This window comes from Mycobacterium sp. UM_CSW, assembly GCF_000455205.1.
In the GTDB taxonomy this organism is placed as follows: domain Bacteria; phylum Actinomycetota; class Actinomycetes; order Mycobacteriales; family Mycobacteriaceae; genus Mycobacterium.
On the sequence record NZ_AUWQ01000019.1, the window covers coordinates 1 to 83,378 of the forward strand.

Annotated in this window: 83 protein-coding genes, 1 tRNA gene and 1 pseudogene; 32 read left to right on the top strand and 53 right to left on the bottom strand. The window is 66.5% G+C overall.

The window, feature by feature from the left end:
• Positions 1 to 14: 14 nt before the first annotated feature.
• Together N415_RS08445 and N415_RS08450 are read right to left on the bottom strand one after the other, a co-directional pair.
• The gene (locus N415_RS08445; RefSeq protein ID WP_068179511.1) at positions 15 to 452 is read right to left on the bottom strand and encodes a rhodanese-like domain-containing protein; all 438 of its coding nucleotides are present in this window, start codon (positions 450 to 452) and stop codon (positions 15 to 17) included.
• Positions 452 to 1,042 carry a cysteine dioxygenase gene (locus tag N415_RS08450; RefSeq protein WP_081665127.1) on the bottom strand — a complete coding sequence of 197 codons (591 nt, stop codon included), beginning with the start codon at positions 1,040 to 1,042 and terminating at the stop codon, positions 452 to 454. The genes N415_RS08445 and N415_RS08450 overlap by 1 nt, the downstream gene beginning before the upstream one ends.
• Positions 1,043 to 1,154: 112 nt before the next feature.
• On the opposite strand from N415_RS08450, the gene N415_RS08455 reads away from it, so the two are divergent.
• Positions 1,155 to 1,598 (top strand): lipoprotein LpqV, encoded by a 444-nt coding sequence (locus N415_RS08455; protein WP_239645471.1) that lies wholly within the window; start codon positions 1,155 to 1,157, stop codon positions 1,596 to 1,598.
• Positions 1,599 to 1,687: 89 nt separating this feature from the next.
• Positions 1,688 to 2,743: a patatin-like phospholipase family protein gene (locus tag N415_RS08460; RefSeq protein ID WP_152531285.1), complete on the top strand. Its 1,056-nt coding sequence runs from the start codon at positions 1,688 to 1,690 to the stop codon at positions 2,741 to 2,743.
• Here N415_RS08460 and N415_RS08465 read toward each other — a convergent pair whose 3' ends face one another.
• From N415_RS08465 to N415_RS08490, 6 genes are all read right to left on the bottom strand, one after another.
• Entirely contained in the window at positions 2,744 to 3,610 is an 867-nt protein-coding gene (locus N415_RS08465; protein WP_068179524.1) for a patatin-like phospholipase family protein, read from the bottom strand.
• The gene (locus tag N415_RS08470) at positions 3,607 to 4,476 is read right to left on the bottom strand and encodes a class II glutamine amidotransferase (protein ID WP_068179530.1); all 870 of its coding nucleotides are present in this window, start codon (positions 4,474 to 4,476) and stop codon (positions 3,607 to 3,609) included. Before N415_RS08470 ends, N415_RS08465 begins: the two co-directional genes overlap by 4 nt.
• Before the next feature lie 41 nt (positions 4,477 to 4,517).
• Positions 4,518 to 4,991, bottom strand: coding sequence for an SRPBCC family protein (locus N415_RS08475; protein ID WP_152531290.1), 474 nt, complete (start codon positions 4,989 to 4,991; stop codon positions 4,518 to 4,520).
• 18 nt (positions 4,992 to 5,009) lie between these two features.
• Positions 5,010 to 6,068, bottom strand: a complete 1,059-nt coding sequence (locus tag N415_RS08480) for a dihydrodipicolinate reductase (protein WP_068179532.1) — start codon at positions 6,066 to 6,068, stop codon at positions 5,010 to 5,012.
• A 97-nt stretch (positions 6,069 to 6,165) separates the two neighbouring features.
• Positions 6,166 to 7,794, bottom strand: a complete 1,629-nt coding sequence (locus N415_RS08485) for a long-chain fatty acid--CoA ligase (RefSeq protein WP_068179534.1) — start codon at positions 7,792 to 7,794, stop codon at positions 6,166 to 6,168.
• Between the two features lie 117 nt (positions 7,795 to 7,911).
• Entirely contained in the window at positions 7,912 to 8,991 is a 1,080-nt protein-coding gene (locus N415_RS08490; protein WP_068179535.1) for a YncE family protein, read from the bottom strand.
• Between the two features lie 489 nt (positions 8,992 to 9,480).
• On the opposite strand from N415_RS08490, the gene N415_RS08495 reads away from it, so the two are divergent.
• Complete coding sequence (locus tag N415_RS08495; protein ID WP_081665128.1) at positions 9,481 to 10,641, top strand: methyltransferase; 1,161 nt, start codon at positions 9,481 to 9,483, stop codon at positions 10,639 to 10,641.
• Positions 10,642 to 10,649: 8 nt separating this feature from the next.
• Here N415_RS08495 and N415_RS08500 read toward each other — a convergent pair whose 3' ends face one another.
• Together N415_RS08500 and N415_RS08505 are read right to left on the bottom strand one after the other, a co-directional pair.
• Positions 10,650 to 10,988, bottom strand: a complete 339-nt coding sequence (locus N415_RS08500; RefSeq protein ID WP_068179538.1) for a P-II family nitrogen regulator — start codon at positions 10,986 to 10,988, stop codon at positions 10,650 to 10,652.
• Between the two features lie 16 nt (positions 10,989 to 11,004).
• Positions 11,005 to 12,411: an ammonium transporter gene (locus N415_RS08505; RefSeq protein WP_068179541.1), complete on the bottom strand. Its 1,407-nt coding sequence runs from the start codon at positions 12,409 to 12,411 to the stop codon at positions 11,005 to 11,007.
• Between the two features lie 372 nt (positions 12,412 to 12,783).
• Between N415_RS08505 and N415_RS08510 the strand changes: the two genes are divergently transcribed.
• Together N415_RS08510 and N415_RS08515 are read left to right on the top strand one after the other, a co-directional pair.
• The gene (locus N415_RS08510) at positions 12,784 to 14,013 is read left to right on the top strand and encodes an NAD(P)/FAD-dependent oxidoreductase (RefSeq protein ID WP_255342516.1); all 1,230 of its coding nucleotides are present in this window, start codon (positions 12,784 to 12,786) and stop codon (positions 14,011 to 14,013) included.
• A gap of 108 nt (positions 14,014 to 14,121) precedes the next feature.
• The gene (locus N415_RS08515; RefSeq protein WP_081665130.1) at positions 14,122 to 15,513 is read left to right on the top strand and encodes a cytochrome P450; all 1,392 of its coding nucleotides are present in this window, start codon (positions 14,122 to 14,124) and stop codon (positions 15,511 to 15,513) included.
• Here N415_RS08515 and N415_RS08520 read toward each other — a convergent pair.
• From N415_RS08520 to N415_RS08530, 3 genes are read right to left on the bottom strand one after another with little or no spacing between them, the layout of a single operon-like run.
• A complete protein-coding gene (locus tag N415_RS08520) occupies positions 15,464 to 16,204 on the bottom strand; it encodes a DUF427 domain-containing protein (RefSeq protein ID WP_068179734.1) in 741 nt (246 codons plus the stop codon). The genes N415_RS08515 and N415_RS08520 overlap by 50 nt on opposite strands.
• Positions 16,205 to 16,227: 23 nt before the next feature.
• Complete coding sequence (locus N415_RS08525) at positions 16,228 to 16,503, bottom strand: DUF6295 family protein (RefSeq protein WP_068104395.1); 276 nt, start codon at positions 16,501 to 16,503, stop codon at positions 16,228 to 16,230.
• A gap of 11 nt (positions 16,504 to 16,514) precedes the next feature.
• Positions 16,515 to 17,270, bottom strand: coding sequence for a dienelactone hydrolase family protein (locus N415_RS08530; protein WP_068179544.1), 756 nt, complete (start codon positions 17,268 to 17,270; stop codon positions 16,515 to 16,517).
• Between the two features lie 191 nt (positions 17,271 to 17,461).
• Between N415_RS08530 and N415_RS08535 the strand changes: the two genes are divergently transcribed.
• Complete coding sequence (locus N415_RS08535) at positions 17,462 to 18,154, top strand: response regulator transcription factor (RefSeq protein ID WP_231985198.1); 693 nt, start codon at positions 17,462 to 17,464, stop codon at positions 18,152 to 18,154.
• 2 nt (positions 18,155 to 18,156) lie between these two features.
• Here the strand turns inward: N415_RS08535 and N415_RS08540 are convergent, their stop codons facing one another.
• Complete coding sequence (locus N415_RS08540) at positions 18,157 to 18,765, bottom strand: sigma-70 family RNA polymerase sigma factor (protein ID WP_068179546.1); 609 nt, start codon at positions 18,763 to 18,765, stop codon at positions 18,157 to 18,159.
• A gap of 249 nt (positions 18,766 to 19,014) precedes the next feature.
• Here N415_RS08540 and N415_RS08545 point away from each other — a divergent pair, with 249 nt between their 5' ends.
• Both N415_RS08545 and N415_RS08550 read left to right on the top strand, forming a co-directional pair.
• On the top strand, positions 19,015 to 19,398 hold the full coding sequence (locus tag N415_RS08545; protein WP_239645472.1) for a response regulator: 384 nt from the start codon (positions 19,015 to 19,017) through the stop codon (positions 19,396 to 19,398).
• A 157-nt stretch (positions 19,399 to 19,555) separates the two neighbouring features.
• Positions 19,556 to 20,749, top strand: a complete 1,194-nt coding sequence (locus N415_RS08550) for a trypsin-like peptidase domain-containing protein (RefSeq protein ID WP_068179550.1) — start codon at positions 19,556 to 19,558, stop codon at positions 20,747 to 20,749.
• Positions 20,750 to 20,787: 38 nt separating this feature from the next.
• On the opposite strand, the gene N415_RS08555 is transcribed toward N415_RS08550, so the two are convergent.
• Both N415_RS08555 and N415_RS08560 read right to left on the bottom strand, forming a co-directional pair.
• Positions 20,788 to 22,338 carry a GAF domain-containing protein gene (locus tag N415_RS08555; protein WP_081665131.1) on the bottom strand — a complete coding sequence of 517 codons (1,551 nt, stop codon included), beginning with the start codon at positions 22,336 to 22,338 and terminating at the stop codon, positions 20,788 to 20,790.
• Positions 22,339 to 22,632: 294 nt separating this feature from the next.
• Positions 22,633 to 23,226, bottom strand: coding sequence for a carboxymuconolactone decarboxylase (locus tag N415_RS08560; RefSeq protein ID WP_068179553.1), 594 nt, complete (start codon positions 23,224 to 23,226; stop codon positions 22,633 to 22,635).
• Positions 23,227 to 23,556: 330 nt separating this feature from the next.
• On the opposite strand from N415_RS08560, the gene N415_RS08565 reads away from it, so the two are divergent.
• Both N415_RS08565 and N415_RS08570 read left to right on the top strand, forming a co-directional pair.
• Positions 23,557 to 23,856, top strand: coding sequence for a PE family protein (locus N415_RS08565; RefSeq protein ID WP_068179558.1), 300 nt, complete (start codon positions 23,557 to 23,559; stop codon positions 23,854 to 23,856).
• A gap of 15 nt (positions 23,857 to 23,871) precedes the next feature.
• Positions 23,872 to 25,002, top strand: a complete 1,131-nt coding sequence (locus N415_RS08570) for a PPE family protein (RefSeq protein WP_068179560.1) — start codon at positions 23,872 to 23,874, stop codon at positions 25,000 to 25,002.
• Between the two features lie 646 nt (positions 25,003 to 25,648).
• Here N415_RS08570 and N415_RS08580 read toward each other — a convergent pair.
• The 5 genes from N415_RS08580 to N415_RS08600 are packed head-to-tail and all read right to left on the bottom strand — an operon-like array spanning position 25,649 to position 30,843.
• Positions 25,649 to 26,239, bottom strand: a complete 591-nt coding sequence (locus tag N415_RS08580; protein WP_068179564.1) for a hypothetical protein — start codon at positions 26,237 to 26,239, stop codon at positions 25,649 to 25,651.
• Between the two features lie 29 nt (positions 26,240 to 26,268).
• The gene (locus N415_RS08585; protein ID WP_068179568.1) at positions 26,269 to 27,165 is read right to left on the bottom strand and encodes a hypothetical protein; all 897 of its coding nucleotides are present in this window, start codon (positions 27,163 to 27,165) and stop codon (positions 26,269 to 26,271) included.
• Positions 27,165 to 28,745, bottom strand: a complete 1,581-nt coding sequence (locus N415_RS08590; RefSeq protein ID WP_068179571.1) for a bifunctional 3-(3-hydroxy-phenyl)propionate/3-hydroxycinnamic acid hydroxylase — start codon at positions 28,743 to 28,745, stop codon at positions 27,165 to 27,167. Before N415_RS08590 ends, N415_RS08585 begins: the two co-directional genes overlap by 1 nt.
• Positions 28,742 to 29,659, bottom strand: a complete 918-nt coding sequence (locus tag N415_RS08595; protein ID WP_068179574.1) for a fumarylacetoacetate hydrolase family protein — start codon at positions 29,657 to 29,659, stop codon at positions 28,742 to 28,744. Before N415_RS08595 ends, N415_RS08590 begins: the two co-directional genes overlap by 4 nt.
• Before the next feature lie 38 nt (positions 29,660 to 29,697).
• A complete protein-coding gene (locus N415_RS08600) occupies positions 29,698 to 30,843 on the bottom strand; it encodes a VOC family protein (protein ID WP_068179578.1) in 1,146 nt (381 codons plus the stop codon).
• Positions 30,844 to 31,236: 393 nt separating this feature from the next.
• Here N415_RS08600 and N415_RS08605 point away from each other — a divergent pair, with 393 nt between their 5' ends.
• Positions 31,237 to 31,695, top strand: coding sequence for an MmpS family transport accessory protein (locus N415_RS08605; protein ID WP_068179583.1), 459 nt, complete (start codon positions 31,237 to 31,239; stop codon positions 31,693 to 31,695).
• Positions 31,692 to 34,625, top strand: coding sequence for an RND family transporter (locus N415_RS08610; protein ID WP_068179746.1), 2,934 nt, complete (start codon positions 31,692 to 31,694; stop codon positions 34,623 to 34,625). The genes N415_RS08605 and N415_RS08610 overlap by 4 nt, the downstream gene beginning before the upstream one ends.
• 46 nt (positions 34,626 to 34,671) lie before the next feature.
• Here N415_RS08610 and N415_RS08615 read toward each other — a convergent pair whose 3' ends face one another.
• A complete protein-coding gene (locus N415_RS08615; protein WP_068179586.1) occupies positions 34,672 to 34,977 on the bottom strand; it encodes a hypothetical protein in 306 nt (101 codons plus the stop codon).
• Between the two features lie 287 nt (positions 34,978 to 35,264).
• Between N415_RS08615 and N415_RS08620 the strand changes: the two genes are divergently transcribed.
• On the top strand, positions 35,265 to 36,599 hold the full coding sequence (locus N415_RS08620) for an NAD(P)/FAD-dependent oxidoreductase (protein WP_068179589.1): 1,335 nt from the start codon (positions 35,265 to 35,267) through the stop codon (positions 36,597 to 36,599).
• Between the two features lie 57 nt (positions 36,600 to 36,656).
• On the opposite strand, the gene N415_RS32580 is transcribed toward N415_RS08620, so the two are convergent.
• On the bottom strand, positions 36,657 to 40,622 hold the full coding sequence (locus tag N415_RS32580) for a GAF domain-containing protein (protein WP_081665132.1): 3,966 nt from the start codon (positions 40,620 to 40,622) through the stop codon (positions 36,657 to 36,659).
• Positions 40,623 to 40,839: 217 nt separating this feature from the next.
• Here N415_RS32580 and N415_RS08630 point away from each other — a divergent pair, with 217 nt between their 5' ends.
• Positions 40,840 to 42,351, top strand: a complete 1,512-nt coding sequence (locus N415_RS08630) for an adenylate/guanylate cyclase domain-containing protein (RefSeq protein WP_068179593.1) — start codon at positions 40,840 to 40,842, stop codon at positions 42,349 to 42,351.
• A gap of 61 nt (positions 42,352 to 42,412) precedes the next feature.
• Here the strand turns inward: N415_RS08630 and N415_RS08635 are convergent, their stop codons facing one another.
• The gene (locus N415_RS08635) at positions 42,413 to 42,643 is read right to left on the bottom strand and encodes a hypothetical protein (protein ID WP_068179597.1); all 231 of its coding nucleotides are present in this window, start codon (positions 42,641 to 42,643) and stop codon (positions 42,413 to 42,415) included.
• 377 nt (positions 42,644 to 43,020) lie between these two features.
• On the opposite strand from N415_RS08635, the gene N415_RS08640 reads away from it, so the two are divergent.
• Positions 43,021 to 44,409: an NAD-dependent succinate-semialdehyde dehydrogenase gene (locus N415_RS08640; protein WP_068179599.1), complete on the top strand. Its 1,389-nt coding sequence runs from the start codon at positions 43,021 to 43,023 to the stop codon at positions 44,407 to 44,409.
• Between the two features lie 39 nt (positions 44,410 to 44,448).
• Positions 44,449 to 46,149 carry a thiamine pyrophosphate-binding protein gene (locus N415_RS08645; RefSeq protein ID WP_068179602.1) on the top strand — a complete coding sequence of 567 codons (1,701 nt, stop codon included), beginning with the start codon at positions 44,449 to 44,451 and terminating at the stop codon, positions 46,147 to 46,149.
• Positions 46,150 to 46,262: 113 nt separating this feature from the next.
• On the opposite strand, the gene N415_RS08650 is transcribed toward N415_RS08645, so the two are convergent.
• From N415_RS08650 to N415_RS08660, 3 genes are all read right to left on the bottom strand, one after another.
• Complete coding sequence (locus N415_RS08650; protein WP_068179604.1) at positions 46,263 to 46,658, bottom strand: type II toxin-antitoxin system VapC family toxin; 396 nt, start codon at positions 46,656 to 46,658, stop codon at positions 46,263 to 46,265.
• On the bottom strand, positions 46,655 to 46,924 hold the full coding sequence (locus tag N415_RS08655; RefSeq protein ID WP_068179607.1) for a type II toxin-antitoxin system prevent-host-death family antitoxin: 270 nt from the start codon (positions 46,922 to 46,924) through the stop codon (positions 46,655 to 46,657). The genes N415_RS08650 and N415_RS08655 overlap by 4 nt, the downstream gene beginning before the upstream one ends.
• A 77-nt stretch (positions 46,925 to 47,001) precedes the next feature.
• Positions 47,002 to 48,249 (bottom strand): nucleotide disphospho-sugar-binding domain-containing protein, encoded by a 1,248-nt coding sequence (locus tag N415_RS08660; protein ID WP_068179611.1) that lies wholly within the window; start codon positions 48,247 to 48,249, stop codon positions 47,002 to 47,004.
• Between the two features lie 297 nt (positions 48,250 to 48,546).
• On the opposite strand from N415_RS08660, the gene N415_RS08665 reads away from it, so the two are divergent.
• Entirely contained in the window at positions 48,547 to 49,275 is a 729-nt protein-coding gene (locus tag N415_RS08665) for a GAP family protein (protein WP_068179614.1), read from the top strand.
• A gap of 43 nt (positions 49,276 to 49,318) precedes the next feature.
• Here the strand turns inward: N415_RS08665 and N415_RS08670 are convergent, their stop codons facing one another.
• From N415_RS08670 to N415_RS08695, 8 genes are all read right to left on the bottom strand, one after another.
• Positions 49,319 to 49,576, bottom strand: coding sequence for a hypothetical protein (locus tag N415_RS08670; RefSeq protein ID WP_068179616.1), 258 nt, complete (start codon positions 49,574 to 49,576; stop codon positions 49,319 to 49,321).
• Between the two features lie 396 nt (positions 49,577 to 49,972).
• Entirely contained in the window at positions 49,973 to 52,213 is a 2,241-nt protein-coding gene (locus tag N415_RS08675) for an MMPL family transporter (protein WP_239645473.1), read from the bottom strand.
• Complete coding sequence (locus tag N415_RS08680) at positions 52,210 to 53,322, bottom strand: type III polyketide synthase (protein WP_068179619.1); 1,113 nt, start codon at positions 53,320 to 53,322, stop codon at positions 52,210 to 52,212. Before N415_RS08680 ends, N415_RS08675 begins: the two co-directional genes overlap by 4 nt.
• Before the next feature lie 21 nt (positions 53,323 to 53,343).
• On the bottom strand, positions 53,344 to 55,113 hold the full coding sequence (locus N415_RS08685; protein WP_068179621.1) for a fatty acyl-AMP ligase: 1,770 nt from the start codon (positions 55,111 to 55,113) through the stop codon (positions 53,344 to 53,346).
• Positions 55,110 to 55,376, bottom strand: a complete 267-nt coding sequence (locus tag N415_RS08690; RefSeq protein WP_068179626.1) for an acyl carrier protein — start codon at positions 55,374 to 55,376, stop codon at positions 55,110 to 55,112. The genes N415_RS08685 and N415_RS08690 overlap by 4 nt, the downstream gene beginning before the upstream one ends.
• 221 nt (positions 55,377 to 55,597) lie before the next feature.
• Positions 55,598 to 55,747 (bottom strand): hypothetical protein, encoded by a 150-nt coding sequence (locus N415_RS31865; RefSeq protein ID WP_161630282.1) that lies wholly within the window; start codon positions 55,745 to 55,747, stop codon positions 55,598 to 55,600.
• Between the two features lie 22 nt (positions 55,748 to 55,769).
• Positions 55,770 to 55,910, bottom strand: a complete 141-nt coding sequence (locus N415_RS31870; RefSeq protein WP_156766573.1) for a hypothetical protein — start codon at positions 55,908 to 55,910, stop codon at positions 55,770 to 55,772.
• 123 nt (positions 55,911 to 56,033) lie between these two features.
• Positions 56,034 to 56,399, bottom strand: coding sequence for a hypothetical protein (locus N415_RS08695; protein WP_068179629.1), 366 nt, complete (start codon positions 56,397 to 56,399; stop codon positions 56,034 to 56,036).
• A gap of 291 nt (positions 56,400 to 56,690) precedes the next feature.
• Between N415_RS08695 and N415_RS08700 the strand changes: the two genes are divergently transcribed.
• Positions 56,691 to 57,530 carry an alpha/beta fold hydrolase gene (locus N415_RS08700; RefSeq protein ID WP_068179632.1) on the top strand — a complete coding sequence of 280 codons (840 nt, stop codon included), beginning with the start codon at positions 56,691 to 56,693 and terminating at the stop codon, positions 57,528 to 57,530.
• 311 nt (positions 57,531 to 57,841) lie between these two features.
• Positions 57,842 to 58,897, top strand: coding sequence for a YncE family protein (locus N415_RS31875; RefSeq protein ID WP_068179635.1), 1,056 nt, complete (start codon positions 57,842 to 57,844; stop codon positions 58,895 to 58,897).
• Between the two features lie 157 nt (positions 58,898 to 59,054).
• On the opposite strand, the gene N415_RS08710 is transcribed toward N415_RS31875, so the two are convergent.
• The gene (locus N415_RS08710; RefSeq protein ID WP_068179638.1) at positions 59,055 to 59,810 is read right to left on the bottom strand and encodes a DUF2182 domain-containing protein; all 756 of its coding nucleotides are present in this window, start codon (positions 59,808 to 59,810) and stop codon (positions 59,055 to 59,057) included.
• A gap of 110 nt (positions 59,811 to 59,920) precedes the next feature.
• Between N415_RS08710 and csoR the strand changes: the two genes are divergently transcribed.
• The 5 genes from csoR (at position 59,921) to N415_RS08735 (ending at position 63,981) form a co-directional block, all read left to right on the top strand.
• Positions 59,921 to 60,280, top strand: coding sequence for a copper-sensing transcriptional repressor CsoR (csoR, locus tag N415_RS08715; protein ID WP_068179642.1), 360 nt, complete (start codon positions 59,921 to 59,923; stop codon positions 60,278 to 60,280).
• A gap of 82 nt (positions 60,281 to 60,362) precedes the next feature.
• Positions 60,363 to 60,638: a DUF1490 family protein gene (locus N415_RS08720; protein ID WP_068179645.1), complete on the top strand. Its 276-nt coding sequence runs from the start codon at positions 60,363 to 60,365 to the stop codon at positions 60,636 to 60,638.
• 76 nt (positions 60,639 to 60,714) lie between these two features.
• Positions 60,715 to 63,078 carry a copper-translocating P-type ATPase gene (locus N415_RS08725; protein ID WP_068179649.1) on the top strand — a complete coding sequence of 788 codons (2,364 nt, stop codon included), beginning with the start codon at positions 60,715 to 60,717 and terminating at the stop codon, positions 63,076 to 63,078.
• Positions 63,079 to 63,089: 11 nt separating this feature from the next.
• Positions 63,090 to 63,332, top strand: a complete 243-nt coding sequence (locus N415_RS08730) for a hypothetical protein (RefSeq protein ID WP_068179651.1) — start codon at positions 63,090 to 63,092, stop codon at positions 63,330 to 63,332.
• A 70-nt stretch (positions 63,333 to 63,402) separates the two neighbouring features.
• Positions 63,403 to 63,981: a hypothetical protein gene (locus N415_RS08735; RefSeq protein ID WP_068179654.1), complete on the top strand. Its 579-nt coding sequence runs from the start codon at positions 63,403 to 63,405 to the stop codon at positions 63,979 to 63,981.
• 9 nt (positions 63,982 to 63,990) lie between these two features.
• On the opposite strand, the gene N415_RS08740 is transcribed toward N415_RS08735, so the two are convergent.
• Genes N415_RS08740 through N415_RS08750 form a run of 3 tightly spaced genes read right to left on the bottom strand, consistent with a single transcriptional unit; the run spans position 63,991 to position 67,672 of the window.
• Positions 63,991 to 65,604 (bottom strand): esterase-like activity of phytase family protein, encoded by a 1,614-nt coding sequence (locus N415_RS08740; RefSeq protein WP_081665134.1) that lies wholly within the window; start codon positions 65,602 to 65,604, stop codon positions 63,991 to 63,993.
• A gap of 19 nt (positions 65,605 to 65,623) precedes the next feature.
• A complete protein-coding gene (locus N415_RS08745) occupies positions 65,624 to 66,397 on the bottom strand; it encodes a hypothetical protein (RefSeq protein ID WP_068179657.1) in 774 nt (257 codons plus the stop codon).
• 48 nt (positions 66,398 to 66,445) lie between these two features.
• A complete protein-coding gene (locus N415_RS08750; RefSeq protein WP_068179660.1) occupies positions 66,446 to 67,672 on the bottom strand; it encodes a class I SAM-dependent methyltransferase in 1,227 nt (408 codons plus the stop codon).
• A 157-nt stretch (positions 67,673 to 67,829) separates the two neighbouring features.
• On the opposite strand from N415_RS08750, the gene N415_RS08755 reads away from it, so the two are divergent.
• The gene (locus tag N415_RS08755; protein ID WP_343203455.1) at positions 67,830 to 68,153 is read left to right on the top strand and encodes a DUF732 domain-containing protein; all 324 of its coding nucleotides are present in this window, start codon (positions 67,830 to 67,832) and stop codon (positions 68,151 to 68,153) included.
• A gap of 126 nt (positions 68,154 to 68,279) precedes the next feature.
• Here N415_RS08755 and N415_RS08760 read toward each other — a convergent pair whose 3' ends face one another.
• The 4 genes and pseudogenes from N415_RS08760 to N415_RS08780 form a co-directional block, all read right to left on the bottom strand.
• Positions 68,280 to 68,828, bottom strand: coding sequence for a DinB family protein (locus N415_RS08760; RefSeq protein WP_068179666.1), 549 nt, complete (start codon positions 68,826 to 68,828; stop codon positions 68,280 to 68,282).
• A gap of 49 nt (positions 68,829 to 68,877) precedes the next feature.
• Positions 68,878 to 69,363, bottom strand: a complete 486-nt coding sequence (locus N415_RS08765) for an ArsI/CadI family heavy metal resistance metalloenzyme (protein WP_068179669.1) — start codon at positions 69,361 to 69,363, stop codon at positions 68,878 to 68,880.
• Positions 69,364 to 69,387: 24 nt separating this feature from the next.
• Positions 69,388 to 70,900 (bottom strand): annotated as a pseudogene (gene arsB, locus N415_RS08775) (ACR3 family arsenite efflux transporter).
• Positions 70,897 to 71,265, bottom strand: coding sequence for a metalloregulator ArsR/SmtB family transcription factor (locus tag N415_RS08780; protein WP_068179678.1), 369 nt, complete (start codon positions 71,263 to 71,265; stop codon positions 70,897 to 70,899). The pseudogene arsB and the gene N415_RS08780 overlap by 4 nt, the downstream one beginning before the upstream one ends.
• A 750-nt stretch (positions 71,266 to 72,015) precedes the next feature.
• Here N415_RS08780 and N415_RS08785 point away from each other — a divergent pair.
• Together N415_RS08785 and N415_RS31360 are read left to right on the top strand one after the other, a co-directional pair.
• Positions 72,016 to 72,483 (top strand): hypothetical protein, encoded by a 468-nt coding sequence (locus tag N415_RS08785; protein WP_068179680.1) that lies wholly within the window; start codon positions 72,016 to 72,018, stop codon positions 72,481 to 72,483.
• Between the two features lie 31 nt (positions 72,484 to 72,514).
• A complete protein-coding gene (locus N415_RS31360) occupies positions 72,515 to 72,781 on the top strand; it encodes a hypothetical protein (RefSeq protein ID WP_152531286.1) in 267 nt (88 codons plus the stop codon).
• Positions 72,782 to 73,022: 241 nt separating this feature from the next.
• On the opposite strand, the gene N415_RS08790 is transcribed toward N415_RS31360, so the two are convergent.
• The 9 genes from N415_RS08790 to N415_RS32400 all read right to left on the bottom strand — a co-directional run bounded on the left by N415_RS08790 (position 73,023) and on the right by N415_RS32400 (position 78,583).
• Complete coding sequence (locus N415_RS08790; RefSeq protein ID WP_081665135.1) at positions 73,023 to 74,342, bottom strand: phage major capsid protein; 1,320 nt, start codon at positions 74,340 to 74,342, stop codon at positions 73,023 to 73,025.
• Positions 74,343 to 74,589: 247 nt separating this feature from the next.
• Positions 74,590 to 74,922, bottom strand: a complete 333-nt coding sequence (locus tag N415_RS08795) for a hypothetical protein (protein ID WP_068179685.1) — start codon at positions 74,920 to 74,922, stop codon at positions 74,590 to 74,592.
• Entirely contained in the window at positions 74,919 to 75,158 is a 240-nt protein-coding gene (locus N415_RS08800; RefSeq protein ID WP_152531287.1) for a hypothetical protein, read from the bottom strand. Before N415_RS08800 ends, N415_RS08795 begins: the two co-directional genes overlap by 4 nt.
• Positions 75,155 to 75,451: a hypothetical protein gene (locus N415_RS30530; RefSeq protein ID WP_152531288.1), complete on the bottom strand. Its 297-nt coding sequence runs from the start codon at positions 75,449 to 75,451 to the stop codon at positions 75,155 to 75,157. The genes N415_RS08800 and N415_RS30530 overlap by 4 nt, the downstream gene beginning before the upstream one ends.
• Before the next feature lie 268 nt (positions 75,452 to 75,719).
• Complete coding sequence (locus N415_RS08810; RefSeq protein ID WP_068179695.1) at positions 75,720 to 76,010, bottom strand: HNH endonuclease; 291 nt, start codon at positions 76,008 to 76,010, stop codon at positions 75,720 to 75,722.
• On the bottom strand, positions 76,007 to 76,273 hold the full coding sequence (locus tag N415_RS08815; protein WP_068179698.1) for a WhiB family transcriptional regulator: 267 nt from the start codon (positions 76,271 to 76,273) through the stop codon (positions 76,007 to 76,009). The genes N415_RS08810 and N415_RS08815 overlap by 4 nt, the downstream gene beginning before the upstream one ends.
• Positions 76,270 to 76,560 carry a hypothetical protein gene (locus N415_RS08820; protein WP_152531289.1) on the bottom strand — a complete coding sequence of 97 codons (291 nt, stop codon included), beginning with the start codon at positions 76,558 to 76,560 and terminating at the stop codon, positions 76,270 to 76,272. The genes N415_RS08815 and N415_RS08820 overlap by 4 nt, the downstream gene beginning before the upstream one ends.
• Positions 76,557 to 77,969, bottom strand: a complete 1,413-nt coding sequence (locus N415_RS08825; RefSeq protein ID WP_068179705.1) for a DUF3631 domain-containing protein — start codon at positions 77,967 to 77,969, stop codon at positions 76,557 to 76,559. Before N415_RS08825 ends, N415_RS08820 begins: the two co-directional genes overlap by 4 nt.
• A gap of 365 nt (positions 77,970 to 78,334) precedes the next feature.
• Positions 78,335 to 78,583 (bottom strand): DNA-binding protein, encoded by a 249-nt coding sequence (locus tag N415_RS32400; protein WP_204366815.1) that lies wholly within the window; start codon positions 78,581 to 78,583, stop codon positions 78,335 to 78,337.
• Between the two features lie 59 nt (positions 78,584 to 78,642).
• On the opposite strand from N415_RS32400, the gene N415_RS08835 reads away from it, so the two are divergent.
• Complete coding sequence (locus N415_RS08835; RefSeq protein WP_068179710.1) at positions 78,643 to 79,257, top strand: hypothetical protein; 615 nt, start codon at positions 78,643 to 78,645, stop codon at positions 79,255 to 79,257.
• A 68-nt stretch (positions 79,258 to 79,325) separates the two neighbouring features.
• Complete coding sequence (locus N415_RS08840) at positions 79,326 to 80,480, top strand: site-specific integrase (RefSeq protein ID WP_239645474.1); 1,155 nt, start codon at positions 79,326 to 79,328, stop codon at positions 80,478 to 80,480.
• 36 nt (positions 80,481 to 80,516) lie between these two features.
• Here the strand turns inward: N415_RS08840 and N415_RS08845 are convergent.
• Positions 80,517 to 80,593: transfer RNA gene (locus tag N415_RS08845), tRNA-Leu, on the bottom strand.
• Positions 80,594 to 80,952: 359 nt separating this feature from the next.
• Here N415_RS08845 and N415_RS08850 point away from each other — a divergent pair.
• The 3 genes from N415_RS08850 to N415_RS08860 form a co-directional block, all read left to right on the top strand.
• Entirely contained in the window at positions 80,953 to 81,801 is an 849-nt protein-coding gene (locus N415_RS08850; protein WP_068179717.1) for a PE domain-containing protein, read from the top strand.
• Between the two features lie 60 nt (positions 81,802 to 81,861).
• Positions 81,862 to 83,046: a PPE family protein gene (locus N415_RS08855; RefSeq protein ID WP_068179720.1), complete on the top strand. Its 1,185-nt coding sequence runs from the start codon at positions 81,862 to 81,864 to the stop codon at positions 83,044 to 83,046.
• 125 nt (positions 83,047 to 83,171) lie between these two features.
• Positions 83,172 to 83,378: WXG100 family type VII secretion target (locus N415_RS08860; protein ID WP_068179758.1), on the top strand; the 207-nt coding region annotated here is incomplete at its 3' end.

An 83,378-nucleotide genomic window follows, 5' to 3' on the forward strand; every position in this document is an offset into this window, starting at 1 on the left:
GTCGCCGCCATCGGCTAGAGCCAGCGTCGAACGGTTCTGCCGGCGTTCGCCAGGGTGTCGGGGCTCGAACCACCGAGCAGCTGGTCCAGCACACCGGAACCGGCGAGCGCGTGGTAGCCGCCGATGACGTCGGTGGCCCGGAGCAGGCCGATATCCAGCAGCGCGGCCGCCGCCAGGCTGGACGTGTAGCCCTCGGAGCACACGATCACCCACTCGACGTCGTCGTCGACGGCCTCCGGCAGCCGGGCGTCGCTGGTCGGGTCGCAGCGCCATTCCAGGACGTTGCGTTCGATCACCAGCGCACCCGGTATCTCGCCCTCGCGGAATCGCTGGGCCTGCGGCCGGATGTCGACCAGCACGGCCCCGCGCCGCAGCGCCTCGGGCACCTCGACGGCGCGAAGGCGGCGAAACCGGCGCCGGGCCGATCTCAGGACGACGTCGATGCGGCTCATCAGGGTCCCTCCGGTTGGTCGGTCAGTTCGGTGCGCTGGCGGCGCAGCCGGTTGCGCTCGGAGACTTCGTAATACGACATCGCCGTCAGCGGCGGCGAGTAGGCGTGCACGCTCAGCGTCGGCTGCACCTTGAAGGTGGCCACCGGCTCGGGGACTGGCCTGGGCGCCCACACCACGTCGTGCACCCAGCCGAGCGGGAAGCCGGCCTGATCACCCGCGTCGAGCCGGCGTCTGCGCAAACCCCGCCCGTCCCAACGGAATTCGTTGAGCGATCCGGACACCACGGTCAGCGCGCCCAGCGACCCGCCGTGGTCGTGCAGCTCGGTGGGATGACCGGGGACCCAGCTGATCAGCCAGACGTCCAGCTCGTCGTCGCCGTGGATGCGGGTGAACCAGCGCTTGGACTCCGGTATCCCGCCCTTGGGCAGCAGGTGGTCGCAGCGCCCGCTGAGGACCTGATCGGCGGCCTGATCGGTGGCATGTAGCAGGTCGGGCACCCGCAGCCGGGTGGGTCCCGAGGACGGCGACGAGACGGTCAGGGGGCGAAGCGCACCGGAGGCGACAGCACGCGTCGCAACGGGAACAGACATTGGGGAGCTCCAGGGTGAACGGATCGGGCAAGCGGCGGCGGGTCAGGGCCGACAACACTCGCAAAATCCGAAGCGCTCCATCACGGCAGCCAGTGTTGCATAGATTGGGATGGTGCGTTGGTGCGGTCGTTCCCCCGGGCAACGGGGTGGGGTGCTCGTCGCGGCGTTGTTGGTGGCGGTCACGGGCTGCTCGCAGGGCGCACCCAACGGCGGGGTCGCCGTGCCGTCGGCACGACCGTCGGGCATCCCGGGCGGCCCCGCGTCGCCGCCGCCCGGCGCGGTCGGCCTCTCGCCGGGCGGGGTGACGACCAGGGTCGATGTGCCCGCGGATTCGACCGAGGAGGAGTATTTCCAGGCCTGCCACGCCGCGAAGGTCTGGATGGAGGCCCAGCCCAAGACGGATGGGTCGCTGTTCGAGCCGTACCTGCGGATGGTCCAGGCGTCGCAATCGGGCACGGCCGGCACCTGGAACGCCCGGTGGGCAGACCTGACACCGGCCCGACAGGCGGCCGTGATCACCGCCGCCCGCGCGGCCGCCAACGACGAATGCGGGTAGCGTTCCGCGCCCCGCGCCAATTGTGATCATGGGTACAAAAACTGCCTCCCCCGCCGCCGAGGGGGGCTTCGGCCGAGCAAAATGAACGCATGCCCGGCGGACGTGGCGGAACGGTGACGCGTCGATCTTCGCCGACCCGGGTGGCGCTGGCGCTGGGCAGCGGCGGGGCCCGCGGTTACGCCCACATCGGGGTCATCGAGTCGCTGTCGGCGCGTGGCTACGAGATCGTCGGCATCACCGGGTCGTCGATGGGTGCGATCATCGGCGGTCTGCAAGCGGCGGGACGCCTCGACGAGTTCGCCGAGTGGGCGAAGTCGTTGACGCAGCGCACCATCCTGCGCCTGCTGGATCCGTCCATCAGCGCGGCGGGGGTGTTGCGGGCCGAGAAGATTCTGGACGCGGTGCGCGACATCCTCGGCCCGGTCGCCATCGAGCAACTGCCGATTCCCTACACGGCGGTGGCTACGGACCTGCTGGCGGGCAAGTCGGTGTGGTTTCAGCGCGGCCCGCTCGACGAGGCGATCCGGGCGTCCATCGCGATTCCCGGCGTGATCGCCCCGCACGAAGTGGGCGGACGCCTGCTCGCCGACGGCGGCATCCTCGACCCGCTGCCGATGGCCCCGTTGGCCGCGGTCAACGCCGACCTGACGATCGCCGTGGGCGTCAGCGGCAGCGAGGTGATCCCGAAACGAGAGTCGGAGCCGGGCGCCACCGCCGAATGGTTGAACCGCATGGTGCGCAGCACTTCTGCGCTGCTCGACACGACGGCCGTTAGGTCACTGCTCGACCGGCCGACCGCGCGCGCCGTGTTGAGCCGATTCGGCGCGGACGCCTGGTCGGATGAATGGGAGGCGGAATCGCCGTCGGGCGCGGGCGGACTCGACGAGACCAGCGTCGTTCCGAAACTGGGCAGCTTTGAGGTGGTGTACCGCGCGTTCGACATCGCGCAGTCGGCGCTGACCCGCCATACGCTGTCGGCCTATCCGCCCGACCTGCTGATCGAGGTGCCGCGTTCGACGTGCCGCAGCCTGGATTTTCACCGTGCGGTGGAGGTGATCGCGGCGGGACGCGCCGAGGCCGATCGGGCCCTGGACGCCTTCGAAACCGATCCGGAACAGACGAGCCCGCCCGCGCTCGAGGGTTGATCAGGCGCCCAGGAACCGCGCCACGGCCCGCGCCTCGCGGCGGCCTTGTTCGCGCCCGGCCACCGCGGAGTCGATGCGGCAGCGCGGGTCCAGCGGGTTAGGCCCGAAAGCGGCCAGCGAGTCGTCGTCGGCGAACACCGCGTGGGTCGCGCCGGCGAACGCGGCGATCTCGGCGGCGGGCCCGGCGCCGAACGGCGCCGGCGCGGGCCCCGACGGGACCAGCACCACGGCGGCGTCGCAATCGCCGGCCACGTCGAGGTTGACCGAGCTGCCGACGCCGCCGTCCATGTAGCGCCGGTCGCCGATCGTCACCGGCGGCCAGGCCCCCGGCACCGCGCAACTGGCCGCCACCGCGTCCACCAGCCCGACGCCGGAGTCGCGGTCGAAGACCACCAGTTCGCCGGTGGCGACGTCGATTGCGGTGATCCGCAACGCCCGATCTGGCCAGTCGTGTGACGGCAGGCGCTGGGCGATTACCTGGCGCCGGACGGCCTCGGGGACGGTCTGGCTCGCCAGCGCCACGGCCCCGATCCGCCGCATCTGCTGTTCGGTCCTGTCCAGCGCGTCGTCATAGGGCTGGCCCAAGGCTGTCAAAAAGACCTCGGTGATGTCGTCGACGTCGACGCCGGAATCGATCTCGGCAGACGACTCGGCGACCTGCCGGTCGAACAGCGCCTCGATCGGGCAGCCGCTGCCGATCTGGGCGGCGACCGCGGAACCCGCCGAGGTCCCCACCAGCACCTCCGAATCCAGCAGGAGTCGGGCCACCGCCGGGGACTCGTCGGCGATGCCGCGCAGAACCCCTGTCTCCCAGGCGATTCCGGCTATCCCGCCGCCGGCCAGCACGAGCGCGCGTCTGGTTGTCACGCGGATGCACCGGTGTGCTGGGCGCGCCGAACTGACTCGCTGAGATCCTCGCGACGGAGCTGATGGCTCGGCGGGTCGGGCAGCACCAACTCTGTGGTGACGCGCAACCCGGCGTCGACGTGGACGAGTTCGCCAGGTGCGATCAGACTCCAGCGTGGGTCCTCGTCCATCCGCTCGGTGGCGAACACCACCGAGGACCGGTTGCACAGCGGCTCAGACCATGCGCGAATTCGGTTGGTCTGCATATCGAAACTGGGTGCACCATCGAGTCGCCGGTCCAGGAGATAGAGCTCGTGGGTGTCGGGGTAGCGCAGCGCCCACATGTCGGTGGCCGTGCTCAGCAGGACGTTGACCGCGTAGATCGGCGCATTCCCGGCGAGCCACCGCACGGCGTCGACGAGGCCCGCCGTCTCGTCGCCGTCGCGGGCGCGGATCGAGCCGGTGATCAGGGCGAACACCCGCTCGGAATCGGTCTCGCCGAGCACCAGGCCGTCGGTGCCGAGCTCGCGCAGCCGTTCGTCGATGCCGTCGAGCCCCTCGACCACGCCGTTGTGCGCGAAGATCCGGCCGTCCTGCAGAAACGGGTGGGTGTTGCGGACGTCGAGCGCACCCGTCGTCGCGTAACGAACGTGGGCGACGAACGTGGTGCCGGTCAATTCGTGCGCCTCGGTGGCGAATTGGGTGTCTTGCCAGGCCGCGATCGGCTCCTTGTGCAGCTGCGGCCGACCGTGCGCGTCAAACACACCGATGCCGGTGCCGTCCGGGTTCTTGCGGCTCTGCGCGGACAGGCTGTCCGGAGCGTTCAGCAACCAGAAGGTCGCGGTGCAAACGTCCGTCCCGGCGTGCAAGCCAAAAAGTCGGCACATGGTGTCGACCGTACCGAAAGGCCCGCGACGGCCCCGCGGGGTCAGCCCGTCAGCATCGCCGAGAGGTCCCGCAAGGCTTGTCGCGCGTAGCCCTTCCAGATGCGGCCAAACAGCGGCAGGCCCCAGGATGTCAGCGGCGACCTGGGGTAGATGTCCCAGCGCCAGGTGATCTCGGTCCCGCCCGCCGCCGGGGCGAAAATCCATTCGCCCACAACATGATCGACCAGCAGCGCCATGGGACCCCGGATCTTGGTCAACCGGTAGCCGAACGACCGGGGCGGGTCGACGCTGGTCAGCTCCTCGCGCATGCTGGCGCCGCCGGCCAGGTGCACCACGCGGGTCTGGCCCGCGGCGTCCCATGCGCCGGTCTGCTCGCGCACCTGCCGGACGGGCGGAATCGGGCCGTGCCGGCGCTTGAAAAGCTCGGGAAGTGGTGCGGGCAGCGTGCGCTGGAAGGCCTCGTCGGCAGGGACAGGTACGACGAGGGATTCGCTGACGACGAGCGATTGTGGCACTGGCATAACGTCTTTCATTCAGCGCGCCAACCCTGGCGCGGCCCGGCCGGTGATCAGCGGCAGGTCGAAAAAGCTTTGAATGCCCGCCGGGGCGGCACAAGTGGCGGGGACCGCGTTGACGCAGTGCGCGGCCGTCGCGACGATCCCCGGATTGCTCGCCAACCCCGCCTGCACGCTTTCCGGCTGCCAGCCCTTGACCGTCACGAAGGTGTCCGGGTTGCCCCGCACCTCGATCTCGTAGCGTTCCCCGCCGGGCCCGAAAGACCAAGGCGGGTCGAGGTTTTCCGATCCCATCAGCCAGTTCACGGTGATCCGCACCACCACGGTGTCACCCACCAGAGCCTCCCAGTGGAAGCGGCGCCCGGCGACCTGGCCGGGCTCGATCGCCCCGATCGGCGAGTCGATCGGCGCGGTCGCGACGGCCACCTCCTGCGACGACCGGATCTGCGGATCGGCGGCGAAGCCCAATTGGTCGACGCACAGCCGGACCGACTGGAAAAAGCCGCCGTCGAGCAGCTTTTGCATGGGCCCGGTCAACGCGCTGTCCGGCGTCCCGCCGAAGCCCATCACATGGCGTAGCACGTCCGGCGCGCCGTAGGTGCGAAGGTCGGAAAACTCCTCGGCGCGAACGAAGGTCACGCCCGTGGACATCGCCGAGAGCAGCAGCGGGAACAGTTCGGTGGCCGCACCGGGCCCGATGCCGGCGCCGTGCAGCGTCGCGTTGCCGGCCTGCGCCGCGACTTCCAGTGGGGCGCCTTCCTTTTCGGTCGGGTAGAACCAACCCAGCGGCGTGACCACGTTCTTGCCGGAGCGCAGCAGCGCGGCGACTTCCTCGACGCTGGGCAGCAGCGGCGCGTAGATGACCGCGTCGGCGGGCTGCGCGAGCACCTCGTCGACGCTGTTGGTCGCCGTCACGCCCAGCGGCGAGGTGCCGATGATGTCGCCGACGTCCCTGCCGGCCTTGGACTGCGAATGCACCCAGCAGCCAACGAGTTCGAGGTCGGGATGTTCCAGCACGCCCTTTATCGCCGCCGTTCCGACCGACCCGGTCGCCCACTGAATGACCCGCAGGCTCATGAAGACACCTCACCTTCCTCGCGAGCAGACGCAGAATCGCGTAATTTTGCGCCGAAAGATGCGACTTTGCGTCTGCTCGTGCACGAGAGCCGCCCCATCAGTCGCGCGACTCGACCACCCAGTAGCCATGCTCGGCGTATCGCGCCCGGATGGCCTTCTTGTCGTACTTGCCGACGCTGGTGCGCGGAATCTCCTCGACGAACGTCCACCGCTCGGGCAGCCACCACCGGGCGACCTTGTCGGCGAGGAACTTTCGCAGCTCCTCGGCGCTCACCGACGAGTGCTTGGCCACCACGACTGCCAGCGGTCGTTCCTGCCACCGCTCGTCGGGAACCCCGACGACCGCGGCCTCGAGCACCTGCGGGTGCGCGATCAGGCAGTTCTCCAGCTCGACCGACGAGATCCATTCGCCGCCGGACTTGATGACGTCTTTGGCCCGGTCGGTCAGCGTGACGAAGCCTCGCTCGTCGATGCGGCCCACGTCGCCGGTGCGCAACCAGCCGGAGTCGAACTTGGAGTCGTCGTGGCCCAGGTAGTAGGAGCCGGTGATCCACGGGCCGCGGACCTCCACCTCGCCGACGGCGGTGCCGTCGTTGGGCAGCACCGCGCCGTCGTCGTCGACGATGCGCATCTCCACCCCGCACACCGGTTGGCCCTGCGTCGCGCGGAACGCCCAGTGCTGGTCCTCGGGGGTTCCCGGCGGCGGCCAGGCCATGGTGGCCATCGGCGACGTTTCCGTCATGCCCCACAGCTGACGGATCTGGACGCCGTGCTTCTCCTCGAACGTGCGCATCAGCGACACCGGAACGGCCGAGCCGCCGCAGACCACCAGGCGCAGCGAGGACATGTCGTGTTCGGGTTCGTCCTCCAGCCGGTGCAGGACGTCGTTCCAGATGGTCGGCACGGCGCCGGCGACGGTGGGCCGCTGGGTTTCCACCATGCCTATCAGCGAGCGGGCATCGAGGTGGCAATCGGGCAGCACCAGGTCGGCGCCCGCCATCAGCGCCGAGTAGGGCAGCCCCCAGGCGTTCGCGTGAAACATCGGCACGATCGGCAGCACGCTGTCGACCGCCCCGACGCCGATGCCGTTGGTGGTACACCCGCCCATCGCGTGCAGGAAGCTCGAACGGTGGCTGTAGACAACGCCTTTCGGGTTACCGGTGGTGCCGCTGGTGTAGCACATGGCCGCCGCGGACGTCTCATCGAGCTCGGGCCAGTCGAAGTCGGGGGATTCGGCGCCGACCACTTCCGCGTAGGACAGCACGGTCTTGCCGGATGCCTCCAACGCCGCCGTGTCACCGTCGCCGACCACGATCACCGCCTGCACGGTCTTGAGTTCGGGGAGAACCGGCGCGAGCAGTTTGACCAGGGACGCGTCGACCAGCACGACGTGGTCCTCGGCCTCGTTGGCCACGAAGGCGATCTGCTCGGGGAAGAGCCGGATGTTGAGGGTGTGCAGGACGGCGCCCATCGACGGCACCGCGAGGTAGGTCGCCAGGTGCTCGGCGTTGTTCCACATGAACGTCGCGACGCGCTGGTCCCCGGTCACGCCGAGGCGGCGCAGCGCGTTCGCCAGGCGGCCGGCCTGGTGGCCCAGCTCGCGGTAGGTGGTTCGCCGGTAGCCGTCCCCCGTTGCGGTGGTGACCGTGCGTTGTCCGTGGATGCCGCAGCCGTGCCGCATGATCGCGGCGATCGTCAGCGGATAGTCCTGCATCGTGCTGTCCATCGCTGTACCGCCTTACCCTCGACGCGGCACCGCCTCGTGTGCGGTCGGGCGAATGTTATCGCCGCACACCGCCAGGAGAAAACGGGTTCCCCCGACAACGCTCGTTTGCGGGCGCTACTACGCGAGGGCCGGTTCGGCCGGCAGCAGCTCGGGCACTGCCCACTCGGCCGCCGTTTCGCTTTCGGACCCGGAGCCCGCCGCGGTCCCGACCACGGTGACCGCGCCGGAGTAGTCGGCGATGTAGAGGAACCTGGCGTCGGCGCTTTCGACCACGCACGACGGCTCGTCGCCCACCCGGATGGTGCCGACGACGTCGTGCGTGTCGGTGGAGAGCACGGTGACGCCGGCGTCGCTGACCAGGTAGGCCCGATCGCCGTCGCGGCTGAGCGTCAGGCGGGTGAGGATGCCGGAGATCTCGCTGATCTTGCTGGTGCCGATGATCTTGGCGGTGCGGGTGTCGACGGCGTCGATCACCGCCCCCAATTCAGGGGCGCAACTGGCCACGTAGGCGGTCGCACGGTCGGGGCTGAGGGCGAGGTCGCGGATGGGCAGGCCGATCTCGACGGTGTTCAGCACGCGGGAGGGGGCCGGCGCGTGCGCGTCGATGACGACGAGCTGTCCCCCGCCGGGGCCGTTCGTCGCCACGTAGACGCGGCTCCCGTCCGCGCTGGACCGCACGCATTCCGTGGTGGTCCCGGGTCGGCCCGGCAGGACGATCTCCTCCGTGGCGCCGGTCCGGGTGTCCAGGACCACGACGTCGGGACCGGCGGCGCCGTTGCGGCTGGCGTAGACGTAGTCGCCGTCCGGGCTGGCCGCCAAGTCGCTGACGCTGAACGCCAGCGGATGCGTCGAGATGACCGTGCTGGACGGCAGGTCGATGACGTCGATCGCGTCATACGCCGGTGTCGCGGTGCTGACGTAAGCGCGGTTGGTGTCGCGGCGGGCGACGGCGAGCGCGAAGGGCTCCGGCAGACCGGCCACGGTCTGCACGACGCGGCAGGCGTGGGCGTCGATGACGGAGACGCTGTCGTAGCCGTAGTTGGCCACCATCAGTCGGCCGCCCTCCGGGCTGGCGACGATCCCGCTGATCGGACCCTGGCCCAGGGCGATCCGCGTGACAATCGGAAATCCCGGTGCCGTGGCCAATTCGATGGGCTGGTCCTTGCCGTTGTGCTTCCGGTGGTTCACGCCGCGCATGCCGGCACCGCCTTCGCTCGCTCGTGGTACGTCTGGTGCGCCCCGGGACGCGGCTTCGATCAGCCGCTTGTACAGCGCCCGGAGTGATTGCTTTTAACAAATTTTACTGACCAAATTCGGGCGCAAAATATTTCCAGGCGGGCGGTGTGATCCACGTCACTCGAATAATCGCGATCGCGCCCGGATCGGGGTCGAACAATTAATAGTGGTCGATCCGGCGGCGAAAGCAAACCGCCTTGGTGGCCAGGGTGTTTCGGCCATGCAGCTAAAGGCGAAGACGAGTGGACAGGCGTCCATAAATAAGGAAAATCTTAAAAAGAATCGGTCAAAGAGGTGAATGTCACATTTCTCGCCTGAGCGCGTCACCGGCCCTAAAGCAATTTATCGACCGCCGTTTTCGTGTTCGCCAAGGGACCTGTCCGCTGAACCACCGAGCCGCCGGCAACGTCTACCACAAAGACCCGGAATCAACCGGAAGGGCTTGCCACGATGACGCTCGACGTAGGTGCCACGCCGTCAGTACGCAACCGCCCGCAGGACATCCGCCGCGAACGCCGGTTGATGCGCGCCTTCCAGAACCCCATCCTTGGCCCCCTGTTGCGCCGCTTCGGCGGCCCGGAGGACATCGTCCGGATGGGCATGTCCTTCTGGTCCTCACGACTGATCCTTTCGGCGGTCGAATCGGGCGTTTTCACCGAGTTAGCCAACGGACCGGCTTCCGAACAGGAACTGGCCGACGCGCTCGGCTGGCACCCGCGTGCCGCAGTCACCGCGCTGGATGCTCTGGTCGCCGCCGGATTGCTGCGACGCGATCGAGCGGGCCGGTACGCCAACACGATTCGCAGCGCGATGTTCCTCGACCGGACCAAGCCGAGCTATGTCGGTGGGCTGATGGAGTTGTCGAGCAAGCGTCTCTACGGCCTTTGGTCGAGCCTGGACGATCTCCTGCGCACCGGCCGTCCTGGCGCCGAGGAGGAACGCGGCGATAACGAGTTCTTCTCCATGCTTTATCGTGATCCGTTGGCGCTCAAGGGGTTTCTGGCCGGGATGACGGGCATCTCGACCGGGGAGGCGACGCTGCTGGCGGCGCGGTTTCCATGGCAGCGCTTTCGCACGTTTTGTGACATCGGTTGCGCCCAAGGCGCGTTTCCGGTGCGGGTCGCGTTGACCCACCGTCACCTGCGCGGCACGGGTTTCGATTTTCCCGCGGTGCGACCGATATTCGAAGAATATGTCCACTCGTTCGGCCTGGACCGCCGATTGAGCTTCGTCGAGGGCGATTTCCTCGAAAATCCGCTGCCGCGCGCCGACGTGATTTCGTTCGGTCACGTGTTCCACGGGCGAAACCACGAGATCCGTCAGGAGCTGGTGGCGAAGGCCTACGCGGCCACTCCCCCCGGCGGCGCGATCATCGTGTACGACGCGATGATTCAGTCCGGGCGGCACAAGAACCGCCGCAACAATTACCTGAGCCTGTTGTCCAGCCTCAACATCATGATGGAGTCGCGGGAGGGCTACGAAGCCTCCACCGCCGCCTGTGGGGAGATGCTTCGCGCCGGCGGCTTCACCCGAATCAAGGTGCGACACCTGGTGGGTCCCACCTCGGCGGTGTTCGGTTACAAGCCGGGCCGGTTGCCGACGTCGGCCTGACGCACCGCTCAGAGCGCGTCGTGGTCGCGCTCGCCGGTCCGGATGCGGATCACCTTCTCGACCGGTGAAATCCACACCTTGCCGTCGCCGATCTTGCCGGTGCGCGCGGCGCCGATGATCGCGTCGACGACGCGGTCGGCGAACGCCTCGTCGACCAGGACCTCGACGCGGACCTTGGGCACGAACTCGACCGCGTACTCGGCCCCGCGGTACACCTCCGTGTGCCCGCGCTGCCTGCCGTACCCCTGGACCTCGGTGACGGTCAGGCCCAGCACCCCGACGGTTTCGACGGCGTGCCTGACGTCATCGAGCGTGAACGGTTTGACGATCGCGGTGACCAGCTTCATGGCGTTATCACCACCTTCATTCGTCGGCGGTTTCGGCTGGCGCCGACGCAGCCCGCGTAGCCGCCACCGGCTCGACCCGCCGGCCCGTCACGAGCCCCTCGTCGGGGTAGGCCTCCTCGTCGTGCACGCCGACGTCGCCGGTCTCCAGGACCTCGTCGGGCATGCGCAACTTCATGAAGAGGCCAAGGACTCGCAGGATGACGAACGTCACGAGCGCATCCCAGACGATGATCGTGGCCGCGGCGCCCAACTGGATCAGGATCTGTTTGGGATGGTGGCCATACAGCCAACCGGCGAAGGTCACGTCCGTCCCGGTGCTGCCGCCCAGGTACACAACGACCTTCGGGTCGGCCAGGACCCCGACAAGCAGCCCGCCCGCCAAGCCCGCCATGCCGTGGGTGTGAACCACACCGAGGGCGTCGTCGACCTTCTTGAACGGCCTGGTCCGGCCGAGCCAGTTCCACGACATCCAGACCAGGGAAGAGGCGACGACGCCGATGATCATCGCGCCGAAGCTGTTGACGTAGCCGGCCGCCGGCGTGATCGCGACCAGCCCGGTGATCATGCCGTTGACCGCGCCCAGGAAGGTCGGCTTGCGCGCCTTGCTGGCGAAGATGTCCCAGATCACCCAGGTGAGCAGCGCGACGGCAGTGGTGAGGTTGGTGTTGATCACCGCCAGGGAGGCATCGGCACCGGCGAAATACGGGTCACCGCCGTTGAACCCGTTCCAGCCCAGCCAGAGGATGCCGGCGCCGACCGCGGCCATCGGAAGGTTGTTGGGCACCGCGCGTTCCCGGTCGCGCGCGAGCCGGGGGCCGATGACAGCTGCGGCGACGAACCCGCTGGTTCCGGCGGCCAGGTGGATCACGTAGCCACCGCTGAAGTCCAACGCGCCCGCCTGTCCCCACCAGCCGCCGCCCCACACCAGGAACGCGTTGACCGAGTAGGCGAACGTCGACCACAGCGGCACGAAGATCAGCCACACCTTGAAGTTCATCCGGCCGACCACGCTGCCGAGGAACAGCAGCGGAGTGATGGCGGCGAACACGAACTGGAAGTACGCCAGCGTGGTCTCCGAGAAGCGGAACTTGGGCATGGTGCCGTCCAACAGCGGGATGACGGCCTGTCCCTGGTTGTCGGTGCCCAGGATGGTGTGCGGAATCCCGACCGCGGCCCTCAGGATGCCGGGGCCGAGCTTGAGCGGCTCACCGAACCCCATCTTGAAGCCCCAGAGCACCCACACGACCAGCACCAGCGAGAATCCGGTGAAGGCCATCAGCATGGTGTTGACGGCCCACTTCTTCTGCACGATGCCGCCGTAGAGCACGGCGATGCCTGGGATGCTCATCAGGCCGACCAGAGTCGCGGCCACCAATTGCCAGGCGTTGTCTCCGGGATTCAGCCAGTCGGGATAAGGCAACATGGTTCAGACACACCTCAATTCGAGCCAGCGGGCTATAAAGCAGCTGCGGTGCGAAGTGACGCCGTAGACGGGTGAAGCCTTTGCCCGGAATGTTTCGGGCGTGTGTTCAATTGTTTAAATCCTGATTTCAAGTGCCCTTGCCGTGGCGGCCCCTTGGGGCGTCGCCCGCGTGGGATGTTAGCTGGCCGTTGCACCACGACCGACACGGCGGGGCACGCGTCGCACGCGGGAATCTCCTTGAGCACCAAGTAATTTCACATGAGTGCAATAGGCCGCCAAGTGACGCCCTGCTGAACCAATTGTGCCGCAACATCGTCGGAGTTATATAGGCCGGTTCATTCAGGCCCACCAGGGGCCGCATGCTGGACGTCGGTGGACAGGGAAGCTATGCAACGGGATTCGCGGCGCAGCGGTGCGGCGGGCGCGCTAAAGCTTGTCAGGACCGAAACATTGGAGCGCGGCGTCGCCGTCGTCGGCGCAGGCGCCGCTGGGGTCTCGATGGCCCTCAGCCTGCGCGACCGTGGAGTGCGTCCACTGCTGATCGACCGCGCCGATGCGGTGGCCTCGTCCTGGCGGGGGCGCTACGACAGGCTGAAACTCAATACGTGCAAGCAGTTTTCGCATCTGCCCGGCCGGCCGTATCCCAAGGACACGCCGGTCTTTCCGACCCGCGATCAAGTTGTCGACCACCTCGAAAGGCACGCCCGCGACGACGGGATCGAGTTGCGGCTGGGCACGGAGGTCTGCCGGATCGACCGCGACGGCGACGGCTGGTTGTTGCGGAGCACCTCTGGCGACATCGCCTGCCGCCAGGTGGTCATGGCGACCGGATACGAGCACACGCCACTGACGCCCGCCTGGCCCGGCCTCGACGGCTTCGAGGGCCGCGTGCTGCATTCGTCGGCATACCGCAACCCCGTCCCCTACCGCGACGAGCGCGTTCTGGTGGTCGGGGCGGGTTCATCGGCGCTGGAGATCGTCCATGACGTGGCCACCGGTGGGGCGCGGGAGGCGTGGCTGGCGGTGCGTACGGCACCGAACATCATGCTTCGCTCGTTGCCGGGCGGGCTGCCCTCGGACCTGATCGCGACGCCGCTTTTCCGCGCGCCCGTTCGGCTCGCCGATGCGTTGGCGACGCTGGGACGCCGGTTGAGCATTCCAGATCTCGCCGCTTACGGACTGCCGACACCCACCGAGGGCGTGTTCGCCCGGGGGATCAGGCTGGGCCGCGCACCCGCGATCGTCGACAGGGACGTGATCGACGCGATCCGCGACGGTTCGTTCGAGGTGGTCCCGACCATCGAGCGATTCGACGGCCGCGGTGTCCGGTTGGTCGACGGGCGCCGCCTGGAACCGGACACGGTCATCTGCGCGACCGGCTACCGGCGCGGGCTGGAACCCGTCGTAGGTCACCTCGGGGTGCTCGACGAGCGCGGCCTGCCCGTGGCCACGGGCGCAACACCGGCCGCGGCGGGTCTGCGGTTCATCGGCTTCCAATCTCGCCCGGGGCTGCTCGGCTACGTCGCCAGGCAGTCCAGAGGCATCGCCCGACGCATCGCCGCGGAACTCGAAACCGCCGCGCCGTCGCGCCATCCGCGATAACGTTGGCTAACGTGCGATATTCGTATTATGGCTATTTCCAGTATTATTCAACATATGAGCAAAATATTTCGTTGAACTAATCAATGGTCCGGCTCGTGTCAAGTAGGTATGACGCAATTACAGACGGCGGCCGGGCCGCCCGCGCGAACGGATTTGCCCGAGGCGCGCATACACCGGTTGCGCGACTGGGCGCGGTCGCTGCGCGTCGGGCTAGACCCCGAGCGTTACTTTCGTCGCTGCGCCGATCGCCGCGACCCGTTTGTGGTGGTGTTCCCGGGCCTCGGTCCCGTGCACTTCGTCGCTACCGCGCAGGGCGCTCGGCAGCTTTTGACCACGCCACGCGAGACCCTGTGCGCGCCGACGCCCAATCCGATCGAGCCGATCGTGGGGCCGGATTCGGTGATCTTGACCTCCGGCGAGCACCATCGCAGGCAGCGCCGCCTGTTGTCGCCGGCGTTCCACGGCGCCCAGTTGCGCCGGCGTGCGGACGCGATCGCCGGGGCGGTGCTTGCCGAGGTGGAGTCGTGGCGCCCCGGTGACCGGGTGGCGCTGCACCGCACCACCCAGGCGATCACGCTGCGCATCATCGTCGAGACGGTGCTGGGCGTGGACCACGAGCGCATCGATGAGTACACCGGCGTGGTGTCCGCGCTGATGAACGCGAACACCGCATCGCTGCTGTTGGTGCCGGCCCTGCGCAGAAGCTTCGCCGGCCTGGGCCCGTGGGCCCGGCTGGTGCGCCTGCGCGCGGAATTCCAGCGCATGCTCACCGGCCAGATGAACCATGGCCGCAGCTGCCCCGGCGATGATGCGGTGTTGGGCAACCTGTTGCGCGAAAACGACCACTCGCGACTGGGTCTCGACGACGACGACCTCCAGCAACAGCTGCGGACCATGGTGATCGCCGGCCACGACACCACGGCCGCGGCGCTGGCGTGGGCGCTGTACCACATTCACCGCGACACTGGCGTCCGCGCGCGACTCGTCGACGAGCTTGCCGCCGGACCCGCGCCGCACGAGATGCCCGAACTGCCCTATCTGTCCGCGGTCATCAAGGAGACGCTGCGGATGCACCCCGCGGTGCCGATCGTGTTGCGCAAGCTCATCGAGCCGCAATCCATCGGCTCGGTGCGTTATCGCGCTGGTGACATCGTCGGGATCGCGCTGCCCGCAATACATTTCAGCGCCGACCTGTGGGACGACCCCTACCGATTCGATCCCGATCGATTTCTCGTCGACAACCCGACACCGTTCGAGTACCTGCCCTTCGGCGGCGGGCACCGGCGCTGCCTGGGGGCGGCCTTCGCCAGCCATGAAATGGCCGTCGCGGTGGGCACCATCATGCGCTCGGCGGAGCTGACCATGCCGCGGCGAGAACGCCGCAGGCATCCCCCACGTTCGGTGCCGCGCGGCATCGCCGTCGTCCCGCGGCGCGACGTCAAGCTCGTGGTCAGCCGAACTGCGTCTGCGGCCGGGGCAACGCGACGCCGTCGACGGTGATGTCGACCTTCTCGTTGTAGAAGGCCACCAGGCCGGCGATCTGGTAGACCGCCGGCAGCGGGTAGTGATACGTCCACGCGAGATCCGGATGCGCGGTATCGCCCGCCCGCACCGACCAATAGCCTGATGTCACGCCCTTGTACGGGCAGAGCGTCTGCGTCGGGCTGGGTTCAAGGTGCTCGAACGCGACGTCGGTCGGGTCGATGTAATACCTTGTGGGCAAGCCGGTTTCGAACAGCAGCACCGGGGATCCGGTGTCGGCGAGAGTGATTCCGTCCAGCTCTACGCGGACATGGCGGTGCGAGCGCAGAGCGTCGACCCGCGAATACGGATTGCGCGGGTGGCCGTAGATCGGCTCGTCTTCCTCGAACCACCGCAACGGATCCCACTCGAATCGCACGGTGCCCGCCACCGGGCCGTCGCCGTCGTCGAACACCCGCGCCGCCGACGGATGGGTCTGGTCCTTGCCGACCAGCGAGTACAGCCGAGACGGACCGAGCTGCACCTTCTGCGGGTGGTCCTCGTCGCGCAGGAACTCCGTACGGACATCCACCAGCGGCACGTAATACGCTGGGTAGTAAGGCAATTCCCACACATAGCGGGCCGCGGTGGTGTCGAAGACCAGGTCGTGGCCGAGATAGCCGCGGACCCGGCGCGGCGCGGGCTCGATGCGCCCGCGGGTGGCGGCCATCTGCGGGTAGTCCCGCTCGGGGCTCACGGCTGGTCCTTCGAGGCCAGCCCGGCCGGCGCATTCGCGATCGCTTTGTGGATGGCGTCGGCCAGCGCGAGGGCGCTCTCCTCGGTGAGTTCGAGCGCGACGCGCGCCGCGGGGCCCAGCTCCGGGTTGATCACGTCGATGTTGACCGTGTGGCCGTAGGGCGCGTGGACGGGATGGTCGACGTACACCGTGGCGCGGCTCGCGCCGAACCAGCCGCTCTTTCCCTTGCCGCTGCCGTCGATCCGCACGTGTTCGGTGAGGTATGTGCACATGGGCTGGACGCCTAGCCTTTCAGGTGGGTGGCGAAGAATTCGTCGATGCGCCGCCAGCCGTCGACGGCGGCCTCCGGCCGGTACGCCGGCCGGTCGACGGAGAAGAATGAATGGCCCGCACCCTCGTAGGAGTGAAACTCGTGGGGCTTGTCGAACTTGGTCAGCTCGGCGTCCAGGGTGGCCACGGCGGGCGGCGCCGGGAACCTGTCGTCGGCCCCGAACAGCCCAAGGAGCGGGCAGCTCAGCTTCGGCGCCAGGTGCAGGATCGGCTGCATGGCCTTGGGCATGCCCTCCGGTAGGTCCTCCACGATGAACGCGCCGTAGCAGTCCACCGCGGCGTCGAACGGCAGCGAGCACGCCGCCAGGTATGCGTGCCGCCCGCCCGAGCAGTGCCCGATGACGCCGAACTTCCCGTTGGCGCCCGGCAAGGATCGCAGGTGCTCGACCGCGCCGGCGACGTCGCCGACCAGACGCTCGTCGGGCACCCCGCCGGCGGCCCGCACCGTCGCGGCGGCATCGTCGGGCGCGGCGCCCGGCGCCTCGCGCGAATACAGGTTGGGGGCGACGGCGTGATAGCCGCTGACCGCGAGCCGCCGCACGAACTCCTTGGTTTCCCGGTCGTAGCCGGGCATGTGGTGGATCCACACGATGCCGCCGCGCGACCCTTCGGCCAGTGGCGACGCACGGTAGGCCTCGATCTCGTCGCCGCCGTGGCCGGTGATGGTGATGGTTTCCGCACGGATCGCGTCCGGGCTGGGTGCGTTCATCGCAACTCCTCGAGGGGCTGGCTCCGACGGAACCCAACGTAGCCGAGTCGCGCCATGGCAGAGCCGACCCCGTCCTGACTACGCGGAATGTCAGGCGTCGCCACCCGCCTCCATGGCCCGCGTAATTGCTGGAAAACGGACAAAGCAAGGGGCAAGATGGTTCCTCAGCGGCGATGCGGAAGGACACTGCATTGACAACGGAAACAAGCGCCGCCGAGGCGGGCAGCGAGCCGGCCCCGCTGCGCGCGGTAGTGGCCGACGACGAAACCCTGCTTCGGGAGGGACTCGCCAGCCTGCTGGACCGCTCCGGATTCAGTGTCGTCGGTCAGGTGGGCAACGCGGTCGAGCTGCTGGCGCTGGTGCGCAACACCACTCCTGACGTGGTGGTGGTGGACATCCGGATGCCGCCCACGCACACGACGGAAGGTCTCGAGGCCGCACGGGTGATCCACGAGGAACTCCCCGACACCGGGATCCTGGTGCTGTCGGCGCATGTGGATGTGGAGCACGCGATGGAGTTGCTCGCCAGCGGTCGCGGCATCGGCTATCTGCTCAAGAGCCGCGTCACCGATGTCGCCGACTTTGTCGACACCTTGCAGCGGATCGCCAAAGGCGCTTCGGTGGTCGACCCCGCGGTGGTGCAGGAGCTGGTGTCCGGGCGGCGCCGAGACGATCCGCTGTCGGCGTTGTCCCCGCGCGAGTTGGAGGTGCTGGAGCTGATGGCCGAGGGCCGCTCCAACGCCGGCATTGCCCGACGGCTCTGGGTGACGGAGGGCACGGTGGAAAAGCACGTCCGCAGCATCCTCACCAAACTCGGGCTGCCGGAAACCGACGACGACCACCGTCGCGTCCGCGCGGTCATCACATTTCTCGACTCACGCTGACGTTACGCCGTTTGCACCAGTTCCCTTGACGCGTGGCGGACTTGGCCGTGGCGCGACTGACCGAGCATCCCGCGCAGCCGCCGCCGTCCCCGATGCAGTCGGGACACAACTGTGCCGACCGGTGCGTTCATCATCTCGGCAATCTCCTTGCATGGCATGCCCTGCACATCCGCGTAGTACACCGTGGCGCGGAACTGCTCGGGCAGGGCACGCATCGCAGCGATGACGTCCTGATCGCCGAAGCGCTTGAGGGCCTGATCTTCCGCCGAGGGCAGACCCGTGCCCGAGTGTGCGGCGCTCGTTAGGTAGTGGATATCCGTAATTCCCTCGGGCAGATGCTGCACCGGCCGGCGTTGCGCCTTGCGGCAGTTGCTGATGTGGGTGTTGGCCAGGATGCGATACAGCCAGGCCGAGATGTTGCTCTCCGGCCGGAAGGAGTCAAAGGCCGCGAAGGCCTTCGCCATCGTGTCCTGGACGAGATCCTCCGCGTCGGCGTGGTGCCGGGTCATCCGCAGCGCATGCCGGTGCAGGTCGCCGAGCAGGGGCGTGACTTGGCTTTCGAACCCGGCCCCGGGCTCTGCATGGGCAGTCAATTCCGCTGGCAGGGTCATGGTGCGCCTTTCGTGTCGCGGGCTGAACGGCGCCTTATCGGCTCCACGCCTTACGATTGCCGTTGTGCCGACCCGCGTCTGCACCGCTGGCAACCGTAGGGGGTTGCCGTCAGCCGCAGTCCAGGCATTACCGGTAGCCGGTAGCAATTGGCCGACTCACGACGCCGTCCCGGCGAAACCTTCCCGAACCGCCATAGATTTCCTGCTAGCCTCCATGCGATCTGGCCGCGGCTATCCCACACTGGACTGGTGGTGACTGCTGGCGCGCGAACGCGTTGCGTGATTGTCGATGACAATCGCGACTTCCTCGATGCCGCGACGCGGTTGCTCGAGCACCAGGGAATCGACGTGGTCGCCGTGGCAAACTCCTCCGCGGAAGGGCTCAAATGTGTCGAGGACCTTCGGCCCGACGTGACGCTCGTCGATATCGATCTGGGCGAGGAGAGCGGTTTCGAGGTCGTCGAGCTACTGCACAGCAATGGGTTTGGCTTCGAGGTGCCGACCATCCTGATCTCCACACACGCCGAAGAGGATTTCTCTGAGCTGGTCGCGGCCAGTCCGGCCTTGGCTTTCATTCCCAAGGCGGCCCTGTCAGGTGCCGCGATCCGCGACGTCCTGGGGCTTGCCGGCTAGTTACCCGCTAGCGCGGTAGCGGAATGGACGGTGGCGGTAACGACAGCCGCGCTCTCAGCCGCGATCCTGGACATGAGCGGTTCCAGCGCGCACAGCGCCGAACCGATGTCGTTGCGCCCCATGGCCTTCGACGTATTCGAGGTGAGGACAAGGACTCATGTCTGTTGATGACGGCTGCTACTGCCTGTTGCCGCCGTCCGGCCGACACTCGTCGCACCGGGTGCCCCGGCGCCGGAAGCGGTTGGTGCGCGGCGGGTTGTTGCTGCTGCGTGGAGCGGAGGTCGCGTTGTTTGTCGCGACGATCTTCGCCGCCGTCGCGTTGCTTGCCCACCCGCCCGCGGTCGGCAGGTCGTCAGTAGATTCCAGTTTCGCGTTGGCTTTGCCTAATTCCGGGCCTAATTCCGGCGCGTTCTCTGTCCAGGAGGTGGCCGCGAAGGTGTTGCCCAGCGTGGTGACGCTGAAATTCAATGACGGCAACCGCTCTCAGCTCGGTTCAGGCGTGATCCTCACCGCCGACGGGCTGATCATGACCAATAACCACGTCGTGGCACCGATGAGCGGTGGCCGTCGGCCGCCGGCGGACACCGAGGTGACCCTCAGCGACGGCCGCACCGCGGCGTTCGACCTGATCGCCACCGACCCGAGGAGCGACATTGCGATCGGGCGGGCTCGGGACGTGTCCGGCCTCACCCCGATCTCGGTCGGCTCGTCGGCGGAGCTGCGTGTCGGTCAGCCCGTCGCGGCGGTGGGGTCTCCACTGGGGCTGCGCGGCACCGTCACCGCGGGCATCGTCAGCGCGCTGAATCGGTTGGTAAGTCCCGCGATTGACCCGGGCGGGCCGCTGAGCGCGTATTACGCCATCCAAACCGACGCGGCGATCAATCCGGGTAATTCCGGTGGTGCACTCGTCGACATGAATGGCGCGCTGGTCGGCATCAACGCCGCCGAGGCGGTGCTGCCCGCCGCGGAGGGTGCGGGCAGCACAGCACACGGATCGATCGGTCTCAACTATGCGATTCCCGTCGACCACGCCGCACGCATCGCCGCCGAACTGGCCACGACCGGCCAGGCATCGCATGGCTGGCTGGGCGTGCAAGCCACCGGCGACGCCGGTGTCCTCGGCGCCAAGATCACCGGGGTGGACGCCGGAAGCCCCGGTGCGGCGGCCGGATTGACGGTCGGCGCTGTCGTCACCAAGGTCGATGACCAGATCATCGACAGCGGAGCCACCTTGGTGGCGGCCGTGCAATCCAGGGAACCCGGGGCCTCGGTCGCGCTCGCGTTCGTGCACAGTTCGGGTCTGCCGATGACGGCGCGGGTCACCCTCGGCACCGACCAGGGTCGGCAGTAGCGAGCTGCATCGAGACTGTGAACTGACGCGCTGGCCGTTCAGACCGGCACGCAAGGGATTTCGGCCGCGAGCGTAGTGCCCTCGCTGTGGCCGCTGGCGACATCCAACCGACCGCCCAGCGCCTCCGCCCGGTCCCTGAGCCCGATCAGCCCGGATCCCCGCGGATCGGCGCCACCGATGCCGTCGTCAGATATCCACAGGCGCACCCGCCCGTCATCGGCCTCCACGGCGACAATGACACGGGACGCGTGCGCGTGTTTGGCGGCGTTTGTGAGCGCCTCCGCGACAACGTAATACACCGCCACCTCGACGGTTTTGGGCAATCGCCGCGGGACGTCGACGCGCAGCTCGACGGGCATGGCGAAACGGCGGCACAGGGCACGCAGCGCGGGGCCCAGGCCGGCATTGGACAGCACGGCCGGATGGATGCCGCGGGAGAGCTGACGTAGTTCCTCGCTCGCCGCCGCGACTTCGTCGGCGAGTTCGACGATCTCGTGGTGCAGCCGGCCGTCGGGGGGCAGGGAGGCCTGCAGGGCCTGAAGGCGCAGCCGCAACGTGACGAGGCGCTGCTGCGCACCGTCGTGCAGGTTGCGTTCGATGCGACGCCTGGCCTCGTCACCGGCGGCGACGATGCGGGCCCGTGAAGCCATCAGCTCATCGCGCGCCTGTGCATTGGCGATCGCGGTCGCGACCAGCTCGGCGAAATCCGCCAGCTGCTCCTCGGTATGGGGCGGGTGCGGGTCGGGTCCCGAGGAGGCGATGACAGCCGCGCCCCAGAGCCGGCCGTCCACCTCGATGGGGGCGCCCACCGCCGAACGAATGCCCACGCCGCGGACCACGGCGGCGATCGGGCCGGCCGCATGCTCGTGGCTGTCCATCCGGGCGGTCGTGCCGCTCTGAAACACCATCGCCGCGACGTTGTCGCCGTCGAGCGGGAACACCCCGCCGACCGGGATCTTGTCCAAATGGGCCTTGTCGTGGGCGGCGACCAGCTCACACGAGCCGTTCCCCAAGTAGCGGACCAACACGCAGTTCTGCACCCGCAACGCGCGGGCGACCTCTTCGGCGACCGCGGTGAAGACCTCGGCCGGCGAAACACCGCGGGCGACGAGCGTCGCCACCCGGCGCAGGGACGTCTGGCGTTGCGCCAATTGGCTGACCTGATTCGCCGCCCGTCGGGTTTCCGCCGTGCGTAGCCGGGCCCGGCCCGCCAGCACATTCGTCAGGATGCCGAGGGGCAGAAAAACCGCGAGCGGGAGAAGCTGCGCCGGGTGCGACGGCAGCGCGCCGAGGCCGGCGTCGAGGTGGATCTGCAGGTATACCACCGCGCTGACCAGCGTCGTCAACACCGCCAGACCGATGTTCCAGAACGACGAGATGACCAGGACGCCAAAGAGATACAGCGCGCCCAAGGTGCTGTGGGGTGCAACCGCGGAAAGCAGCCGGACCATGATGGTTTCGGCGACGATCAAGGTGGCGGCAACGATTATCCCGAGCCATGGTGGACTACTCGGCGCCACCGACGACCGCCCGTGGCGGCGTTTGGCTCCGGGCCGGAAGGGAATCGTCGACCATTCGTTGGATGTCATCGCACGCACGGCTCGATCGGTAGTGCGTCCAGCCGACGGCGCCGGCGCACAGGCGATCACGGCTTCTCTGGCTTACGCGTGAACTGGGCGACGGTGCTGCCGTGTTGCGGTGACTGGCGCGATTCCACAACAAAACTCCATCCCGCCGACTTCGGCAGTGGCGGCGCTTGATTGTTTCGGGGGGCGCCTCAATCCAGTGTCGCCAAGGGTCAGCCGCTTCACATCGCTGCTGGCTTCAACCGCGCATACCGGCTAGCGGGTAGGGCGTCCGAACCACCGCCGCACGCCGAGCGCTTAGCCGGGCGCGGGTATCTCGAAGGCGTTGAGGATCGCGCACACGGTGTGGTAGATGCCGGTCAGGACGGCGGCCTCCATCACCCCTGCCGGGCCAAGCGTCGCCTCCGCCGCACGATATAGCGTGTCGTCGAGGCGGTGCTCGACCGACAGTGCGCGGGCGACAAGGTGGGCAACGGCCTCGTCCTTGGTCAGATCGTCCGGAAGTCCGCCGTCGGCCAGTGTGCGCACCGCCTTATCGGGGAGCCCGGCCTGCCCGGCGACCGCGCAATGCGCATACAGCTCATAGGGGGCCCGCCATACCGCGCCGACCGACAGGATGATGACCTCCCTGCAGCGTTTGCTCAGCGAGGTGTTCGTCTGCTCGGTCACCGCGAGTTGCACGAAGGCTGACGAGATGGCCGGGGTCAGCAGCGCTGGGTTGAAGGGACCGATCAGCCGGCCCGCATCGGTGCGCGCCCGGAACTTTGCGGCCTCCGCCCATGGCACCGCAACATTCGTGAGCCAGTCGAAGAGCTCCCGCTGGGCCGGATCGAGCGCCGCACGCTCGTACAGCCGAAGACGACCGCCCAGCCCGCCGCCATCAACCGCCATGAGTCCTCCTACGTTTGGGCCTGGCCTGTCACGAACCACCTGCCTTAAGCATGCCGCCATCAAACCCTGATGTCGTTACCGCTAACCGGAATCGACCCGCCAGGACAGCCCATCTCGCAATGAACCACGCTGCGCCGCAGCGACGGTCGCAAAGGAGCGGCTGGCGAGCCGGTCAAAGTAATTACAGCTAGCCAGAAGTCAAAGGGGACGCTAGCGCGGACGACAGCTGCGCCGGCCTCGGCAATGCTACGAGTTGAGCTTGGCTGCCGAGATGCTCGCATGTCCCGTGCCAGTGAACCAAGTCACCAAATCCGGATCGGGAGAACAAAAATGTCGTTCGTCACCACACGGCCCGAAGCGCTGACCGCCACCGCGGGACAGCTGGCGGCAATCGGGTCGGCGATGACTGCTTCGAATTCTGCTGTGGCACAATCCGTAACCGGTCTGGTTCCGGCTGCCGCCGACGAGGTGTCGGCACTGACCGCGGCCGCGTTCACCGCGCACGGCGTTTTGTATAAGGAGATCGGCGCGCAGGCCGTGGCCATGCATCAACTGTTCGTGGCCACCTTGCAGAACTCCGCCGGCTCCTATGCAGCCACCGACGCCGCCAATGCGGCCAGCGCCCGCTGAGAGCCGGTCGGACACATGGACTTCGGAGCACTACCGCCGGAAATCAACAGCGGCAGAATTTATTCCGGCCCCGGACCGGAGTCGATGTTGGCCGCCGCGACCGCTTGGGAAAAGCTGGCCGCGGACCTGTACTCGACGGCCTCCTCGTACGCCGCGGTGGTGTCCGGACTGACCTCCGACGGCTGGCAGGGCCCGGCATCGGCCTCGATGGCGGCCGCGGCGGAGACCTACGTGACCTGGTTGGGTACCACGGCATCGCAGGCTGGGCAGGCGGCAAATCAGGCGCACGCCGCCGCGGCGGCGTTCGAGGCGGCGTTCGCGGCCATGGTGCCACCGCCGCTCATCGCCGCCAACCGCGCGCAGTTGGCAACGCTGGTTGAGACGAACTTCTTGGGCATCAATACCGCGACCATCATGGCGACCGAGGCCCAGTATGCCGAGATGTGGGCTCAGGACGCCGCCGCCATGTACTCGTATGCCGGGTCTTCGGCCGCCGCGGCGACGCTCACGCCGTTCACCGCGCCGCCCCAAAACACCAACCCGGCCGGTGTGGGCACGCAAAGCGCCGCGGTCAGCAATTCCACCGGGTCGACCCTGCCGTCGATCGACACGATCGTCCAGCTGATCGCCGACGACATCAACAACGCGCTGGCGCCCGACCACATCAACTCCGGAATCAGCGCGTTCGCGACGATCCCCTCGATCATCTTGGCGGCGGCCTCCTTGTTTTCGAGTTCCGGCACTAGCGCCGCCGACTCAACGGCGGCGGCATTGACCGACGTGAGCACCGGGCTCGGCCAGGTGGCGAGCACCCTCGGATCGGTGGGCTCCGCCTTCGGCCCGGTCCAGCTGGGCGGATCGGTGTCCGCCGAGATGGGTCGGGCGGCCGGTTTGGGCGCGCTGTCGGTCCCACAGAGCTGGGGCACGCTCACTTCCGCGGCGTCCGGCTCGCCGAAAGCGTTGCCAGTCAATCTCGTCAGCGAAACCGACCTCGGGGAGATGGCCCCGCCGGTCAGCCTGGCGGGCGCCCCGGCGACCCTGGCGGCCGGAGGGGCCGCCCGGGGCAGGTCGATCGCGCCCGACGGAACGACCGTGCGGTCGTTGATGCGGCCCACCGTGCTTCCGCGTCAAAGGTATATCGGATAGCGCGACAGCACGCCCGCGCCAAGCGCCTCCGACGACGTTGGGCCACCGGCTATTTCGGCGCGTCCGCGCTGCGACCAGTACCCATGGCGGCGGCCGTCACACGTGCGGACTGGGCGCGCCGGTCATCGCCGCGGGAATCCCGTGTGCCGCTCGACGACAGTGCGACTGTCATGCAGGGCCCACGCGAGGGTGCTCAATAACAGCATTGCCAGCAATACGGTCAACATCGGCGATACCTGCCCTTCTCGGTCGTTCCCGTCCAGACCGGCCGCCGCGTCCGACGAGACTGTCCCACAAACGCTTTGGCCACCATCGCGGCGGGTTGCCGGGCGAAGGTAAACGCGCCGCCCGGCAGTTACCACTTCAGCATCGCCCGCGACGGCCGACATGTCGTCCCTGCTGGCCGCCGCAGCCACCCCCGGGTAGCTGTACATCGCCACGTCCGCACCCCGACACCTCGGCTTCGGCAATGGCGCGCACGCGTGTACCGGCCGGGCCCGGGGCCGGAGCGAGACGGTGGCCACGCTGCGGGCGCTGATCGACCGTGTCGACCGGTCCGCCTCAGTGGCCGTCCGACCCGGGTAGTCAACAACATCATCCGCCTGCAGCGATCGCTATCCGTCAGCCTCGAAGCGGCGTGACTAGGTCAGTTCAGCGGGAACTGCGCACTATTGAGGCTTTCGCGCAGCATGCGCCGGTAGCGTGACCACACCGGCACGTAGAGGCCGAGCTCCTTGCGGGCTGCCTGCACCACGTCCTGACGCCTGACCTTAACGTCCTCGTACGTCCTAAGGGCCGCTCGTTGCCCTTCGGGCATATTGTCCAGCCACATGTCGAGTCGCCCGGTCAAACCCTCGTCGGTTTCCACCTGCCTTACCCACTCCGCCAGCTGAACGGACTGCTGGTACGCGTAAGCGATGGCGAGATCTGCGGTCTTGAAGTTCCCGGTGAGCGCGAGCTCGCTGATCACCCGATCGATCGCTTCGGCCTTTTCAGCGAGGGCTTCCCTTCGGACGTCGGGCGGCAGCGCCTTGAGAATCTCCAGATCCCTGCCGATCCTGAGGGCTTCGGCGTAGAGCTGCTTCATCTCCTCGTAGTGGAAGCGCTTATGCTCTGACCTCCGGTCGAGCGAACCCGTACCGAACGCGATGATGCCCGCCAGGACGACGAAGGCGCCGCCCAGCAGGGTTCCCTGTCCCGGAGTTACGTTGTGCCAGAGGTCCATCCACCCGCTCACATTTGCCACCTTTCACCACGGCGAGCAGATCAAGTCTGGGCAAGCGCGAGGCCCGTGAGCCCGAAGCCCAGGTGCACGAGTTCAGTGTCAACGCCGGTGTCGAGGTTGACGTAGCGGATGCCGCCACCCAGATCACCCACATAGAACTCCGACTCGGACACCGCGGCGACGCCGATCGCCTCGTGGTACCCGCGAGACACGATCTCCGGTGCACCGATCGTCGGCTGCACCGCCGCGCGGTTGAGCGTGTTGCCGTCGGGTTCGGCGCCGCGATCGGTCCACAGCATCGTCGTGCCCCCGAGCAGGTGCAGATCGATGGGTTCCGGGAGACCCCGCCACAGCAGTTCGATGTCCTCGCGATGCCGCGGACTGACATCTGCCGGCAGATCCAGCGGCGCCCGAAAGATCCTGCCCTCACCGGCCTTTGGTGCACCCTTCTGCGTCCAGTACAGCAGGCGGCGCTCCAGGTCGACGGCGATGCCGACGCAATGGTTCGCGATCGTTTGCGCGTCCTCGTCGCCTACCCCGGTCACCACCAGGGGCCGCAGGCCGCTGCCGTCGAGGTTGCAGGTCAGCACTTGCATGCCCTCACGGTCGCACCAATACAGCACGCCCGCTTGCCAATCGGCCGCGAGCTGCTTGCCCGTGGTGAAGGCGCCGCGCGGCACGATCGTGACGCGGTTGGTTCCGTCCAGATCCGCGCGCTCCAGCGATCCGTTGCGGGCGTAGGCAACTTCCGAACGTGGGTCGCCTCCGGGATCGGGGGCGCCCATGTTCGTCCAGTAGATGTGGCCGCGTTCCTGGTCGACGACGAGACCGTCGGGCCTCTCGTCCAGCCCGGCGATCAGGGTCCGCACCCGGGCACCGTCCAACGACACCGCCTGCATCTCCTGCTTGCCGTCGTTGAGCACCAGCAGCTCGGTCATCAGCGCTCGCTTTCGGTTTCCGCGGCAGCGCCGACGGAGAACGACGGCACCGCATCGCACAGCGTACGAATGTTCTTGCCGGCCTGCATGACCGCGCCGTCCGGTCGGACGATTGCCGCGGTCGCCCGGCCTCCCCGGAGCCACTTGCCGAGCTGGCTCTCGCGAGTGACGGAGACCACCACGGCCCCGCGGTCGTCGAGCTCCTTCTGCTGCGTCGGGCTCAACCACGCCGACGTGACCAGCGCGAAGCGGTTGCCGACGACCTGGTCGAGGTGCAGCCCGTCGCGCAGGACCGGGTTGGGGCACAGCGTTCCCGCCAGGCCGCCCGGAACACGCGACTTGATCACCATCTCCGACCGGTGCAACCCGGGCGCGACGCCGTCGGCGGCGCTGGTGCGGGTGCCCGGCAGGCGTAGGTTCTGCAGCCGCGGGAAGACCACCTTGCGGACGAGGTCGCCGACCGTGCCGCCGCCCGTCATCGCTGCTCCGACCGACACGGCCATCATGATCATGGCCGCGGCGTGGGCCTTGCGCTCCTGCTCGTAGGTGTCCAGCACGCTTTCGGGCAGGGAATTGCCTAGCACGCCAGCCACTTTCCAGGTCAGGTTCAGCGCGTCACGCAGGCCGGCCGCCATCCCCTGGCCGACGAACGGCGGCGTCAGGTGGGCCGCGTCGCCGAGCACGAACACGTTGCCTTCGCGCCAGCTGCTGGCCACCTGCGCGCGGAAGGTGTAGGCGGTGACGCGGACCAGGCGCAACTGCTCCGCCGGCACCTCGCCCAGCCATGGCTTGATCAACGGCTCGATCTGCTCGATGGTCTGGTAATCCGCGGCGCTCTCCCCATCGAGAAGCCGGAATTCCCAACGGTAGCGGGTCTGCCCGACGCGCATGTACGTGCCGGCACGCTCCAGGCTGCACAGCTGGTGGCAGCCCTCCCACTGGTCGAGGTCGGCGTCGGTGTCGACGTCGATGACGATCCACTCCTGCTGGAACGGCAGCCCGTACATGTGCGAGCCGATCGAAGCCCGAACGATGCTGTTTGCGCCGTCGCAGCCCAGCACGTAGCTGGCATCGACGGACTGCTGTCCGCCGCGCACCCGATCAAGGAAGCTGACCCGCACCTTCCCGTGCTTGTTCTGGGTGAGGCTGGTGACCTCGACGTCACCGTGCAGCGTGACGTGCGGGTAGCGCTTGAGGTTGGTGCGCATCATCGCTTCCAGCTCCGGCTGGTCGAACATGTTCATCTGCGGGTAGCCGTTGGCGCTGGGGTCGGTGCTGCGCTTGAGCTCCGCCAGCACCCGAAACTCCTTGTCCAGCAGACGAAGTCCGTGCGCGGGCCGCCGGTGGGCGGCGAACTCGTCGCCCACGCCCAGGCGTGCCAGGATCCGGTAGATCTCGTCGTCGGCGTGCACCGCCCGCGGCAGCGGGTAGACGGTTTCGTGCCTGTCGAGCACCAGCGTCGGGATGCCGTACTGCCCCAGCAGCGTGGCTGCGGTGATGCCGGTCGGGCCGGCGCCGACGATGATCACCGGCACGAAGTCCGGCAGGGACGCCGCGGCGCCGTTGGAGTGTGCGTTCATCGGTAAACCACCTTGTTGCGTTGCGTGCCGAGGTCGAGGGCGCCGTCGTCGGTGGCCACCGTGGCCTCCACGACGTCCCCGTGGTGCAGGTAGTTGGGGTTCTTCGCCTGGTCGGCGAGGAACGTCATCAGGTCCATCTGGTGCGGGTTCTCGACTCCCCGCGCGGTGAGCGCGGTGCCGACCGGGGTCCCCGTGAGGATCAGGTCGCCGGCTTCCACCTTCTGGAACCTGGCCAGCGTCTGCAGAGCCTCGACGGGCGAGTACAGCATGTCGCCCTCCACCACCATGTTCTGCCGCAGCTCGCCGTTGACCCGCAGCTGCAGCCGAAGGTCGCCGAAGCGCTTGAGCTCGTCGGCGTCGACCAGCACCACGGCCGGCCCGAGCGGGGTGAACGTCGGGTACGACTTCGACTCGAAGAACTGCTGTTTGGTCAGCTGCACGTCGCGCGCCGACACGTCGTTGGTCACGACCAGCCCGTGAACGAACTCGGCCAGGTTGGCCTCCGTCACCTCGGTGCCCACCGGGATCTCGCGGCCGATCAGCAGACCGATCTCGAGTTCGTAGTCCAGCAGCTTCACGTGGGGTGGCTTGACGATGTCGTCGAACGGACCGGTGACCGAACCGGAGGCCTTGCGGAAGAAGGTCAGCGGCGTCTTGGCCGGGTCGCGCCCGACGTCGCGCACGTGCGAGGCGTAGTTGGTGGCCTGGGCCACCAGCCGGCACGGCGTGGTGACCGGCGAGACCAGCGCGAGGTTCGCCACCGGCACCGTGTCGGCGGAGTGGGCGGCGTCGTCGATGGCGTGGCGGTCGGCCAGCACGCCGGCGGTGGTGGTCGCGTCGGTGCGGATGCGGGCGGCGCCGTTGGGCGTCTGCACCCACCACGCGTCGGCGGTGCGCAGGATCGAGATGGTCATTGCGGGGATCCTTACTTTCTCTTGGTGGATGGTGGGTGTCAGGAGTTGCCGACCGCGAACAGCCCGCGCAGGGCGGACAGGTCGAACTCGTTGTCGTGGCGCAGCGCGTCGACCATCAGGGCGACTTCGCGCGCGGTCTCGCTCGGCGAGCCGACGCCCAGGAAGTCCCGGCTCGGCGGCGGGCCCCATTGGTACAGGCCGGAGGCAGTCAGCGGCGCCCAGCCGGGCTCGAGCGTGTTGTCGAACATGTCGCCGTCGGCGTAGTGCTCGACGAGGAAGTCGCCCTCCGGGTCCCGCCAGTAATCGAAGAGCTGGCTGCCCTGGATGTGGCGGCCGATGCCCCACGAGCGGAAATACCCTTGCTCGCGCAGGTATTCGCCGCCGGCGGCCAGCGCGTCGAGGTCGGCGACCTGATAGGCCGAGTGCACGTAGCGGTGGGTCGGCCCCAACGCCATCGCCAGCGTGTGGTGGTCGGCGGGCACCGAGCCGCGGTCGCAGCGGATGAAGCTCATGACGGGGCCCCGCTCGCGCTGGCCCGGGTAGTAGCAGAAGTCGCTGACGATCAGGCCGAGGTGCTCCAGGTACCAGTTCAGCGCCTCGATGTACTTCGGGGTCTGCAGCACGATGTGCCCGAGCCGCTGGACCGTGGCGGGCACGCGCGGGGGCCGCTGGGTGGAGTTGGCCCGGACGGTCCGGCGGCTGGGGCCGAAGTTGAACACGTGCGGCTGCTGGGAGGGCAGCTCCTCGAACTCGTAGACGCCCGAAACCACCTTCAGCGGAATGCCGCTCGGGTCGACGAGGTGGATCGCCACCCCACCGAGGGTCTCGGGCAGCGGCCGCACCGTCGTCCCGGTCGCGCCGGCCAACCGCAGCAGGTCGGAGTACTCGGCGGCCACAAAGGCGGGGCCGATGAACCGCGACCGCGCGCCGCGGCGGATCAGGACGCACGGCGCACCGGCGTCACTGCCGCGCAGGTGTAGCTCGTCTTCGGTGCGCAGCGCGACGCTGAACCCGAACGCCACCGCGAATTCCTCGGCCTTATTCAGGTCGGGCTTCTCGAACTCCAGCCAGATGACGTCGTGGACTTTGATGACCGGGTTGGCGCAGCGTCCGGGATGCTCACCCGGCAGGCCGCCCTGCTCGCTGTGCAGCCCGTTATGGGCACCGATGAGTTGGTCGGTCATTGGTCGCTCCTCAGACAAGATGAAAGACATGAATTGGCAAGGCTTTCGGCGGCGCACGCGTCCGCTTACCGCACTCGCCATCAAGCATGGCGCCGTGGTGACCGCCTGTCCTTGCGGCTGACGCCACTCGGCATACCCTGCTAGCGGGTATCCGCGGTTCTGACTATTCGTCACTGTTGTGTTGGATGACAACGCAACTCGGTCAACGACGAGCCGATGCCCCCCAAGAATCGCCGTTAGATTGCGCAACTAATTCATATAGCGCTCTTCGCTTTTTAGCGTTTACTATGCACACACAACCGAATCTGACGGTCCAGGAAAGGTCGAAAGACCCGCCTTGGAGGCTTGCCTCCAATAGTGCGCGCGTGGTGAACGATCCGGAGGAGGATCGGCATGAGCACTAGACGCAAAGGGCGAGGAAACATAAGCGCCCTCGGTAAACTTTGGCGGCCCCTCGTCATTGTGGCCGTCCTCGCGGTCGTCGCTTACGGCGTCAACATCGTCCGGAATAACAGCGAGGCCATCAGCCATCCGGCCACGACGAGCTCCCTCCCGGCCACCGTCGTCCAGATCAACCCCAAGAACGTCACCTACGAGGCATTCGGCACGCTCGGCGAGGGCGGCAAGGTCGTCTACGCGAACCTTGACAGCCAGCCGGTCGAAGTCCGGCTGACAGCCCTGCCCTGGTCGGTGTCTGAGACGACGATGTCGCCCTCGGCGACCTTGAGCCTCGTGATGCAGGTCGACGGGGACTCGGCCGGGTGCCGCATCCTCGTCGACGGCAAGGTCCGGGACGAGCACCTCGTGTCCCACCAGAGCGCCGCCGTCGCGTGCACGGTGACCGCGGCATGAACGACGAGGCGCCCACCGGGCCCATCGAGACCGAAGAACCGGTCCCGGCCGACGAACCGGTCAAGCGACCCCTCCTCGCGAGATTGTGCCGCCAGTTCGCACTGCCGATCGTCTTGTTCTGGGTGGTGCTGGGCGTCGTGGTGAACGTCTTCGTCCCCTCCATCGAGGAGAACACCAAGGCCAACGCCAAGGCGCTCGTCCCCCGGGATTCGCCGTCGTCGCAGGCCGCACTGGTGCAGGGGAACGCTTTCCGCGAGTCCGACTACACGAGCGCCGTCGTCGTCCTTCTCGAAACGGACGGCCGCAAGCTCGACGACCAGGACCACAAGTTCTATAACGAGCTGGTCCGCCGGTTGCGCGAAGACAAGCAGCACGTGCAGTCACTGCTGGACCTCTGGGGCAAGCCGGTGACGAAGTCGGGGCAGCAGAGCGCCGACGCCGAGGCGGCCACGTTGACCGTCCGCCCGACCGGGGACACCGGTGACGCCACGTCGAGCCGCTCGATCGACGCCATCCGGGACATCGTGGCCAAGGTCCCGAAACCGCACGGCCTCAGGACCTATGTCACCGGACCGGCCGCGCTGAACACCGACACGCTCGACGCCGCCGACGCCAGCATGTTCACGCTCACGATCGTGTCGGTGATCGTGATCATCATCATGCTGCTGCTCGCCTACCGCTCGGTGGCCCGAGCCCTTATCCCGCTGGTGGGTGTGCTCCTCATCTTGGCGACGGCCCGAGGCGTCGTCTCGTTCCTCGTCGGCCTGCACGTTCTGGGGATCTCGTCATTCGCGATGAACATGCTCGTCGCGTTGGTTCTGGGCGTCGCCACCGACTACGGCATCTTCTTCATCGGCCGATACAACGAGGCGCGCCGGGCGGGACACGACAAGGAATCCGCCTACTACGAGTCGGTCGCGAACACGCAGCACGTCATCCTCGGGTCGGGCATGGCGATCTCCGGGTCGACGCTGTGCCTGAGCCTGACCAAACTGAACTACTTCCGCACCCTGGGCCCGCCTTGCTTCGTGGGGATGGTCGTGGCGGTCGTCGCCGCGCTCACGTTGGGGCCCGCGATGCTCGCGCTGGGGGGCCGCATCAAGTGGCTGCAGCAAATCAGCCCGACGAGCCCGATGTGGCGCCGACTGGGGACCGCGATCACCCGGTGGCCGGCCGCATTCATCTTCGTCGCCCTCCTCGTCGTCCCGCTCTGCGTCATGAATCTCGCCACCTACAAGGTGAGTTACAACGACCGGGACTTCGCGCCTGCGACGGTCGAGTCGGTCGAAGGCTACGCTGCCTCGGACCGGCACTTCCCGAAGAGCCAGTTGTCCGTCGACAACCTCTACGTCAGTGCGGATCACGACATGCGCAACACGACCGACCTGATCTCCCTGGACCGGATCGCCAAGACCATCCTGCGGGTTGCCGGCATCTCCATGGTGCAGGGCATCACCCGGCCGAACGGCCGGCCCCTGGAACACGCTTCACTTCCCTACTCCATGGGGTCGATGGGAACGAAGATCGGCGAGAACCTCGCCTTCTTTAAGGATCGGGTCGCCGACATCGACACGACGGCAGACCACATGGGCAAGCTCATCGAGGAAACCACCCAGCTTGAACAGCTCACCGGCCGGCTTGAGGATCTCACCAGCCAGCTGACCGGGGGCACTCACCTCTCGCGCGAAGCGACCGACCGGATGCGAGCGATCACCGACGAAGTCCGGGACAACCTCGCGAACGTCGACGACTTCTTCCGGCCGCTGCGCAGCTACCTGTACTGGGAGAGGCACTGTTACGACATCCCGATCTGCTGGGCCATCCGGTCGCTTAACGAGACGGTCGACAACGTCGACCAGGTGAGCGAACAGCTCGGCAACTTGGTGAAGGGCCTGGCCATCATCGACACGGTCACTCCGCAGATGGTTCCCCAGATGCACGCCATGGCCGAACACATGGGGACGATGGTCAAGGAAATGCGGGCGATGCAGTCGCTGACGCTGAGTACGCAAAGCACTCTGCACGCCATGATTCCGCAGATGGAAGTCATGATTCATCCGATGATCGACATGGCGCAGGCATTCGACAACGCGAAGAACGACGACTTCTTCTTTCTGCCGCCAGAGTCGCTCCAAACCGAGAATTTCAAGGTCGGTCTCGAGTTCTTCATGACTCCTGACGGAAAAGGCGCGCGCTTCTCGATTTTCCATGAGGGCGAGGCGATGAGCCCGGCGGGCATTCAGCAGACGAGAAATGCAACGGCCGCCGCACACGAGGCCATCAAACAAACGGCGCTATCGAACGCGAAATTGGACATGGCAGGCGCCTCGCCGACCTACCGCGACGTGGAGGACTTCTCCCACAACGACCTCATCCTCATGATGCTGGCGACTTTCGGGTTGGTATTCGTCATCGTCTTGGTCATCACCAGGGCACTCGTTGGCTCAATCCTGGTCCTGGTCGTCGTCGTGCTTTCGTTCGCTGGTTCATTGGGTTTGGCGTCCTTGATCTGGGAGACGTTGCTCGGCACCCAACTGCATTGGCTGAACGTCCCCATCGCGTTCATCGTGCTCGTGGGAGTGGGTTGTGACTACAACCTGCTGCTGCTCTCCCGGTACCGGGAAGAGCTCGACGCCGGCATCGCGACCGGCATGATCCGCGCAATCGCGGGTTCCCTGAGCGTGGCGGTCACTGCGGCCCTCGTCCTCGCCGGCACGATGCTGGCGCTGCTTTCCAGCGACGTGAAGAACATCGGGCAGGCCGGGTCGACGATCGCGATCGGACTGATCTTCGACATGTTCATCATGCGGCTGTGCCTCGTCATGCCGATCGCCCGAATACTCGGCCCGTGGTTCTGGTGGCCGCAGCGGGTGCTGAGCCGGCCCAGGGCTGCGGCCGGTGTTCGGTCCGCGGCCGTTCCGCCGCTGTAGAGTCAGCCGCCGTGATGCGGCCGCCGGAGCTCACGCCGCCCGAGGCTCACAGGGGCCGGAAACACATGCACTGTTCGACGGTCTTGAAATTCTGCCCGCAGTAGATGCACCGCATTCGGCCCGAGCGGCCGATCCTGGCCAGAGAAGCCCGCACCCACTTGCGGTAGTGGAACGTGCACACCGGCTGATGACCACCGCAGGGCTGGTGGCGCAGCGCGAGCCAACTCGCCGGCCGCTCACACCCGTACGCGCTTTCACAACGCACCGGCTCGGCCCATGCGGACACCACGGCGTCGAATGAGTCGGCCGTTTCGGGCGGGACGGCATCCGACGTCTCGGGACGCGGGGTCATGCCGGTGCCTATACCCTCCGCCGCTCTCGTCAATCGCCGCGGCGGGATACTTTCGCGGGGCGGATATCGGAGTCAGACGCGCTCAGACGGGTTCACGCCAGCCGGTAGGTGCCGCTGGTGGCTTTCCGCAACCGGCTATGGGTGCCAGCGGTGATGTGTTTTCCAGCGTCAATCTCGATCATTGACACGCACGGACCCACTCCGCGCGCCGGTTTGTTCCGCGGCGCGGAACCGTGCGGAGCAAGTGCAACGCGAGATGGCGACTAGAAACGACTGAAGGAAGTGAAGTGGGAGTGGAACAACGGCATCGCGTTGTAGTGATCGGTTCCGGGTTCGGCGGGCTGACCGCCGTCAAGGCACTCAAGCACGCTGCCCTCGACGTCACGATGATCGCCCGCACCCAGCACCACCTGTTCCAGCCACTCCTGTATCAAGTGGCGACCGGCATCATCTCGGAGGGCGAAATCGCCCCCGCCACCCGAGTGATCCTGCGGAAGCAGAAGAACGCCAAGGTGTTGCTGGGCGACGTGGTGCACATCGACCTCGAAGGCCGCCACGTGGTCTCCGAAGTGCTCGGGCGTCGCTATACGTGCGAGTACGACACATTGATCGTTGCGGCGGGGGCGGGCCAATCCTATTTCGGCAACGACCATTTCGCCGAGTTCGCCCCCGGCATGAAGACCATCGACGACGCGCTGGAGTTGCGCGGGCGCATCCTCGGGGCGTTTGAGCAGGCGGAGCTCTCCAGCGATCCGGCGCACCGGCAGAGGCTGTTGACCTTCACCGTCGTGGGTGGTGGTCCGACGGGTGTGGAGATGGCGGGTCAAATCGCTGAACTGGCCCGCGAGACGCTGAAAGGCTCGTTCCGGAACATCGACTCCGCCACGGCGCGGGTGATCTTACTGGACGCCGGCGATGCGGTGCTCCGACCGATGGGACCAAAACTCGGCAGGAAGGCCCAGGACCGGCTGCAGAAGATGGGGGTCGAGATTCAGCTGGGCACGATCGTCACCGACGTCGACCACAGTGGCCTGATGGTCAAGGACGCTGACGGGACCGTCCGCCGCATCGAATCGCAATGCAAGGTGTGGTCGGCGGGCGTATCGGCTAGCCCGTTGGGCCAGGACATCGCCGACCAGTCCGCGGCCGAGATCGACCGTGCCGGACGCGTCAAGGTGCTGCGGGACTTGTCGATTCCGGGCTACCCGAACGTGTTCGTGATCGGCGATATGGCGTATGTGGAAGGCGTGCCCGGCATGGCCCAGGGCGCGATCCAGGGCGCCAAGTACGTGGCTGCAGTGATCAAGACGGAACTCAAGGGCGCCGGCGACGCCGAACGGAAGCCGTTCAGCTACTTCGACAAAGGATCGATGGCCACGGTGTCGCGGTGCTCGGCGGTGGCCAAGGTCGGCCCGATCGAGTTCGGCGGGTTCATCGCCTGGTTGGCTTGGTTGTTCCTGCACCTGGTGTACCTGGTGGACTTCAAAAGCAGGACCACAACACTGGTTTCGTGGATCCTGACGTTCTTGAGCACGCGTCGCGGCCAGCTGACGATCACCGAGCAGCAGGCCACCGCCAGCGTCACGCCTCAACAGCTGGCGGACATCGCTGCGGCGAGTTGAGACGAACAGGTTTTTCGCCCCGCCCGTTCAGAAGCCTTGCCTTGCAGCGCTTTACCCTCATTCGGCTCGGCTGGTGTGGTGCGGGATGGTGATGTCGAGGGCGGTGCCCCCTCCCAGGGGGCTGGCCACCCGCATCCAGCCGCCGAGCACCTCGATGCGGTCCTTGAGGCCGATCAGACCGGAGCCCTTACCCGAGTCCGCCCCGCCGACGCCGTCGTCCGAGATGAGCAGGGTGAGGTTCATGTCGTCGGCGTGCGCCCGCACCCTCACCTCGGATGCCTGAGCGTGTTTGGCCGCGTTGGTCAACGCCTCCGCGACCACGTAGTACGCGGCGACCTCAACGGAGTCGGGCAATCGGTGGTCAATCGCGACATCGAGGTCGACGGGCACCGACGAGCGACGGGCCAGCGTCTTGAGCGCCGCAGACAGACCGCCGGTCGACAGCACCGCCGGATGGATGCCCCGGGAAATCTCCTGCAGCTCGGTGAATACGTCGGTCAGGCCCGAAACCGCCTCGGAAAGCTCGTGTTTCAGGGCATCGGACTCGGGTGGCACCGACTCCTGCGCGAGACGGAGTTTCAGGCCCAGGGAGACGATCCGTTGCTGGGCTCCGTCGTGGATGTCTCGTTCCAGGCGGCGACGGGCATCGTCGGCGGCCGCCACGATCCGGGCCCGCGACGCGATCAGCTCCTCGCGGGTGGTCGCGGCCGCGATCGCCGTCGCCACCAGTTCGGCGAATTCGACGATGCGCGCTTCGGTGTCGGGCGGCAACGGATCTTGGTCGGTGGTGGCAACCACGGCCAACCCCCACAGCCGCTCGTCCACCACGATCGGCGCCCCGACCCGCGACCGAACACCCAACTCCCGAACACGCTCGGCGATGGGGCCGTCAGCGCCCTCCCAGCTGTCCATCCGCGCCGCGCGCCGCGTATGCAACACCCTCGCGGCGACGTTGTCGCCCTCGGTGCCCAGGCGCTCCCCCACCTCCAAATGCGCCACTCCGGGCGCCGCATGGGAGGCCACGACGAAGATCGCCGCGCCGTCGTCCTCGAAACGGAGCACCTCGGCGCTCCCCACATCCAGGCAGTCGGCCATCTCCTCGGCCACCGCCGAGAACACCTCCGCCGGACTGACCCCTTGTGCGACCAGCGTCGCCACGCGCCGCAGCGCCGTCTGCTGCCTGGCCAGCACGCTCAGGTTGTCGGCGAGTTCGCGCAGGCTATCGCGGCTGGCCTGCAACTCAGATCTGGTGGCGGCGTTGGCAATTGAGGTGCCCACCAGATCCGCGAAGTCCGCCATGCGCGACTCGGTGTCGGGCGGCAAGGGTCCCGTTCGCGACGCCACGCCGACCGCACCCCAGACATGGCCACCGACGACGACGGGGACCGCGACCATGGATTGGATGCCGAGATCACGGATGAAGGCAGCCGTCGAGCCAGCCGCGCCGTCGTGGGTGTCCATGCGGGCGGGCCTCCCGGTGCGCAGCACCATCGGCGCGACGTGGTCGCCGCCCAGCGAGAAACGCTGGCCGGCCGTCGGCGCGCTCATGTCCAACTCCTCCACGCGCCCGACTGCCTCCACGACGATGTCGTCACCGTCGAAACGAATCACGGTCGTGTTGTAGACGTCCAGGCATTCCCCTAGCTGCTCGGCGACCGCGTTGAAGACCTCGGCGGGCGCCGCCTCGCGGGCAACGAGTTCGGCCACCAGGCGCAGCGCCGTCTGCTGGCCAGCGAGGTCGCGCAGGCTGTCACGGCTGGCTTGAAGTTCAACCCTGGTGGCGGCGTTAGCGATTGACGTGGCCACCAGATCCGCGAAATCGGAGATGCGCGCCTCGGTGTCGGGCGGCAGTGGGTCGTTGCGCGACGCCGCGGCGAGCACGCCCCACACGTGCGCCCCGACGGTGATGGGCACGCCTACCATGCACCGCACCCCGGCATCGCGAATGCGTGCGGCCGTCACGCCCGCCGCATGGTCGTGGCTGTCAATTCGGGCGGGGCGACCGGTGCGCCGGATGATTGGCCCGATGTGGTCGCCGGTCAGGGGGAGCCGCTCGCCGATCGCCGGCGGGTTCGGCAGTTCCGGCTCGGCGCGGCCAAGGGCCTCGATGACGATGGCATCGTCATCGAACCGGCCGACGGTCGTGTTGTGGACGTCCAGGCAGCCTGCGGTTTCCTCGGCCACCGCCCGGAATACCTGGCGAGGCGGCGCCTCGCGCGCCACCAGTTCGGCCACCCGCCGCAGCGCCGTCTGGTGTCGGGCGAGGTCGCGCAAACTGTCGCGGCTCGCCCGAAGCTGTTCCCTGGTGGCCGCGTTGGCGATCGCGGTGGCGACCAGGTCGGCGAAATCGGCCATGCGGGCTTCGGTCTCAGGAGGCATGGGCGTGATCCGCGACGCGACCGCAAGCACTCCCCACAGATCTGAGCCGACAACGATGGGGACACCGACGACTGATTGCAGCCCGCCCGCACGGATGCGTGCGGCCCACGCGCCCGAAGCGTTCTCGTAGTCATCAATTCGCGCCGGTCGACCGTCTCGCCGAACCATTAGGGCGATGTTGTCCCCCTCCATCACGAACCGTTCCCCGACCACCGGAAGGTTCGGCATCGCGGAATCGGCCCGCGCGACGGCCTCCACGATCGTCGCGTCGTCGTCGTAGCGGACCACGGTCGCATTCTGGACGTCGAGGATGCTGGCGATTTCCTCCGCGACCGCGTGGAACACTGCTGCCGGCTGCGCCTCACGCGCGACCAGTTCCGCCACCCGGCGCAGCGCCGATTGGCGTCGCGCGAGCTCGCGCAGGCTGCTGCGGCTGGAATTCAGCTGTTCACGAGCCGCCGCATTGGCGATCGCGGTCGCAACCAGATCGGCGAAGTCGGCGATGCCCACCTCGGTGTCGGCCGGCAGGGGATCGCCCCGCGAGGCCACGGCGGCCACCCCCCACAGTTGTTCGCCGACCATGATCGGGACGCCGACCATCGATCGGATGCCCATCTCCCTCAGGCGTGCCGCCGAAACGCCCACCGCGTGCTCGTGGTTGTCGACCCGCGCGGGCCGTCCCGTGCGCCGAACGATCGCAGCGACGTCGTCGCCGCCGAGTGGAAACCGCTCGCCCACCGCCGGCGGATTCGGCAGGTCGATCTCCGGACGCCCAAGCGCCGCGGTGACGATTTCATCGCCTTCGTAACGACCCACCGTCGCGTTGTAGACGTCCAGAATATTGGCCATCTCCTCGGCCACGGCGTTGAACACGTCGGCAGGCTCGGCATCGCGGGCGACCAGTTCGGCCACCCGACGCAGCGCCGTCTGATGCCGGGCGAGCTGACGCAGGCGGTCCCGGCTCGCCCGCAGCCGCTCCTGGCTGGTCTCGAGCATGGTCCGGATTTCGCGGAGTTGCTCTTCTTCCGCGCGTTGCCCGGTGACATCGCGGCCGACGGCATAAAACAACCCGTCGTGCGGCGTGACGCTCCATTCGATCCACCGCGAAGAACCATCACGTCTAATCGCCCGGTTTTCGAAGCGAACCGGCCCACGGCCCTCGGTCAGATCTTTTATCGGCTCACGGAGCCGATCCATGTCTTCGGGCGGTACCAATTCGAATGGGGCGGCCATCAAATCGTCCATCGTGTAACCCAGCGTCTTTTCGAAGGCCGGATTGACCTTCAGCAATTGGCCCTGATCGGAAATGACCATGAGGTCGGAAGTAAGTTCGAAGAACTGTTCCAATCCGTGCGGGCTGTCGTCCGATCCGTTGCTGACCTTCCCGCGGTGGCTGGCGGCGGCGAAGACGGCGGCCACAAAGTTGCCGACGAGGGCCACGCCCAACAGAACCGCGTAGATCGTCCCCGTCGGGTCGTCCGGTGCCACTTGCTCGAGGAGAACGACCAGCACTGCCGCGACGACCGAGAACCCCGCCGCGGCGGTGACCGCAAACCCGGGCGCCGGAACTGCCCGCAGCCGAACCGACGCTTTTGGGGGCGCAACCGTTGACGTGCGGGCGGCGCGCCGACGTCTGGGCGACATCTGTTCAGTATGTATCGTTCGGACGTTCAGCAAAGCCCCACCGTTGCTTTTTTGCACTCCGCTTATCTCGCGTCGACCTTGCCACCACGCAGCGGCGAAGCCGACCAGCACACCTGGCAGAGTTCTCTCAAAAGGCGAGATGAACGGCTTTGTCGCATGCCCTGCGCGTTGCCGGAGATGTGATGACGGCCAACGCTTACAGCATTACGCTCATCCGATGGCGGAAACGTCGTACGCATTCTGCGGCGATTTGAGCCTTGCCTATCAAGTATTCGGCGACGGGCCCATCGAGCTGGTCCTCATCCCGCCTTACGTCAGCCACGTCGAGCTGTTCTGGACGCAGCCGGAGTACAAAGCGTTTTTCGAGCGTCTCGGGACCTTTTGCCGCGTCGTGGTGTTCGATAAGGCCGGCGTCGGATTGTCGGACCCGGTCCCCAAGGTTCGCTCGGTGGACGATCGAGCCGCCGAGATCGAGGCCGTCATGGACACCGTTGGCTTCGATAAGGCCGTCCTTCTTGCGTTGAGCGAGGGTGGCCCCGCGGCCATTGTCTGGGCGGCACGCCGACCGGAGCGAACGCGGGCGCTGATCCTCCACGGCACGTACGCCACCCTGGGCGGTCTGGAGTGGGACGACTTGGATCGCAGCACGGAGGAGGTCCGAGCGCGTATCGTTCGCGAACTCGGTGACGAGTACGCGCCGACGATTCAGCAGCTCGAACGCTGGCAGGACTTTGGCGACGCTGTCCGCTCGGATTGGGGCGACGGTAGGGCGGTCAAGTGTCTGGTGCCGTCAGTTCGTTCGATCCGCCAGCTCGGAATGATGGAGCGGATGTGCGCGAGCCCCGGAATGGCGCGGGCAACCGTCGAAGCGTCGTTCGGCATCGACGTTCGGCCGATCCTGCCGACCCTCAACGTCCCGACGCTCATCGTCCACGCCCGCGGAGACCCCGGGGTGCCGGTGCAGTATGGGCGATACCTCGCCGACCACATTTCCGGTTCTCAGATCATCGAGGTCGAGGGCGTGGACCATGCGCCCTGGTTCACCGAGCCCGAAAGAACCACGACGGCGATCGAGGAGTTCCTGACCGGCAGCCATGCAGCGCCGCCGCGATCGCGTCGCGCCCTGCGCACCGTGCTGTTTACGGACATGGTCGCCTCGACACAGCACGTCGCGGAGACGGGCGATGATCATTTTCGTGCGATCCTGCAGCGCTTCGACGGCAGCGTGCTCAAGAGCACCGGTGACGGCCACCTCGCCACGTTCGACGGCCCGACGCAAGCGATCCGCTGTGCCGAGGCGTTGCGCGATGACGCTGAAACACTTGGCATCCGGATCCGCAGCGCCATCCATACGGGCGAGTGCGAACTGCTCGACGGAGACATCACCGGAATTGCGGTACACGTCGCGGCGCGGATCCTTGAGCAGGCCGGTGCCGGCGAAATCCTCGTCTCCCGCACCGTGCGTGACCTTGTCATCGGCTCGGGCACAGGCTTCGACGACCGGGGCACCGTCGAACTGCGCGGGGTGCCTGGCACGTGGCAACTGCTGGCGGTCGACCGGCGCGGCGCGCGGGCCGGAACGGCTGAGGCCACACTGGCGTCAATGCCCACGCCCGGCCCGCGCACCGGGATGCGCCGATCGGACCGCGCCGTAGAGGCCATCGCCAGGAGAGCACCGTGGATCCTGCGGGGGTTGGCCTATTTGGCCCCAGGCGTCGACCGCAAATGATCGCACCAATAGTTGCTCGGCTGAAAGCCCTACGCGCACAAACCCTTCGGTCACGAGGGGATCAGTTGACGCAGATGGTCCCACTGAGATGGGTGCCGTCGCCGGTGAGGCATCCGTTCGGGGGGTCCTTCGGCAGGCCGGGCGGCAGGCAGTTCTGCCGATAGTTGTCCCAGTACCAACCCTGGGGGCAGTCGGCGAGACTCGGACCCGCCGAGGGTACCAGCAGCGGGGCCAAGCCAAGACCGGCCACCGCCAACCAGGCCGCGGATAGCGCGATTCTGAGGTTCTTCATGTTCCCTTGCGTCCTTTCATGTTTCGACACGCTTGCCACAAGTGTGACGATGATCGACGCCGAAGCGCTGCACGCCAGCTACCAATCCGCGTACCGGCCAGCACCAACACACTCCCGAAATGACTCTTCGGGCACGCGTCCAAACGCGTTGTAAACCGGCGCAATACTGACGGTCCGTCAGAAAGTCACCGCATCGGCCGACATTACCGCTGGCTGGTATATCCATTTGCCGGTGGCGGTAACGACATGTCCTCGCGACGGCCGCATCCTGAGATCAACCCCGCGACAGCAAAGGCTGCGCGTAATCGCTTGCAGAAAAAGAAGTTACAAGCCAAGCAGCGGTGCGGAGCCGCTCGGAGACAATTGGAGGAACAACCATGGCATACCGGACAGTCAACCCGTTCAACAACGAGGTTGTCGCCACCTTCGACGACCTGACCGACGCGGAGGCGATGAACCTTCTTGACCAGGCGCAGAAGACATTTGAGTCCTGGAGCCAGACGTCCTACGCCGAGCGCGCCGCGTTGTGCCGGCGTGCCGCCGCCATCCTCACCGAGCGGCCCGACGAGTTCGCCCGCCTGCTGACGCTGGAGATGGGCAAGCTGTACAAGGAGGCGCTGGGCGAGGTGGCGCTGAGCGCGCACATCTTCGCGTACTACGCGGAGAACGCCGAGAAGTTCCTGGCGCCCGAGCGCATCGACACGATCAGCGTCAACGACAACGCGATGCTCGTCAGCCAACCGCTCGGCGTGATCCTGGGCGTGCAGCCGTGGAACTTCCCGTTCTACCAGCTGGCGCGCGTGGCGGCCCCGAACCTGATGGCGGGCAACGTCGTGATGGTCAAGCACGCCTCCAACGTCCCGCAGGCCGCGGCGGCCTTCGAGCGGTTGCTGCTCGAGGCGGGCTTCCCCGAGGGCGCCTACACCAACCTGTTCGCGACCAAGGACCAGATCAACCTGCTGATCGACGACCCGCGGGTGCGCGGTGTGTCGCTGACCGGCAGCGAGGGCGCCGGCAGCGTCGTCGCGGCCCGGGCCGGCAAGAACCTGAAGAAGTCGACCATGGAGCTGGGCGGTTCGGACGCGCTGATCGTGCTGGACGACGCAGACCTCGACAAGACCGTCCCGTGGGCGGTGTGGGGCCGGATGAACAACGGCGGGCAGTGCTGCGTGGCGTCCAAGCGGATCATCGTCGCCGAGGAGATCGCCGACGAGTTCTTGGAGAGGTTCTCCGCCGCACTGGCCGAGCTCAAGGCCGGCGACCCGTTCGACGAGACGACGACCCTGCCGCCGATGTCGAGCCAGGGTGCGGCCGACGAACTGAACGACAAGATCAAGGCCGCGGTCGAGGCCGGCGCGACGGCCATCACGCTCGGAGAGCCGGTGCCCACGACGGGTGCGTTCGTGCAGCCGACGATCCTGACCGACCTGACCCCGGACAACCCCGCGTACTACCAGGAGTTCTTCGGGCCGGTGGCGCTCTTCTTCCGCGCCACGAGCGAGGACGACGCCGTCCGGCTGGCCAACGACTCGCACTTCGGGCTCGGCGGTTCGGTGTTCACCCAGGACCCCGAGCGCGGGGTCGAGGTGGCCAAGCGGATCGAGACCGGCATGGTGTTCGTCAACCACCCCACCTGGACCAAGCCGGACCTGCCCTTCGGCGGGGTCAAGCTGTCGGGCTACGGGCACGAACTCTCCGGTATCGGCATTGCAGAGTTCGTCAATAAGAAGCTGATCAACGTCGTGCCGATCGACGCGCCCGAGTAATCCAATTCCCCAGTGGCTCAACGTAAAAGGAAGGCAATCATGGCTGACTTCACCGTGGGGAAGTACCTCGCGAAGCGGTTCGAGCAGATCGGGCTGAAGCACTACTTCATGGTCCCCGGGGACTACAACCTCGTCCTGCTCGACGAGCTGCTGGAGAACGAGAACCTCGAGCAGATCGGCTGCTGCAACGAGCTGAACGCCGCCTATGCGGCCGAGGGCTACGCCCGGGTGAACGGCGTCGGCGCCGTGCTCACCACGTTCAACGTCGGGGCGTACTCGGCGCTGAACGGGGTGGCCGGCGCCCACGCCGAACGCCTGCCGGTGATCATGGTGTCCTCGAGCCCCAATACCAACGATGCGGGCGAGAACCACATTTTGCACCACACCGTGGGCACGCACGATTTCACCGCGCAATACGAGGTGTTCCGGCAGGTGACTTGCGCGGCAGTGCGCATCCAGCACCCCGACAACGCACCGGCCATGATCGATCACGCGATCAGCACCGCGTTGCGCGAGCGCAAGCCCGCCTACATCGAGATCCCGTGCAACCTGTCGGCCGCGCCGTGTGCGGCACCCGCGCCGTTCTCGGAGTTGCCGGCCTGGCAGCCGAGCAACGCGCGGACGCTGGCCGACGCCGTCGCGCGGGCCACCGACCTCATCGCCGGGGCGAAGAAGCCAATCCTGTTGGCCGGCGTGCATCTGCGCGCCTACGGCGCGATCGACGCCTTCCGCGAACTGGCCGAGGCGCTGGGCTGCGCGGTGGCGGTGATGCCGAACGCCAAGGGCTTCTTCCCCGAAGACCACCCGCAATACGCCGGGATCTACTGGGGCGAGGTGAGCAGCCCGCAGTGCCAAGCCATCGTGGACTGGGCCGACCTGATCGTGGCCGCCGGTCCGGTGTTCAACGACTACACCACGGTCGGCTACAGCGCCATGCCGCCGCGCAAGCGGATGATCAACGCCGAGCCCCGGGTGGTGCGGTTCCCCGACTCCGAGTTCACCGGCGTGTCGCTGGCGGACTTCCTGTCCGACCTGGCGAAGAAGGTGCAGGCCAACGACGCCACCCTGACCCAGTACAAGCGGCTGCGGGGGACGGCGTCGGTGGCGCCGCGGCCGGCCGCCGAGGACCCGTCGGCGCCGCTGAGCCGGGTCGAGATGTGGCGGCAGATCGAGGAGGAACTCGACTCCGACACCACCCTGCTGGTGGAGACCGGTGACTCCTGGCTCAACGGCATGTACACGCGGCTGCCCGGTGGTGCCCGGTTCGAGATCGAGATGCAGTGGGGCTCGATCGGCTGGTCCGTGCCCGCCAGCTTCGGGTACGCGATGGGGCTGGAAGAGGGCCGCCGGCTGGTCTCGGTGATCGGCGACGGGTCGTTTCAGCTCACGGCCCAGGAGGTCTCGAACATGATCCGCCACCGCCAGGAGATCCTGATCTTCCTGGTCAACAACCGCGGCTACGTGATCGAGTCGGCGATCCACGACGGTCCCTACAACTACTACAAGAACTGGGACTACGCCGGGCTGGTCGACGCGTTCAACGCCGAGGACGGCGCCGGGCTGGGGCTGAAGGCAACCACCGCAACGGAATTGGCCGCGGCGATCGAGAAGGCCCGCGCCCACACGGGTGGTCCGGTCCTGATCGAGTGTGAGATACCGAATGACGACGCCAGCCCCGAGTTGATCTCTTGGGGATCGAAGGTGGCACGCGTCAATTCCCGCCCGGATCCGCGGTTCTGAGGTTCCCTCCGATAGAGCCGGCCGGTCGTGCGAGGTTGCTCAGGCGCACGACTGGCCGGCTCTCCATTGCGACGGACTGGCGCTCGAACCATTCTGCGCGAGAGCTGATTCCCTCAGCCGCCCGGTGAGACGGTCGGCAACCCTTGCGATTCTGCCGCATCGAGAAGCCTCCGATCGTAGGCGCAGAACGCTGTCAGACCGCGTCGGTGGGCGTGCGCGGTAGCCAGGTGTATCGCATCGAGAGTGCGCAGCTCGGCGGGCTGGATGGTTGCCGCGGCGGCCGCGATCGCGTCCGTCAACACGAGGGTGTCAATCGAGGCGGCGACATTTCGCGCCCTGGCCATAGCATCGGGCCCGATCCGCGCGACCGCGCGAATAAGTTCGATGTGACCGATAGCGCTCGTCGCCAGGTCATCTTCCAGACGGGCATTGAGCCATTCGACCAATGCTGCTGACTCCTCCTCAGCGGCAATAAGTTTCACGGTGGCCGACGTATCAAGGTAGATCATCGGTCGGCGCGCTGGTCCTCCAGTATCGAACTGAGTGAACGGCCTTCGACGAGATCGGCCATGCTGAGTGGAAGGCGTGGCGCTGTCGCGGGGACCAACTGCCCTTCGGCGATCAGCTTCTCGCGCACTTGCTCCCCGGGAGTGAGCGGCACCAAGCGGGCCACAGGCCGGCCGCGTTCGGTGATTTGGATAATCACGCCAGCCTTCGCCTTCGCTACCCAAACACTGGCGTTCTGGCGTAGTTCACGAATCCCGATTACTTCCATCGAGACAGTGTAGCACCTAATGTGCTACATGCTGCTCCGGCGACGCCCAGGTTGACGTCGCGTGGTGTTCGCACTGCTTAGGAGTTGATGCTCACCGCGCCGCTGAGCACCCGCTGCTCGATCAGGTCGGCACCGCGGGCCACACCGCCGGTTGCCCGGAAACCGCCCGCCACCAGGCGGGCGCCGGCCGACATGGTCATCGCCTGCTGCACCTTGGCCGAAAGCCGTTTCGCGGTGAGCTTTTTCGCCGGCAGGCGGGTACCGCACCGCGCCACCTCGACCCGCCGTGCGACCTCGAACTGGTCGCGTCCGAACGGCACCACACACACCGGGACTCCGCGAGCAAGGGCCTTCTGGGTGCCCCCCATGCCGCCGTGCGTGATCGCGCACACCGCGCGGTCGAGCACCGGGCCGTGCGGCACGAACTGAACCACCGTCGCGTTGCGGGTGGGGGGAATGTCCCCGGGCAGGCCCGCGGGCAGCGTCGCCACCACATGCACCGGCAAGTCGGCCAGGGCGGTTATCGCGGTCCTGACGAGTCGCTCGTCGGCCTGTTGTTGCGACGAGGTCGTCACCAGGACGATCGGCCGGTCGATGGCCTCGAGCCACTCGGGCACCTCGTGCATGGCCGGTTCGAACATGCACGGGCCGATCATTTGCACGGCGTCGCCCCACTCGGTTTGCGGGTACTCGAACGGCTTGCCGCTGGCCACCAGCATCAGCGGAGCCCGCCGGAAGAACCCGTCCGCCGACGTGACCGGCGGTGCGCCGGCGCTCGCGCGAATCTTGTTGCCCGCCGGCAGAACCGCCCGCTCCATCATGCCCATCACGATCGGCCGCAGCGCGGCGTCGCGGGCCCGGCCCAGCGGGCCGGCCAACGGAGCCAGACCCAACCCGAAGGGCGGGACCCCGCGCGACTGCAGCGGCGGCGTGTACGGCGAGAAGCATGCCCACGGGGTGTCGCCCGCGTCAGCGACCGATAGGGCGCCCCAGCAGTTGACGTCGACGATCAGGGCATCGGGACGCGTGCGGGCCACCGCGTCAGCGAAGTCGGCGACTTCGTAAGCGGCCCGGCGGCAGAACACGTCGACGGCCCGCTTGAGGGCACCTCGCGGGCTGGACGCCTTCCAGTCGTCGTTGACCGTCGCCTCGATCCGGGGATCGATGATGTCGGTGATAAAACCCAGCTCCCGCGCCATCTCCACGCCGGTGGAGAGGGTGCGCAGGTGCACCTCGTGGCCGCGGGCCGAAAGTTCGAGCAGCAGCGCGCTGAACGGGAACAGATGGCCGAGCGCCGGCGACGTGTAAGCCAAGATTCTTGCCATTTGTGTTTTCCCATCCTCTGGGCGCGTGATGAATATCGGGTGTCTCACATTGTTTCCGATCAAACGTCGCGCGTCAGTAGGGCAGGCCACCATATGCCTTGGGTGCCAACAGCTATTCGCGGTGTGGTCTCCGGCTTTGGTGAATAGTGCTGACAGGAAGTGCAAATGGCGGCCAGCTGTACCGACGGCGATCGCTTCGTCAGCGACACTGTAGCCATGTGGGCAGCAACCCTACTGATGCTTCGTTGCGGTGTGTTCCCGTTTCGCACGGCTCGTTTCGAACTGGCGTAGGCGCCGATGTCTAGCGCGGTCATTCTCTTGTCGCTCGTCGCGGCTATCGACCCCGTGCGGATCGGCATCACCGCGCTGTTGATCTCCCGACCGAAGCCCATGCTGAATCTCTTCGTCTTCTGGCTCGGAGGCATGGTGATGGGCATCGGCGCGGCGCTCGCCGTGGTGCTCTTCCTGCGCGACGTCACGCTCTCCGCCATGCAAACGGTGATTTCGACCACGAACTCCCCCATGGCGGCCTACGTTCAGGTCGCAATCGGCTTGCTCGCAGTATCTTTCGCCGCCCGGCGCCTGGCGCGTTCGGGAGCACAACAGCGCCCACCCGTGCCGGCGACCGCTGGCGAATCCTCGGTGCTGCTGTTGGAACCGGACGCACCACCGCCCGCCTCTCGGCTGTCGATTCGGGGCCGGCTGGAATCCGGATCGTCATTGGTGGCGTTCGTCGCGGGGGTTGCCCTGGCAACCCCGCCGGTCGAGTACATGGCGGCGATCCTGGCCATCCTGGCGTCCGAGCCCGCGGCGGCTGGGCAGCTGGGCGCGGCGCTCTTCTTCACCGTGGTCGCGTTTGCGGTCGTCGAGGTTCCGCTCGTCACCTATCTCACCGCGCCGACGCAGACGCTTGCCGTCGTGCAGCGGCTGAACGGCTGGATGAGCGCGCGTCGTCCTGCCATCCCCGCCGTGGTCGTCGCCGTCTTGGGTCTCTCACTGTTGGCTTCCGGCATGGGCCGGCTCTAGCGGACTCGACGCGCCGCGGCGACCCGATCAGTAAGTGGCGCGGTCAGATTCGCGACCAGCGCAGCACCGAGACAGCAAGTTTGCAGCGCTCGCACGTCCCGACGACGTCGCGATGCTTGCGGCACGAGAGCATGACGGCGCCGCAGCAGTCGTTCCGGGTGGCCCAGCGGGCGGGTCTCTTGCAGCGCCACAGCATGATCGGTCGGGCCAGCTTCAGCGCGGCGAACAGGTCGCACGGAAGGTCGAACCTCAACTGGTCGAGAATCGCTGCCTCGGGGCCATTCTGGCGGCCGGTTCTCATCGCGCCACCTCGGGCCGGGCGGCGGTCGCATAGTCCACGGCGCTTCGGTCAGAGCATGTCGTCGAATCCCCTGGGACATGCGAATGACGGTCACAAATGATCTCGGCCGACGTGCTTCGCCGGTCGAATTGCCCTGTCAGGTCGAGCATTTCCCACCACTTCGCCGTACGCGCTTCACTACCCACACCCTCAAGGGTGAATGTCACTCACCGGGAAGTCATCGGCGCTGGCGCCTATCAATGACTGTCGGGCAACCTCAGTGCCGCATACTCGCCAGCTGCAATCGTCTGCCGCTTACTTGCGTGCGTCGACCTGAACAACGGGCGTGTTTTGACGCCGAAAGGACAGATCTGCGCTCAGAATCGATGCCGCTTCAGGCTCGACGCGAACAGCCCCTTACTGGGCTTCCAATGCGTACGCCGGTTGACGGCCCACCGCTGGACGCTCGGGATGCGAGACGGCAACGCCGGTCTTGTGCCGATGGCGCAACCGCGTAACCCATTGTGGCGCCCACCAGTTGGCCCGCCCCATCACGCGCATGAACGCCGGGACGAGCAACATGCGGACCAGGGTCGCGTCGGACAGCACCGCCAGCGTCAGCCCGACACCGAACATCCGCATGAACGACACCTGCGCTGCGATCAGCGCGGCGAACGAGATCGACATGATCAACGCGGCGGCGGTGATCACACGCCCGGTTCTGGCCAGGCCGAGCGCCACGCTGTGGTCGTTGCCGGCGGCAGTCCGGTCCGATGCCAGCCAGTACTCGTAGATCCTCGACACCAGGAAGACCTCGTAGTCCATCGACAGGCCGAAAGCGATGCAGAACAACACGACCGGCATGGTGAGCACGAGCGTGCCGGTAGCGGTGGTGCCCAGCCCGCCGAGGTGGCCGTCCTGGAAGATCCAGACGAGCGCCCCGAAGGAGGCGGTCAACGACAGGCCGCTGAGCAGCAACGTCTTCAGGGGCAACACCACACTGCCGGTGAGCCGGAACATCACCACCAACGTGATCAACGCGATGGCCGCCAGGACGAGCGAGAGCCGCGAGGTGATCGCGTTGGCGGTGTCGCGGTTGACTTGGGCGGTCCCGGTGATCAGCACCTGCGCGCCGCCGGGACCCGCGACCGCGTGCAGCCGGTCCAGCTGGGTGTTGGAAGCATCCGAGAAAAGCGGGGCGCTGCTGGCCACGGTCAGGAACGCGCTGCCGTCGGCGACCCCCGCTTCGGCGACGGGGGGTCCGACGCGGGTCCCGGCGACGAACGTCCCACTCGGTGCCGACACCGACGGCACGTCGGGCACCATCGACAGCTGAGAGGCGTAGTCCGCCAAGGCATTCGGAGTCAGCCCGCGGGCATCGGGGACCACCACGGTCAGGCTCGACGCCACGTCCGCGCTGAACTGCGTGCGCAGCTGGTCGCCAACCTGGCGCGCCGTGCTAGAGGTTGGCAGCACACGATCGTCCGGAATGCCAACCTTCATCCCGAACAACGGCATCCCCAGCGCGACCAGCACGACGGTTAGGCCAAGCCCGATCGGAACCGCCCGGCGCATCACGAAGTGGGCCAGCCGGTAGAAGAACGTCTGCTCGACGGGGCGGGCGGAGCCCGCGCGCGAATCCACTCGCTTTCCCAGCAGCACAATGGCGGCGGGTGTCACGATGATCGCCGCGCCGACCGCCAGAGCCACCACCGCGACCGCGGCGTAGGCGAACGACTTCAGGAACGGCATCGGGAAGAACATCAGGGCCGACATGGACAACGACACGGTCATCGCGGAGAAGAGCACGCTGCGGCCGGCGCTGGTCATCGTGCGAACGATTGCCGCGTTCCGCTCTGTGCCGCTGGCGATCTCGTCCCGGAATCGGCTCAGGAGCAGCAATGTGTAGTCGATCGCCAACGCCAGGCCCATCGCGAGCAGCAGGTTGAGCGCGAAGATCGAGACATCGGTGACGCAAGTGAGCGCGCGCAGCACGGCCATCGACCCGAAGATCGCAATACCGCCGACGGCCAAAGGAATCGCTGCCGCCAGGAATCCGCCGAACACCCAGACCAACACCAGGAAGCTCACCGGAACCGCGATGGTTTCCATGACTTTTAGGTCGTCCCGGGTCTGGCTGGTGATCTGCGCATCGACCATGGCCTGCCCGCCGGCGCGCACCGTCACGCCGTCGCGGCTGCGCACGACCTGGTCGCTAAGCGTCTCGGCGTGCTGTCCGGCCGCGTTGGTCCCGCCGGTGATGCTGGCGACGATCAGACCGACCTTGCCGTCTTTGCTGACCAGTCCGGTCGACGCCGCCGGCGGCGCCGCCCAGGGCGAGGCCACCCGTGCCACGTATGGCGAATCGTGCAGCTGGCGCACGATGTCCGTGCCGACCCGCTCGGCGGCGCCGCTCTGAATGCCGTCGTCCGAGGAGACGGTGATCAACAGCTCGGTGTCACCCCGGTGGAATCGGTTGGCCAACATGTCCGTCGCCCGGGACGATTCCGCGCTCGGATCCCGAAAGCCGCCGGCGGACAGGCTGTGAATCACCGGTAAGCCGACCACCGCCGTCGCCACCATGGCGAACAGCGACAGCGCAATGATCCGCCGCGGCGCGCGGATTGCCAGTCGGGCGAGCCGCTCCAAGGCGTTCAAAATCGAAGCACCGCACCTTCAATGGTCAGGCCGGGGCCGAACGCCAGGAGCACTCCGTGCTCGCCGCGGCGAGGCTTGTCGACGCGCAGGATGTTCTCCAGCACGAGCAGCACGGTGGCCGAGGCACAGTTGCCGGCGTTGGCCAGGACATCCCAGCTGGCGCGCAGCTGCTCCGGCTGCAAGCCGAGTTGCTTACCCAGCTTGCGGACGATCTTCGGGCCGCCCGGGTGAATACCCCAATGGGTGACGTCGTCCTTCGAAAGGCCAAGCGGGGTCAGCAGTTTGGCGAGGAAGCCCTCGATGTTCTCCTCGAGGACCGCCGGCACGCCGGCGGCCAGGGTCATCCAGAACGACCGGTTGCCGATGTTCAGGCTCATCATGGTGTGCTGGTCGTATAACTGCTCGGTGTGGGTGCGCAGGAACTGCACCCCGGCGCCGTCAGGGGCCGAGCCCATCAGCATCGACACGCTGGCATCGCCGAACAGCGCCTGCGTGATGAGCGCTTCCACCGGGTCCTCCCCGGGCATCAAACTTTCCCGGATGTGCGCCGAGCTCAATTCGGTGTTGTTGCAGATCACCAGTTCGCCGGGCCGGGCGGCGACGCTGTCCATCGCGACCTTGATGACGTTGAGCGCCGCGTAGCAACCCATGTGACCGATGAAGGTGCGACGCAGATCCGACCGCAAACCAAGCTCTTTCGCGAGCATGAGGTCGGGTCCGGGGTTGACGTACCCGGTCGAGCAGGCCATCACGAAACTGCCGATTCGCTGCGTGTCGAAGTCGCCGATGGCTTCCTTGAGGGAACGGCCGGCGACATCGATGACGGCCTCGCTGTGGGCCGCCATCCGGTCGCCCGTGAGCAGGCCGGCGGCCTCCACGAGATTGTCGGGGTGCCACATGATGTGGCGCTTCCGGACCTTGGTCGATTCGACGATTCGCTTCACGAAACGCACCGAGGACACCCGCTCGAAGAACTGTGTGGTCTCTTCCTGAGTCACCTCGAACGGCGGGTGGGCCGATGCGATGCCCAGCAGGGTGGGACGTTGGCGCACGGCGCCGTTCGTCACGTGCGACGGCGCCAGCACGTCGAAGGGATCTGCAAGATACATTGGCTGACTTCCTTACTCGCTCTACCCGACGAATCGGTTCTTCTTGCGTCGTGCCAGCGCTGCACGAGCGTGGAGGACTTCCCCATTGGCCGCCTGCACCAACAACCGTGCCGCGGTGACCTTTTTGGGTGCGGACAACCGACCCGTCTGCCATTGCGTGAGCGCCTCGCGTCGGCGAAGCTTGCCGCTGCTCGTGCGCGGCAACGTGCCGGGCTCGAGTAGCTCCACGTGCGCCGGCAGGATGCCCGTGTGTTGCTGCACGCGCACCGCGACGTCGTGGGCCAGGCCGGGCCCGGCGTCGGGAGCCGTCTCGACGAGCAGCGCGAGCGCCTCGTCTTCCTCGCCCGGCGGCACGAATCCCACCGCGACGGCGCATCCGGTGCGCACGCCCGGCAGCCCGTCCAAAGCGGCCTCGAACTCCTCGGGGGCGTGATTGGCGCCGCGCACGATGACGATGTCCTTTTGGCGTCCGCACACGTAGAGCTCGCCCTCGTGGACGAAGCCTCGGTCGCCCGTGTGCAGCCAGCCGTCGTGCAGAGCCTGGTCGGTGAGGTCGGGGCGACCGAAGTAGCCGGCCATGATGCTGGGGCCCGCGACGAAGATGTGCCCGGCCCGGCCCGGCGGCAGCGCCTTCCCGTGGTCGTCGCGGATCTCGACCGCCATGCCGGCCAGCGGACGCCCCACGCTGACAATCTCTTTGCCGCCCGGTTCGACGACGCCTTCCGCCGCCAGCCTGTCACCATCCACGCCGAGGGCCTTGAAGGAGGTATCCGCCGGCTTGAAGGTGACGGCCAGGGATGCCTCCGCCATGCCGTAGCACGGCGTGAACGAGGACGCCCGGAATCCCCAGCGCCCGAAGCGCTCGCTGAACCGCCGCTGCGCTTCGGCGCTGACCGCCTCGGCGCCGTTGAGGCAGATGTTCCACGAGGACAGGTCCACGCCGTCGAGCTCGTCATCGCGGATGCGCTTGAGGCACAGCCCGAAAGCGAAACTCGGCGCCGCCGTGATGGTGCCCCGGTGTCGCGAGACGGCTCGCAGCCAGGCCCCGGGCACCGCGACGAACAGCTCGGGTGGCAACAGGACCAGCTTCCCCGGAACGTAGAACGCGCTCAGCAGGTTTCCGATGAGGCCCATGTCGTGATAGAGGGGCAGCCAGGTGACGCCAACGGGATACGGGGCGCCGTCCGTGGTGATGTACTGCTCGAGGCTCGCCAGGTTGGACAGCAGGTTCGCGTGGGTCAGCGCCACCGGTTTGGGGTCGTTGGTGGTGCCCGACGAGAACTGGATGACCGCGATGTCGTCGGAACGGACTTCGACGGCCTCCGCTGCCGGGCCCGTCAGGCTCGACGCCGTGACGCATCCCAGCGGCGGGGCCGTGCTGGCGACCGACACCCCAAGGAAGCGCCGGATGCGCTCGTCCGTCACGACCATGGCGGCGTCCACCGCGCTGAGCATGGCAGTCGTCCTACGGTGGTACTCGTCGAGCTTGCCCAACCGCAGCGGCGGATAGAGCGGGACGGGGATCGCGCCGGCGCACAGCACGCCGAAGAAGCATTGCACGAATTCCGGCGAGGTCGGCAGCACCAGCGCGACGCGGTCGCCCTTGCGAATTCCGCGGCGGATCAGGTCACCCGCCACCGCCAGCGCCTCCTCGCGGATCCGGGCGAAAGGCACGTCGTGGTCTTGCTCCTTCTTGTCCACGAAAACCAGTCCGAGCTCCGATTGCGCGGCCCCATCGAGCATTTCGATCAGTGACGCATGCTTGGGCACGATCGCCGGCGCCCCTTTCACGGCAGCTCTCCCATGCGACCGACGACCAAGTTGGCCAGGTCGCCGACTGTGCGGAGATCGTCGGCGTCTTCCTCTTGCAATTCGATGTCGTAGTGCGCCTCGATCTTGAAGACGATCGACATGAACTTGAGGGAATCGAGGCCGATGTCGGCGAGGTTCGACTCCGCCGTCGGAGCGGCTTCATCGGCTTCCTTCTTGACGAAGTCGATGATCTCCTGCGTGATGATCTCGAGTATTTCGGAATCTTGTGCTGAGACGGTCATGCCCAGAAGTCTTGTCGGAGCGACCTCAAAAAGCGTCCCCGCCAACACGACTCGTCTTTTCTGGTTAGCACCAATCCTCAAGTTAGCCGTCGCGGGGCCAAAGAAGTTGTGGTGCAACGTGCTAGGCCGCGTGTGGCAAGCGTGCCACCACCAATCCTTGATTACCGGCTGTGCGACTGACCGGATTCCGGCCAGCTGGAAGACAGCTGACCGGCGCGCTTTCAGGAAGCTTTGAGGCCGTACTTCGGGCCGAGCGTGGTGACGGCATTTTTGAGCTGTTCGCCGAGTTCGTCGAGGCGGTCCGCTTGTGAGGCGTCGACGGCCGCGCTGACCGCCGCGATCAGACTGCGGTCCGGGGCGAGCAGCCGCACCGGGCGCTGGTGCGCCCAGGAATCACTTCCCGGCCCGCGACATCAAGTTCCGCAGCCCGCTGGGCGCATCGGTCTCCGCCGTGCCGGGATGAGACACCATCACGTAGCCGGCGTAACCCCACATCATCGGTATTGCGGCCAGTACGCCATACATCGCTGTCATGACGTCACCTCCTGAAGTACCAGGGCCTCAACGCGTTGTTGATGTGTTAAGCCTTGCCCCGCGGGGCGCTGACGTCGCCGTGGCTGGCACCCATCAGGGGGTCCCACCAGTCGGGATCTTCGCCTACCGGCTAGCGGGTATGCGGGGTGCGGCCGGTTCCTCAGCGGGCACGCTGACGTCCGGGAAGGCATTGATGAGGGCGCGGGCCCGTGCGTGATTCCAACGCCGGATGGTACCGGCGGCATGAGCCGCGACCAGGCCGCAGACGAGGCCCAGGTTGGCGAGCAGGGCCACGCTCAGCAGAAAAGCGATCAGGCGGGCACCGGCGTTACGGGCATCCACGTCCTCGAAGAGGATGACCGAAATGGCCTCGGCGGCCAGCAGGGTTTGGACGACGACGAATACCGCCGCCGGCAGGATCGCGCGCTTGACTGCATCGGCCGCTTCGGTGGCCGGAATGGAAGCCGCCTTCCGGGCGATGATCGGCACGTCCGTGTACCCCTTAACTGCGTGCTGGGTCCGTCGTTGACCAGTCTGACGAAACACCGGCAGACCCGCATTGCCGCTAGCGGCCGGATCGTGATTCATGCTGGCGGGGGCCGATGATCCCGAGACCAGCCAAATCAGCTGCGGCACAACTTGATCGGATGAGCCTTCCGGCTAACCAGTAGTGCGCCGCCCCTGCGAACCCGACCATCAGACTGCGGCTGGCAATGAAGACCCGCGACGCCCAGGACCGCCATTGTCGACGTGATACGCGTTATCCGAAGGCGGTGGGACATGGTGCAGGCGCAGCCGACAGTGCGGCAACTGACACGCGGGCTCGGGGGCGCCCGGACGGCATTTCAGACGGCGGTACGCGTCGCGAAGGTCCAGGCGCGCGAGGTTGCGCTGATGTTGTCGGTGCCCGCGACGGCGCCAGTGCGCCTCATCCGCGGCGACTACGAAACCGCGAACGCCGTGGAGTCGCAGCCGCCAGCGCGCGCCTCGGCGCAGCCGCCGGTGCTGCTCGTGCACGGCTTCGGCGGTGGCAAGTCCAGCTGGTCCTCGGTGGCGCAGGCCCTGCGCGCGCGGGGCCTGAGCGTGGACGCGATGGCATACGCACCGGCCGGAAACTCGGTGGAGCAGCTCGCCGGCCGGCTCGTCGACCACGTGCAAACGATGCTGTTCTCCACCGGCGCGGCCAAGGTGCATCTGGTCGGGCACAGCCTGGGCGGCGTCATCATCGCGCAGGCGATTTCGGACCCGCGCTTGCGCGGACGAGTCGATACCGTGATTACGCTGGGCTCGCCGTTCGGTGGGTCGCCGTGGGCGGACGCGCTGCCGGTTGTCGACATGGTCCGGGCGCTGCGGGCGGGATCACCGCTGTTGAGCCGCTTGGCGTCCACACCCTTACCCGAGGGGGTGCGCTGGCTGTCGGTGACGGCCGCGCTAGACATCGTCGTGCCGGGCCTGCGGTCGGTGCCTCCCCACCCGCAGGCGAAGACCGTCACGATCAGCGGCGTGGGGCATCTCGGGATGCTCCTGAGCCCCCACGTAATTCGATACATCACGGCCGCATTGTGCGCGGAACCTTCGGCGACCGACGCCGAGCCGGCCGTGTTGCAGAACGCCTCTTGACCATCACCTTATCCATCCACCCCCAACTGGGAGGACCGTTGAGCAACTCGCACATCGACCCCAACGCCGACCCCAGCAGGCGTGCGTGGTTGGCATGCCCGAATTGTTTTCACGGCGCCGGCTGCGCCGAATGCCACAATCGACGGAACTGCGATACGCACTGGCAATATCTGCTGAAAAGCACTGCGACGCGGGTCTTTTTGCAATGCCCGACATGCCACTGCGTGTGGACGGTCGACACATCGGAGCGGGCCCGGCGGGCGGCCACGATGATACTCGGGAAGACTGGCCGTGGCGCCGCCCCGGAACCCATGGCGACGAGCGACCGCGAGTGCGACGGCGCGGTCATCGCCACGGTGGCGCTCGGCAACGGCGCGCGCGACATCGTGACAAGCCCGAGCGGCGAGCTGGTCTACGTGCTGACCACCGATGCGGTCAAGGCCATCAATGATCGGCACCAAGTCGTCGCGTCGGTTCCGATCCCAGCGGAGGAACCGAAGCAGATGATGATGAGCTCGGACGGCAGCCGCATTTACGTCACCGGATACGACGCCGCGCTGTCGATCATCGATACCGCCCGCATGACCGCGAAAAGCGTTGCCAAGCAGCGCACCACGGCGGCCGCGGTCAGCCCGGACGGCAATCACATTTACCTAGCCCACGGTGACGGTGGCAGCGCCTGGGTGTCGGCCGTCCGCGCGGACGGGTCCGCCGTCGCTTTCGCCGCGGTCGACGGGTTCAGCACCGGGATGGCCGTCAGCCCGAACGGACGTCGCCTGTATGTCGCGTCCGCTTGTCTCAACCCTCAGGGCGGGGCTGGCAGCATCACCGTCATCGACACGGCCAGTTTCAAATCCGTTGACTCGATCGCGGTTGGCGGGGCCCCGGACGCAGTCTCGATAGACGCCGAAGGCCTGCTCTACGTCACCCACTTCCACACCAACACCGTCACCGTGGTCGATCCCGGCACCCATTGCGGCATAGCGATAGAACTGAACGACGCCCCGATGGAAGTAGCGGCCCGCCCACAAACCGAATTCATCTACACGGCCAACTCGCACTCCGTGACCTCGATCGATACGACGACCTCAGCAACCACCAGCATCATGCTCGGTGAGCTACCGCGGCGCCTCGCGATCAGCAACGACGGGCGACGTTTGTATGCAACCGATTTCGCGCACGGGACGCTATGGTGTGTCGACACCTCGAACAACGCCGTCCTCGCCACCCTCGAGGTCTGCGCCCACCCGGCAGCGGTGCACCTCAGCGCAGATGGCGAGTTCCTGTATGTGACAGACTCGCGTGACGGGACCCTGACCGTCGTCGCAACGGCGATGCTGCAAATCAATTCGCCCGAGGCGAGATGAGGTTCATGCCGGCATGCACCGAACGGGTTTGGGGGCTAACTCTGACACTCGCCCAGGAACGGGCGGGCGGAACCGCGCCCGACGGACGGAGCGGACGCAGGTCGGTGACGGTTTTGCGGCGGCGCCGATCGCGTATCGAGCGAGCCTTCGAGCTGCCTTAGGAGATGAGCTGGGCGACGAACATGGGGTGCACCAGTAACGCGATACCGAGGACGACCAGCGTCGCCGCCGTGAGACGGCGTAGCTGATCGCCGAACGGGGCGATCTTTTCCAGCCAGATGACCACCGACAGCGCCAGCATCCATCCCAATTGCATTGTGCCAAAGGTGATCAGCAGCAGCATCAGCATCCAACAGGAACCGAGACAGTAGATGCCGTAGCGCCCTCCGGCAAGCATCGCCCCCGAGCGGCGGTGGGCATGTTCGCCCGGCGCGCCGGGCGCGAATATGGGGCGACGGCAGTGGTGCAGGCATATTGACTTGAACCGGGTGAGCTGATGCAGACCGGCGAGCACCGCGACCGTGCCTGCGACCCGACCCGCCCACGGGCAGCTGTGCACCACCGGGTTCAGGCGGTTCGATACCACGAACGCCGGCACGCCCACCACGCTCCACACGGCCAGGTAGCCCGCGACGAAGAGGACCGCTGCAACGACGTTGCCGGCGGCGGCGCGAACGTAGCGACCGACAACGGGCAGTACCGCGGGAAGCATCATCGCCGCCATCATCGCCACCCACGCCACGAGGAATGCGGCCAACGGCATCGTGGATTCGGTGTCCACCGGCATTGGGTCGCCGCGCATGCCCGCGGCACTGACCATCGACCACCACCAGCCCAGTCCGGCCAAAACCAGCAGCAATGCCGGCAACCAGATTTGAGTCCGCGACCGCCCACGTCCCTGGCCGTTGTCCACTAAAGCCGCTCCCTTCGATTGCTCCCAAACCGCGATTGAGTCCCACTACCCCACCCCGGGTGGGGTGGGGTATGATGGGTCGTGACCGGCATTGACAGGAGTTGTGGGTTATGGACGAAGATTTGACGGCCAAAAAGCACGCGGCGCTCAACCGACTCAAGACGGTTCGGGGCCACCTCGACGGCATCATTCGGATGCTGGAGTCCGACGCGTATTGCGTGGACGTGATGAAGCAGATTTCGGCCGTGCAGTCCTCGTTGGAGCGGGCGAACCGCGTGATGTTGCACAACCACCTGGAGACGTGTTTTTCGTCGGCGGTGCTCGATGGGCGTGGCCAAGCGGCCATCGAGGAATTGATCGATGCCGTCAAGTTCACTCCGGCATTGACCGGCCCGCAGGCCGTGCTGGGCGGTGCGGCGGTGGGCGAACCTGCCGACAAAGAACCGGCCGCGGCAGGCCGCCGGGGGTAACGGCCGCCGGTTTTTCTTAGGGCGCGATTGGCTATGCACGCCGCCGCACGGCGCGGCGACGAAATGAAAGGAAGCGTTGAAGATGGTTGCGTTGCATGGATTTATGGCCAAGGCGGTGCCCACCGTGGTGACCGGAGCGGTGGGTGTCGCGGCCTACGAGGCAGTGCGCAAGGGGGTGGCCAAAGTTCCGTTGCGCGCGGCGACCGTCAGCCTCACCGCCTGGGGCATGCGCGTAGCCCGCGAGGCCGAGCGCAAGGCCGGCGAAAGCGCCGAGCGGGCGCGGTTAACGGCCGCCGACCTGATCGCCGAGGCCAAAGAACGCGTCGGTGACGAGGCCCCAGCGGCGGGGACGAGCTGAGGAAACACCCATGACCACTGAAACCGTAACTGACGGCGACGTCGCGCTCAGAGTTGTCTCCGCCGCTTCCGGGCGAATGCGCGTGCGTGCCACAGGGTTTCACTTCGACGAGGTTCGGGCCGTCGCGATCGAGGACACGGTCGCGAAGGTGACCGGCGTGCGCGCGGTGTATGCCTATCCGCGGACGGCGTCGGTGGTGATCTCGTATTCGCCCGAAAGCTGCGACACCGCTGCAGTTTTGACGGCAATCGCCGACGCGCAGCACATTCCCGCGGAATCAGTGCCCGCACGTGCCCCCCACTCGGCCGACGTCGGCAACACCGACGTGATGCGAAAGATCACGGACGGCATTCGTCGCATGTTCGGCCGCTCACCGGATGGTGATAAGCCGACCATGACCGGTGGCGGCTGTTCATCAGGTCAGTCTAGCTGCGGTCAGCTGTCGCCGCGCGAGGACAACCAACGTCAGCGGCGCACGTGGCTGCGGCGGCTGTGGCTGGCCATGCCGCTGGGGCTACTGGCGTCAGGCGTTTCGATGTTTTTCGGCGCTCACCCCTGGGCGGGGTGGTTGGCCTTCGCCGCGACGCTACCGGTGCAGTTCGTCGCGGGATGGCCGTTCCTCAAGGGGGCCGTCCAGCAGGCACGGGCATTGACTGCCAACATGGACACGCTGATCACGCTAGGCACTCTGACCGCGTTCTTTTACTCCACCTATGAGCTAATCGCCGGTGGGCCACTGTTTTTCGACACCGCGGCGTTGATCATCGCCTTCGTGGTGCTGGGCCGCTATTTCGAGGCCAGGGCCACGGGCAAGGCATCTGAGGCAATCAGCAGGCTGTTGGAGATGGGCGCCAAGGAAGCCTGCCTGCTCGTGGACGGCCAGGAACTCCTCGTCCCTGTCGATCGGGTGCAAGTCGGAGACCTGGTGCGGGTGAGGCCGGGAGAGAAAATCCCGGTTGACGGTCAGGTGGTCGACGGACGCGCCGCCGTGGATGAGTCGATGCTGACCGGCGAGTCGGTCCCCGTCGAGAAGACCCTGGGCGACCAAGTCGCCGGGGCAACGGTCAACCTCGATGGAGTCCTCACGGTGCGCGCCACCGCCGTCGGGGCCGACACCGCGCTGGCCCAGATCGTTCGTCTGGTCGAGCAAGCCCAGGGCGGCAAGGCTCCCGTGCAGCGCTTGGCCGACCGGGTCTCGGCGGTGTTCGTCCCGGCCGTCGTCGGGGTTGCGGTTGCGACGTTCGCCGGGTGGACGCTGCTCGCTGCCAACCCGGTCGCCGGCATGACCGCAGCGGTGGCGGTGCTGATCATCGCGTGCCCGTGTGCGCTGGGCCTCGCCACCCCCACCGCGATCACGGTCGGCACCGGGCGGGGTGCCGACGTGGGGATCCTGGTCAAGGGCGGTGAAGTGCTGGAAACCTCCAAGAAGATCGACACCGTGGTGTTCGACAAGACCGGCACCCTCACCCGCGCCCAAATGCGGCTCACCGACGTGGTTCCCGGCAAGCGCCGACAGCCCGATCACGTCCTGCGGATCGCCGCCGCGGTCGAGTCAGGCTCCGAACATCCCATCGGCGCCGCCATTGTCGCCGGTGCCCGCGAACGGGAATTGCAGATACCGGCCGCGACCGCGTTCGCCAACCTGGCCGGCCACGGGGTGCGAGCCGAAATCGATGGCCACCCGGTACTCGTCGGGCGGCGCAAGCTTATCGACGAGGAGGGTCTGGAATTGCCCGACCACCTTGCAGACGCGGCCACCGAGCTCGAAGAGCAAGGTCGCACCGCGGTTTTCGTCGGCCGCGACAGCCAGGTGGTCGGTGTGCTTGCGGTCGCCGACACGGTCAAACACGACGCCACCGACGTCGTCGCTCAGCTACACGCAATGGGGCTGCAAGTCGCGATGATCACCGGCGACAACGCCCGCACGGCTGCGGCGATCGCCCAGCAGGTCGGCATCGACCGAGTGCTCGCTGAGGTCTTGCCCGAAGACAAGGTCACCGCGATTCGGGCACTCCAGGGCGAGGGCCGGGTGGTCGCGATGGTCGGCGATGGCGTCAACGACGCGCCGGCGCTGGTGCAGGCCGATTTGGGAATCGCGATCGGCACCGGTACCGACGTGGCCATCGAGGCCTCCGACATCACGCTGATGTCGGGCCGGCTCGACGGGGTCGTGCAGGCGATCGAGCTGTCCAGGCAGACCCTGCGCACGATCTATCAGAACCTCGGCTGGGCGTTCGGATACAACACCGCCGCTATCCCCCTTGCCGCGCTCGGCTTGCTCAATCCCGTAATCGCCGGCGCCGCGATGGGATTCTCCTCGGTCAGCGTGGTGACCAACTCGCTACGGTTACGCCGCTTCGGGCGCAACACGCGACCGCTCACACGGGCCACGGATCTGGTTGGGGCAGAACATAACAACGCAATTGCTGCTGGATTTTAGGAGGAAATGCGATGACGACGTGGTTCAGCGGACACGGCTGGGGCTGGTGCAACATGATGGTCAATGCTCCGGCCATGGTGCTGATATGGGGCGCCCTGATCACCATCTTAGTCCTTGCGTTGCGCACCGCCTTCACCCGGCCTGGCGATCCGGCGGCCCCGACGGGCGCCGTCGCCGCTCGGCATGAAGGCGTGGCGGTCGCTCCCAGCACTCGAAGCGAATTCGATGACAACTATCACCGCCGGTTGATGTGATTGCCAGCAAGGCTTGGGCGCCAACCTTATTCGTGCAGGGAAGTTATCGCGCTGACCAGGAGGTCATCACATGGCTAAATACACTCGACGGGCAGCGCTCGCCTTCCTCGGTGCCGGCACGGTGATGGGTATCGGGTACGCGCTTCGCGGAACCCTCGGGTTACCGGTCCTACGCATCCGGCTGACCGATGGCGGCATGATGGGTGCCAGTCCGGCGGACATGAGCCTCTACATGGACATGTTCAACCGCCACACGGAGATCACCCGCACGGTCGAGGAGATTCCCGGCGGCGTCCGCACCACCACGCAGTCGAACGCGGCTGATCTCGCCGCCCAACTGCACGCACACGTGTCGAGCATGTATTCCCACCTTGACGGCGGCTCCGAAGTGATGTGCATGAGCCAAAGCCTGCCGACGCTATTCCGGAACGCCGGCGGATACCGACGCCAATTGACCTTCACGCCAACGGGCGTCGTCGCCGAGGAAACGTCGGACGATCCCGCCCTGACCGAAGCCATCCGTGCACACGCCCGCGAAGTCACCGGGTTCGTGCGCGACGGAATGCCCGCAATGATGCAGGGCATGATGGGCGGTTCCGGGGGAATGATGGGGCCCGGCGGCATGATGGGACCAGGCACACGACCATAGGCGTGCCGCTCAGCCGACCTTGATGGGCACCGTGACGGACTCCGTTGTGGCGGGCAGCCTAGTGGTGTCAACTACCAGGATCTCGCCGCTGTCCTGGGTGCCGTTGGGCAGCATCTTGGGTTTGAGTTGAAACGGCGGGGTGGCGGCCGACCCGCCGGCCAGCCCGTCTATCCCGAAGTCGCTGTCGTTGGCGATGATCAGCGTGTTGCCGTTGTCGCGGCCGATGAGTCCTTCGACATGGTCGTGCCCGAAGAAATCACCGTTCGGGGACAACGTACGCAGCAGGCCCGACAGGTCGAGCTTGAGCGTCTTCGTGGCGACCGCAATTCCGGCGGTCTTGAGTTTGTCGATGGCCGCCGCGTCGGTGCCGACGCCGACGAAGGTCTCGATCGGAACCCCGCCGATCAGCAGGCCGCCCCCGTCGGCACGATAGGTCGCTCCCGGCACGCCCGAGCGGGGTCCGACATCGGTGGCCCCGGCGATGTCGGTCGCGTAGATCTTCTTGTTGCCGTTGGGCTGCGGCCGGTCGTCACGTTCGTCGATCAGGAACGTGGTCGCGCTGACGGCGGCGATTTCCGACACCGCGACCTTCGTGTGCTGCGGATCGGCCAGCGGATACAGGTATTCGTGCACATCGCCGCGGTGGGCGAGGTTGATGGTCACGATGCGGGTGATCGGAACGGATCTCGACGAGCCGGCCAAACCGGGCGTGACGAGGGCCGACTGCATGATGCCGACCAGGGTGCCGCCGTCGGGGGTGATGGTCAGCCCCTCCATCCCCTGATTCGGGCCGCGCAGCGACAGCTCCTCCGGCAGAGTGCCATCGTAGGGCGAAAAGCGTTCCAGCTCTTTGCCGTTCGCGTCGAAATGGACGACGAACGGGCCGTACTCGTCGGAGACCCAGAACGTGCCGTCGGGCATGGCGACCAGGCCCTCGGTGTCCAGGCCGTGATCCGAGCGCGGCAGCTGGTTGCCGTTGAGGTCGACGAGCGACTCGCCGGTGGACGCCCGCGGGTCGATGAGCCCCACCAGCGGCGCGCCGTCCTTTCCGGTCAGCGTGATGATCTGCTCGAGCGACGCCACGCCGTCGCGGAGTTTCAGCTTGGCGATCTGCGGATGGAAAGTCGGTAGGGGAACCACCTTTTCGCCGGGCGTGCGCCCGTCGACGTTGGGGCCACGATCGGACAGGCCGTAGATCTCGTCGGCGCTGCCCGGCACCGCGGCGATCGCCGACCCGTGCGCATTGGCCTGCACGGCGACCTCGCCGACGATGAGCAACGGCGTCTCGTCCTCGGCGTAGAGCCGGACGGCGTGGCTGACGGTCACCGGAAGCTGATCGGTGCCGGTGAAGCCGGCGTCCGGGGTGTAGATCATCGCCCCGTATGCGCCGTAGGCGATGGTGCCGTGGGAGGGCTTGCCGAACGCCACCGGCGTCACCCCGTTGGTGGCGGTCAACAGCTGTCCCGGCGAAATGGTCAGGACCGTGCCCGCGCGGGTGGTCAGCTCCTTGAGTGGCGGCACCGACAGCGGGGGCGGGGGATCCGACGCGCAGGCCGCCACCGTGAGCAGCACCGTCCCCGCCGCCAGCCACGCACGCGAGGTCGTCCGGCGAGTGGATGCCATGTAGCCGATTTTTGCGCGTCTAGCGCCGCTTATCGCGCACTTTGTAGGTAGAGGGCCACGACTTTCTCGATTCGTCGCCGGTCAGTGGGGTCCCCATTCCCCCGACCTTGACGTTGTAGGCCTCCTTGCCGGGGCCGACCTCACGGTTGGCGTGCTCCTGCGCCAGGTAGTACAGCTCGTCGATGGTGGCTTCGTCGTAGGCGACGAACGACGTCTCCCGGGCGACGTCGTCGATGCCCGCCAGCATCCGGTCGGGCAGGGCCCACGACGCCAGCGCCGCCAGGCCCAGCAGCGAGAACGGGATGACCCAGTAGGCCAGGTAGGACAGCGGGGTTTTCGTGTCGAGGATCGTCGCGTTGCGGTCGACGATCGGCGGGATCACCGACGACAGCGTCATGCCGGCGAACGCGGCGATCCAGACCCAGGTCAGCATCCGGACCAGCCGAGTGAACAGCTCCGTCTTGACGACGTCGTCTGGCTGCTCGGCGGCGGCGAGCTCCCGCATGAACGGACGGCCGGCCAGCGCGCCGACGAGCGCGACCACGAGGAGCCCGGCATTGCTCAGCGGCAGTATCCACCGCTGGTCCAGCGAGTCACCGAGCGCGAAGGTCAGGATTGTCAGTACCAACAACGTTGCGACAGTGCCGATTTGGAAGGGCTTGCCGCCGGGGGCGCCGACCACGAACGCGGCAACCGCGATCGCCAGCGCGACCAGGGCCGCGGCGGCGAACGGGACGTTACCGACCAGCACCCAGTAGACGATCCACGGCGCAAAACCAAAGAGCATGCCCACGAGGGGTCAGTTTATGAGTGGGCGTTTCGGGGGCGGTCGGCGGCAAGGCTAACCGGTCGAAGGCGTGTCCAGCGCCATCGCGAGGAAGTCGAAACGCCACAGCGACTGGAACAGTTTGCGCCCGAATTCCTCGAGCTCGGCCCGCCGTTCGGGGACCACCCCACCATCTTGTGCCACGCACTCAACAATCTGGCGGATCGAGCGGCGCCCGTCGACGTGGCGCAGGAAGGCCAACAGAGCCGGCTCGAGCTTCAGCTTGGCGCCGGGCAGGTAGATCTCGTCGCCCGAGAGCAGGCACGCCGTCCGCGCCAGCGGAACGTAATCGAGCGCCGCCGGCGCCGAGAAGTCGATGGTGTAGTCCTCCTTCGGGCGATCGGGGCGGCAGGCGATGAAGAAATGGGTGGCGTTGGCCGTTTGCAGGCGTTCCATCGCGGACCACAGTTCGATGTCGGGCAATTGGTTCAGCACGTTGGTGAAAGCGTTGGAGGGCGTGAGCAAGTCATGCGGGTAGTACGGCATTTTGTGAAACCATCCCTGAAACGCAAGCCCGGCCGAGCTGACCAGGTCAAGACACTCCGCGACGGTGTAGCTCCGTTGGCGACTGTGCAGGAACGTGTCGACCAGGGCGCCGTCGGAACGCAAATCGTGCGCCCCGTTCAGATAGCTGCGGACGGGGTGGTCCCCCGGTAGCAGCGCAATCGCGTCTTTGACCAGCTGAACCGACGCCTCATCCTGCGACAGGCCGAGGTCGCGGAAAAGCGATTCCAGTATCTCGACTCCGACCCGACCGTATTTCGCGTACAGCATGACGCCCAGGGCGCCGTCTCTTCGCAGACATTGGCCCAGCGACGTCAGGCCGGCCAGGGGATCGGCCATGTGGTGCAGGACGCCGCTGGAGACGATTAGATCGAACTCGCTGTTCAGCGCCGACGCCTCTTCGATCGGAAGCAGGTGCAGCTCCAGATTTTCCAACCCGTGCTTGTCTTTCAGATAGTGCTCGTGATCGAGTGCGGACCGGCTGACATCGATCGCCACCACTTTCGCGGAGCGATTCATGAAGGCGAAGACCGCAGCCTGATACGTGCCGCAACCCGCAATCAGAATGTCGGAGTCCGGTTTGTACTCCCGGTTCGGCCACAAGACGCGATGGGCCCAGAAGGGATCGAACCAATCCCAGTGGTTTTTGGTCCACGCCTCCAGATCGGTTACCGGCGGCGGATACTCCCACCGATCGTATTGGCGCGAGACGCTGTCGACGCGCGGATCCTCGGGCACTTCGGCGCTGACTCCTTCCGGTTCACGTGACCTTTCACGAACCCGACCAACTTACTGCGCATTTCGCTATTGTTCTCTTCGGATTTGTGCTGCTTGCCCAGGAAAGAAAGGCAACCGAATGCCCTCACCCCGCTGGCTGGCCGCATTGGCCATCCCCATGACGGCCGGCGCCGCCCTGCTTGGTAGCGCCGCGACGGCGGGTGCCACCACTCCCCAAGATGAGGCCTATCTCGCGCAGCTGCGCGCCGTCGGCCTCTCGTGGCCGCCGCAGACGGAAGAGGCGCTCATCGGCGAGGCGCACCTGATCTGCTACGACCTCACCTGGGGTTGGACGCCCCAACAGATCGCCGACGACGTCCACGCGCACTTGAACGCTAGGGGCGTCACGTTGTTGGACGTCGGGACGATGGTCAACGCGGCGCACTCGACGTATTGCCCGGGGAATGTGTGCGACGCCCCGACCCTGTGCACCGGGATTTGACCGGGCTAGGCATCTCACCCGAATACCCGCCACTAGAAACAGAATCGCGTCGGTTGCGAGATCTGAGCATCCTTCGACGTCTCCCAGCCGACAATTTTCATTACCTCAAGCTCAGCCATCGTCGTCTCAATTGGGCTGATCTGGTGGATTGGTGAGCGTCGCCAGAACTAGTTGGCGGCGGTGGTGGTCGTAGTGCTTTCCGGGGTAGCCGTACACCTCGCTCAACGTCATGTAGTCCCGGAAGTACGGATCCCAGCGGCTCGGAAAACGCATGCCGCAGCTCAAACTCTTGGGGTCGCATCGGGCCAACGAACGCTGTAAGGCATCGATGACATGGTCGAACTTGGCGGCCATTCGCTGGCGGTTGTAAATCAGTGTGGCCAGGTTGGTTCCGTAATAGTTGATCCGGTCAAATAGCGGCGTGCCCGCGTTGAGTGTCCGCGCGAAACCTCGGCTGATCCACTCGGGTAGCTGGCTGAACAACCGCACGAGGAAGATCAGCCGCTGTACGACCATGTAGCCGAAGACCATATGAAACAAGAGCTGCTCGTTGCTCCAGCGAGTCCCTGAAGTCGGCTTGTCCCACTCATCCTTGCCCACGCCGGTCAGGAGGCGGTGGAAGTCGGTCCGGGCTCGTTCAAAATCGGCTGATAAGGCGGTCTTTGGTTCGGGCATGATGGTTCTCTAACTCCACGAGAGATGGCTTCGTCCTGGTGTCTCCTGCTCAGCAGCAGGACACGTTGGTCGCGGCCTCGTAGGAGGGTGCGTCGCTGGAGCTGTCGCCACTGCAAGCGCCACCCGACGTTGCCTCGGCGCCGAGGGGCTCGGGGCTGGTGCCGAAGGTCTCCGAGTCGGACAGGACGGTGTAGACCTCCCACCGCTCGCCGGCGGGTCCGGTGACCCAGGCCTTGTCCTGGGTGGCGTAGCAACACGTGGTGCCGATTTGCTCGTCCGGGAGCAACCCGCCGGTCGCGAGCCGGCCGATTTCGTCGTGCACTTTCTCGGCCGTTTCCACTTCGACGCCGAGGTGGTTGAGAGTGCCGCCGTGGCCGGGGTTTTCGAGCAGCACCAGTTTCAGTGGCGGTTCGGCGATCGCGAAGTTGGCGTAGCCGGGTTTGACCTTGGCCGGTTCGGTGTTGAACAGCTTGGAATAGAACATGATTGCCTCGTCGAGGTCGTCGACATTGAGGGCCAGCTGCACGCGAGACATGAGGGTTCCTTCCTTCGGTGCGAATTAGGTAGTCGTGGGATCGGGCAGGAGTTCGGCGGCCAGTGACGCGACGCGCTCGGCGATGTCGTCACGGATCGCCCGCACGGTGGCCAGGGGCTGGCCTGCCGGGTCGGGAAGTTTCCAGTCGCGGTAGGACACCCCCGGAAAGTAGGGGCAGGCGTCGCCGCAGCCCATAGTGATGACGACGTCGCTGGTCTGCACCGACTGGGCGGTCAGGACTTTGGGGGTGGCGGCGGTGATGTCGATGCCGAGTTCGGCCATCGCCGCGACGACGACAGGATTGATCCGGTCGGCGGGTTCGGTTCCGGCGGAGCGAATTTCGATGGCCTCACCGGCCATACGGCCGAGCAGCGCCGCGGCCATCTGCGAGCGTCCGGCGTTATGGACGCAGACGAACAACACGCTGGGCCTATCGGCCATCGGCCCGGGCCCCTCGGTCGGGCTCCGACCGGAACAACCGGGAGCGCATCGCCAGGGAAACGTAGACGAGCCCAACCAGCACGGGCACTTCGATCAGCGGTCCGACCACGCCCGCCAGCGCTTGCCCCGATGCCGCGCCGTAGGTCGCGATCGCCACGGCGATGGCCAGTTCGAAGTTGTTACCGGCGGCGGTGAACGCCAGGGTGGCGGTGCGCGGGTAGCCCAACCGCAGCAGGAAGCCGAGGGCGTACCCACCGGCCCACATGATCGCGAAATAGGCGAGCAACGGCACGGCGATGCGGGCGACATCCCATGGACGGGAGGCGATTTGGTGGCCCTGCAAGGCGAACAGGATGACGATGGTGAACAGCAAGCCGTACAAAGCCCATGGACCGATGCGGGGCAGGAACGTCGTCTCGTACCAGTGGCGGCCCTTGGCCCGTTCACCCAGCCGGCGCGACAGGTATCCGGCCAGCAACGGGATGCCGAGGAAGATGAGCACGGATTTCGCGATCTGCCACGGGGACACGGCGATGCCGGTTTGCGCCAGGCCCAGCCAGCCCGGCAGCACCGACAAATAGAACCAGCCCAGCGCGGCGAACATGACCACTTGGAACAACGAGTTCAGGGCCACCAGCACCGCGGCGGCCTCGCGGTCGCCGCACGCCAGGTCGTTCCAGATGATGACCATGGCGATGCAGCGGGCCAACCCGACGATGATCAACCCCGTGCGGTAGGCGGGCAGATCCGCGAGCGACAGCCACGCCAACGTGAACATCACCGCCGGACCGATCAGCCAGTTGAGCACGAGTGAGGACACCATGAGCTTGCGGTCCGTGGTGACCTCGTCGAGCCGGTCGTAGCGGACTTTGGCCAGCACCGGATACATCATGACCAGCAGACCCACCGCGATCGGCAGCGAAATGCCTTGGACCTCAACGGCACCCAGCGCCGACCCGAGGCCGGGAATGAGTCGGCCCAGCAGCAGACCCGCGGCCATCGCAACGCCGATCCACACCGGAAGGAACCGGTCCAGCGTCGAAAGCCGGGTCGCTACCGCCTCAGTGGCGGACACCGGCACCGGGGTTGCGGTCACGGCGCACAGCCCGGCTTGGCCATCAACGAGTGGTCATCTACCTGCAGGGCCGAGGAAAGCTGCCGCAGCGCCGAGGGGACCACCCAGTAGTACACCCAGGTGCCCCGCCGCTCGCAGTCCAACAGCCCGGCCGAGCGGAGCAGCTTGAGGTGATGGGAAATGGTCGGCTGGGAAACGTCGAAGGTCGCCGAGATCTCACACACGCACGCCTCGCCGCCCGGGTGGCTGGCGATCAGGCTCAGCAGGCGCAGGCGCACCGGGTCGCCCAGCGCCTTGAACATCGCCGCCAACTCCGCCGCCTGCGGCTCTTCCAGGGCGGCCACGCTCAGCGCCGGGCAGCATTCCGATGCGGCTTGATTCGACACTCTTCTATATAAGCATTCATCGAATCAGGGCGCAATGGCCGAAGCGCCAAATCGGAGGTTTGCGCGGGCTCGCTAGTTACGCCAACTTCGGTGCCCCCAGTCGGACTCGAACCGACACTGGGCGGATTTTAAGTCCGCTGACAAGCATCCGCCACCGTTCGCCGCTGTTCGGTTTCAGCGGCCCTACCAGCGTTTTCCGGCCTCGGACGTTCGCCGGTATTCGCTGACATCTAGCACGAGATGTGACAGCCTCGTGACACCGAGAAAGCTTCCCGCAAAATGCGGAAGACCCCGGCGAAGGCTGTGACCGTCCCCGGGTGCTGGCAGCCCAAGGGAGACATGTCATGAGCGGTGCGGTAACCCGCGAGGAGAGCCACGACATTACTGCGAGGATCACCGCAGCACTTGAGCACTTGGGCTTGTCGGACGAATCCGACTGCCGAGCGCACTACCTGTACATGAACGAAACGATGATCGGCGTCATGGGGCTGAGGGAGTTGACGACGGCTGAACTGATAGCTCTGTACGGGCTACTCTCCCGCGCGCATAGCCGCTTCCTGATCAGCGCCCGGGCAGAAGGACGCAGACGACGCGGGGAGCCACGGCGAGGACGTGGAACCAGGAAGCCCCCGCCTGCGTCTGACTAGGGTTGTCGGTGTGCCCCAGCTCTCCTCGGGGGCGGCCCCGATCCCTAGTTCTGGTGGAGGGGAGTCTCCTGGGGGCCCCGGAGACGGGGTTTAATAGACAATCATGGCTGAAGAGATGGACTGGCAAGAGATGCCCGACGGCGGCGTTGAGGCGTGCACCGAGACGTTTCGCTACACCATCAACCGTTCGGGGAATAGTTGGATCGCGGCCGCGTGGTCTCGCCAAGATGGGACCACCGAGGTCAAGGTGGCCCAGTACGCCGCGCCCACACTTGAGCACGCCAAGCGCGTGCCGCAGATGTGGGCATTTGAACAGCAGTTGCATAGGGCCAATGCCAAGACAGTCAGGGTTTACTTCAGCGGGTGGGTCGAGTACGACGTCACCAACCCGCAAGGGGTGGTAGACGCAGTCGGCTTCGGGGCTGCGATCCCGGGCTCTGCCGAGCAGAAGGTACCCGGGGCGCTGACGAGGCACACGATCGACGCTTTGGAGCCAGAAACGTTCGCCATCGAAGGCGCTAACCCGTTGCCCACGCTGACCGTGGAGGCAACCCTGCGGCCACCGCAGTGAGTCTTAATGCACCGGCGTAGCGTTGGACGCTATGGCATTGACGTGGCACGTCGTCCCCGAATATCGCGGAAAGATTTTGGTTCCCCCTCCGGGTAGCGGCAAGGCTCCCATCATGGTGGAGCCATATCAGCACGCCATAAGTGGTAATCGCGAGTTTTTGATGGCGCCTGGCAAAGACGACGGGCGGTACCTCGGCGTCGAGGTCGATGGAAATCCCGTCGAGGAGTGGGTGTACTTCCCTTCCGAGGACGCCGCCAAAGACGCAGCCGAACAATGGTTGCGGGGCAAATCGTCCTAGTCGAAGGTCGCGTTTTCGAATCGTCGTTTTACTGCGTGGAGCCGGCCCCGTCCGATGCCGGGGCCGGCCCACTTCCTTGCCGCCACCGGGAGGTCATCCACATTGGGATGGCACTTCCTCGACCAGCGCGCCAAGCCTCTATTCGGTTGTGTCGCTAACGAATTCGTCAGCGCCCAGGCCCAGATCCTCCCACCAGCCGGGCGGGTGGTAAGGATCTACGGCAGTTGCCCAGGGCGATCGCCTAGGAGCCATAGGGGAAGCCGGTCAGCTCGATGATCGCGTTCGGGTACCGGGCGATCAGCCCGTCGTAGCTCCACAAGCTCAACAGCACGCCCAGCGACGAAGCCAAAGAGTCGTAGTGCACCTGGGCGCGCATTCCGCTGGTGAAGAACATCAGGTCATCGGAGCGGAAAACGAATACCGACTCCACGCCACCCGACGAGGAGATGTTCGGGTCCAGAACCAAATTCAAGCCGAGGATCTTGCCGATCGGCCCTTGGGCATTCAGGCTGTCGATAATTCCTGCCGCGTTGAACGGACCCTGAGCATTCGGCACAAACAATGGACGGTTAGTTGTATCAAGCTTGTTCAGCCATTCCGCCGCGGTGTTGGGATGCACCAATACGGTGTCAGGCGCCAGGAAACGGTTCTGCCAATGCAGCTTGATCGCAGTCGTCAAACCGGAGTAGATATTAGCAATGGTGTTGCCGGCCCAGCCGACCTGAGTAATGCCGGGCAGGTTCGCGATGCCCGTGTACTGGCCGTTGCTGCCGGTGCCGTACAGCGCGATCTGATCCTGGTTCGCGGCCCACGACTGACTCAACCCCTTGAAGATGATCGAGTCGATATCAACCGGGCTCATGTCCAGGAGCTGCCTCGATACCGTCTGCTGGCCGGCAACCGTCGTCAAAACAGTCGACAGGAATTCATCTGTCTGGTCAGTATTGGTCACCGTGGACAACTGCGGATTCTGCACACCGGTAGTGCCGGGCGCCACGATTTTCGGAACGTTGATCGTCGGAGCCTTCGGCGCCGGGTACTCCGGGATCGTCGAGATGAACGGCTTCGCCGCCACCGCCGCCTGAATCCAAAGTTCCTCCAGGTACACCGGAGGCGCGAAGCTGGCCCCGTCTCCCCCCGTGGTCAAACCGGTGCGGAACTCCGCCGCATGCTCATTCAGCCGCGCCCGGGCCTCACCGGTCGAATCATCGCCGGACTTATGCAACACCAGGTCACGCCAAAAAGAGCGGCCCTCATGTGCGGTCTGTTGGTTGTAGACACGAGACTCCGGCTCGTATTGCTTCGATTGCTTCATAGTGGTGTTTCCGTTCTTCGCCTGATAGGCGTTAAAGATTCGATCGGAGGCCGAGCGCGCCTGTGCGCGCCGCTCCAATCCGCTGATTTCGAAATCCATGTCCTTGATCAGCTCCGCGTTATTGCGGAACTCCGCATTATCGGCATCACTGAGAAATTCGCGGCCGGCGGCCTTGGTGCGGGCAATGATCGCGGCTTGCGTCGCGTGCAACTCAGCGCGACGCCGCTTATAAAAAGATTCATCCATGATGTGCTTTCAGAATTTGGGTTGCGCGCGGAAAGCGCGACCCGGACATACCGGATCGCGCCCACGCGGGCAGTTGAATTTGGTAGCAACCGGATACCAGCCGGCCCAGCGATGCCAAGTGACCCCGTACGGGCGGTTTCTCCGTACCTCTTTAGCGTCGGCCGTCGCCATCGCTAATCGCGCTAGTGCCAAGGGGAGTATGTAACTCTCGCCGATTATCAGGATACCCCAACGGGGCAGGGGTTTACTAGCCGTTGGGGGTGGGTGTGTCATCATCCAACGCGGCCGCGATGGCCTGCGTCTCATCCAGCAAGCCCAGGGCCACCGCGTGCAACCACTCGTCCGCGGTGTTGCCCGCCCTGGCGGCCAGCTCATACGCCAACCGTGACGCCATCGAGCCCATCGCCGCCAGCACCAGCAGCCCGCGCCCGCTGGCCACCAGCTCGTCAATCACGACATTCGCCGCCGGGGTATCGGCGGTGGCCATTGCCGCGGCCAGGCGAAGCGCTGAAGCGGTGTCGGGGGGGATTTGCGCCAGCTGACGGCGCTTTTCCTCGGGGGTCGGGTCGTCGTCAGTCATTTGGTTTCCTCCTTGGTGTTCGTGGTGTTCTGGATCGACAGCCGGGCCATCTCCTGCAGCAGAGGCAGGATCTTGCCCTTGCCCGATGCGGTGCGGCCGTACACGCCGTGCTCGCGGGCGAAATCAACGCGGGCATCCCACCACTCGTCACGGTCCGCCCAGCCGTCCTCTGCGCGGTACCGGGCCAGGCGCGGCGGAAAATCCGGTCCGCTGTCATTACGAAAATCCGCCATCACGAACCGGCCTTCCGCATGTTTTCCACCGACGACAACCGGCCTTTCCGCCGTGCCCCTTGCGGCTTGCGGGTGTCGGGCAAATCCAAAGCGCGCTGGATCTTGGTGGCCACCACGCGGTGAGCGCGGATCTCGGCCAGCAGCGGATGCGCAACCGGCTGGCCACGTGACCCACGCACCACCGTCGCCGGCTGCTCCGCCAACTCCCGCTCGAGGCGATCCAACTCGTCCAAACAACAGCAAAGTTCGAGCAAAAGAGCGGCTTCGGATGGGTTAAACACGAATGTTTGCTGCATTTCGCGCCATAATCGGCGCCCTTTCGTACCAAGCCCAGTGGGGGCGTTTTTCCTGGTCAAAGCGGGTTGTCCCTTCATATCGAATGCGTTTTACCTGGTCAAACGGGGTGTTTTTGCTGCAAGTGCGAAGGTTTGGGGCCTGTGCCGGGTGGCCCACCATGGTCTCGACTTTCGACCCCCTCCGGGGTGTTTGCTGGAGTTTGCTGGGATTGGCTCACCGGTCTAGCGTCGGTGCATTCTCGACTGCCAGCAAACGTGTTATCCCTTCTCACCATGAGGGTGTCACCCACGTGTCATCTATGGGCCTCGCCTTGTCCGACTCGTTGCAGTGCTTGTGCGCCGGCGCGAGATTGTCGAGCCGGAAGAAGAGCTCGGGGTGGGTGTGTCTGGGCTTGATGTGGTCGATCTGCAGGGCGCCTGGGTGCGGATGTTTCAGGGTGTAGTCGATGGCGCCACGGCAGCGGATGCAGGGCAGGTTGCGGGTGCGGAAGTCGTTGCGGGCGATCTCGCGGAGGCGGCGCCAGCGTGGTGAGTGGTGGAGGTCGTCGTGCTTATTCACGCGGCACCCGCCTTGCGCCGGCGATCAGTCCAGACATGGATGCGCGCCGCAACCACGCCGCTGATTGAGTTTTTCGGCAGTGTCGCTGCCCACGCTGCGCAGTCCTGTAGGGCTGGGCAGCTGCGACAGAGCGCGATGGCTGGTTCGGCGTCGATCTCGTCCGTGGCGTCAAACAGTTCGGGGAGGTTGCGGCAGGCAGCGTCCGGCAGATTGGGGATTCCGCGGAGGGCGCCCAGCAGGTCTGCCAATTGCTCACCGTTCATGACGCAGCGCCGAACAGTTCAGCCAGCAGGTCATCGATGTACTTCAGCCGTCGGCGGTGGTGCCGGTCGTGTAAAACAACACGGCGGCGACCACTCCTCGTGGTGTAGGGCTGCAGAATTCGTCCGTAGTGGGTCTTCGGCACTGTCGTGCCCCAGCGGCTTTTCTGAGGTATCTGGCGGTCCAGGGAGCGGACGTCGCCGTCGAGGCGGCCGGCGGAGTAGCCGTTGAAGCGGACCTGGTATAGGCCCACGAAGTCGGGGTGGTCGAGCCATTCGGTGTCGGTCACGCCGCACCTCCCGTACGCAGCCGGCACTCGTGACACAGACCCGCGATGATTGACTCCGGTTGGGAGAGTTCGGTTTCGCAGTTCTCGCACTGGGCATCGAGCTGGCTTTGCCTGGCCCTGGCAAGCGCCAGCCGGACACGGTCGGTCATCCCCGAAACGGAAGGCGGTCCTGCAGGTTCGCCCCCCTCTTTAAACCCGACTAAGTCGGCGAACCCGGCGAACCCGGCGGTACCGGCCTGTTTGTCGTCAGGTTCGTCAGGTTCGTCAGGTTCGTCAGGTTCTTTAGGAGGTGCGATCCCAAGCCGACGCCAAACCGGTTGAAGGTGTGACTGAAGGTAGCCGCGGGGCGGTACGCCACCGGGTCGGACTGATGTCACCTTGGCCGCTTGGGTGACGAGTCTGCCTAACCGGGTCTCGGTGAGCGGCTTGCCGTATCGACTCCCGGCGCCCCAATAGTCGGGATTGTGGATGATCAGCTTCTGGACTAGTTCGCGTGTCGGCATGAACGTTTCATCGCCGGGCCAGACCGCATACAAGTCGGTCAGCATCACCATTCCGGGCGGTTGTGTCTTCAGCCCGGCTTCACGTTCGGCGTCATCCTCGGCGAGACTCTTATGGATCAGCCGGTCCGCGGTAGCGGGCCAGTGGGCGCCGGCCGCTACCGCGACCCGCTTGAGCGGACGCCACTTTTCCTTGGACCGGCCGATGCACTTATCCGGCAGATCGACAGCCATGCCCCTAACTTGGTCGCGCACAGTGTCGGTCCACGCGTCGATCCTCGAGCGGAGCCGTTCGGCGTCATCGGCGATCATCTCCCAGTCGGAGTCCTCCACCGTCCCGTTGAGGTCGGGCATCAACAGGATGCGGATCGACCGGGATACGGTGTCTGGCGGCAGGTTCGGGGAGTTACCGGCCATCGCGATCGGCGCGTAGGTGGACATGTCCTTCATCTCCCAGCCGCCACCCTTAACGGGCACTAGAACGGGACGGGTCGCTCCGAACCGGTAGCCGGAGTTCAGGATCGCGATGATGTCCTCGACCCCGGGCTTATCCGCACGCAATGACCGATCAACCTCATCGAGCAAGATGGTGCGGACGTCGATTTCCAACATCCGCGGGATCAGCGCCGGAGACGACACCGAAGCGGCCTGAATGGGCTTGTAGCCCAACCGTTGCAGGTGATCGAGCACCGTCGTTTTGCCGCTGCCGAAGATCACCGAGTCGATCTGCAGCCGCGGGGTCGTGTACAGCTCGACGACCAGGTATGTGTGGACGGTCCACAGAACCAGAATGTTCAGGTCGTCGGGATCGGTGACCGCGACGAATCGTCCGAACCATTCTTTGATGTCGTCGAGCAGCTCGGCGCCATGGGTGTCCGCGGTGGTGGACGCCCTTTCGACGGCGCTCACGAAGGCTCACCGGCCTGGTACTGGGCCGCGAGGGTCGCTGCGCGGGCCCGTGCGGTGTCGTCAAGGTCAGGCCAGATTTTCCGCAGCACGTCAATCGCTCCGCAGGCATATCCTTCACGGAATCCGCTGGCGCGCAAGCCGGTTGGCGGGCGGTGGAAGCGTGTATCGCGGGGATACTCTGGATCGGCGCAGCCGGATTCCGGCCGCAGCAGGCGTAGCGATGCAGCCCGGCGCAGCCGCAGTTGTCCCAGGGTTGCAGTACTCTGGGAGTTGGTGCAGGTGGCGTGGCGGCCGCTGAGACTGTGGATGGGCCCTTCCGGGGGCCCATCTTCTTTCGGCGGCCCATTGTCGCCGTAATCGGGCATTTATGCGACCCCTGCGGCTGCAGCATCACTTAGCCGATCCACATATCCCGCAAGCGATTTCGCCGTTACAAATGATCGCCTGCCGATGTTGACCTTGAGGATCTCGCGGGCGTCCATCAGCTCGTACAGCTTCGTGCGGCCGACACCTAGGGCAGTCATCGCTTGAGGTATCGGGACAAGCAACCTCTCGTCCAAGTTCGTACTCCCGTGTTCGTCACTTCCCGCCGAGTTCACGGCGGCTATTGACATGGTGCAGAGTTTCATGCAGAGTTATCAACATTGCAGCCATGTACCGCTCGGGAGGTTCTGTGAGAATCCGCATCGGCGACGATGACGAGATTCATCCGGCCGAGGGCATCACCCTCCGTTGCTCAGGCGAATACGAGCAGACGGGCGACCGGTTCTTTCCGGTATGGCTTGAGGTCACTATTGAGGGCCACGACGGACCAAATCTGTTCCGCCGCATTGAGGTTCGAGACGGTCGCCCGGAGATAGTCGCGATGGGGTGGTGGTCGCGGCCAGGCCAGCGGGAGGTCATGCAAAAGGACCTGCGGAACGCCCGCGTTGCTTCTTTCCTCGATGAGTTGTATCCGGCGTTCGTCCTACGCATCGACCCAAAGGCGAAGAAGGTCATTCCGGCGGTTGGGTCACAGGAAATGGCGGCACGCGGCGAGGACCCACCAGCTTTTTACGCAGCGCGCAAGTTCGTCGACCAGTTGCGAAGCGGGCCCGAACATCGCGCGATCACGCCTGAACTTCTGAAAAGCGTTGCCGATGTGTACCGGCGCAATATCCACCACGCACCCACCCAAGCGGTTGCACGAACCTTCGGCGTCAAGTCCCGGATGGCATCGACCTATGTTGACCGCGCGCGCCAGGCCGGATACCTGCCAAAAACCAAACAGGGAAAGAAGATGGCATGAGTAAACGGCAGCAGCTCCCGCCGCAGATCAAAAAGATATCGGTCAAGGACCGCAGTACCCGCAAGACGGTGGTGCGCTACCAGTTGACGGTGGACGCCGGCCATGACCCCGAATCGGGCAGGCGGCGCCAGGTGCGTCGCCGCTTCGCCACCGAGGCGGCGGCCCGCGCCGAGTTGGCCGAATTGCAGGGCACCGTCACCGCAGGGACCTACGTACATGCCAGCAAGTTGACCGTTGATGCGGTATGCGAGGCGTGGTTGGCGTCAAAGCACTCGCTAAAGCCCTCAACACTGCAGGGACATCGGGTGAAGCTGCAGGCGCTACGCGACGAGCTCGGTTCGCTTGAAGTCCAGAAGCTATCGAAAGCGGATCTGGACGGCCTGATCGGCCGCCTGCGGCGCGGCGAAGTCGAGGACCGCAAGGCGTGGACGCCACGCTCATGTAACTACCTTCTGTATCTGACGGTGGCGGTCCTGGACGATCAGGTGAAGCAGGGGCATGTGGTCCGCAACGTGGCGCGACTGGTGGACCGGGTGGCCGGTGATCCGCAGAAGTTCCGCACCCTGACTGCCGACGAGATGTTCAAAATCCTCGATCACGACTGCCGCGATCGGCACCTGTGGACCCTGGCCCTTTATGGATTACGCCGCGGAGAAATTGCCGGGTTGCGGTGGACCAACGTCAACCTCACCGACAAGGCGATGGGCGAAGGTGACGACCAGCTACCCGCGAAGTCGGTGCGCATCGTCGAGAACCGGGTGGCCATCGGGCGGCAGATTGAGAAGGGCACGCCGAAGTCCAAAGCGTCTAACCGGACGCTGCCGATGCCCGATGAGGTCGTGGCAGTGCTGAAGGCGGCGCGCAAGCGCCAAGCCGAGGAACGCTTGGCGTTCGGTGAGGGCTACGGATCGGGTGAGTATGTCGCCTGTGACGAGACGGGGCAGCCGTATCACCCCAACCTGTTGACGTTCCGCTGGGGCCGGATGCTCGACGGACTGAAGATCAAACGGGTGCGCCTACATGACGGCCGGCATTCGTGCGCGACGCTCATGCATCTGCGCCAAGTTCCGATCGCGGTCATCGCCGCGTGGCTGGGGCACGCCAGCGCAGCTTTCACCATGTCGGTGTACGCGCACAGCCAGGACGACGCACTGAAGGACGCGGGGGCGAGTTTCGGCCGGGTTGTGACAACTCGTGACACTGAGACCGGCTCCGGGGTGTGACGCCGAATGCCTGAACTGTTTCTAGCTGCACGGACTTGGTGCCCCCAGTCGGACTCGAACCGACACTGGACGGATTTTAAGTCCGCTGCCTCTGCCATTTGGGCTATGGGGGCCCGGCGGCGAATCTAGCGCGCCAGGCGCCGCTCCGGGGCGTCGCATCCGCCCAAAATCCGGCAAAAATGCAAGGGTGCGCGCCGGCCGCCGTTGGCCTAGGATGCGACCGCCGCGCGCCGTTTGGGGCGTTGCGTGGGGATCTCAGATGACATAGCTATGTCACCCGGCAGGACCTTGTTAAAACTGCCCGCGCCATCGTTAAGAAGCCGTAAACGCCCGTCACCCTAGCCTTTTCCGTCGGGACTGTGGAGACGTGCCTGGTTAACCTTACGCCGACGCACAGGAGCCGTTACGCCCACGCACAGGTCGATCCCCCCTCAAGGGAGATCGGCAATTTTCCGAACACGAGGAGCAGCAGATGTCATTTCTGACAGCAATCCCTGAAGAGTTGTTAGCCGCGGCAGCGCAGCTGGAAGGAATAGGCAATTCACTGACGGCGCAGAATGCGGGCGCCGCGGCACCGACCACCGCGATTGCTCCGGCCGCCGCCGACCAGGTATCTGCCCTGCAGGCCGGAATTTTCTCGGCGTACGGCACCCTGTATCAGCAACTTGCCACCGAGGCTCAGGCCATTCAGCAACAGTTCGTGAGCACGCTGGGTTTGAGCTCCGGCACCTACAGCTCGACCGAGGCCGCCAACGTGGCCGCGGCAACCCCCGTCGACGCCCTCTCCAACCAGATCGCCACGCTGTTCGGCGGCCCGCTCACAAGTCTGACATCGACGGCGGGGCCGTTCAGCCTGTCGGGCAACGGGGCCAACTTCGCCAACATCGGTTTTGGCAACTACGCCTCCGCCTGCTCCGACCTGCTCGGCATGGCCGGTGGCGGTCTGCTGCCGGCGGCCGCCAGCGACACCGGTGACGCCGCCGCGGCGGCCGGCGCCGCGGACGCCGCCACTGCCAGTGCGACGGGCCCCGCTGGGGGTGTGGGCGCGGTGGGCGCGATGCCGGTCGCGGGAATGGGCAGCGCGACCATGGTCGGCAAGTTGTCGACGCCGCCGAGCTGGGCCGGCAGCTTCGTGTCTGCCACCTCTCCCGCGACCGCGGTGCAGACCGTGGGCTGGACCGCCGCCGCGCCGCAGGCCGGCACCGGAACGATCGTGCCGGGCATGCCCGGGCTGGGTGCGGCCGCGCGCAACAGCGCCGGCTTCGGTGCGCCGCGCTACGGCGTCAAACCGATCGTCATGCCGAAGATCAAGGCCGTCTAAGCAGCCACCGGTCGCAATAGTCCAAAACAGCGGAAATTCTTAACAGGAACGGATACGAAAATGGTCTTAGATTTTGCAGCGCTCCCCCCGGAGATCAACTCCGGACTTATGTACACCGGTGCCGGCGCGGGCCCGCTCATGGCGGCTTCGGCGGCCTGGAGCAACCTGGCCGCCGAATTGAGCACCACGGCGACCTCCTGGGAGTCGATCATCGGCACCCTGACCGGCGAGCAGTGGACCGGCGCAGGCTCGGCCGCGGCCGCAGCCGCAGCCGAGCCCTACATCAGCTGGCTGACCACGACCGCCGCGGCGGCCGAGCAGGCGGGAGCCCAATCCGCGGCGTCGGCGGCCGCCTACGAGGCGGCGTTCACCGCGACGGTGCCACCGCCGGTGATCGCCGCGAACAGGGCACAGCTCGCGGCGCTCGTCGCGACGAACTTCCTGGGCATCAACACACCGGCGATCATGGCCACCGAGGCGCTGTACGCCGAGATGTGGGTCCAGGACGCGATCGCGATGTACACCTATGCGGCCGCGTCGACGGCCGCCGCGGCCCTTCAGCCGCTGGCGCCGGCGGCACCGACGGCCTCCCCGGCCGCAGCGGGCATCCAAAGCACCGCGGTTTCTGCGGCTTTCGCGAACGCTGCCGCGGCGCCCGCCGCGAACGGACTGGGTTCGATCCTGGGCCAAATCTTCACGCCCGGCGAGGCCATCGGCACCGGCTTCTGGAACGCGGCGCAAGCGGCCGGCCTCGGACCCCTGCTGACGAACCTCGACGGCCTCTTGGGCACCCCGGCGCTCTTCAACGCGGTCAACGGTGCGGTCAACACCTCGGCATGGTTCGTCATGAACACCATCCCGACCGCGGTGTCGCTGGGCCACACCCTCGCCGCCGCGGCGCCCGCGGCCACGGCGAGCGACGTCGTGCCGCTGGCCGGGGGTGCGGCGATCGGCGAAGGGACGCTGGTCAACAGCGTCGGCGGTGGAATGTCGGCGGGCATGGCCGAAGCCTCCACGGTCGGGGGTCTGTCGGTCCCGGCCAGCTGGTCGTCGGCCGCCCCGGCGACGCTTGCATCGTCGACCGCTCCGCTCGAGGGTTCGGGCTGGACCGCCGCCGCCGACGAGCCGGTCGCGGCGATGCCCGGCATGCCCGGAATGGCGGGGGCCGCCAAGGCCGGTGCCTACGGCAGCGGTCCGCGGTACGGCTTCAAGCCGATCGTCATGCCCAAGCAGGTTGTCGTCTGACGCGGCAAATAGCCACCGAAAACAGGGAGTATCGCCCCATCGGCTTCAACGCCGCGTAACAGCCAGTTACGACGGCCGACCAGTATCACAAGGCAAGAAATTCATCCAGAAGGAGAAAAGGCAACATGGCAACACGCTTTATGACTGACCCGCATGAGATGCGGGCGATGGCGGGCCGGTTTGAGGTCCACGCGCAGACCGTTGAGGACGAGGCTCGCAAGATGTGGGCGTCGTCGATGAACATCGCCGGTGCCGGCTGGAGTGGCCAGGCGCAGGCGACGTCCTACGACACCATGGGTCAGATGAATCAGGCGTTCCGCAACATCGTGAAC

What these genes read in the sequence shown, in the direction of transcription:
- N415_RS08540 (WP_068179546.1), bottom strand. Translation starts at nt 18,765, where the DNA reads ATGACCCTGCCAGCGGAATTGACTGCCCATGCAGAGCCCGGGGCCGGG.
- N415_RS08495 (WP_081665128.1), top strand. Translation starts at nt 9,481, where the DNA reads ATGACGCTCGACGTAGGTGCCACGCCGTCAGTACGCAACCGCCCGCAG.
- N415_RS08850 (WP_068179717.1), top strand. Translation starts at nt 80,953, where the DNA reads ATGTCATTTCTGACAGCAATCCCTGAAGAGTTGTTAGCCGCGGCAGCG.
- N415_RS08485 (WP_068179534.1), bottom strand. Translation starts at nt 7,794, where the DNA reads ATGGACAGCACGATGCAGGACTATCCGCTGACGATCGCCGCGATCATG.
- N415_RS08765 (WP_068179669.1), bottom strand. Translation starts at nt 69,363, where the DNA reads ATGTCTCGCGTGCAGCTGGCCCTCAATGTCGACGACCTCGACGAGGCA.
- N415_RS08530 (WP_068179544.1), bottom strand. Translation starts at nt 17,270, where the DNA reads ATGAACGCACCCAGCCCGGACGCGATCCGTGCGGAAACCATCACCATC.
- N415_RS08755 (WP_343203455.1), top strand. Translation starts at nt 67,830, where the DNA reads ATGACGGCCGGCGCCGCCCTGCTTGGTAGCGCCGCGACGGCGGGTGCC.
- N415_RS08730 (WP_068179651.1), top strand. Translation starts at nt 63,090, where the DNA reads ATGACGACGTGGTTCAGCGGACACGGCTGGGGCTGGTGCAACATGATG.
- N415_RS08515 (WP_081665130.1), top strand. Translation starts at nt 14,122, where the DNA reads ATGACGCAATTACAGACGGCGGCCGGGCCGCCCGCGCGAACGGATTTG.
- N415_RS08650 (WP_068179604.1), bottom strand. Translation starts at nt 46,658, where the DNA reads ATGATCTACCTTGATACGTCGGCCACCGTGAAACTTATTGCCGCTGAG.
- N415_RS31875 (WP_068179635.1), top strand. Translation starts at nt 57,842, where the DNA reads ATGGCGACGAGCGACCGCGAGTGCGACGGCGCGGTCATCGCCACGGTG.
- N415_RS08635 (WP_068179597.1), bottom strand. Translation starts at nt 42,643, where the DNA reads ATGAAGAACCTCAGAATCGCGCTATCCGCGGCCTGGTTGGCGGTGGCC.
- N415_RS08570 (WP_068179560.1), top strand. Translation starts at nt 23,872, where the DNA reads ATGGACTTCGGAGCACTACCGCCGGAAATCAACAGCGGCAGAATTTAT.
- N415_RS08690 (WP_068179626.1), bottom strand. Translation starts at nt 55,376, where the DNA reads ATGACCGTCTCAGCACAAGATTCCGAAATACTCGAGATCATCACGCAG.
- N415_RS08785 (WP_068179680.1), top strand. Translation starts at nt 72,016, where the DNA reads ATGGCTGAAGAGATGGACTGGCAAGAGATGCCCGACGGCGGCGTTGAG.
- N415_RS08615 (WP_068179586.1), bottom strand. Translation starts at nt 34,977, where the DNA reads ATGACCCCGCGTCCCGAGACGTCGGATGCCGTCCCGCCCGAAACGGCC.
- N415_RS08600 (WP_068179578.1), bottom strand. Translation starts at nt 30,843, where the DNA reads ATGACCGACCAACTCATCGGTGCCCATAACGGGCTGCACAGCGAGCAG.
- N415_RS08740 (WP_081665134.1), bottom strand. Translation starts at nt 65,604, where the DNA reads ATGGCATCCACTCGCCGGACGACCTCGCGTGCGTGGCTGGCGGCGGGG.
- N415_RS31360 (WP_152531286.1), top strand. Translation starts at nt 72,515, where the DNA reads ATGGCATTGACGTGGCACGTCGTCCCCGAATATCGCGGAAAGATTTTG.
- N415_RS08670 (WP_068179616.1), bottom strand. Translation starts at nt 49,576, where the DNA reads ATGAGAACCGGCCGCCAGAATGGCCCCGAGGCAGCGATTCTCGACCAG.
- N415_RS08595 (WP_068179574.1), bottom strand. Translation starts at nt 29,659, where the DNA reads ATGACCATCTCGATCCTGCGCACCGCCGACGCGTGGTGGGTGCAGACG.
- N415_RS08725 (WP_068179649.1), top strand. Translation starts at nt 60,715, where the DNA reads ATGCGCGTGCGTGCCACAGGGTTTCACTTCGACGAGGTTCGGGCCGTC.
- N415_RS30530 (WP_152531288.1), bottom strand. Translation starts at nt 75,451, where the DNA reads ATGCAGCAAACATTCGTGTTTAACCCATCCGAAGCCGCTCTTTTGCTC.
- N415_RS08555 (WP_081665131.1), bottom strand. Translation starts at nt 22,338, where the DNA reads ATGACATCCAACGAATGGTCGACGATTCCCTTCCGGCCCGGAGCCAAA.
- N415_RS08560 (WP_068179553.1), bottom strand. Translation starts at nt 23,226, where the DNA reads ATGGCGGTTGATGGCGGCGGGCTGGGCGGTCGTCTTCGGCTGTACGAG.
- N415_RS08590 (WP_068179571.1), bottom strand. Translation starts at nt 28,745, where the DNA reads ATGAACGCACACTCCAACGGCGCCGCGGCGTCCCTGCCGGACTTCGTG.
- N415_RS08790 (WP_081665135.1), bottom strand. Translation starts at nt 74,342, where the DNA reads ATGGATGAATCTTTTTATAAGCGGCGTCGCGCTGAGTTGCACGCGACG.
- N415_RS08680 (WP_068179619.1), bottom strand. Translation starts at nt 53,322, where the DNA reads ATGTATCTTGCAGATCCCTTCGACGTGCTGGCGCCGTCGCACGTGACG.
- N415_RS08460 (WP_152531285.1), top strand. Translation starts at nt 1,688, where the DNA reads ATGCCCGGCGGACGTGGCGGAACGGTGACGCGTCGATCTTCGCCGACC.
- N415_RS08480 (WP_068179532.1), bottom strand. Translation starts at nt 6,068, where the DNA reads ATGAGCCTGCGGGTCATTCAGTGGGCGACCGGGTCGGTCGGAACGGCG.
- N415_RS08505 (WP_068179541.1), bottom strand. Translation starts at nt 12,411, where the DNA reads ATGTTGCCTTATCCCGACTGGCTGAATCCCGGAGACAACGCCTGGCAA.
- N415_RS08490 (WP_068179535.1), bottom strand. Translation starts at nt 8,991, where the DNA reads ATGCGCGGCGTGAACCACCGGAAGCACAACGGCAAGGACCAGCCCATC.
- N415_RS08605 (WP_068179583.1), top strand. Translation starts at nt 31,237, where the DNA reads ATGAGCACTAGACGCAAAGGGCGAGGAAACATAAGCGCCCTCGGTAAA.
- N415_RS08760 (WP_068179666.1), bottom strand. Translation starts at nt 68,828, where the DNA reads ATGCCCGAACCAAAGACCGCCTTATCAGCCGATTTTGAACGAGCCCGG.
- N415_RS08450 (WP_081665127.1), bottom strand. Translation starts at nt 1,042, where the DNA reads ATGTCTGTTCCCGTTGCGACGCGTGCTGTCGCCTCCGGTGCGCTTCGC.
- N415_RS08550 (WP_068179550.1), top strand. Translation starts at nt 19,556, where the DNA reads ATGTCTGTTGATGACGGCTGCTACTGCCTGTTGCCGCCGTCCGGCCGA.
- N415_RS08665 (WP_068179614.1), top strand. Translation starts at nt 48,547, where the DNA reads ATGTCTAGCGCGGTCATTCTCTTGTCGCTCGTCGCGGCTATCGACCCC.
- N415_RS32580 (WP_081665132.1), bottom strand. Translation starts at nt 40,622, where the DNA reads ATGTCGCCCAGACGTCGGCGCGCCGCCCGCACGTCAACGGTTGCGCCC.
- N415_RS08610 (WP_068179746.1), top strand. Translation starts at nt 31,692, where the DNA reads ATGAACGACGAGGCGCCCACCGGGCCCATCGAGACCGAAGAACCGGTC.
- N415_RS08630 (WP_068179593.1), top strand. Translation starts at nt 40,840, where the DNA reads ATGGCGGAAACGTCGTACGCATTCTGCGGCGATTTGAGCCTTGCCTAT.
- N415_RS32400 (WP_204366815.1), bottom strand. Translation starts at nt 78,583, where the DNA reads ATGTCAATAGCCGCCGTGAACTCGGCGGGAAGTGACGAACACGGGAGT.
- N415_RS08520 (WP_068179734.1), bottom strand. Translation starts at nt 16,204, where the DNA reads ATGGCCGCCACCCGCGGGCGCATCGAGCCCGCGCCGCGCCGGGTCCGC.
- csoR (WP_068179642.1), top strand. Translation starts at nt 59,921, where the DNA reads ATGGACGAAGATTTGACGGCCAAAAAGCACGCGGCGCTCAACCGACTC.
- N415_RS08815 (WP_068179698.1), bottom strand. Translation starts at nt 76,273, where the DNA reads ATGAACGGTGAGCAATTGGCAGACCTGCTGGGCGCCCTCCGCGGAATC.
- N415_RS08655 (WP_068179607.1), bottom strand. Translation starts at nt 46,924, where the DNA reads ATGGAAGTAATCGGGATTCGTGAACTACGCCAGAACGCCAGTGTTTGG.
- N415_RS08660 (WP_068179611.1), bottom strand. Translation starts at nt 48,249, where the DNA reads ATGGCAAGAATCTTGGCTTACACGTCGCCGGCGCTCGGCCATCTGTTC.
- N415_RS08735 (WP_068179654.1), top strand. Translation starts at nt 63,403, where the DNA reads ATGGCTAAATACACTCGACGGGCAGCGCTCGCCTTCCTCGGTGCCGGC.
- N415_RS08470 (WP_068179530.1), bottom strand. Translation starts at nt 4,476, where the DNA reads ATGTGCCGACTTTTTGGCTTGCACGCCGGGACGGACGTTTGCACCGCG.
- N415_RS08445 (WP_068179511.1), bottom strand. Translation starts at nt 452, where the DNA reads ATGAGCCGCATCGACGTCGTCCTGAGATCGGCCCGGCGCCGGTTTCGC.
- N415_RS31870 (WP_156766573.1), bottom strand. Translation starts at nt 55,910, where the DNA reads ATGACAGCGATGTATGGCGTACTGGCCGCAATACCGATGATGTGGGGT.
- N415_RS08720 (WP_068179645.1), top strand. Translation starts at nt 60,363, where the DNA reads ATGGTTGCGTTGCATGGATTTATGGCCAAGGCGGTGCCCACCGTGGTG.
- N415_RS08795 (WP_068179685.1), bottom strand. Translation starts at nt 74,922, where the DNA reads ATGACTGACGACGACCCGACCCCCGAGGAAAAGCGCCGTCAGCTGGCG.
- N415_RS08700 (WP_068179632.1), top strand. Translation starts at nt 56,691, where the DNA reads ATGGTGCAGGCGCAGCCGACAGTGCGGCAACTGACACGCGGGCTCGGG.
- N415_RS08855 (WP_068179720.1), top strand. Translation starts at nt 81,862, where the DNA reads ATGGTCTTAGATTTTGCAGCGCTCCCCCCGGAGATCAACTCCGGACTT.
- N415_RS08585 (WP_068179568.1), bottom strand. Translation starts at nt 27,165, where the DNA reads ATGACCGAGCTGCTGGTGCTCAACGACGGCAAGCAGGAGATGCAGGCG.
- N415_RS08640 (WP_068179599.1), top strand. Translation starts at nt 43,021, where the DNA reads ATGGCATACCGGACAGTCAACCCGTTCAACAACGAGGTTGTCGCCACC.
- N415_RS08500 (WP_068179538.1), bottom strand. Translation starts at nt 10,988, where the DNA reads ATGAAGCTGGTCACCGCGATCGTCAAACCGTTCACGCTCGATGACGTC.
- N415_RS08525 (WP_068104395.1), bottom strand. Translation starts at nt 16,503, where the DNA reads ATGTGCACATACCTCACCGAACACGTGCGGATCGACGGCAGCGGCAAG.
- N415_RS08645 (WP_068179602.1), top strand. Translation starts at nt 44,449, where the DNA reads ATGGCTGACTTCACCGTGGGGAAGTACCTCGCGAAGCGGTTCGAGCAG.
- N415_RS08565 (WP_068179558.1), top strand. Translation starts at nt 23,557, where the DNA reads ATGTCGTTCGTCACCACACGGCCCGAAGCGCTGACCGCCACCGCGGGA.